Annotated in this window: 85 protein-coding genes, 7 tRNA genes, 1 riboswitch and 1 other annotated feature; of the genes, 62 read left to right on the plus strand and 30 right to left on the minus strand. The window is 43.3% G+C overall.

Going from position 1 to position 90361, the window contains the following annotated elements; all coding sequences use genetic code 11:
- Positions 1–44 precede the first annotated feature (44 nt).
- The 16 genes from rpmG (at position 45) to B4J50_RS08150 (ending at position 5926) form a co-directional block, all read left to right on the plus strand.
- On the plus strand, positions 45–194 hold the full coding sequence (gene rpmG, locus B4J50_RS08075) for a 50S ribosomal protein L33 (RefSeq protein WP_024823028.1): 150 nt from the start codon (positions 45–47) through the stop codon (positions 192–194).
- A 21-nt stretch (positions 195–215) separates the two neighbouring features.
- Positions 216–291 (plus strand) — tRNA-Trp (locus B4J50_RS08080).
- A gap of 32 nt (positions 292–323) precedes the next feature.
- A complete protein-coding gene (gene secE / locus B4J50_RS08085; protein WP_024823027.1) occupies positions 324–506 on the plus strand; it encodes a preprotein translocase subunit SecE in 183 nt (60 codons plus the stop codon).
- Between the two features lie 84 nt (positions 507–590).
- Positions 591–1133 (plus strand): transcription termination/antitermination protein NusG, encoded by a 543-nt coding sequence (nusG, locus tag B4J50_RS08090; protein WP_024823026.1) that lies wholly within the window; start codon positions 591–593, stop codon positions 1131–1133.
- A gap of 89 nt (positions 1134–1222) precedes the next feature.
- Entirely contained in the window at positions 1223–1648 is a 426-nt protein-coding gene (gene rplK / locus B4J50_RS08095) for a 50S ribosomal protein L11 (RefSeq protein ID WP_024823025.1), read from the plus strand.
- A gap of 66 nt (positions 1649–1714) precedes the next feature.
- Positions 1715–2428: a 50S ribosomal protein L1 gene (rplA, locus tag B4J50_RS08100; protein WP_024823024.1), complete on the plus strand. Its 714-nt coding sequence runs from the start codon at positions 1715–1717 to the stop codon at positions 2426–2428.
- A gap of 15 nt (positions 2429–2443) precedes the next feature.
- Positions 2444–2623: a sequence feature (ribosomal protein L10 leader region), on the plus strand.
- Positions 2624–2633: 10 nt separating this feature from the next.
- Positions 2634–3164, plus strand: coding sequence for a 50S ribosomal protein L10 (gene rplJ, locus B4J50_RS08105; RefSeq protein ID WP_024823023.1), 531 nt, complete (start codon positions 2634–2636; stop codon positions 3162–3164).
- Between the two features lie 92 nt (positions 3165–3256).
- On the plus strand, positions 3257–3637 hold the full coding sequence (rplL, locus tag B4J50_RS08110) for a 50S ribosomal protein L7/L12 (RefSeq protein WP_024823022.1): 381 nt from the start codon (positions 3257–3259) through the stop codon (positions 3635–3637).
- A gap of 131 nt (positions 3638–3768) precedes the next feature.
- A complete protein-coding gene (gene nfi / locus B4J50_RS08115) occupies positions 3769–4467 on the plus strand; it encodes a deoxyribonuclease V (protein ID WP_024823021.1) in 699 nt (232 codons plus the stop codon).
- A complete protein-coding gene (locus tag B4J50_RS08120; RefSeq protein WP_024823020.1) occupies positions 4457–5299 on the plus strand; it encodes an amidohydrolase family protein in 843 nt (280 codons plus the stop codon). The genes nfi and B4J50_RS08120 overlap by 11 nt, the downstream gene beginning before the upstream one ends.
- Positions 5300–5352: 53 nt before the next feature.
- Positions 5353–5427: transfer RNA gene (locus B4J50_RS08125), tRNA-Val, on the plus strand.
- Positions 5428–5463: 36 nt separating this feature from the next.
- Positions 5464–5540, plus strand: a tRNA-Asp gene (locus B4J50_RS08130).
- 23 nt (positions 5541–5563) lie between these two features.
- A tRNA-Phe gene (locus B4J50_RS08135) sits at positions 5564–5639 on the plus strand.
- A 14-nt stretch (positions 5640–5653) separates the two neighbouring features.
- A tRNA-Gly gene (locus tag B4J50_RS08140) sits at positions 5654–5728 on the plus strand.
- A 16-nt stretch (positions 5729–5744) separates the two neighbouring features.
- Positions 5745–5818 (plus strand) — tRNA-Cys (locus tag B4J50_RS08145).
- 32 nt (positions 5819–5850) lie between these two features.
- A tRNA-Asn gene (locus B4J50_RS08150) sits at positions 5851–5926 on the plus strand.
- A gap of 319 nt (positions 5927–6245) precedes the next feature.
- Here B4J50_RS08150 and B4J50_RS08155 read toward each other — a convergent pair.
- From B4J50_RS08155 to B4J50_RS08185, 7 genes are all read right to left on the minus strand, one after another.
- Positions 6246–6440: a YwbE family protein gene (locus B4J50_RS08155; RefSeq protein ID WP_024823019.1), complete on the minus strand. Its 195-nt coding sequence runs from the start codon at positions 6438–6440 to the stop codon at positions 6246–6248.
- Between the two features lie 35 nt (positions 6441–6475).
- Positions 6476–7408 (minus strand): DMT family transporter, encoded by a 933-nt coding sequence (locus B4J50_RS08160; RefSeq protein ID WP_286954071.1) that lies wholly within the window; start codon positions 7406–7408, stop codon positions 6476–6478.
- An 84-nt stretch (positions 7409–7492) separates the two neighbouring features.
- Positions 7493–7645 carry a hypothetical protein gene (locus B4J50_RS08165; RefSeq protein ID WP_286846465.1) on the minus strand — a complete coding sequence of 51 codons (153 nt, stop codon included), beginning with the start codon at positions 7643–7645 and terminating at the stop codon, positions 7493–7495.
- Positions 7646–7653: 8 nt separating this feature from the next.
- The gene (locus tag B4J50_RS08170; RefSeq protein WP_024823017.1) at positions 7654–8004 is read right to left on the minus strand and encodes a hypothetical protein; all 351 of its coding nucleotides are present in this window, start codon (positions 8002–8004) and stop codon (positions 7654–7656) included.
- Positions 8001–9275: a DUF1576 domain-containing protein gene (locus B4J50_RS08175; protein ID WP_286846461.1), complete on the minus strand. Its 1275-nt coding sequence runs from the start codon at positions 9273–9275 to the stop codon at positions 8001–8003. The genes B4J50_RS08170 and B4J50_RS08175 overlap by 4 nt, the downstream gene beginning before the upstream one ends.
- A 48-nt stretch (positions 9276–9323) precedes the next feature.
- Complete coding sequence (locus tag B4J50_RS08180; RefSeq protein WP_286846458.1) at positions 9324–9629, minus strand: MTH1187 family thiamine-binding protein; 306 nt, start codon at positions 9627–9629, stop codon at positions 9324–9326.
- A gap of 31 nt (positions 9630–9660) precedes the next feature.
- Positions 9661–10908 (minus strand): B12-binding domain-containing radical SAM protein, encoded by a 1248-nt coding sequence (locus B4J50_RS08185; RefSeq protein WP_286846456.1) that lies wholly within the window; start codon positions 10906–10908, stop codon positions 9661–9663.
- 150 nt (positions 10909–11058) lie between these two features.
- Here B4J50_RS08185 and B4J50_RS08190 point away from each other — a divergent pair, with 150 nt between their 5' ends.
- The 4 genes from B4J50_RS08190 to B4J50_RS08205 are packed head-to-tail and all read left to right on the plus strand — an operon-like array spanning position 11059 to position 15818.
- Positions 11059–12312, plus strand: coding sequence for an HDOD domain-containing protein (locus B4J50_RS08190; RefSeq protein ID WP_286846454.1), 1254 nt, complete (start codon positions 11059–11061; stop codon positions 12310–12312).
- 17 nt (positions 12313–12329) lie between these two features.
- Positions 12330–14435 carry a GAF domain-containing hybrid sensor histidine kinase/response regulator gene (locus tag B4J50_RS08195; RefSeq protein WP_286846452.1) on the plus strand — a complete coding sequence of 702 codons (2106 nt, stop codon included), beginning with the start codon at positions 12330–12332 and terminating at the stop codon, positions 14433–14435.
- A gap of 21 nt (positions 14436–14456) precedes the next feature.
- Positions 14457–15338, plus strand: a complete 882-nt coding sequence (locus B4J50_RS08200) for a GGDEF domain-containing response regulator (RefSeq protein ID WP_286846451.1) — start codon at positions 14457–14459, stop codon at positions 15336–15338.
- Between the two features lie 27 nt (positions 15339–15365).
- Positions 15366–15818 carry a hypothetical protein gene (locus tag B4J50_RS08205; protein ID WP_286846449.1) on the plus strand — a complete coding sequence of 151 codons (453 nt, stop codon included), beginning with the start codon at positions 15366–15368 and terminating at the stop codon, positions 15816–15818.
- Between the two features lie 53 nt (positions 15819–15871).
- Here the strand turns inward: B4J50_RS08205 and mutY are convergent, their stop codons facing one another.
- Positions 15872–16969: an A/G-specific adenine glycosylase gene (gene mutY / locus B4J50_RS08210; protein WP_286846447.1), complete on the minus strand. Its 1098-nt coding sequence runs from the start codon at positions 16967–16969 to the stop codon at positions 15872–15874.
- Positions 16951–17685, minus strand: a complete 735-nt coding sequence (locus B4J50_RS08215; protein ID WP_286846445.1) for an acyl-[acyl-carrier-protein] thioesterase — start codon at positions 17683–17685, stop codon at positions 16951–16953. Before B4J50_RS08215 ends, mutY begins: the two co-directional genes overlap by 19 nt.
- A gap of 100 nt (positions 17686–17785) precedes the next feature.
- Between B4J50_RS08215 and B4J50_RS08220 the strand changes: the two genes are divergently transcribed.
- The gene (locus tag B4J50_RS08220) at positions 17786–18460 is read left to right on the plus strand and encodes a protein-L-isoaspartate(D-aspartate) O-methyltransferase (RefSeq protein ID WP_286846442.1); all 675 of its coding nucleotides are present in this window, start codon (positions 17786–17788) and stop codon (positions 18458–18460) included.
- Positions 18461–18498: 38 nt separating this feature from the next.
- Here the strand turns inward: B4J50_RS08220 and B4J50_RS08225 are convergent, their stop codons facing one another.
- Positions 18499–20364: a TonB-dependent receptor plug domain-containing protein gene (locus tag B4J50_RS08225; protein ID WP_286846441.1), complete on the minus strand. Its 1866-nt coding sequence runs from the start codon at positions 20362–20364 to the stop codon at positions 18499–18501.
- Positions 20357–20518 (minus strand): hypothetical protein, encoded by a 162-nt coding sequence (locus B4J50_RS08230; protein WP_156923406.1) that lies wholly within the window; start codon positions 20516–20518, stop codon positions 20357–20359. The genes B4J50_RS08225 and B4J50_RS08230 overlap by 8 nt, the downstream gene beginning before the upstream one ends.
- A riboswitch (cobalamin riboswitch) is annotated at positions 20477–20633 on the minus strand. It overlaps the preceding gene by 42 nt.
- 113 nt (positions 20634–20746) lie before the next feature.
- On the opposite strand from B4J50_RS08230, the gene B4J50_RS08235 reads away from it, so the two are divergent.
- Genes B4J50_RS08235 through B4J50_RS08245 form a run of 3 tightly spaced genes read left to right on the plus strand, consistent with a single transcriptional unit; the run spans position 20747 to position 23944 of the window.
- On the plus strand, positions 20747–21895 hold the full coding sequence (locus tag B4J50_RS08235) for an ABC transporter substrate-binding protein (RefSeq protein ID WP_245587118.1): 1149 nt from the start codon (positions 20747–20749) through the stop codon (positions 21893–21895).
- On the plus strand, positions 21892–22893 hold the full coding sequence (locus B4J50_RS08240; protein WP_286846436.1) for an iron ABC transporter permease: 1002 nt from the start codon (positions 21892–21894) through the stop codon (positions 22891–22893). Before B4J50_RS08235 ends, B4J50_RS08240 begins: the two co-directional genes overlap by 4 nt.
- Before the next feature lies 1 nt (position 22894).
- Entirely contained in the window at positions 22895–23944 is a 1050-nt protein-coding gene (locus B4J50_RS08245) for an ABC transporter ATP-binding protein (protein WP_024823003.1), read from the plus strand.
- On the opposite strand, the gene B4J50_RS08250 is transcribed toward B4J50_RS08245, so the two are convergent.
- The 3 genes from B4J50_RS08250 to B4J50_RS08260 all read right to left on the minus strand — a co-directional run bounded on the left by B4J50_RS08250 (position 23941) and on the right by B4J50_RS08260 (position 25765).
- Positions 23941–24663 carry an energy transducer TonB gene (locus B4J50_RS08250; protein ID WP_286954072.1) on the minus strand — a complete coding sequence of 241 codons (723 nt, stop codon included), beginning with the start codon at positions 24661–24663 and terminating at the stop codon, positions 23941–23943. The genes B4J50_RS08245 and B4J50_RS08250 overlap by 4 nt on opposite strands.
- A 112-nt stretch (positions 24664–24775) precedes the next feature.
- Entirely contained in the window at positions 24776–25165 is a 390-nt protein-coding gene (locus B4J50_RS08255) for an ExbD/TolR family protein (protein WP_024823001.1), read from the minus strand.
- 3 nt (positions 25166–25168) lie between these two features.
- On the minus strand, positions 25169–25765 hold the full coding sequence (locus B4J50_RS08260; protein WP_286846433.1) for a MotA/TolQ/ExbB proton channel family protein: 597 nt from the start codon (positions 25763–25765) through the stop codon (positions 25169–25171).
- A 298-nt stretch (positions 25766–26063) separates the two neighbouring features.
- On the opposite strand from B4J50_RS08260, the gene B4J50_RS08265 reads away from it, so the two are divergent.
- The gene (locus B4J50_RS08265) at positions 26064–27470 is read left to right on the plus strand and encodes a sodium-dependent transporter (RefSeq protein ID WP_286846431.1); all 1407 of its coding nucleotides are present in this window, start codon (positions 26064–26066) and stop codon (positions 27468–27470) included.
- Positions 27471–27529: 59 nt separating this feature from the next.
- On the opposite strand, the gene speE is transcribed toward B4J50_RS08265, so the two are convergent.
- Complete coding sequence (gene speE, locus B4J50_RS08270) at positions 27530–28381, minus strand: polyamine aminopropyltransferase (protein WP_286846429.1); 852 nt, start codon at positions 28379–28381, stop codon at positions 27530–27532.
- A gap of 38 nt (positions 28382–28419) precedes the next feature.
- Entirely contained in the window at positions 28420–29619 is a 1200-nt protein-coding gene (locus B4J50_RS08275) for a type III PLP-dependent enzyme (protein WP_024822997.1), read from the minus strand.
- A 191-nt stretch (positions 29620–29810) separates the two neighbouring features.
- Between B4J50_RS08275 and B4J50_RS08280 the strand changes: the two genes are divergently transcribed.
- Both B4J50_RS08280 and B4J50_RS08285 read left to right on the plus strand, forming a co-directional pair.
- The gene (locus tag B4J50_RS08280; RefSeq protein WP_286846427.1) at positions 29811–30782 is read left to right on the plus strand and encodes an MBL fold metallo-hydrolase; all 972 of its coding nucleotides are present in this window, start codon (positions 29811–29813) and stop codon (positions 30780–30782) included.
- 125 nt (positions 30783–30907) lie between these two features.
- Entirely contained in the window at positions 30908–31876 is a 969-nt protein-coding gene (locus tag B4J50_RS08285; protein WP_274532070.1) for a glucokinase, read from the plus strand.
- Here B4J50_RS08285 and B4J50_RS08290 read toward each other — a convergent pair.
- Both B4J50_RS08290 and B4J50_RS08295 read right to left on the minus strand, forming a co-directional pair.
- Positions 31816–32616: a DUF2993 domain-containing protein gene (locus B4J50_RS08290; protein ID WP_286846425.1), complete on the minus strand. Its 801-nt coding sequence runs from the start codon at positions 32614–32616 to the stop codon at positions 31816–31818. The two genes, B4J50_RS08285 and B4J50_RS08290, sit on opposite strands and share 61 nt — an antisense overlap.
- A gap of 161 nt (positions 32617–32777) precedes the next feature.
- Positions 32778–34751 (minus strand): ABC-F family ATP-binding cassette domain-containing protein, encoded by a 1974-nt coding sequence (locus B4J50_RS08295; RefSeq protein ID WP_286846424.1) that lies wholly within the window; start codon positions 34749–34751, stop codon positions 32778–32780.
- Between the two features lie 286 nt (positions 34752–35037).
- Here B4J50_RS08295 and B4J50_RS08300 point away from each other — a divergent pair, with 286 nt between their 5' ends.
- Entirely contained in the window at positions 35038–35238 is a 201-nt protein-coding gene (locus B4J50_RS08300) for a cold-shock protein (RefSeq protein ID WP_024822992.1), read from the plus strand.
- A gap of 95 nt (positions 35239–35333) precedes the next feature.
- On the opposite strand, the gene B4J50_RS08305 is transcribed toward B4J50_RS08300, so the two are convergent.
- Positions 35334–37025, minus strand: a complete 1692-nt coding sequence (locus B4J50_RS08305; protein ID WP_286846423.1) for a DEAD/DEAH box helicase — start codon at positions 37023–37025, stop codon at positions 35334–35336.
- 277 nt (positions 37026–37302) lie between these two features.
- Here B4J50_RS08305 and B4J50_RS08310 point away from each other — a divergent pair, with 277 nt between their 5' ends.
- From B4J50_RS08310 to B4J50_RS08330, 5 genes are all read left to right on the plus strand, one after another.
- Positions 37303–38364: an efflux RND transporter periplasmic adaptor subunit gene (locus tag B4J50_RS08310; RefSeq protein ID WP_286846422.1), complete on the plus strand. Its 1062-nt coding sequence runs from the start codon at positions 37303–37305 to the stop codon at positions 38362–38364.
- Between the two features lie 17 nt (positions 38365–38381).
- Entirely contained in the window at positions 38382–41447 is a 3066-nt protein-coding gene (locus B4J50_RS08315; protein WP_286954074.1) for an efflux RND transporter permease subunit, read from the plus strand.
- Positions 41448–41516: 69 nt separating this feature from the next.
- Entirely contained in the window at positions 41517–42785 is a 1269-nt protein-coding gene (locus B4J50_RS08320; protein WP_286846419.1) for a D-serine ammonia-lyase, read from the plus strand.
- Positions 42782–43477, plus strand: a complete 696-nt coding sequence (locus tag B4J50_RS08325; protein WP_024822987.1) for a transglycosylase SLT domain-containing protein — start codon at positions 42782–42784, stop codon at positions 43475–43477. The genes B4J50_RS08320 and B4J50_RS08325 overlap by 4 nt, the downstream gene beginning before the upstream one ends.
- Before the next feature lie 29 nt (positions 43478–43506).
- Entirely contained in the window at positions 43507–44400 is an 894-nt protein-coding gene (locus B4J50_RS08330) for a DMT family transporter (RefSeq protein ID WP_024822986.1), read from the plus strand.
- On the opposite strand, the gene B4J50_RS08335 is transcribed toward B4J50_RS08330, so the two are convergent.
- Entirely contained in the window at positions 44382–45587 is a 1206-nt protein-coding gene (locus B4J50_RS08335; protein WP_286846418.1) for a CdaR family transcriptional regulator, read from the minus strand. The two genes, B4J50_RS08330 and B4J50_RS08335, sit on opposite strands and share 19 nt — an antisense overlap.
- Positions 45588–46099: 512 nt before the next feature.
- Here B4J50_RS08335 and B4J50_RS08340 point away from each other — a divergent pair.
- The 5 genes from B4J50_RS08340 (at position 46100) to B4J50_RS08360 (ending at position 51717) form a co-directional block, all read left to right on the plus strand.
- Positions 46100–47407, plus strand: coding sequence for a DUF3798 domain-containing protein (locus tag B4J50_RS08340; RefSeq protein WP_024822984.1), 1308 nt, complete (start codon positions 46100–46102; stop codon positions 47405–47407).
- A gap of 144 nt (positions 47408–47551) precedes the next feature.
- On the plus strand, positions 47552–49162 hold the full coding sequence (locus B4J50_RS08345) for a sugar ABC transporter ATP-binding protein (RefSeq protein ID WP_024822983.1): 1611 nt from the start codon (positions 47552–47554) through the stop codon (positions 49160–49162).
- Positions 49159–50205: an ABC transporter permease subunit gene (locus B4J50_RS08350; RefSeq protein ID WP_024822982.1), complete on the plus strand. Its 1047-nt coding sequence runs from the start codon at positions 49159–49161 to the stop codon at positions 50203–50205. Before B4J50_RS08345 ends, B4J50_RS08350 begins: the two co-directional genes overlap by 4 nt.
- Positions 50202–51308, plus strand: coding sequence for an ABC transporter permease (locus B4J50_RS08355; RefSeq protein WP_414630721.1), 1107 nt, complete (start codon positions 50202–50204; stop codon positions 51306–51308). Before B4J50_RS08350 ends, B4J50_RS08355 begins: the two co-directional genes overlap by 4 nt.
- A 28-nt stretch (positions 51309–51336) precedes the next feature.
- Complete coding sequence (locus tag B4J50_RS08360) at positions 51337–51717, plus strand: DUF6672 family protein (protein WP_051461168.1); 381 nt, start codon at positions 51337–51339, stop codon at positions 51715–51717.
- Between the two features lie 114 nt (positions 51718–51831).
- On the opposite strand, the gene B4J50_RS08365 is transcribed toward B4J50_RS08360, so the two are convergent.
- From B4J50_RS08365 to B4J50_RS08385, 5 genes are all read right to left on the minus strand, one after another.
- Complete coding sequence (locus B4J50_RS08365; protein ID WP_024822979.1) at positions 51832–52425, minus strand: nitroreductase family protein; 594 nt, start codon at positions 52423–52425, stop codon at positions 51832–51834.
- A gap of 28 nt (positions 52426–52453) precedes the next feature.
- Complete coding sequence (gene mnmE, locus B4J50_RS08370; RefSeq protein WP_024822978.1) at positions 52454–53821, minus strand: tRNA uridine-5-carboxymethylaminomethyl(34) synthesis GTPase MnmE; 1368 nt, start codon at positions 53819–53821, stop codon at positions 52454–52456.
- 114 nt (positions 53822–53935) lie between these two features.
- Complete coding sequence (locus B4J50_RS08375; RefSeq protein ID WP_024822977.1) at positions 53936–55141, minus strand: PLP-dependent aminotransferase family protein; 1206 nt, start codon at positions 55139–55141, stop codon at positions 53936–53938.
- Between the two features lie 100 nt (positions 55142–55241).
- Positions 55242–56468 (minus strand): PLP-dependent aminotransferase family protein, encoded by a 1227-nt coding sequence (locus tag B4J50_RS08380; RefSeq protein WP_286846416.1) that lies wholly within the window; start codon positions 56466–56468, stop codon positions 55242–55244.
- Positions 56469–56658: 190 nt separating this feature from the next.
- Positions 56659–57279 (minus strand): M48 family metallopeptidase, encoded by a 621-nt coding sequence (locus B4J50_RS08385; protein WP_286846415.1) that lies wholly within the window; start codon positions 57277–57279, stop codon positions 56659–56661.
- Between the two features lie 168 nt (positions 57280–57447).
- Between B4J50_RS08385 and B4J50_RS08390 the strand changes: the two genes are divergently transcribed.
- Positions 57448–59409 carry a transglycosylase SLT domain-containing protein gene (locus tag B4J50_RS08390; protein WP_286846413.1) on the plus strand — a complete coding sequence of 654 codons (1962 nt, stop codon included), beginning with the start codon at positions 57448–57450 and terminating at the stop codon, positions 59407–59409.
- Positions 59410–59480: 71 nt separating this feature from the next.
- On the opposite strand, the gene B4J50_RS08395 is transcribed toward B4J50_RS08390, so the two are convergent.
- Together B4J50_RS08395 and B4J50_RS08400 are read right to left on the minus strand one after the other, a co-directional pair.
- The gene (locus tag B4J50_RS08395; protein WP_286846411.1) at positions 59481–61601 is read right to left on the minus strand and encodes a CDC48 family AAA ATPase; all 2121 of its coding nucleotides are present in this window, start codon (positions 61599–61601) and stop codon (positions 59481–59483) included.
- A gap of 118 nt (positions 61602–61719) precedes the next feature.
- Positions 61720–62931 carry a pyridoxal phosphate-dependent aminotransferase gene (locus B4J50_RS08400; RefSeq protein WP_024822972.1) on the minus strand — a complete coding sequence of 404 codons (1212 nt, stop codon included), beginning with the start codon at positions 62929–62931 and terminating at the stop codon, positions 61720–61722.
- Between the two features lie 165 nt (positions 62932–63096).
- Here B4J50_RS08400 and B4J50_RS08405 point away from each other — a divergent pair, with 165 nt between their 5' ends.
- The 5 genes from B4J50_RS08405 (at position 63097) to B4J50_RS08425 (ending at position 68209) form a co-directional block, all read left to right on the plus strand.
- The gene (locus B4J50_RS08405; RefSeq protein WP_024822971.1) at positions 63097–64311 is read left to right on the plus strand and encodes a 2,3-bisphosphoglycerate-independent phosphoglycerate mutase; all 1215 of its coding nucleotides are present in this window, start codon (positions 63097–63099) and stop codon (positions 64309–64311) included.
- Between the two features lie 27 nt (positions 64312–64338).
- The gene (locus B4J50_RS08410; RefSeq protein ID WP_024822970.1) at positions 64339–65352 is read left to right on the plus strand and encodes a 3'-5' exoribonuclease YhaM family protein; all 1014 of its coding nucleotides are present in this window, start codon (positions 64339–64341) and stop codon (positions 65350–65352) included.
- Positions 65353–65358: 6 nt separating this feature from the next.
- Positions 65359–66306, plus strand: coding sequence for an RluA family pseudouridine synthase (locus B4J50_RS08415; protein ID WP_024822969.1), 948 nt, complete (start codon positions 65359–65361; stop codon positions 66304–66306).
- Between the two features lie 167 nt (positions 66307–66473).
- A complete protein-coding gene (locus B4J50_RS08420; RefSeq protein WP_156923404.1) occupies positions 66474–66671 on the plus strand; it encodes a hypothetical protein in 198 nt (65 codons plus the stop codon).
- A gap of 257 nt (positions 66672–66928) precedes the next feature.
- Positions 66929–68209, plus strand: a complete 1281-nt coding sequence (locus tag B4J50_RS08425; RefSeq protein WP_024822968.1) for a Glu/Leu/Phe/Val family dehydrogenase — start codon at positions 66929–66931, stop codon at positions 68207–68209.
- A gap of 179 nt (positions 68210–68388) precedes the next feature.
- On the opposite strand, the gene asnS is transcribed toward B4J50_RS08425, so the two are convergent.
- Positions 68389–69693 (minus strand): asparagine--tRNA ligase, encoded by a 1305-nt coding sequence (gene asnS / locus B4J50_RS08430; RefSeq protein WP_024822967.1) that lies wholly within the window; start codon positions 69691–69693, stop codon positions 68389–68391.
- Between the two features lie 86 nt (positions 69694–69779).
- Here asnS and B4J50_RS08435 point away from each other — a divergent pair, with 86 nt between their 5' ends.
- The 3 genes from B4J50_RS08435 to B4J50_RS08445 are packed head-to-tail and all read left to right on the plus strand — an operon-like array spanning position 69780 to position 73715.
- Positions 69780–71177, plus strand: a complete 1398-nt coding sequence (locus B4J50_RS08435; RefSeq protein ID WP_024822966.1) for a hypothetical protein — start codon at positions 69780–69782, stop codon at positions 71175–71177.
- Positions 71178–71214: 37 nt separating this feature from the next.
- The gene (locus B4J50_RS08440; RefSeq protein ID WP_286846410.1) at positions 71215–72693 is read left to right on the plus strand and encodes an AMP-binding protein; all 1479 of its coding nucleotides are present in this window, start codon (positions 71215–71217) and stop codon (positions 72691–72693) included.
- A 5-nt stretch (positions 72694–72698) separates the two neighbouring features.
- Positions 72699–73715 carry a bifunctional heptose 7-phosphate kinase/heptose 1-phosphate adenyltransferase gene (locus B4J50_RS08445; RefSeq protein ID WP_286846409.1) on the plus strand — a complete coding sequence of 339 codons (1017 nt, stop codon included), beginning with the start codon at positions 72699–72701 and terminating at the stop codon, positions 73713–73715.
- Here the strand turns inward: B4J50_RS08445 and B4J50_RS08450 are convergent.
- The gene (locus tag B4J50_RS08450; RefSeq protein WP_286954076.1) at positions 73693–74544 is read right to left on the minus strand and encodes an HAD family hydrolase; all 852 of its coding nucleotides are present in this window, start codon (positions 74542–74544) and stop codon (positions 73693–73695) included. The two genes, B4J50_RS08445 and B4J50_RS08450, sit on opposite strands and share 23 nt — an antisense overlap.
- A 175-nt stretch (positions 74545–74719) precedes the next feature.
- On the opposite strand from B4J50_RS08450, the gene B4J50_RS08455 reads away from it, so the two are divergent.
- Together B4J50_RS08455 and B4J50_RS08460 are read left to right on the plus strand one after the other, a co-directional pair.
- A complete protein-coding gene (locus B4J50_RS08455) occupies positions 74720–75724 on the plus strand; it encodes a hypothetical protein (RefSeq protein ID WP_286846407.1) in 1005 nt (334 codons plus the stop codon).
- 299 nt (positions 75725–76023) lie between these two features.
- On the plus strand, positions 76024–77394 hold the full coding sequence (locus B4J50_RS08460; RefSeq protein WP_286846406.1) for a PLP-dependent aminotransferase family protein: 1371 nt from the start codon (positions 76024–76026) through the stop codon (positions 77392–77394).
- Here the strand turns inward: B4J50_RS08460 and B4J50_RS08465 are convergent.
- Positions 77379–77582: a hypothetical protein gene (locus B4J50_RS08465; protein WP_286846405.1), complete on the minus strand. Its 204-nt coding sequence runs from the start codon at positions 77580–77582 to the stop codon at positions 77379–77381. The genes B4J50_RS08460 and B4J50_RS08465 overlap by 16 nt on opposite strands.
- 192 nt (positions 77583–77774) lie before the next feature.
- On the opposite strand from B4J50_RS08465, the gene B4J50_RS08470 reads away from it, so the two are divergent.
- The 13 genes from B4J50_RS08470 to recA all read left to right on the plus strand — a co-directional run bounded on the left by B4J50_RS08470 (position 77775) and on the right by recA (position 90113).
- On the plus strand, positions 77775–78437 hold the full coding sequence (locus B4J50_RS08470; RefSeq protein ID WP_286846404.1) for a GntR family transcriptional regulator: 663 nt from the start codon (positions 77775–77777) through the stop codon (positions 78435–78437).
- Positions 78438–78604: 167 nt separating this feature from the next.
- Positions 78605–79735: a DegT/DnrJ/EryC1/StrS family aminotransferase gene (locus B4J50_RS08475; RefSeq protein WP_286846403.1), complete on the plus strand. Its 1131-nt coding sequence runs from the start codon at positions 78605–78607 to the stop codon at positions 79733–79735.
- Positions 79736–79840: 105 nt separating this feature from the next.
- Positions 79841–80536, plus strand: a complete 696-nt coding sequence (locus B4J50_RS08480) for a zinc metallopeptidase (RefSeq protein WP_286846402.1) — start codon at positions 79841–79843, stop codon at positions 80534–80536.
- 86 nt (positions 80537–80622) lie between these two features.
- Positions 80623–81318, plus strand: a complete 696-nt coding sequence (locus B4J50_RS08485; protein ID WP_286846400.1) for a DUF6391 domain-containing protein — start codon at positions 80623–80625, stop codon at positions 81316–81318.
- Entirely contained in the window at positions 81315–82643 is a 1329-nt protein-coding gene (locus B4J50_RS08490) for an RsmB/NOP family class I SAM-dependent RNA methyltransferase (protein WP_286846398.1), read from the plus strand. The genes B4J50_RS08485 and B4J50_RS08490 overlap by 4 nt, the downstream gene beginning before the upstream one ends.
- 5 nt (positions 82644–82648) lie before the next feature.
- Entirely contained in the window at positions 82649–83827 is a 1179-nt protein-coding gene (locus tag B4J50_RS08495; protein WP_286846397.1) for a PASTA domain-containing protein, read from the plus strand.
- A complete protein-coding gene (rpe, locus tag B4J50_RS08500; RefSeq protein WP_286846396.1) occupies positions 83806–84537 on the plus strand; it encodes a ribulose-phosphate 3-epimerase in 732 nt (243 codons plus the stop codon). The genes B4J50_RS08495 and rpe overlap by 22 nt, the downstream gene beginning before the upstream one ends.
- Entirely contained in the window at positions 84506–85399 is an 894-nt protein-coding gene (locus B4J50_RS08505; protein WP_286846395.1) for a helix-turn-helix domain-containing protein, read from the plus strand. Before rpe ends, B4J50_RS08505 begins: the two co-directional genes overlap by 32 nt.
- Positions 85396–86685 (plus strand): 30S ribosomal protein S12 methylthiotransferase RimO, encoded by a 1290-nt coding sequence (gene rimO / locus B4J50_RS08510; protein WP_286846394.1) that lies wholly within the window; start codon positions 85396–85398, stop codon positions 86683–86685. Before B4J50_RS08505 ends, rimO begins: the two co-directional genes overlap by 4 nt.
- Positions 86682–87146: a phosphatidylglycerophosphatase A family protein gene (locus B4J50_RS08515; RefSeq protein ID WP_286846393.1), complete on the plus strand. Its 465-nt coding sequence runs from the start codon at positions 86682–86684 to the stop codon at positions 87144–87146. Before rimO ends, B4J50_RS08515 begins: the two co-directional genes overlap by 4 nt.
- 6 nt (positions 87147–87152) lie before the next feature.
- A complete protein-coding gene (locus tag B4J50_RS08520; protein ID WP_286846392.1) occupies positions 87153–88367 on the plus strand; it encodes a nicotinamide-nucleotide amidohydrolase family protein in 1215 nt (404 codons plus the stop codon).
- Positions 88367–88939, plus strand: coding sequence for an RNA 2',3'-cyclic phosphodiesterase (thpR, locus tag B4J50_RS08525; RefSeq protein WP_286846391.1), 573 nt, complete (start codon positions 88367–88369; stop codon positions 88937–88939). The genes B4J50_RS08520 and thpR overlap by 1 nt, the downstream gene beginning before the upstream one ends.
- A 61-nt stretch (positions 88940–89000) precedes the next feature.
- The gene (gene recA, locus B4J50_RS08530) at positions 89001–90113 is read left to right on the plus strand and encodes a recombinase RecA (RefSeq protein ID WP_024822947.1); all 1113 of its coding nucleotides are present in this window, start codon (positions 89001–89003) and stop codon (positions 90111–90113) included.
- The last annotated feature ends 248 nt before the right edge of the window (positions 90114–90361 follow it).

Genomic DNA, 90361 nt, shown 5'->3' on the forward strand with positions numbered 1-90361 from the left:
GTTGTAACTGAAATTCTTGGGTAATTGGGAAGAAGGGAATTTTTATGGCAGATATTGTAGGTTTGCAGTGCACTGAGTGTAAGCAGAGAAATTACACGACCACAGTGAATAAGAAAAAGCAATCAAAGAAACTGGAACTTAACAAATATTGCAAGTGGTGCGATAAACACACCTTGCATAAAGAAACTAAGTAGTGTAGAATATACGCTGCTCGCAGGTCCGTAGCTCAATTGGCAGAGCACTGGTCTCCAAAACCGGGGGTTGCAGGTTCGAGTCCTGCCGGGCCTGCCATTTTTTTTGTTTAAAGATAGGAGGCCGAGGTTATGGAAAAAATCCTCAGCTTCGTGCGTGAAGCAAGAGCCGAGCTTAAGAAAGTAACGTGGCCAGGGAAGAAACAGGTGTGGTATTCAACTCTGGTAGTAATAGTATTTACCCTTTTTGTTGCTGCATATCTCGGCGTTATTGATTTAGCGTTAACGGGTCTTTTGTCGAGGCTTATTGGTTAGTGATACCAGTAAGAATGCTACGCCACAAGTAACGTAAATAGAAAGCAGGGAGGTGAGGGGGCCCGTCCGACCCCCCATTGTGTGATGGAAAGTAATGTTGAGCGGCGCTGGTATATCGTTCAGACTTATGCTGGGTACGAAAACAGGGTTAAAGCTAATCTCGAGCAGAGAATAGCGACTATGGGTATGGATGAAGAGATTTTTAGTGTCCTAGTCCCGGTGGAAGAGCGTGTTTTCGTAAAAGATGGCAAAAGTAAAAAAGTGACACGGAAACTTTATCCGAGCTATGTGCTTGTGGAGATGAAGCTGAACGATCAATCTTGGTATGTCGTCCGCCATACTCCTGGTGTTACAGGTTTTGTTGGAGCAGGAAATCACCCTATTCCTCTTTCTGAAAAAGAAGTAAAAGAAATTATGAGCAAGATTGGGAAGGATCAAGCTAAACCTAAGATTGAGATGAACCTTAAAATTGGGGATATTGTAAAGGTGAAGAGCGGTCCTTTTGAAGGGCAAGTAGGCCCTGTAGTGGAGATTGTTCCTGAAAAAGGGAAGGTAAAATTTACGGTGACGGTCTTTGGACGGGAGACTGTCGTGGAAACTGACTATATGGAGCTGGAGAAGCTCTAAGTATATATAGAACCTAAAGCGGGCGCTCTTCTAACTCTTTGTTTAAAAGGCGGAGGAGAGCTTTGCAGTAACGAGAGGAGATAGCGGTAATGGCAAAGAAAGTAGTTGCGCAGATCAAGTTGCAGTTGCCTGCAGGTAAGGCCACCCCGGCTCCCCCTGTAGGGCCGGCTCTTGGTCAGCATGGCGTGAATATTATGGAGTTTTGTAAGCAGTTTAACGCCAAAACTTCAGATCAGGCAGGGATGATTATCCCGGCTATTTTGACGGTATATGCTGACAGGAGTTTCACTTTTATCCTTAAAACTCCCCCTGCAAGTGTTTTGTTGAAGAAGGCTGCGGGGATTGAACGGGCGTCTGGTGAGCCCGATAAGGTAAAGGTGGCAAAGGTGAGCCGCGATAAGGTGAGAGAGATAGCTGAGCTTAAAAAAGCAGATTTGAATGCCAATGATGTGGATGCGGCTATGCGCATGGTAGAAGGCACAGCTCGTTCAATGGGGATTGAAATCGTCGGCTAGTTTTTTTGTTTAGCGATTGTGGCAGGGTCGGCCAGACCCGCTATGACCACGAGGAGGGACTTTAAAATGGCAAAAAGAGGTAAACGTTATTTAGCTATAAGGGAAAAAGTAGACAGCACGAAACTGTACGGATTGCGAGAGGCCATCGATCTTTTTAAAGAAGTTTCTACTGCGAAGTTTGATGAAAGCCTCGAAGTTCATATCCGTCTCGGCGTCGATCCCCGCCATGCAGACCAGCAAGTTCGTGGGACGGTAATTTTACCCCATGGTACGGGAGTTACTAAAAGAGTGCTGGTTCTTGCTGCCGGAGAAAAGGTTAAGGAAGCTGAAGAGGCAGGCGCGGACTTTGTCGGCGGAGATGATTTGATTCAGAAGATTAGTACAGGTTGGCTTGATTTCGACGCGGTAATTGCTACTCCAGATATGATGAAAAATGTAGGTCGCTTGGGGAAAATTTTAGGGCCACGGGGTTTAATGCCAAGTGCTAAGACGGGTACAGTAACCTTCGATATAGCTGATGCCGTGAAAGAAATTAAGGCTGGTCGTGTGGAGTTCCGTGTTGATAAGGCTGCTATAATTCATAATATGGTAGGGAAGAAGAGCTTCGAGGCTCAACAGCTGTATGAGAATGTAAAAGCTTTGTATCAGACGATTGTAAAGGCTCGCCCTGCTTCAGTGAAAGGTACCTATGTAAAGAGCTTTTATATCGCCCCTACTATGGGTGTTGGCATAAAGATAGATCCTATAGCTGCTGCGAAAGAAATAGCTGCGGAAGCATAAGAAAACTACAATTAAATAAGATATTTTGACAAGCCTAAGACAGTGGGCGCGCTTCAAGCGTCTAATGGAGTAATCCACCCACCGAGGTTTGGAGGTTACATGCCAAGGATAAGTGTTATCTTTGAAAGATACGTTATCTTTTGTAATGTTAGAATCTCCCGACCTAGATGGGTCGGGAGATTTTTTTTGAAGAGGAGGTGAACACATGCCTGCAAAAGTTAAGTATGATTTAGTTGATGAGTTGAAAGAAATGCTCAACAAGACCGAAGCAGTTTTTGTGGCAGAGTACAGAGGTCTTACTGTAGCTCAGATTACAGATCTTCGCGCTAAAGTCAGAGCAGCTGACGGCGAAATGAAGGTAGCTAAAAATACCCTCATGAAAATTGCTCTTCGAGAAGAAGAGATGCCTGTTCCAGAAGATATTATGGCTGGCCCTAACGTTTATACTATGGCTTACAGCGATCCTGTTGCTGTCGCAAAGGTGTTTAAAGACTTTGCTAAAGATAAAGCGAATAAGGCTTTTATCTTAAAGGGTGGAGTTTTGGGCGATTCTATTTTAAATGTAGCCCAGGTCGAAGCTTTGGCAGATCTCCCATCGAAGGAAGTGCTTGTTGCTCAGGTGGTTCGCACCATCGCAGCTCCTTTGTCTGGCCTTGTTACAGTTCTTTCCGGCCCGATCAGAGGGTTGGCCACATGCCTCTCTCAGATCAAGGAGAAGAAAGAGCAGGCTGCCTAATAAGGGTAGCGTAATACCCCATTGGGAATGGGTATGTTAAAAATGAATATAAACTAAATTTGAAGAGTTTTGATTAAGGAGGAACAATAGAAATGACCCACGAAGAGATCATTCAGGCTATTGAAGGTATGACGGTATTAGAGCTTTCTGAGCTCGTAAAGGCTCTTGAGGATAAGTTTGGAGTTTCTGCTTCTGCTCCTGCCATGGCTATGCCCATGATGATGCCAGGCGCCGCCCCTGCAGCTGCTGCAGAGGAAGAGAAGACCGAGTTTGATGTAGTTTTGAAGGGTGCTGGCTCTAACAAGATTGCTACAATTAAGGTTGTTCGTGAAGTTACAGGCCTTGGCCTGAAAGAGGCTAAAGAGCTTGTAGATAACGCTCCTAAACCTGTAAAGGAAGCTGTAAGCAAGGACGAGGCTGAAGAGCTGAAAAAGAAGTTTGAAGAGGCTGGAGCTGAAGTCGAAGTTAAGTAGAACGTCTGCACATACTGTTAAAAATGATGAGGAGGCTGCCCTTGTACTTAAGAGGCAGCCTCTTTTGTTTTCTAGACGAGAAAACATCAAAAGAGGTATAGTGTAGCTAACTTATAGTTGGGGGCATATTCTTGAAATTTATTGTGCCTGATTCTTTTCAACATGCGATAGCTGAACAACGACTTCTTGCAGAAAAAGTATCTATCCGCGATGAGCCTTTTCGGCTCACCACAGTGGCGGGAGTAGATGTAGCGTATAGCAGACGAGGCAAAAAAGCATTGGCCATTGCGGGGATTGTTTGCATGGAGTGGGGAACATTCTCTCCTATCTCCTATACATGGGCAATATATCCAGTTTCTTTCCCTTATTTAACGGGTTTACTCTCTTATAGAGAGGTTCCAGCACTTTTTGCCGCTCTTGAGCGCTTGGAATTGAGCCCAGACCTTTGGATGATTGATGGGGCGGGAATAGCCCATCCACGGAGAATAGGTCTTGCTTCTCACTTTGGGGTTCTTACAAATTTTGTGACTATAGGGGTGGCAAAAAGCCACCTTGTTGGCGTTTATGATGATCCTGGGAACGAGAAAGGGAGTCGATCACCATTATTCTATCAAGAAGAGCATGTAGGGTACGTTCTTCGCTCTAGAAATGGAGTGAAACCTCTATTCATAAGCCCTGGCCATCGAATTTCTCTTGAAAAATCGGTAGAGTTAGTTTTGAAAGCGTGTATAAAGTATCGACTTCCCGAACCTACTCGTGCGGCTCATCAATTTGTTACGCAAATACGTCGGAAGATAGCGGAGGAAGGATGGAAAAATGATGATTATTGATACGCATGTTCACGTTTATCCACCAGATGTAATACAGGATTTCGAGAAAATATCTGAAAGAGAAGATTACTTCGGACTCCTTTCCCATGGAAAGGTTCATAAGTGGGCAACGATAGAAGATGTAATTGTTCAAATGGACGAGGACGATATAGATCAATCGTGGATATTCGGTTTTGCTTTTAAGGATTTGGAGTTATGCCGTCATTGTAATAATTACGTTATTGAAGGTATCAAAAAATATCCTGATCGCTTGAAGGGGTTTGCTGTAGTGCCTCCTTTAGCTAGAGGTTCTGAGGAGGAAATACTTCGGTGTGCCGACGAAGGACTTATAGGAGTAGGGGAGCTTTTCCCAGGCGGGCAGCACTTTAACATCGATGATGTTCGGCAGACGTGGCGTTTTGTCGGTGCTTCTCAAGAGGCTGGAATGACTCTTCTTTTTCACACGGCAGAACCTGTTGGCCATGATTATCCTGGGAAGGGAAATGTAGGGCCTAAAGAAGCCGCTCAATTTTGTATAAACCATCCAGAAGCAAAAGTTATTTTTGCTCACTTTGGCGGCGGACTTTGGCTTTATGAATTGATGCCGGAAATGAAGAAATACCTTCAAAATGCCAGATATGATACGGCAGCCCTTCCATGGCTCTATCAACCACAAATTTTTCAAGCCATAATAGGTGCGGGAATATTAGAGAAAATGTTTTATGGGTCAGATTTCCCAATTCTCTCTTTTGAGAGGTATAAAAAGATTTTTAATCAGATATTTGGAGAGAAAGAGGGGGTAGATAATCTATTAGGAGAAAATGCAGCAAAATTCCTTTTGTCAAGGTGTTGACATATTCTGCAGTCATAGATATACTATCCTTCGCGTTGGTTGAGCGGTGAACGGGGCGGATAGTTCAGCGGAAGAACACTTGCCTTACACGCAAGGGGTCACAGGTTCGAACCCTGTTCCGCCCACCAAAACCAAACCCAGGACTTTGAGTGAAAGATTGTGGTGGGGTCGTAGCTCAGTTGGTTAGAGCGTCGGCCTGTCACGCCGAAGGTCGCGAGTTCGAGTCTCGTCGGCCCCGCCATTTTTTATCTTTGATAGGGACAAGGCGGGATAGCTCAGTAGGTAGAGCAGCGGACTGAAAATCCGCGTGTCCCCAGTTCGATTCTGGGTCCCGCCACCACTTACCGTCAACATGCGGAAGTAGCTCAGGGGTAGAGCACAACCTTGCCAAGGTTGGGGTCGCGGGTTCAAATCCCGTCTTCCGCTCCAAAGACTTTTCAATGGTGGCGGCATAGCCAAGTGGTAAGGCAGAGGACTGCAAATCCTTTATCCCCGGTTCGAATCCGGGTGCCGCCTCCATAATATATTTTGGCAGTTTAATATAATGACATTCCTCGGTAGCTCAATCGGCAGAGCGGGTGGCTGTTAACCACTAGGTTGCAGGTTCGAGTCCTGCCCGAGGAGCCAGATAATTCAAAGCCATTTCAGGAAACCCGAAATGGCTTTTTTGTTTTATCATCGTAAAAAAGCAAGTCTGTTTATTGGACAATCCCAAGCAGAATTTTTAGATAAAGATTAAACTCTCAAAAGTTTTAGAACTCCTATATGCTTCTTGGCCAATAGGTTAGATAAGAAGCATTCTCGGTATTCTTATAGAGTTGTTGAAGTGTTTTGTCGAGATTGCTGTTTATAGTGGCTTTGCTCATACTATCGGATAGCTTGGCAGCCTCTAGGTGAGCTATATAAAACAAGCCGTTTCGGGAACCCGAAAAACGGCTTGTTTACCTTACTCCAATATCTCCTGAACTCTTCCTACAATGCCACTTTCTAGGCGAACCTTTATCCCGTGGGGATGCGTCGGGCTTTTTGTGAGGAGATCTTTAACGATACCTTCAGTTAGCTGTCCCGTTCTTTGATGCTGCTTTTGAACGATTTTAACTCGAAGGCCCGGTGTTATATTTTTTCGTATGTTCCCTGACATTTAAAATTCCTCCCGCTGCTTATTTCTCCATGCATCTAGTTATTATGGCACTTTTTGACACGAGGAACAGAGCGACAAGTTGAATAAGAGTTGAGGTATATTCCAGCTAAAATCAACATGCCGCTGATAATCTTCACAGCAGAGAGACTTTCTCTTAAGAAGACCATTCCAAGCAGAACGGAAAGAAAAGGAGTTAGGTTTAAGAAAGCAGCAGATTTACTTGCTCCTATACTTTTTATGGAAATTTGTTGAAAGATATAACCTAGGGCAGATGCAAATATTCCAAGATATAAAATGGAGAGCCACCCTTTATATGTAGGGGTAACTTGAAAATCGAAAGCACCAGTTACCAACAAAAATGGAATAGTGATAATAAGAGAGAAAAGATTTTCGTAGCTCACCATAGTTATTGGAGGATAATTGTTGGCGACCTTTCTGCTTATGATTGTAAAAATGGCCAAGGCAAAAGAAGCTCCAACTTCATAAAAATCTCCAATGTTGAAGTCCATATGAAGTAGGGCGTGTATGTCCCCGTTTGTAATGAGAAAAACGACACCTGAAAGAGCTATTATCAAAGCACATATATTTTTAAGCCCTAAAGGTTCTTTAAGAAAGACAAAGGCCAGAATAGCTGTCATGAACGGTGTTGTAGCAAAAATAATCGCGGCATTTGTTACAGATGTGTAGAGTAACGCAAGAAAAAAGAAAAAGTTATTTGCAAAAACGCCTGTAAAACCAAGAAGGAACAGTATTGGAATGTCATGTATTGATATTTTCCATTCTCCTTTTTTTCGCAAAGCAATGACGATAAAGATAAAAATAGAAGCTATAAGAAAACGGAAAAAAAGCAGATGTAAAGGTATAAATTCATCAACACCTAATTTGCCGCAGATATATGCTCCAGCCCATAATAATGTAGTGCTTAACATGGGTAGATATACTCCATAGTCCTTTATAAGATGATTCATATACGCTTTCCTCCCGCGATTTTGCTTATATTTAAGCAAAACATTCCGACAGTATAAGCGTTTTAGGCAAGGAGTCAACAGGTTTTACCAAGGCCCAGCATTAGAAGATATTTCTTCAAGGTTTTCTCTTTTGAAACCGAGTTCTTTATAAATAACTTCATTGTGTGGTTTAGGTTGGAGAGTAGAAGAACCGCCATAATCGCTTCCAAACAAGACATTGTAAAAATAGAGCGGCATATGCCGCTCTATTTTTTTCGAACTAAGTGAATAGATAAGAGTTTTTTCTTCGGGTCTCTTGATATCGTCACTTCATCAGTCATAATGCCTACTAGATGTAATTCTGCATCTGTATCTCTCTCGCTCGAAAGACTCCAGTACATTTCTTCCAACTCATAATTCCGAGGTTGACAGAGAAGATTTTTCATTCTTTGTAACCGCTCTTCTGATAGATCTTGAAATACCCCTGTTATGTGAATGAGAAAAGCATCTGGATCCTCACAAATATGAAGATTAATATTGTTACAACCTAGAAAAGTGAGAAAATCATTAATGAGTTCCCCTGCCATTTTTGTCACTCGAATTCGTTCCTGTTTCATGATCTCTTACCACCTCCGGCAAAGGCTTCGATTAACGGCAACAGTACGGCAGCTACTAGCCCTCCAGAAAATCCATTATTGTAAAGGTTAAATCCTGCGTGGAGCATTCCTACATTCAAAACCACAGAAGAATGGATAAAACCCGCAAGTACTCCATATTTCCATCCAAATTCCCCTGTAATAGGTGCGAGAGTTGTTCCAAACAAAGCGGCTAATTGAATGGGCGGAGCGGCGAGGCTCCATTTTTTCGTTATGGCTCCTAGTGCTATTCCTAAAATAATGGGGATGGTATTTCTTGGATGTTTCCCAAAGGCACTAAATCCGACTACAGTTAAGATGCCACCTATGGTAGGCCCATTAAGATCTCCACCTATAACAAGAATATAAAAGGTGGCTAGAAGTCCCATAGCCCCCATGTTCATTAAGGTAGCACCCCATCCTTCTAAAATAACAAAGTCAGACACGGCACGTCCACTATAAGCCATTACCCACTTTATCTTACTCCACCTGTCAAGGGTGAAAGCGGTACAAATCATGATAATAAAAATGGCGATGAAAAATGTCCCTAAAAGCTTGTTATTACCAGTAGTCCAGATCATCCGGGTCTCCACTAAAAGCCCGTAAGAACGGAGAATAGATACATAGACTGTCCCTAAAACACCTGTTACAAATCCTACATTGTAAAGGTTGTATCCTTGATGGAAACGCAAAAAAGCAGAAACGAGGGGAGGAAGCATCATTCCTACAGAAATTCCTAAAATAAAGCTTGCTAATGGGCGCAATAAAAGAGGTAAAAGGGAGCTGAAAAGTAGGTGGCTGACAAGAGGGGCTAAAGCCGTTCCAAAAAGAGCGATATAAATGTACCGTGAGAAATGTTCTTTTTGGTAGAGAGAGTAGAAATAAACTCCTAACACTATGGGCCAAACGTTCAAGATGTTTTTCCCAAATAGAGCAAAACCAGAGACTGTTAAAAGAGAAGAGATAGAGATGCCGGTAATGTTGATTTTGAAAAAGAACAGAAGAGCCGTCATAAGGAAAGTAAGAAGACCACTATTAAAAAAAGCAGCACCAATGTCACCGATTCCTATATAGTCGCTAATAAGATAATCTGGGTCTTGTATAATAGCGCAGATGCCTTTTAGCAATATGGCAGGGGACGATGACATAACTATACCAAAAATCATAAACAAGCAACAGAAAACGCATAAACCAATGTAAGGGCCGTAGCGAATGGGTTGAAGGGGGCCCTTTTTCTTTATAATTTTGAACAACGCACATCTCCTCCATTTCTATCTTTATTGTTATGGGGTGAAGATGTGCTACTTTAATTTTTGCTTTACCGACGCTATTTTCCCCTCCATAGACAGGTCTTTATCCCGACGTTCATCGATTTTTAGTGATGTAGATACTCGAAGAGCCCCTTTATGAAAAGGTACTTCGTGCGCTGCTTTTACGGCTTTTAATACCTCGTCTAGATCGCCTTCAAGAATGGTCCCCATGGGAGTAAGCTCCTGTTTTAAGTTAAATGTGGCAAGAACTCTTTCTACATTGGCAACATAACTGCTAACACTAGGGGAGCCTGTCCCTAATGGTACAACTACTAACTCCGCTATTACTTTCCCCATTTTCCCACCTTCTTTTTATTTTATATTATATCTAAGCCCCCTTGTGAGCCAGGTTCTTTAGCTGTTGCAACTCTTCAGGAGCGATGTCTTCTGAAACATATCCACAGTAAGCGGTATTATTTTGATAGAGAGGCTCCTCTTTTAATAAGGGAAACTTTTTTGCGCAGTCTTCAAACATGACTGTTCCAGGAATAGGCGAATATTCTGCAGTTTTTACAGTGGCCCCTAAAGAACGAACAAAGGAAATAGCATTGTAAACACTTTGATAGCTTTGTTCTGGTAGCCCAATGAGAATATATGTTTCTATGTCGTGATGAGTATAGCCAGCCTTTAATAAATTTCCCACAGCTTTGACGTATTGATGGTCTGATACCTTACTGGAGCTAACCTGTTGTATTACAGGATCCGTGCTTTCTAAGCTGAGGCGGATGGTTTTGAATCCAGTTTCACGTAGATAATGAGCGCATGTTTCGTCAATTTCTCGAACATGAAGACCATTGGGGGTATGGTAATGTAGATGATGAAAGTTTTTCTGCAATTCATTGCAGAGAGGGTAGAAATGCCGTTCTTTATTTATTAAGAGAGCATCATCATAAAAAGCCATGTCCTTTACACTGGAAATGCCATCTTGAAAGGTAATTTCCCGCATAATTTCTTTAAGTGAACGCTGTCGATATGTGGGCCAAAGTTTTTTTGATGCGCAGTATTCACAATGCAAAGGGCATCCTCTTGAAGTCATTATTATTCCATATTCAGGTTCTTCATAGAGATCAAGTGCAGGAAAAGGGCTCTCAAGGAGGAATGGTTCTGTTTGTACTCCATCGGCGCCAAGTGTTTGAGCATGTTCAGGACAAAGTTGGGCGTAAATTCCTCCTAACAATATTGGTGTGTGAGGGAAGAACTTTTTAAGTCTGTCAATGCACCATTTTACGCCGAGATACCAATAGGTCATTCCGGATGTGAGAAGAATTAAATCTGGCTGTTGTATTTGAGAAAGCTTCTCTTCGAATGCTTCTTCTGTTATCCCAAAATGATAATATTTTCGTGGAATATGTTGATAAGGGGTGGGCTTTTTTATTTGCTTTCGTTGTGGTTTATAGCGGCCAAAACCTTTCGGCTTGTCGCGTCCTTCATAGATACAATCAAGAAGAGAAACATTGTTTTCGTGTTTTCTTAAATACTCTAGTATATATAATAACCCCAGCGGCTTAGCCCAAAAATCGAAATAGGCGAAGTCAAATACAGGAGGATTAACTCCGAGAATGTTTTTATGTTTCAAGTTGTTTAGTAATAAAGAGAAGTTATTCATAATATGAGTAGTATAGCAGATAATATATTCACGTGATGTTGGGGTGCATAAGGTACACAATCCTTTTACGCCAATGAGGTATAATAAATAAGAAGGGTGAATGTTAAGGAGAGTCTAACGATGGGGATCGTAAGCGTCGGTAATCTACGAGAAGGAATGGTTCTTAAAAGCGACGTACATGCTCCGAATGGTCGGTTTGTTCTTGGGAAAGGGACATCTCTGAAGGTGCAATATGTTCAGATATTTAAAATTTGGGGAATTACTGAAGTTGATGTAGAGGGTGTTGATGACCACCAAATTCATGAGGAGCAAAAGATAGAAGAATATAAGCAAAAACGCGCAACAGATCTTGTGGAAAAGTATTTCCCTGCAGTAGATTCCCTAGAAGAAGAAATGAAGGAGCTTTATCAACTGTGCGTAAAAAGAATGGCTTTTTTGCTCCCTTCTCGTCTTTTACCAGATGAAGAGAAGCGAGATTTTGCATCGCCTCTACGTTCAGGCTTTTTGCGTACGGAAAGCAAGTTGCCCCTGCCTTCTTTAGACAAGTTGGTTACAGGGGAGATCCGTCTTTTTTCCTTCCCTGATATTTATTTTAAGATTCAAGAGGTTCTGAACTCTCCTGTGAGTTCGGCTACTCATATTGCTAAAGTTGTAAGCACAGATCCCAGCCTGACTGTCCGATTACTGCGCCTTGTGAATAGTTCTTTTTATGGGTTCCCATCTCCTATTCAATCAGTGTCCAGAGCTATTGCGATAGTGGGTGCTAATCAGTTAACATCTCTTGCTCTTGCTGTCTCCACGATAAATGTTTTTAAAAATATACCTTCTTCGTATGTAGATATGAAATCTTTTTGGAAACATTCCATTGCATGTGGTGTTTTTGCAAGACTTCTTGCCTATATGAAACGTCTTCCTTCAGAAGAGCGTTTCTTCCTTGCAGGATTGCTTCATGATATAGGTCGAGTGGTACTTTATACGAAACTTCCTCAATATATGACCCGTGCTATTGAAGAGGCAGAAAGGGAAAAGGTACCCCTGTTAATAACCGAGTGCCGTTGGTTAGGTTTTGATCACGCACAATTGGGAGGACTTCTTCTAAGGGAATGGAATATACCTGAACCTATTCAAATTCTCGTAGCCCATCATCACTCACCTCTGGATGCAGGGGATCATGAAAAAGATGCCGTAATAATATGTGCCGCTGATCTTTTAGCTAATGCTACACGTATAGGGACTAGCGGAAATTATATAGTTCCTCCTTTTTCAAAAGAGATGTGGGAGCTTTTGGGATTATCGAAGGGTATGTTGGAAACGGTTCTGGTGCAAGGAGATCGTCAGATTGCGGAGATTATGAAAATTTTCCTTGTAGCATAGATAAATGGAGAAGTAGAATGGATCCTTATCAAACTATCGAATCTTTAGAACAAAGAATGGGAAATTTATTAGAAGAAAAGAAGGCAGTTCAACAGGTACTGGAAGCTGCCATTAGTTCTGCCGGCTTTACTACGGGGCTAAACCGATCTATGGATGTTGAGATTATCCTGCAGCAAGCTGCCACGCGGGTTCGCCTTTTTGTAAAAGTAAAAACTATCGCCTTTTACCTTTTCTCTGAGGATGGTTTAGATTTCACCTGTTATTATTGTGACCCTCAGGAAAGGTTCCCTTTTATTGAAAAAGAAAAAGATAATCTGATTGAGGACAGGACTGTGGCATGGGTTATTGATAGGAATAGACCTGTTGTCATCCGTTCTTCTGATGACACTTCGTTTCTTCTTTTACACTCCATTATTAATCAAGGGCGAACGTTAGGCTTAATGGTAGCCTTGCTAGATGAAGATCCTTCAGAGATTCTTGATATTTCTTATGCTTTTTTGACGGTGGTTTTGAATTCCATCGCAAACATGCTAAGAGATGCTGAATATTATAGCCTTATCAACAGCCTGAACGAAGAGTTGAATATGAAGGTCAAACGGTTAGAAGAGTCAGAGCATCAGTTGGAGCAGGCAGTGCAGGCGAAAGACCGTTTTTTAGCCAATGTGAGTCATGAAATTCGCACTCCTATGAATGCTATTCTTGGAATGGCTCGTCTATTACTTGACTCTTCTCTTGACGATGAACCGCATGATATGGTTCGAATTATTTTCAAAGAGGCTCAAAATCTTTTGCGTCTCATTAATGACATCCTTGATTTTTCTAAAATAGAAGCAGGGAAAATCGATCTAGAAGAGGTTCCAATTTCTATCTTTAATCTTGTCGAGGACGTTATAAAAAGTATCCGTCCTCTTGCAGAGCGAAAAAGGCTTGAATTGAGAGTTCATGTTCACGAAGATGTTCCATCTGTTTGCGTGGGAGATCCTGGACGCATCCGACAGATTCTTTCCAATTTATTGGGGAATGCGTTAAAATTTACTCATGTCGGGTATGTTTCTCTTGAAGTGCTAGAGCGAACAGAGGCTATTTCGGGTTCTCGCATGCTGTTTTTTAAAGTCTCGGATACAGGTGTGGGAATTCCTGAGGATCAATTCCCGAAGCTTTTTCATTCTTTTACTCAACTTGATCCTTCCACAAGCCGAAAATATGGAGGAACAGGTTTAGGTCTAGCTATAGTAAAAGACCTCGTCGAACTGATGGGTGGTTCAGTAGGGGTAAAAAAACAAGAGAATCATGGCTCGGTTTTTTGGTTTACATTACCGCTAAAAGAAACAAGAGAAAGGCCCGTGAACGATCCTCCCGAAGCAGCAGAAGAGGAGGAAACTTTATTGTCTCCTCAGCCCGTGATGTTTTCTAAAACTCCTTACGTTCTTGTTGTTGAAGATTCAGAGACGAATAGAAAAGTAGCACTCGGCTTTCTTCGAAAGCTAGGCTGTATGGCTGAGGCTGTTTCTGGCGGGGAAGAAGCTTTGGAGGTTCTTGGACGAAAAGAATATGATCTTATTTTTATGGATATACAAATGCCAGGAATGGATGGTTTAGAGGTGACGCAGGCCATTCGGTCGACAAATCTCTGTGGGAAAAATAATCGAATCCCCATAGTGGCTATGACAGCAAATGCCCAAGAAAGCGAGAAGAAGCGATGTTTGTTGAAAGGGATGGACGGATATCTTACAAAACCCATCATGATGAAAGAGCTTGCGGATATGCTGATAACACAGCTAGAAAAGCCCCTTTTTGTTTTTCAGAAGCAAGAGCTTTTGCAGAGATTGGGTGGAGATGAAGAGCTCTTAAAAGAAATACTTCAGACTTTTCGACAGGATCTTCCTAAGCTTTTTCAGTCTTTGCTGGAATCTGTGGAAAAGGGGGCAATTCGAGAAGTTGCTCGACTTGCCCATACTATTCGAGGAGCAAGCGCTAATGTCGGGGCTACTTCCATAAGCCTTCAGGCAGAGGCTTTGGAAAAAGAAGCAGAATGTATGGGATCAGGGCCCTTCCAAGACGCCCTTCGATCTTTGGAGACGCATATAAAATTATTTATGGAGGCTACGTGTGAAATGGAATAGCCTCCCAAACGAGGGAGAGCAATGAAAGTTCTTGTGGCAGAAGATGATGTTACGTCGAGATTTATGCTCCAGTCTCTTTTGCAAAAATGGGGATATGAAGTTCTAACTGCAGCAGATGGGGATGAAGCTTGGCACATTCTCACTGGTGAGGAAGCGCCGAAACTGGCTATTATTGATTGGCTCATGTCAGGTTTAGAAGGACCAGAGATATGCCGTAGATTGAGAGAGCGTGAACAAACCAAAGGGAACTCTATTTATACGTATTTGATAATGCTTACAGTGCGAGATGAAAAAAAACATATTTTGACAGGTCTTGAAGCTGGAGCGGATGACTATATTACGAAGCCTTTCGATGCTCAGGAGTTGCATCTTCGTGTGGGAGCTGGGAAACGTATAGTTGATTTACAGGAAGCTCTCCGTTTTCATGCCGATCATGATACTCTTACAGGCCTTCTAAACAGGCGGGCGGTTTTTGAGCATTTAGAGATCGAGATAGCCCGGTCTGAAAGAGAGGATCACCCTTTAAGCATCGCTCTTCTTGACCTCGATCATTTTAAACAAGTGAACGATACGTACGGCCACCTTATAGGCGATGAAGTACTTCGAGATGCTTCTTCTCGTATTATTCAGCAAGTTCGAAGATATGATGTTGTCGGTCGCTATGGCGGGGAGGAATTTCTGCTTATATTGCCGGGAGCCAGTCGAGATGAAGCTTTTAAAATAGCCGAGCGAGTAAGGGAAAAAATTGTAAGTTGTCCCTTTAGCTCTGGGGAAATCTTCCTTTCAGCAAGCCTTGGGGTCGCATTGTATAATAAGGCAAGTTCTGTTGACGAGTTTATTTTTGCTGCTGATACAGCGCTCTATCGAGCTAAAAAGAATGGCCGGAATCAGACAAGTTTCTAGGTGAGAGAACCGAGAGAGGTGAAAAAAATGGTAAAAAATATTTTTAAAGTATTTCTTTGTGCCGTTTTTCTTGTAATGTTGGGAGCTTCAGTAAGTTGGGCGAGCGACTTTTCTGTACTGGAAATCCGAGAGATTGCAGTTAAAGGACATAAATTGCATATTCGGGGAGACGTGGATCTTCCCCAAGGGGCCATGATCCATTTAGCGTTGAATATCCCGGGCCTTGGCGGACCTGGAAACAGTAAAGATGTTAAGGTGCATGTAAATAGCAACCACTTTTTTGTGCAAGTGCGCCTTCCTAAAAAGGGAAGAGAAGGAGATATATGGTCAGGCCTTATCAGAGCTATTTTTAGGCCATCCCAACAAGATGAACATATAAAAAAGAAAGTGGGAAATAAGGGGGAGAATCTGAAAGGTGCCAAGGTAAAAATTGAGAACGGTGAAAAGATTCTTGTGGATATAAAGAATTTCTCTTTTTAACTGGTGCATAGCAAGAATTTCCCTTCCAGCCGGTGCGGGAGTATTCCCTCTTTTTATCTCTTTTTTGAAAAGAAGAGATCTAAAAGTTTGCGAGTCCCTGCCTGATATGTAAGAGCTGATATGTTTCCAAAGCTGATCCAGTGAAAAGGTTTTTTTACTGGGTCAGGTACAGCATAGGGTAGAGATGTTGTATAGCCTTGGAGGTGGATGCGAGTATTCATTATCGAGTGTTGTATAGATCCGATCTCGTGAAATTTTTGCGTATCCATCCATTTTTCGGGCAGTTCTTTCCTGAAAATGGCGTGATAATCTTCTTTGCTATCTTTAATTCCCCACGGCAATTCCCATAGCCTGCTCCACGGGCCGTCCAGAGGCCTTTGCCGAAGTAATAGCATGTCCTCACACAAAATAAGTGCTGCTACTGCTTCAACTTTTTTAGGTTTATCTGAATATAGAACTACGGGTCTCTCTCTTTCTGTTCCCGTCTTGTGCGCTTGGCAGAAGGGGCTAATTGGGCAATCAATACATCGAGGAAATTGTGGAACACATATAAGGGCTCCCAACTCCATGAGTGCCTGGTTAAAATCTCTAGGGGTATCGTGGGGCAAAAGTTGAGAAGCGAGGATATCTACGGTTACCTTTCCCTCTCCAGCATTTACAGGTATAGCAATGTCGGCTATTCGAGAAAGAACTCTTCGTACATTCCCATCGATTGCTGTATAGGGCATATTATAAGCAATACTAAGAATGGCTCCAGCCGTATAGGGCCCAATGCCAGGTAATTCTCGGAGAATGTTTTCGTTTGGCGGAATTGTTTCGTACCCCATAGATAGCAACATTTGGGCTGCTTTGCGAATATTTCGAACACGAGAATAATAGCCTAGCCCTTCCCAGAATTTTAAGGCCTCTTCTTCTTGTGCTTCTGCTATATCGTGAAGACTTGGGAAGCGCTCCATCCAGCGGAGAAAATAGGGAATCACTCGATCCATTTGTGTCTGTTGTAACATGATTTCTGAAATCCATACCTCATAGGGACGATAACAATGGCGCCATGGTAGGTCCCTCTTATTTTGACAAAACCAGCAGAGCAACTCTTGATTAATTTTATTTCTTTCAATGTCCTTAGAAGATATTATTCGATTCTTTCCCATAGCGTGTGAATCCTTGAAACTTCTGCTCCATCAGATTGTCGGGTAATAATATGGTCAAAAGAGTTTGAAGCTTTTTGCCTTTGGGTTTGTACAATAGCAGCATCTCCATACATGAGTTGTTCCTTAAAAATAACGTTTATCGTCACCGGCCTCTGTGTTTGCAAAACTTCAGTGGGTACTGTTTCTGCAGCCCATTCTACATATACAGCGTTGTTTACATGATTATTAATGTCCAGATCCCGCATTCGGACGGGAAAAGACTCTTCTAAATCTATATGTTTTAAAGGCGGTATTGGTGAAAAAGAGAACTCAAAAGGAACTACTTCTTCATAGTATTCGGAAGAGACATGACGGTCAAGACGTACCGGTTTGTGGCTTTTATAGTCTATAATAATCCAAGATGTTACGGCTTTCCCGAGGGCTTCTCCAGATTGAGTGCGAATCTCAAAAGCTCGTAGAGAGTAGAGGTTCTTTAATGGGGAATGCCACGTGCGAATTACGAGACTTTCGTCAAGTTTTGGGTATCGTATCATTTCGAGGTGGTATCGATGAAGCACCCATGTATACCCTTTCTCCATGAGTTGTGGTATTGAGATGTTCATTCGGGAGGCATCTTTATCGGCCATGTCCTGAAGATAGTTAAAAATGGGGCCTAATTTAAGTTGCCCTTGTCCATTCACTTCAAAAAAACGGATATGTATTGTTTCTTCATACATTCATATGTCCCTCCATCATTTCTTTCAATCGTGCTTATTGTAATGCTCCTGCTCTTGTCATGGCAAGGTAAAGTAGATTTCCACAAGGGGGGTGGCGTTCATGACACATCTTGATTGGCGTAAAGAAGCTGATTTTATGGTAGCAACTCAAATAGAGAGTCGTGGAGTGAGAGATAAACATGTTCTTGCTGCGATGAAACGAGTTCCAAGACATCTTTTTGTTTTTCCCGAATATATTTCTCTTGCTTATTTTGATGCCCCTCTTCCCATTGGTAAAAATCAAACTATATCTCAACCGTATATGGTTGCTCGTATGACGGAACTTTTGAGAGTATCTAAAGGAATGAGCGTATTAGAGGTAGGCACAGGTTCTGGATATCAAGCAGCTATTTTGGAGGAAATGGGTGCCTCAGTTGTCTCTCTTGAACGCATAGAATTTTTAGCACAGAGGGCCGAAGAGGTGCTTTCGCAGCTCGGATATTCCGTAATGGTCGTTGTTGCTGATGGTCGACAGGGATATGCTCCGAAAGCTCCATATGATGGAATCCTTGTGACGGCAGCGGCAGATATAGTGGAAGAACCGTGGCAAGAACAACTTGCTATGGGGGGGCGAATAGTTTTGCCCCTTTCAATAGAACCAGGGTTGCAGCGTCTATTGGTAATGGAGAAGAAGGGAGAGGGGCTATGGTTAGAGAATTGGTATGACTACTGTCGCTTTGTTCCAGTCGTGTCGGGAATAAGTAAACAAGAGATACATGAGAACAACGACACTTAAGGGAATTAAAAAAGGCGGGGTTTCCCCCGCCTGAAGAGCTAGAAGCTATATCGCCATGTGAGGTAAACGCTTCGTTCGGGGCCGTAATAATTCCAACCGGCAGAATTATATGTAAACTCTTCATCAAAGAGGTTATAGCAGCTTAAGCGGACTGTATGATCACCAGATTTCCACTCAGTGAAAATATCTGTCTGGAAATAGTCGTCGCCGGGATTATAAAGTTTTCCTGTCCAATCCTTTTGAGCAGGGGTTGTAGATCGGTTGGCGACGAAGCTACAGTTTATTCCAGTTGTCCATGGACCGTTGTGATATGTGAGAGAAGACATAAATTGCCATTCCGGCAAGCCGTAGCTATTTTCCCAGTTTCCAGCATTCCCTTTTTTCTCCTGAGCTTTTTGCCACGTTCCAGAAAGACCGAAACTCCATTTCTCTGAAAGATTCCATTTGTGGCTAGCTTCAACTCCATAAGATCTAAAGTCGTCCATATTTTCATAGGTGTTACTGCGCCAGATGATTTTATCTTTCATATTAGAGTAAAAGATTCCGAGGCCCCAATTCCCAGAGTCATTTGCTCCTTTTATTCCCAGATCATAATTCCATCCTTTTTCTGGCTTGAGGTTGGGATTCCCTTTAGTTCCCCATGGACCATTTGCATGAAGTTCATACATGCTAGGCATAGCGAAGAAACGCCCGGCAGAAATATACCAGGCAGTGTTGTTGTTGAGCGGAAGTTGAAGGGTCATTTTGGGCATGAGTTCATTATAGTTGTCTGCGTTATCCTGGCGCCATATTTCGTATCGTAATCCAAGGGTTCCGATAACATCGCCAAAAGGACGAGAGAGTTCTACAAAGGGGGCGTAATTTGTCCGATCCTGGTTTATTTCAGGGTCAAAAGTAGATGGTCTGTATGTTGTTTCTTCTTTTCTATATGTCATTCCCCATGAAGCAAGAGTAGCGCCCCATTGGCTTCGTTTCCCAAACTCCGTAGTAAAAGCCCGATCTTTGTAATAGTTATCTTGATTTTGCTGGATATAATATCTCTGGTCGTTATAACCCATCAACACATAGTAGCTGTTCCCGTTGTAACGGAAAGAATGTCGCTGATATTGTCCTTTCTCTTTGTTAATATCTACTGGGACCATCCGGCCCGGAGTTTCATATGTGTTCTTAAATTCCCCTGTTTCACTTTTAAAATTCCAGTTTTTGCCATTGAGAGTTACGCCGTAAGCATTTTCTTTATAGTCGAGGGCATTGTAGATTTTTTCGGTCTGTTCAAGTAAGCGATGCTCTCCTTCTTCTTTGTGGGAATACCAGATGCCAGCATTGATTTTTTCTCCAGCACCCTCTCCTTGGACAAAGTACCGTCGCCAGTCATTAGGACCGACCTCTCCTTCTATAGTTATTCCCTCCGTGGCTTTCCGGGTAATTATATTAATAACACCACCGGCAGCCATGGAACCATAAGTAGCTGAGCCAGTTCCTTTGACTACATCAATGCGCTCAATGTTGGAAATCGGGAAATCTCGAAAATCAACAGAGGCAGCGCCAGCTCCATGGGATGAGCGGTAATAGGGAACGCCATCAACTAAAACAAGCACTTCAGTTACGTACCCTCTCATAGAAATTTGAGAGTTATTCGAATGACCAGTCTTTTGCTTTACATAAATTCCCGGTACATTCTGTTCAAGAATGGTTGCTAAATCTCTGGATCCGCTTCTTTCAATTTGGTCACGGGTAATAACGTAGGTTGGAGCTGGAACTTCTTCCAGGCTTGTCGCCAATCTACTCCCTGTAACTATTTCCTCAGGAACATCGTAGACTTTTTCTGCTCCTATTGCCGCTCCTGCCATAAAGACAAAAGTCGCAGCCATGCACGCCGCAATGAGTCCTTTCTTCTTAACCACCATAGTCCCCCCTAAAAATATAAAAATGGCGAGAAGCAAGGTTGACACGACAACCTCTTCTCGCCATGTATAAGGCTAGGAAGATAGTCATCACACCACGCCCTCGCATGATAATGACTCTTGTCTTCCAGCCGGTCTCCTGACTCCAGTTCATCCTCCCTCGTACCTTCCCAGTTTTCCCAGTGGTATTACGAGTTTGTCTCTGTTACAGTGGCGGGGCCGTTCTGGTTTCACACCAGATTCCCGAAGCTGGAAAACATAGATCCCTATTTGATTTTGTAGGCAATGATAGCGATAATTGGAATTGACCTAATCGCACATTTACTATTATACATATCTTACAATAAAAAAATCTACTAAGAGGAAATCTTTTGTGAAAAATATGAAAAAAATTAAATGGAATCTCTTTAATGTTTTACTTTGGGTATGGGGTTTTGTCCTTTTGTATCCCGTCCCTTCTTTCGCCTCTTCTATGGAACTTCAATATGCTAAAGGTTTTAAGGTGAGCAGAGAAGAGGGATATAGCATAGTCACTGTCGTCCAACCTTGGGCTGGAGCCCGGGAAGGGCAACAGTATCTTCTCGTATCACAGGGGGCCTCTATCCCTGAAAGGCTTGCCCATTTGCCAATTGTACATGTCCCAGTTCGACGAGTTATTACCACATCCATGACCATGCTCCCTTTTATAGAGGAACTTGGCGGAGCGGATGTATTTGTGGGGGTGGGAGGGAAACGATATGTATATTCCAACGTTATTCGTAACTCTGATCTCCCTGACGTAGCTGCTGATGCAGGGGCAGGATTGCGCCTCGACGTGGAAAAAATTCTTTCTTTACGCCCGGATGTCGTTTTTGTTTATGCGTATACGGCAACAGAGAAAGAGGCTGCGGATCGGTTACGGCAACTTGGAGTCCCCCTTGTTATTGCGTCAGATTATTTGGAAGAAGAACCTCTCGGTATGGCAGAATGGATTAAATTCGTGGGTTTGTTCCTGGGCGAAGAAGGGGAGGCAGATGCTTTTTTTCGGCGAGTTGCTGAACAATATAACTCTCTCGTACAAAAAGTGCGGGATATGACGAAGGAACGCCCTACAGTTATGGCAAATGCAGCTATTGGCGGGACATGGTATGTTCCAGGAGGACGAAGCTGGCCTGCTTACTTGCTTCGTGATGCAGGAGGCCGCTATCTTTGGTCTGACCTTAATCAGCGGGGAGGGGTCCCCATAGATTTTGAAAATGTGTTAGAACGAGCTATCTCCTGTGATTTTTGGATTAACGCTTCTTCATGGCAAAGCTTAGAGGACGCTATAACTGAAGATCCCCGTTATGAAACGTTTCGTCCCTTCAAGGAAAGAAGAATTTATAATAATAATGCTCGTGTGACGAAAAGTGGAGCTAACGATTATTATCAGCAGGGCATCATGCGCCCAGACTTGATTTTAGAAGATTTAATTGCTATTTTACATCCTCATTTACTGCCAAACCACGAGCTCTTTTTTTATCATCAATTGTCAGAGAGGAATATACCATGAAATATCGCCAGATGTTTCTTTTTGTGGCGCTCCTTGGGATCGGTGTAATTTTGGTAGCTCTTACCCTTTCTTTAGGATCTGTTTCTATCCCCTTTTCGGCTCTTTTACAAAGTCTTTTAGGGAGTGAAAGGGTCTCTGAGGAGTGGCGAGTAATAGTTATGGAATTAAGATTTCCTCGGGCCCTTACTGCATTTTTTGCTGGAGGAGCTCTCTCTGTGTCAGGTTTAGGGATGCAAACCCTTTTTCAAAATCCTTTAGCCGGTCCCTTTATCCTTGGTATTAACGGCGGAGCGAGTCTGGGTGTAGCAATGGCCACTTTAATAGTTGGGTCTTTGGCTAATGTAGGACTTGCTGGTGCGGCATGGTTGGGTAGCTGTCTTATTATGATGGCCATGTTGGCTGTAGCAGGTAAAATTAAGGATAATACTACTCTTCTTATTTTAGGTCTCATGTTTGGATATGCAGTGAGTGCTTTGGTGAGCGTCTTAATTCATTTCAGTACTCCAGAACGTATTCAACAATTTGTAGCGTGGAGTTTTGGAAGTTTTTCCTCTGTGTCCTGGGGGCAGCTTTCTTTGTTAGTACCTGCTTCTATTCTTGGTTCTGGCGCAGCTTTTATTATGGCAAAACCTCTCAACGCTCTACTCTTGGGAGAGTCATACGCATCTACCATGGGAGTCCCTGTAAAGAGGGTTCGTATCCTCCTCATAGCCCTAACGTCTTTCTTGGCGGGAAGTGTCACAGCTTTTTGCGGTCCAATTGCTTTTCTGGGGGTAGCAGTTCCTCATCTATGTCGGGGCGCATTTAAGAGCGCCGACCATCGTTTTTTAGTACCAGCTTGTGCGTTAGTCGGTGGGAATCTTGCTCTTTGCGCTGATTTTATAGCCCATGTCCCTGGTAGCTCTATCGTTCTACCTCTTAATGCTGTTACATCTCTTATAGGAGCTCCTGTTGTGGTATGGGTTGTCTTTCGGAGTAGAAGGAAGGAAGAGATGTAGCATGGATACTGTCCATCCTCCTCTCCTTACTGTGGAAGATCTTACCATTGGTTATCCTGTAAAAAAGGGATATTCCGCACCAGTTGCTCAACATATGTCTTTTACTCTGTGGCCTGGGGAGATCGTTTGTTTAGTAGGCCCTAATGGTGCAGGAAAAACTACACTCTTGAAAACACTTGCAGGAATTCTTAAACCTCTGTCTGGGATTTTGCAGATAAAGCAGCACAACATAAAGACCCTTTCTTACGTGCAGCGATCAGCCTTAATGAGTTTTGTAATGGCTGGCCGTCCAGATGTTCAGGGACTCACCGCTTTTGAGCTTGTCTCACTGGGACGCTATCCTTATACAAATTGGCGTGGTGAATTGGAGCAGAGTGATCACGACATTATACGTGCATCTTTGGAGCAGATGCAGGCATGGCATCTTTCTCGCCGACTCTTTTCCGAATTGAGCGATGGAGAAAGCCAGCGGGTCCTTATTGCTAGAGCTTTGGCTCAGACAACACCTATTCTTTTGCTTGATGAACCGACGGCTTTTTTAGATTTGCCTCGCAAAGTGGAGCTCTTATCTCTTTTGCGAAACTATGCCTGGTATGAGAAGAAAGGGATCATTTTGTCCCTTCATGACATAGACTTAGCCTTACGTTTTGCCGATCGTCTTTGGTTATTATCCCCAGAAGGAATTTCTTTCTCAGGTGTTCCTGAGGATTTGGTTCTTGCGGGAGCAATTTCTTCTGTCTTTTCAACAGAGAATATTCATTTTGATATAGGAACGGGGGAATGGAAGTTAAACGGAAACGGAAAGGGAAGTTCTGGGCGTTTTGTTGCTGTAACAGGTACGTCTAATGAACTTTTTTGGACTTGCCGAGCATTGAAGAGAAAAGAATATACGTTAGTTCCTCCTGAAAAAGCGAAAGTTTCTATCTTTATACGTAGCGGGGTAGATCCTTTTTGGGATCTTTCTTTCCCCGAGATGGGGGAGAGAAGGGTCTCCTCCCTTGCGAAAACCTTAGAGCTTTTAGATGAATATTTTAATAAAGTTCCCCATTAATCTTTGAGGGAAAAAATGACGGGGACTCTCACAGTTCCTGTTAAATCTTCAGTAAAAAGCCATTGTTTAATGGCAGTCAATGCAGCCTGATCAAGTCGCGAATAGGAGCTGGATTTCTCTATACGTACTGTTATGAGATCTCCTTTATGCACATGAGCGAGAAGGGTTACAGTTCCTTCTTCTCCTTTTCTACGGCTGATTAGAGGGTATTGGGGGTGTACGCGCTTTTTTATTGTTACAGATGAAAGCTCGAAGACGGAGGGCAATTCTCCATGTCCAGAGCCAACCCCACCTTTTTTGCAGAGCCCTTGGTCAGCGCTTATTTCCTCCCCTTTGCCATGTCCTTCTACTGTGCCAGCGGACGTTCTCTCTGCCTCCTTCTTTGCATCATCATTCATGTCTCCTTTTGTGTCCGAGCCAGAGAGGGTATGGGCAACAGTCGTAGTAGTGATTGTTCTTTCCTCCTCCTCTTTTTCTTTTGTCGATTTTTCGAGGTTGCGAAGGGCTGTTGCTTGCTGTGCTTGTTGCTCTTTCTTGTTTTCAATCTTTGAGATTTGTTGTTGAGGTGCAGACAGAAATGTAGGGGATAGCGTTTGCATGGAAGATAAATGCGCATCTTCTATCTTTTTTGAAGGTTGAGAGCCTGCTCCTATTGATCTATCCTCAGCACGTTCTGAACATTGCCCCGGTTTCGTTGTTTTGACAAGCGTAACTATCATAAGCGGCTCTGAGGATAGAGGTTCGCTCGGTGGCAATTTGGGCAGGCAAAAAAACAGAAGAACATGTAAGAAGAGGCTACATAGAAGAGGAGGAACAAAGCGTTTTGCCATACTAATCCTCCTGAAGGGCTAACCCTACAGACTGGATCCCGTTTTGATTGAGACGAGATAGGAATGACGCTACATGTCCATAAGAAATGCTACGGTCCGCTGCAATTAAAAGAGTTTTCCCTGCCTCCTGCGCCTGTCTCGCCAAGGTGATGAGATCCTCTTCAGAGACAGCGCCCTCTTCCCAGAAAAGAGTCCCCTCGGAATTTATTGTTATGTAAACAGCGAGAGCGGCGTCTACAGTAGATGCCTGTCCGTTTGGAAGTTGCACTCTTATCTGACTTTGCCCGAAAGTTGTCGTAAGGACAAAGAAAATAATAAGAATAAAGAGAATATCAATAAGAGGGGTGATATCTATTTCAGGCAAACGGCTGCGAGTCGACCGAAAAGTCACTGTTTATTCCCCCGCGTGGTGGGAGCGCGTGGTTTCTATAAGTTTCTCCCGAATCAGAAAATCGGCACCCCTAAAAAGTGTTTCTTCTTGGTCGTCTATTCGAGAGACGAGAAATGTGTAACCCAGAACAGTTGGAACAGCCACGCTGAGGCCAGCAACGGTAGTGAGGAGCGCTTGCCAAATGCCACCAGCTAAAGAGATCATCGGTGCTTGCCCTGCGGTAGGCAAACTCCTGAAAATCTCTACCATGCCAAGAACGGTACCAAGTAGCCCTAATAAAGGAGCAACGCGGGAAATAGTGCCGAGGAGAGTGAGCCCTTTCATCCAACGAAAGAGCTCTCGACGTATCTGTTGCTCAAGTAAGAGTTTAAAAGCTTCCGTATCAACTTGCCAATGGGTAACAGCAGCAGAAAAAAGGCGGTGAAGGGAAGATTTTCCACCTTTTGCTATTTCCACAGCTTGTTGAGAGTCATTGTTAAACAGAGCCTTGCTGAGAGCTAATTCTAACGCTTCGGCATCTGTAGAAGCTCTTTTGAAAAAAAAGAGTCGCTCGATAAAAATAGCAAGAGCTACAATTGAAAGCCCCAATATAATCCACATGAGAGGCCCTCCTGCGTTCATAAATTCCATTTCGCTCACCTCATCGTTAAAGAAATCTCTCTGGTAAGTATGATAAATCTCTGCCATATTGTCAAAGACTGGAAAAATCTCTAAAAAAGGTTGACGAAACACAATTACTGTCTTAAAATTCAGTACAATTTATCCCCTCAGGAGTACTTTAATCCCCTAAATAAAAACTCATGAGGATTTAGTTTGAGGCTATTCATTCCATATCGTGATGCGTGATATGGAAGCCAATTTTTATTCTTTATATATTTTATCGAGGGAGTGGTTCATAGTGGAGAACACGGGTAAGCCCAGAGAAGGCTTTTCGTCAGGACTCGCAGTCTTTTTCGCCTCTTTAGGGTCGGCAGTTGGTCTGGGTAACATCTGGAAATTCCCCTATTTGACAGGGTCAAATGGTGGCGGCGCTTTTCTTTTTGTCTATTTTATATGCATTCTTTTTGTAGGCATACCAGTCCTTCTCTGTGAGTGGTATATAGGCCGGCGTACCCGACACAATGCCATAGGTGCTTTTGAAAGTTTAAAACCAGGATCCCTTTGGAAGGGAGTCGGCGTAATGGGGGTCCTCTCGGCCTATCTAGTTATGTTCTTTTATACATGTGTTGCAGGCTGGGTTTATTTCTATTGCTTCAAAGCTCTTACAGGTGCGTTTGCTTCTATTAGTGCCGAGAGTGTTGAGGGGCTTTTTGGTGAGGTTATTGGGGTAGGGACAGCTGGGCAGTCTTTCTTTTCGAAGGCTGTTCTTTCTCCTATCTTTTGGCAGTTTATAGTGCTTTGTGTTGTTGGATTTGGCATCTCTATGGGTGTGCGCGGTGGAATAGAGCGAATTACTAAGACTCTTATGCCGCTGCTTTTTGTTCTTATCGTAATTTGTGACATCCGGGCCCTAACTTTGCCTGGCGCTGGAGAGGGTATTCGATTTCTTTTTCATGTAGATTTTTCTCGGATTACCCCTTCAGTGGCCTTAAGCGCTTTGGGGTTAGCTTTCTTTAAATTGTCTCTAGCTATGGGTATTATGATCACGTATGGTTCTTATTTTACCGAGGATGTTCACCTTTTTAAAACAGCTGGGAAAATCGCTTTTTCAGATACGCTCGTCTCTATGTTGGCGGGACTGGCCATCTTCCCAACAGTTTTTTCTTTTGGAATGGAGCCATCGGCGGGGCCTGGCCTTCTGTTTATGACTATTCCGCTGGTTTTCTCAAAAATGCCCTTTGGAACGGTTTTACTTGCCGCTTTCTTTTTACTAACGTCTTTTGCTGCTACAACGGCTCTTCTTTCTCTTATGGAAGTTCCTGTAGCTTTCTGGTCTGAAGAGTTCAAGATGTCTAGAAAGAAAGCAACATTTATGAACTGTCTTTTTATTGGACTGGTCGGTATTACTGCGACTCTTTCCGTAGATAGTTCAAGTCTGTTAGGTGGAATAAAGCTTTTTGGAGATGGATTCTTTGATTTTTATGACCATTTATCCTCTAACATTATTATGCCTCTTGGAGGATTGCTTATTGCCATTTTTGTAGGATATTTTTCAAAAAAAGAGGACGTGGCGTACGAACTTTCGAATCATGGTACCCTTGAGAACGGTTTTTATGTGCGCTTTTTCTCTTTTGTTATACGCTATGTTTCGCCAGCATTGCTTGTTATCATTTTACTAAATACCATTGGTATCATATCTTTTTAGATAAGGTCTATTGTAAAAAAGAGAAGGGGCTTGATCCTAGGATCAAGCCCCTTCTCTTTTTATTTATCATGAAGAAGATCCTTTAAAAAAGGAGGCAAAACAAAAGCTGCTTTGTGAATGTCGCGAGTGTAATATTTAGTTCCTTCTGGCACGGTGTGCCTTGGAGTCGATGGGTCGACTTCTTTCGAACCGATAGTATATGTCCACATCCCTGATGGATATGTAGGCATAGCTCCCCAACACAAGGATGTTATTGGATAGACACTTTTCATGTTTTTATATGCTTCTATCATAATCTTCGTATCGGAGAATGGAGACTCTGTCTGGGCAATTATTATCCCATCTTTCTTAAGAGCCTTTTTCACCTCTTCATAAAAACTCGATTCGAAAAGTCCTGCGGCAAAGTCCACAGGGTCTGTACTGTCGACAATGGCCACGTCAAAACATTCAGAGACGGAACGTATATAGGATAAAGCATCTTCAGAACGTATTTCTGCTCTAGGGTCATCCATAGCGCAACTAAGAGTAGGAAGATATTCCTTTGCTGCTTCAATAACGTCGCTATCAATATCGATGAGGACAGCTTTTTCTACGTTTTTATGTCGAAGAACCTCGCGAAGAACCCCACCGTCTCCCCCTCCTACTATAAGTACGTGTTTGGGATCGGGATGGGCACAGAGAGGGATATGAGCCATCATCTCTGAATAGCAGAATTCCTCTCTTTCCCCTATTTGTATAGCGCCATCAAGAACAAGCATCCGACCATACTCTGCCGTTTCCACAAGCAGGATTTCTTGGTAATCGGATTTCTTGTTTACAAGTACGCGATTTACCCTTAAGCTCAACTTCATATTTGGAGTCTGCTCTTCCGTTAGCCATATCTGGTTAAATCTTTTCCCCCGGCGTTCCAAAAAGCACCATCTCCTTTCGATGTTTTTGGCCCTGTGCGTTACTTCTCCTTATGAGACCCCCGAGGTAAGATGTAAGCTGCCAGAGGTGGGAACCCATTAAAGTAAATAGACGAGTAACTTTGAGTATAGGCACCAGTAGTAAAAATGTAGACACGGTCACCTTCCTCTAAGGTTAATGGCAGTTCATATTTTTCTTGCTCGTAAAGGATGTCCATACTGTCACATGTGGGACCGGCCAATATTACTTCTTGAGTCAACCCTGTTTTTTCTACATAAATCGGGTATTTAATCGATTCATCCAATGTTTCAATAAGCCCACCAAACTTGCCAACGTCGAGATAGACCCAACGATATTGATTATATTCAGATTTTCTTGAGACAAGAACTACTTCTGAAACCAAAACTCCTGCATCGCCAGCCATATAGCGGCCGGGCTCGAGAAGAATTTCGGGGAGGTCTTCACCAAAATCTTCCTTTAGATAACGAGTTATTTCAGTGCCGTATACATCAGGGCCGACGGTAGGGTAAATATATTTTGAAGGGAACCCTCCGCCCAAATTGATCATTTTAAGCTTTATCCCTTTTTCAGCTACTGCATCAAAAAGGTATTTGCATGTGGATATGGCATGGTCCCATTGACCCAGGTCTCTCTGTTGAGAACCCACGTGAAATGAAACTCCATAGGGAACCAATCCCAACCCTTTCGCCATAATAATAAGCTTGTAAATAGTGTCAGGATGGGCTCCGAATTTCCTGGAAAGAGGCCAGTCGGCCCCGCTTCCATCAGTGAGAATCCGGAAAAAGACCTTAGAGCCGGGAGCATTTTGGGCGAGCTTGTAGAGGTCGTTTTCCGAGTCTGTGGCAAAAAGGCGAACTCCTTTTTCATATGCATAAGCAATGTCTTTTGCTTTCTTAATTGTGTTACCATAACTGACACGATCCGGTGTTGCTCCAAGGGCTAGAACCTGATTCAGCTCATAGACTGAAGCAATATCGAAACAGCTGCCCTTTTCTACGAGCAGCTTCACCACGTCATCAAGCGGATTAGCTTTTACAGCGTAATAAATTTTCGCAAAGGGCATCCCTTTTTGAAGAGAGTCGAACTGCTCTTCTATCTTGTCTAAATCCACAATAAGACAAGGGGTTTCTTTGTTGCCAGCAAAAGCCTTTATTTCTTCGAATTTCTCTCGGGGCATATACCGCTCGATATCAAATTCGTAGTGACGGGATGTTTCCACTGCAGCACCTCCAGTAAGAAAATTTCTGTTTATATTTTATAGTAAAGGTACGAAGATTTTTGCGCAATAACATAGAGGGAGTCTTTCCTTGACAGAGGCTTTTCATTCTCCATAAACTATATTTGTGCGCATTGAATATAAAAAGATACATGATTTTTTTAAAAAAAGATAGTCCTTGGGAGGAAAAAATAATGATGAACTTTTACCCTATTGATGCCTCTTTAGCTACATTTCATCGTGCGTTGGAATTTGAAGGAGGAACGTTAGATCTTATCGATCTTCCTCTTTCTCTCCCTGGCTTTAGCCACTTCCTTTCGTCGTGGCTTCTTCGGGATGAGAAAAAGGGAAGAACCATATTAGTAGACCCAGGCCCGACGTCCACTCTCCCAAAACTTTTAAATGCGTTAAAGAGCGTGGGTGTTTCGTGTATAGATTATATTGTTTTAACCCATATCCATATAGATCATGCCGGCGGAGTGGGAAACTTATTAAAATATTTCCCTGAGAGCAAAGTCGTAGCTCCAAATAGAGGGGTAAAGCATTTAATAGACCCATCTCGTCTTCAAAAAGCTAGCCTTAAAACATTGCGCCAAGTAGCTTTGGAGTATGGAGAAATGACAGCTGTACCTGCAGATGCTATCATTCCGCGTGAAGATCTGACAGATATTCTTTTTGTGGATACTCCAGGGCACGCCCCCCATCATCATTCCTTTTATTATCCTTTAGAAGGTGAAAATCCTTTGCTTTTTGCAGGGGAAGCTGCAGGTGTTTTTTGGGGCGATATGGAAGGGAAGCAGTTTTATATGCGCCCTACAACGCCGCCGAGATTTTTCTTCCATTCCGCTATGGATTCCATTAAACTTCTCTTAAGAAGACCTTGTTCGTTACTACTTTATGCTCACTATGGAATGGTGCGTCATGGGGACCTTTTTTTAAAGCGGTCATTAGAGCAACTTAATGAGTGGAGAGAAAAAGTGAAGAGAGAGGAAGGGGGGGCGCTTCCTGATCTAGTTGATCGTATCTTAAAAGAAGATCCTTATGTGGAAAGATTTTATGAAATGTCTGTGGATGAGCAGCGTCGAGAGCGATATTTTATTACTAACAGTCTTCGCGGGATAGCAGAAGGGCTCGCTGACGAGAAAAAAGAAGGAGCTTCTTCATGAAAGAGAAAATGACTCGGTTCTTTTTGATTCTTTTTTTTATAATTTTTATCGCATGGCTTCAAGTGTATCTGGCCAGATTTTTGAGTTAAGAGAGGTGATAAACCACGAAGATTTTAGCGGCGGATATAGGTGGGACTACGAGTCGACTGGGACTTTTTATGATTGGAAGGGAAAGCATCGAATTGGAAGGTTCTTTAGAACTGAAAACTGCGGCATTTTCTTCTTTCTTTAACCTTTTAAAAAAAGCAGCAGAGATAGACCTGCGGTTTTCCTTGGCGCAGGTTCAGGGATGTGTTTTTGCTGTCCCGGGGCCGTTAGAAGATGAAGATGTGGTTGTTCTTACCAATGTAGAATGGACTATACCTGTGGCAGTTCTTCGTAAGCAATACCCACAGATTTCTATAGAGGTAGTAAATGATTTTGTGGCCCAGAGCTATGGGTGTCTCGCTGCTCAAGCTGAGGATATGGAAGTTGTACAATATGGGGTTCCTCGAAAGATGTCTCCTCTTGCTGTGATAGGAGCGGGAACGGGATTAGGGCATAGTGCTCTCTTCCCTTGGAGAAACGAAGAGTATATTCCAGTTGCTTCTGAGGCTGGGCATACCCTCATCTCTTTTTATGAGAAAGAAAAAGACTTCGAGCTTTTTCTGAAAAAACGATTGAGTGTCCCCTATATAACAAAAGAAATGGCTGTTTCTGGGAGGGGGCTTTCTCTGCTTCATTTATTTCTCACCGGTCGAGAGCTATCTTCTCCTGCTGTTGTGGCTGAAATATCCTCTACATCACTTACAACTTATTTTTTTGCTTCGTTCTATGCCAGGGCTTGCAGAGATTTTGCATTGACGATACTCCCCATGCATGGTCTCTTTATCAGCGGAGGTGTTGCCGTTTCCAACCCGTGGTTAGTCAATAACGATTTCTTTAGAGAAGAGTTTAATTTCTCTCTTACTCATTCAAGTCTTTTATCTCGCATCCCACTGTATGTTTTGCTTAGAGAGGATATGGGACTATGGGGTGCGGCGCGATATGGGTACTATCGCTTTAATTTGGGCGAGCAGACCACAGGGTCAGAAAACCCCTTTTCATATTGGTAGATGATGCCGTCAAAAGGTTCTGGCTCTCTGGAACTCGAAAGAGTTATGGACGTATCATCATAGGATATGGACGTTAACTTAAGGGGGAAGACAAAACGGCTTAAGTCAAGAAGAGGCTGAATTTGGGATACGGCCTTTTCCGTAATGAAAGCTGGGATGTCTACTCGATTTACCCGTACTGTATATTGGTCAAGCCATATTTGTTGAAAATCTACGATCTTCAAACGACTTTCTATCTCTATAAGGATATCAAGTTTAAATAACATTCGGACCAGATAATAACCTTTAGCATATATTCCACCAGGATGAATATCGAGCTGAAGGTTGTGCCAATGATCGTCGTCTCCGAATTCTTTTTGTAGAAGATTCTGGTTAATGTCGTTTTCGTCAATGATTCCTTTGGCGTGAATATTCAATATCTGCTCTACTTCAGGGCCGTCTTCACCCCATGTGTGAACAGGAGAGAGCTGGATCCCCGAGCCTCGTATAACGAGGCTTTTAATTCGCACCCCACCTATAACAGCTCCCTTAAGATCCATGTAAACGTCGCGAATATACCCCTCTTCTCCAGGCTCTTCGTCGAAAATCATAACCATTTTTTCAGGATCTAGTTGTTTTATAAAATGGTATTGAAGTTTTTGTCCCGGTGTCATAACGGGCAGCGTAGCCGCAAAACCTGTGTTAACGACCAATAATGTTATAAAGAAACATATTACAAAATAGAGGGGAAATCGTCTCATTGCATATCCTCCTTAAGAATCACAACTATGTTCCTTGTAAGTATTCTATCATTAAGAAGTAATATGCGAAGTATCTCTTGGGTTTTATAGAGACCTGAAAAAATTATAAAAAATCATAAAAAGGGGCGATTCGTCTAAAAGGATCGTGTCTTTTCATAATTTTAAACAGACGAAGTGTTTTCTTCTTCTATTGCCTCTAGCTTTTCCATAAGGACTTCCCACTCCTTCATCTTTTCCTCAAGTTGGGTTTCAATGAAATTATGTCTTACCATAACTTCTTGGACAGCCTCCGAATTTATTAGAAAATCTGAAGAACAAAGTTGTTTTTCAATTTCTGCTTTCTCTGACTCCAGTTCTGCTATGGATTGTTCCAAAGGCTCGAGAACTTTATTAACTTTCTGCTTTTCCCGATAAATTATATTACGTATCTCTCCTTCTTTCCGTCTCCTTTCTCGCTCATTTTCTTTGTTCGTATTGCTGGCTTTAGCCTCTTCATTCATCAATGCTACTTTCTCTGCTTGAGAAAGAGCTTTTCGTTTCTCAATGAAATAAGAATAATTGCCGGGATAATCGTAAATTTGCCCATCCCGAATTTCAATAACACGTGAAACCAGGTTATCGAGAAAGTATCTATCGTGAGAGACGATGATCAACGTTCCACTGTATTCCATTAATGCCTGCTGAAAAATATCACGTGTACGCATGTCCAGATGGTTTGTTGGTTCGTCAAGGATCAGCAAATTTGTTTCTTTTAAAAGAAGCTTAAGTAAGGCGACTCGGGACTTTTCTCCTCCTGAAAGCACGGATATAGACTTATAAATATCATCGCCGCAAAAAAGAAAGGCACCAAGGAGATTCCGTTTTTCTCCATCAGAGCCAAGATAACCAGTATGAGATATTTCTTCCCAGACAGTGCGCTTGTAATCGAGGTTCTGAGCGCTTTCCTGGGAGAAAAATCCCATTTTGACATTGTAACCGTAGAGAACCTTTCCCTCAGTGGGAGGTTCTGCCTTGCTTATCAGTCGTGATAAAGTTGATTTTCCTGCTCCATTAACTCCGACTAAAGCAATTTTTTCACCACGAGTTACATTGAACGATATATCGCTGAAGACCCAGTGAGCATCATACTGCTTTCCTGCCCTTTCTACAGAAAGGACATTATGTCCACTTCTGGGGCATGGTGGAAAATGAATGGCTATAGCCCGTTCCTCGCTGTCTAATTCTACGAAGTCCATTTTTTCAAGTTGTCGAATTCTACTTTGAACCTGAGCTGCTTTTGTTGCTTTATAACGGAAACGCTCAATGAAGATTTTTGTCTTCTCGATCTCTTCTTTTTGTTTTTTGAAAGTTCGCTCTAACTCTTCTTCTTTACGTGCTTTCTCTTCTAGATACCACGAGAAATTCCCTTTATATACGGTAATAGTTTTGTTAGAAAGTTCGGCAGTAACAGAACAGACCTTATCAAGAAATCTCCGGTCATGGGAAATAGCCACGAGAGTTCCGTTAAAGGAAAGGAGCCATTCTTCGAGCCATTCCATACTTTCAGTATCGAGATGGTTGGTAGGTTCATCAAGTAGAAGAATATCTGGTGCGGAAAGGAGAAGGGCCGCTAAAGATATCCTCATTTTCCATCCGCCAGAAAACTCACTGCTTTTACGGTGGATGTCTTCATTGGAAAAACCTAATCCTTTCATGACTTTCTGAGCCATAGCAGAGAATTCATAGCCTCCCTGCTGTTCATAGCGGTGAAGTATAAGATCATGATGTTTTAAGAGCTGGTAATATTCTTGCCCACTTTCCACAGCCTGAGTAATAGCCTTTTCAAGGGCTTTCAGTTCTTTCTCTGTTTTGTAGACACCGGCCTGTTTTTGTAGGTACTCTAAGAGCGGAATGTCTTCTATTTCCACAAGATCTTGGGGCAGATATCCTATACGGCAATCTTTAGGAAAGAATACATTCCCTTCATGGGGTTCTATAGATCCCATGAGGATTTTGAAAAGAGTAGTCTTTCCGCTACCATTGTTTCCTACAAATCCAGTTTTAGTTCCGAAAGGAATTATCCAATTTAGTTCTTTATAAAGAGTTTGTTCTCCAAAAAAATGGGTTATGTTTGACAATTGAATCAATTTTTTCACCTTTTCATCTATTCTGCGGCTGGAATTATATCACGAGAGATAATAGATCGATGACATTTCTTTTTTGAATACTTTATAAGGCTGTTTGCTGAAGTTTAAGACAAGTGTATTATAAAAAATGTCTGCTAAAAAAGGAATGTTGTCGAATTTTCATTGCATGCTTAAATTGTTTAAGGTGCGCAAAACGTTAAAGATTGCTTGACAGTATTTACTAAATCGGGTATTGTCTAACAGCCGAAATATACAGAAACGGCTCTATATTCAAGTACTAGGAGGCTTCTCTTTTATGGCTCAGGGCACAGTGAAATGGTTTAATGATAGTAAAGGGTATGGATTTATTACGACCGATGAGGGAAAAGATGTCTTTGTCCATTACAGTGCTATTCTGGGGGATGGATTTAAAACATTGAGCGAAAACCAGCGGGTTTCCTTTGATGTAACACAAGGAGACAAGGGACCGCAAGCTGCTAACGTTCAGAAGTTGTAGCCTTTCTTTAAATCATTCATCGAAAATAGTAAAAAGGGTTGCCAAACGGCAACCCTTTTTTATTTATCTCTTCTATATATCTTTACTTTTAACTTTTATCTTTTTTCTTTTTTACGGTGCCGGAAACCTTTGTTTGCTTTTTTCTCTCCGCCTTTTCCCCCACCTTTGCGAGAAGACTTTCGTGTCTCAGAAAGAGCTTCATGCAGTAATCCTTTTTCTACAAGTTTATTCCCGTATCGTCGATATTCTTTCTCTGACGTAGGTAAAAGTTCTACCAACGAATGGTCATCTTTTAGGCGGATTGCTCCAACTCCAGATTTTTCGATATGGAGGGTTGAACATATAATCCGCAATATTTTGCCTACATCCCAGCCGTGGCTCCTGCCTCTTTCCAAACGGATAACAAAAGCCGATGAACACAGTTCTTCCTTGGGGGTGCGAGAACGTTTAGGTCTGTTAGCATCTTTGAGCTCTCGTTCTAGTTCTGTTGTTAAAGGGTATCCGAATTGTTTACGGGCAAAAAGTAGGCCAAGCAAACGTGCTGTCAACTTCTGTGAATCATTATTGCTAAGAAGAGCGTCAGCCCACTCTAAGTACTCTTCTTGTTCATAATGATCTGCAGTAAGAATTTTTTCTTCGTAGGCTTCTCTCTGCTTATGCCGTATATCTTTGGGATCCGGCACATTTTTCCACGTAAACTTGATCTTAGGCCCTACCATGCGTTTAAAGTTTGAAGCCTCTTTAGGAGAAAGGACGAGCAAATCCCGACCTTCATGTCCGGCTCGGCCAGTACGACCACTACGGTGTACGAAAGTTTCTCTGTTATCAGGGAGTCCCATCTGAATTACGTGAGAAACTCCTTGTATATCCAAACCTCGTGCTGCTACATTTGTAGCAACGAGAAGGGGTACTCGACCACTTCTGAACTGCGAGAGAGCGGTGTTCCGTTCTCTTTGAGTCATTTCGCCATGAAGACACACTGCTTGAAAACCTTCATCGTGAAGTCGTCGGCTTAAATCCACTGTCTCCACCCGTGTATGGCAGAAAATAATGGCTCTAACAGGTTTCTCCCATAAAATAACATTTACGAGTCCTTCTTCCTTATGTTTAAAAGGAACAAGGTAGACCTCATGCGTAATGTCTTCGTTGGCCTCCCCTTCTTCTGAAAGAGAAATAAACAAGGGGCTTTTAAGGAACTTCTTAGAAAGAGAATGTATCTCTGGGGGCATAGTTGCTGAGAAAAGCCATGTCCTTTGGCAATTCACAAGACTTTCAAGTATAGCTTCAAGTTCCTCTCTGAAACCTAAATCGAGCATATGATCCCCTTCGTCGAGAACTACAGTATGTATATCTGTAGTAACAAGGGTTCCTCTGCGTATATGATCAAGAACCCGCCCTGGGGTTCCTGTTACAATAGCGGATCCGTTGCGTAAAGATCGGATCTGTTGCGACATATCCATGCCGCCTACAAGAGATGCTACAGAAAGATCTAGATAATCACCGAGCCAGCAGGCTTCTTTCCATATTTGCTGAGAAAGTTCTCGAGTGGGAGAAAGAATAAGAATATTGGAGGAGCGGTCGCCTCGAGATGTTTCTTGCAATAAGGGGAGAAGGAAAGCTAGGGTTTTTCCAGATCCGGTACGTGCTCGAACGACAATATCTCGTTCGGCAATGTCTTCTGATAGAACTCGGTCTTGTACAGGTGTAGGTGTTGTAAAACCTTTCTCTGCCAAGGCCCGTAAAAGTTCTGGCCGAAGGCTGTATTCTTCAAAATAGTTTTGTTCCATAAATGTAATAGTGCCTCCCGTTTCTATTGGGGCATAAAAAAAGTGACCCGTCTGCAAAAAGAGGGCCACTTTTTACTATCCCTTTCTTATGCTCTCCTATTATGCAGATGTTTTACTCTTTGTCAACTCTTGTCCTCCCTTATTTTGCAAGTGGGCAAAACGTTCCTTGACAGCCTTGAAATTTTTAGAATATTATACCGTTAAGGGCGTTTATAAAGTTTATACTTCCCCAGCTCTGAAAGAGGAGTTGATGAGACAGAGGAAGTGAGTTTTCGTCATGAGGATTCGTTTTTTTATAGGGGTGGTGGCGGGGCTTGCTATAGTAATTGGAATCTTCCTCTTGTTGCGATTATGGGCGAATGGAGATAAAGAAACACTTAAAGTAACAACGCAGCAGCAAGCTATTCCAGTGATGTCTTATAAGGTGGAAGAGTCTCACTGGGAATATTGGAAATTATATTATGGGAAAATTCGCCCAGTCTCTGAACAGACAGTTACGGTATATGTCAGGGAATATGTGACAACTGTATATGTGGATGTTGGAGATCAGGTGGAGCCTAATCAAATTCTTGCCGAACTTTCAAATATAGCGCAATCTTCGGATTCTGCGTCTAAACTCGCCGATTATGAAAATGCTCAGAGAGATCTTAAACGTAAAAAAAATCTGTATGCGTCAGGAGGGATTTCTCAGCAGGAGGTAGAGCGGGCGTTGGCTCTTGTAGCTGAGAAAAAAGCTCGTCTTGAAGAGGCGCAGATGTTGTTAAAGCGCACATTAGTTCGTTCCTCTCTGAAGGGGGTCATCTTCTCGAAAAACATAGAAGTAGGCGAGATAGCGGAGCCAGGGCAAGAACTTTTTCGTTTGGGGAACCTTGAACATCTTGAAGTAGAGGTCAATATTCCTTATCCGGATATAGAGCACTTTACTCCTTTCACTCAGTGCCAGATACTGCAAAATACAAATATTTTACGAGGTGTAGTGAAGAGAGTGGATCCTGAAGCACTAGCGGATATTGGTATGTATCGGTGCCTTATTTCTCTCGAGAAAGGTGTCTGCCTTCCCCCAGGTTCTTTTGTAGAAGTGAAGGTTCGATTGGATGCCAAAGACGGAGTTGTAGCTATTCCTGACGATCTTTTACGCAGAGAGGGAAAAGACGTTTATGTCTTTCTTATAAAAGAAGGGAGGGCGGTGCGAAGAAAGGTTGTTACGGGAGAGAGTCAGAATAGTTTAATAGAAATAAAAGAAGGGCTTGATGAAGGGAGTTTCCTTGTGAGGGAAGGCTTGGATAAGATCTATGACGGGGCTCTTATTCAGGTCATTGGAAAAAAGGACCAGCTATAATGCTTGGTGGTGGTATCATGAAATTGATACAGATATTTATAAACCGTCCCGTTTTTACAAGTGTAACAGTTTTAATAGCAGTCGTTCTTGGTCTATATAGTTACGCAAATCTTGGAGTTGCTCTTGTTCCAGAAGTAGATATTCCGGTTGTCACAGTAAGCACTACTTATCGAGGAGCGGGACCTTCTGAAATAGAACTGCTTGTGAGCAAACCTGTTGAGGATGCGGTGGCTCAGGTAGAAGGAGTAAAACGTATCCTTAGCTACTCTCTTGAGGGGGTTTCCTTTGTAGTTATAGAGTTCGAATATGACGTTAATGTTTCAGATGCTACCGTCAGCGTTTCTAATAAAATTAAAACTATTTCTGCTTTATTGCCAGAAGATGCTGAGGATCCTGTAACCGAAAAATTTGATATTAATGCCTTCCCGTTTATGACTATAGCGGTAACCTCTAACCTCCCTTCTCAATATGCTTACGATGTTGTAGAAGATAAAATCCAACGACGTTTAACGCAAATAGAAGGGTTAGCGCGAGTCGAAATACTAGGCGGTTTAAAGCGCGAGATACATGTATATCTAGACCCAATAAAGCTCTATCAATATAGAGTCTCTCCCCAGAAGGTAGCAGAAGCGATTCAAATGGGAAGCCGAAACGACCCTTCTGGCCATATTGTCCAAGGTCGAAAAGAATTTTCTGTGCGAGTTTTAGGCGAAGCTCAAAAGGTTGTGGAGCTAGAAAATATTTATATTTCTCTCAAAGGAGCTATTGCCGTGCGCCTTGGAGATTTGAGCAGAATACTAGATACCACAGAAGAACGGAGAGGATATGCGAAGTACGGAGGGAAAGATGCCATTCTTCTCGACTGTATATCCAGACCTGGAAGTAATGTAGTGGATCTAAGCTCTTGTATCAGACAAACGCTGGATGAACTCCGCTCTTCATTACCAGAGGGATTTGATATAACTATTACTGATGACATATCTTCTTTTGTCAAAGAAGCTATTCACAATGTGTTTCGCGACATGGTGGTGGGCATTTTTCTTACAGGACTTGTATTGTTTCTTTTTTTTCAGCGTCTTTCTCTTACAGTGGTAGTAGGTATCGTTATGCCTACAGCAGTTGTTTCTACTTTTATCCCCATGTTTATGACTCACATGACGATGAATATGATGAGTACTTTGGGTATTGCCATCTCCATTGGCATTTTAGTGAATAACTCCATTCTTGTTCTCGAAAACATTTCCAGGTACAAAGATCTTGGCTTCTCATCTTTGGATGCGGCGGAGAAGGGGACAGAAGAAATTGCGCTATCTGTTTTTTCGACCACAGCAACAAACCTTGGAGTCTTTATTCCGGTCATTTTTATGAAGGGCATTGCGGGCCAGTTTTTGAAGGATTTTGCCATAACTATCGTTTTCTCTACGCTCTTTTCTCTTTGGGTAGCGATGACGCTGACCCCGATGGTCATGGCTCAAGTCCATTACGAAAAAGCTCCCTCCTCTTTAGAGCGAAAAATGACATCTTGGTGGATTGGGCCTTATAACAGATTTGAGGCAGGACATCGTTCATTTGTAAAGGGAACATTACAATATCCTTATGTCACTATAAGTTTTTTTATATGCCTTTTCTTGTTTTGCCTCTTCTTAATTCCTCGTTTGGGAGTGGAATTTATTCCTAAGGTAGATCGAGGCGTAATGGAGATTACATTAGAACTTCCTTCGGATGCCTCCTTGACTTATACAGAAAAAATCACGGGAGAAGTGGAAAGATACCTTCGTTTTTTACCTAGTGTAGAAGCGGTAGAAGTAGCTGTTGGAGGAAGTGGATCTGAAACCGGAGTGAATAGAAGCCGTTTGAGAGTGCTTCTTACAGACGATCCTCATCGGCCGAGCTCTTTTATGCTGGCAGAACAACTTCGAGGCTACTTAAATTCTATCCCTGATGTACGAAGCAGCATTAGCGCTTCAGTGAGTGGAGGGGGATCCCCAGGGAAGCCTATTCAGATTATTGTCTCTGGAGAAAGTATAGAAACCCTTAATATAATAGCCTTTCAAGTTGTTGATATTATGAAAGAAACTTCTAACGTAGTTGATGTAGACACGAACTGGAGGTTAGGGCGGGCAGAGTATCGTATCTCTCCTGTGTCGTGGCGACTTGGCTATCTCGGTCTTACGACAGAAGCTGTGGTTGATACTGTTCGAAATTACATTACTGGTACGAAGGCAGGCATCTTCAGGGAGGAAGGGAAGGAGTATGATATCCTCACAATTCTTGATCCTCTACATGCCGATGCCATAGCAAAAATACAAGATTTCCCCTTGCCGTTCAGAGAAGAATTTATCCCCCTTTCCTCAGTGGTAGATCTTAGTTACGGTACGGGCCCCACAAGTATATTACGCTCAGATCGTAACCGAGCTATTACAATATCGGCTAATGTAAACAACCGGAGTGTCGGTGATGCTTTCTCAAAGATACAGAAGCGTGTTCAAGATATTTCTCTACCTCAAGGATATAAATTTTCATTTGCAGGAGAAGTAGAAGATATTAAAGAAAATTTTGCCTACCTTTATTCGGCTTTTGCCATGTCTGTCATTCTCACCTTTCTTATGATAGCGGCTATTCTGGAATCTTATCTTTTTGCTCTTATCATAATGATAACGCTACCTCTTTCAGCCATTGGTGTTATTCCAATTCTTTTTATAACAAGGACGGCAGTCTCTCTTTACGGACTTTTAGGGATGATTATGCTTGTGGGCCTTGTAGTAAATAATGCAATTATTATCATCGATTATGGTGAAAAAAGGAGAAAGGAGGGTATTGAGCCTTTTAAAGCCATACAAGAAGCGTGTGCGGTGAGACTTCGTCCCATTGTAATGGCAGATCTGACATCAATTATAGCTATGCTTCCCCTTGCTTTAGGTCTGGGGGAAGGTGGGCCATATAGGGCTCCAATGGCTATTGTTTCTATAGGTGGTCTTGTAGCCGGAGGTACGCTCGCTCTTTTTGCTGTACCCCCTATTTATATCTTATCTTGGCGATTTCGTTACTGGTTTCATGAAAGGCGAACATCTACCTCCGTATAATGGCGGGTTGATTGTATAGCAATGTTGAATTAGAATACTTCGATAAACAAGAGGAAGAGGTGATTTGTTGTGCCGGAAACGACCCAGGTACTTCAAGATGTCCTCCAAATGAAGCCTGTAACATGGTTTAACGAAGAGAAGGAAAAATCAGCTGACCTTTTAAAAAAATTGCCTGTAACTTTTCTCCATATACAAGAGGCTCAAGCCAGGTTACAGCGTTTTGCTCCTTTCCTCAAAGAAGCCTTCCCTGAAACGGAAAATGGGGTTATTGAGTCACCTCTGCGAGAAGCCCATTCCTTTAAAAAAAATATGGAAAACTACTACGGGCGGAAAATAGAAGGCCGCTTCCTTTTAAAGTGTGATAGCGAACTGAAAGTAGCTGGCTCTATAAAGGCGCGTGGCGGTATTTATGAAGTCCTAAAGCATGCAGAAGACCTTGCCTTTCAGGCAAAGATACTTTCTATCACTGATAACTACAGCGTTCTTTGTAATGAATCTTTCCGTAACTTCTTTTCCCAATATAAAATATCTGTTGGATCCACTGGAAATCTAGGGATGAGCATAGGTATTGTTTCTGCCGCCCTTGGCTTTCAAGTATCCGTTCATATGTCTCGAGATGCTAAGCAATGGAAGAAAGATTTTCTTCGGAAACATGGGGTGACAGTTATAGAGCATACTGAAGATTATTCTCGAGCAGTAGAAGAGGGACGGCGCCAATGTGCGGGGGATCCACGGGCCTATTTTATAGACGATGAAAATTCTGTTGACCTTTTCTTGGGCTATGCTGTAGCTGCTCTTCGCCTTCAAACACAGCTTGAGAGCCTGGGCATTCATATATGTGAAGATACCCCTCTCCAAGTTTATTTGCCTTGCGGTGTGGGAGGCGCTCCTGGTGGCATAACTTTTGGGTTAAAACACCTTTTCGGGGATGCGGCTCGATGTTACTTTGTGGAGCCGACCCATTCTCCTTCTGTACTTTTGGGAATGCTGAAAAATGACGACTCCGTTCGAGTTGTTGACTACGGCATTGATGGGTTGACGGAAGCTGACGGGCTAGCGGTAGGATCCCCCTCCAAGCTGGTTATGGGTTTAGAGCGCTATCTCATTGATGGTATTTACACGATAGAGGATGATGATCTTTATCGGTTGTTGACCCTTTTACGAGATTCTGAGGATTGCAAAATAGAACCCTCTGCTGCAGCAAGCTTGAAGGGGCCTCTCGTCACACAGGACATCCCTTCTGGGGGCACCCACATAGCTTGGCTAACAGGGGGGCTTTTTTTGCCAGAAAATATTTTTAGAGAATGTTATGAAAAAGGAAAGGAGTTGCTAGGATGACACTCCATAAAACAGAAAGAGTGTTTTTTTTCTCTACCCTTCTGTTTCTTTTGATGGGTATTACGGCTCCGCCCTCTTATGCTGAGGGACAGTATCTTTCCATTCCTTCCGAGGTTTTTGCAAAAGAAAAAGAGCTTAAAGAGATGGAGATGGAACAGAAGAGAGCAGCAGAGATGGAGCGCCAAAGAGAGCTTCAGGCGAAACAAGAGATGGAGGCTCAAGTTCGGAAAGAGGCCATTGCTGAGTTTTTTCAGGATAAAAATGGATCACTAGAGAAAGATCGGGCTGAAAAATATGCTCATTATGTTCTTGAGGCAGGCAACCAATTTGGCGTTGACCCTTTTATTGTAGCTTCAATTATTATAAAAGAATCGCGAGCTTATCATGAGGCTCGATCTAAAGCGGCGTATGGACTTATGCAGATCAACTGGAAAGTTCATCGTAATAATATAGGCAAGGCCTTTTCTCATATAAAATCCTTGGCAGAAATGATGAAACCCAAAAATAACATCTCTGTAGGAACGTACATTTTTTCATGTTACCTCAACTCGGCAGATGGTGATTTAGCCAAGGCCCTAGCCTCTTATTGTGGAGGGAATAATACAAAATATATAAAAAATATTTTTTCTTATCAACAGGAGTTAGATGCTCGTTTTGAAAAGAAAATAAGCAAAATTCCAGATAGCAACTAACCCTCTCAGTTTTTAGAGGAGGTTGTAACGTGACGGAGCGAACGGGAGCCAGACTGGAGGCGCTGCTTGCAGTTGTTTTTTGGGGAGGTTCTTTTACGGCGATCAAGATGGTGGTTTCTCAGGTTTCTCCTCTTACTCTTTTATGGCTTCGTTTTGGTATAGGAGCCGTGGTTTTAGGGGGAATTTTGTGGGTGAAGCATGGGTTCCACCCGCTCTCTTTTCGGCAAGTTGTAGAGCTGTGTTTCTTGGGGTTCCTTGGCGTATTTCTTCATAACTATATCCAATCTTTGGGTCTTCGAACGGCAGCGGCAGGTATCTCTGGTTTGATTATTGCCGGGACTCCTATTCTTATCGCTTTATTGGGGGCCTTTTTTCTTCGGGAAGCACTTTCTTCTATTCAGTTAGGAGGAATATTTTTGGCTGCCTTCGGTGTCCTTTTTATCGTGTCTAAAGGGCATTTATCTTCTCTGTGGAGCGGGTGGGGGAATGTAGGTAATCTGGGGGAGAGATTGGTCCTCCTCTCATCGTTTACCTGGGCTCTTTTTTCTGTGTTATCTCGTAGGATTTTACAGAGGATGTCTTCAAGTCTTGCCATGTTTTATGTGATTCTTTCCGGATGGATTTTTTGTTCAGTCCCCTTCTTTTTCCAGGGGAGCCAGGAGGTTTTTATACTTGATAAGTCAGGTTGGTATAGCGTCATTTTTTTAGGTGTTTTCTGTTCAGCTATAGCCTATGTTTTTTGGTATGATGCTTTGAAAAAACTTCCTGCCTCAGAGGTAGGTGCCTTTCTTTATCTTAATCCAATTGTAGCAGTGGCTGTAGCTACGTTTTTCCTAGACGAACCTATTTCGTTTTCTACTCTTGTAGGAGGGGGTTTGGTTCTTATAGGAGTAGGAATTGTGAACTATCGAGAGGAAAGCTGATCGGTGTTTCGGTCAGAAAGTTCATTAATAAGGATAGCTATATAAAGAGATAAAAGTTCGCGAAAATTCTGAGAGTCGATATTGCACATAGACTCTATTTTATTGATTCTATAGTTAAGGGTATTTTTGTGAATGCTAAGAGCTTTTGCAGCTCCACTTGGGCTGAAACGATGTTCGCACCAAACGCGGAACGTGTTTATAAGTTCAACGCTGTCTGATGTTGCTTTTAAAGGGGCCAGGATGGATTCCCGATAGCGCTTCGCTATATCTCGACTCGCAGTAGTCAGTAAATCTTCGAGCATCAAATCGGAGATAGAGTATATACTGGGTCTATAGTGGATGTTTTTACCAATGGTAACTGCCTTCCATCCATCACGATGAGACGCTGGTAAGCATGATATATCTTGAGCTAAAGAACCAATTCCTATTACAACATGCAGTCCTTTCCCTTCCATGAGTTTCTTCAGCTTTTCGCATTCCTTCCAGGTTCTCTGTACAACTTCTTTTTCATTGAGTAGAGCGTTGGCTGCCCGTAGGATTTCGTAACGACCGGAATCCATCATCGTAGAAATATCTTGTGGGCGATTAAAAATAGTTCGAATGGCCATCATAATGTCCATTTGTGTGTAAGGAACGGTTTCAATCTCTAATCCCTGAGAGATAACGGCACGGGCATCGAGAAGTTCTATAGCGACAGCTATTCTCGGAATTTGCAGTTCAAAACCAAGGCCTCTCGCAGTAGCCAAGAGAGAAGTTTCATCATCTTTTTCTGGATCAAAAGCAGCTATTTGTTCTAAAAGGCTCTGGATGGCCCTGCTTCGGAGGAAGAAAACCTCAGAAAACATTTTTTCGCTGAGGATAAGCTCCGTGTGTTTCTTCACGAGCATTCCAAACGGAGTTACTTTTGAGGGAACTCCTGCAAGGGCTATGGTTCCTATCCGTTTCCCTGTGAATTCTATAGGAAGAGTCACCCCAGATTTTACCCCTTGTAAGTGTTGTACGTCTTGTTCCTGTTGAATAGAGTTTTGTCCGGTTCGAATGACCTCTAGCGATGGCTCGTGAAGAGTGCCTCTCCGACTGGGATCGCTTGCCCCGATAATCATCCCCTTTTCATCGGTGATAATAATATCTATCCCGATTAATTCTGCTGTGGATGAAGCTATTTTTTGTGCTATTTTATCAAGCATTTTGATAGTTCCCCCTTACGGGAATTTTGTTTTTATTTAAGCATGTTTTGTCTAAAAATACAATAATTTGCAGTAAATAATATCTTTTACTGTGTTTTTACCCCAAGATATTTGTGCTTTTTTTATCTATACTATAACCAGAGTTAAAAAGGATTTTCTCTCAAGCTTAAAGGAGGTTCGAGGAACTATGAAAAACCGGGTTATACTCTCTGCCTGTGCCGGAGCAGCGTTTCTTTTTGTTGTACTCATGGCGGGTATGGCTGAAGTGCTGTAGATAGAGTTTTATATTTTTTGAATGGCTTGGCCGTGCCATTTTAAAATATATTCCCCTTTCCCACGGGAGGACGCAACTGTCCTCCCGTTTATTTTTTATTTTTTTATTTACCTTAGTAAAGAAATAACTCTCTAATAAACAATTATCTTGTCTTTTCTATGCATTGACAATAAAATAGCAATGAGATACTCTTCAAACAAGTAAGTTGATTCATACTTATTAAGTGGGGGGTAGGGTAATGAAGAAACTCGTCATTTTGGTTATTGTTCTTCTTGTTGCAGTTGGAGGTTGGATGGTTGTAGGCAACAAACCTCAGGAGCAGGCTCCTGCACCTCAACAGCAGGCAGCAGAAAAACCGGCTGAACAGCCGGCAGAGAAACCAGCCGAAGCTCCAGCGGAGAAAACGTCAGAAGCACCAGCTGAAGCTGCCAAGTTCCATATCGGTATTTGCACAGGTACAGTTTCTCAGTCGGAAGATGACCTTCGTGGCGCTGAGCGTCTTATTGAAGAGTACGGAAGCGTCAGCGACGGTGGCATGATCCAGCATATTACATACCCTGATAACTTCATGGTAGAAATGGAAACGACTATTGCTCAGATAGCTGGTCTTGCCGACGACCCATTGATGAAGGCCATCGTGGTGAACCAGGCTATCCCAGGAACCACAGAAGCTTTCCGAAGAGTGCGTGAGAAACGCCCTGACATCCTTCTTTTTGCTGGTGAAGCTCACGAAGATCCAGGTGTTATCGAGTCTGCCGCAGACTTAGTTATTAACTGTGACAATATTGCTCGAGGCTACTTGATTGTTGCAGCAGCCCAGAAAATGGGAGCAAAAGAATTTGTTCATATTTCCTTCCCGCGCCATATGAGCTATGAGCTCCTTTCCCGTCGTCGTAACATTATGGAAGAGGCTTGTAAAGATCTAGGGATGGGTTTCCATTTTGAGACGGCTCCAGATCCCACGAGCGACGTTGGCGTAGCAGGAGCACAGCAGTTTATTCTTGAAAAGGTTCCAGCTTGGCTTGAAAAATATGGAAAAGATACGGCTTTCTTCTGCACCAATGACGCTCATACCGAACCTTTGTTGAAGAGAATTGCTGAAGAGGGCGGCTATTTTGTGGAGGCCGACCTTCCTTCACCTCTTATGGGGTATCCCGGAGCTTTGGGCATCGAGCTTTCTGATGTGAAAGGCGATTGGCCGGCAATCCTTGAAAGAGTAGAGAAGGCTGTTGCTGATAAGGGCGGTGCCAAGAGAATGGGCACATGGGCGTACTCTTATGGTTACACCACTACCGCAGCTCTTGGTGAGTTTGCGAAGAGAGTTATTGAGAAAACATCAGAAGTGGGTAATGTGGAGCAGCTTTTTGATTGCTACGGAAAATATACACCAGGAGCTAAATGGAACGGAAGTCTTTATACCGATGTAGCTACCGGCGTAGAGAAGAAGAATCACGTGCTCGTCTATCAGGATACCTATGTGTTCGGTCTTGGATATCTTGGTATGACCGATGTCGTTGTTCCTGAAAAATACTTCACCATCAAATAGTAGGCTCCGTGAATATAACTTAAGCCTTTCCTAAAAGGGGAGGAAGTCCCTATTCCTCCCCTTTTTCCTGTTTATAAGAGCAGGGGAAAATAAGGCCTAAGGCCTGCTGTAAGAGGGGCCTTGGAGTATGAAGAGGTGACTATAATGGCTTTATCTGAGCCCTTATTGAGAATGGAAAACATCGGTAAAGCGTATTTTGGTAACAGAGTTCTGAAGGATATTAGTTTTACCCTTGAAAAAGGGGAAATTTTGGGGTTGGTCGGAGAAAATGGTGCCGGCAAATCCACCCTCATGAATATATTATTTGGAATGCCGGTTATTCAAGAAACTGGAGGCTATGAGGGAAAAGTTAGTATTAACGGCCAGGAAGTTCAGTTCAAAAGCCCTTTTGACGCTTTAGAGGCAGGAATAGGCATGGTACATCAGGAATTTTCCCTGATCCCAGGTTTTTCTACCGCAGAAAATATTGTTTTGAATAGAGAATCTACAAAATACAATGTTCTTGTGGAGTCTTTTGGGGAGCGTCTTCGGACCCTTGATACGTCTAAAATGAAAGATCGAGCTGTAAAAGCTATTGAAAAACTCAATGTAGTTATAGATGCAGATACTCTCGTATCGGAAATGCCTGTCGGGCATAAACAATTCACTGAAATAGCCAGAGAAATTGATAAAGAAAAGACGCAGCTTTTAGTGCTGGATGAACCTACCGCTGTTTTGACAGAATCGGAAGCAGAGATACTTTTAGCATCAATGAAAAAGTTGTCGTCTATGGGGATTGCTATAATCTTTATTTCTCACAGATTGCATGAAGTTATCGATGTTTGCAATAAAATTATAATTTTGCGAGATGGCCAAGTTGTACATGAAACAACTCCGGAAAAGACGAATGTAATGGAGATTGCCTCTCATATGGTGGGGAGAAGCATTGAATCTGCTTTTGCTCGGCAAGAAAGGGAAAAACCATTAAGTAAAGATATTCTTCATGTGGAGCATCTGTGGGTAGATATGCCTGGAGAGACTGTCCGAGACGTTTCTTTTACAGTTAAAGAAGGGGAAATTTTTGGTATCGGAGGATTGGCAGGTCAGGGGAAGCTTGGCATAGCTAACGGCATTATGGGCATGTATCCTTCTGGTGGCTCAGTCTCTTTTGGTGGACAGGCTATCGTTTTGAATGATCCTCGCTCTCCCCTTTCTCTTGGAATAGCTTCTGTATCAGAAGATCGTCGCGGTGTGGGGCTTTTGCTGGAAGAACCCATATCGTGGAACATTATTTTCACAGCTCTTCAGACACAAAACAAATTTTTGAAGCCAGTATGTGGAGGGCTTGTTAAAATTCGAGATGAAAAGGCTATAGCGGAATGTGCTGAAGAGTATATTCAGTCTCTGGATATTAAGTGCACAGGCGGACATCAGCGAGTTCAAGAACTATCTGGTGGTAATCAGCAGAAGATATGTTTAGCGAAGGCTTTTGCTTTAAATCCTAAATTGCTTTTCGTATCTGAACCTACGCGGGGTATTGACGTGGGGGCGAAGAGAGTTGTTCTCGATACCCTTCGTGAATATAATCAAAAACAAGGTACGACTATTGTTATGATTTCTTCCGAGCTTGAAGAACTTCGTTCAATTTGCGATAGGATAGCGATTGTCAATGAAGGGAAAATAGCAGGAACCCGTCCTGCGACAAGCCCGTCCACCGAGTTCGGTTTGCTTATGCTTGGTGCTATTCAAAATGGTGCGGAGAAGGTGGGAGCATGATGAATACATTGCGAAGCTTTGTCGAAAAAGCTGGATGGCCACGGGTAATAATAGCCTTATTCCTAGGGGTCCTCTTTGTTGTCGCTCCCTTTGTAAGAGTTCGGGTCGATGCTTCTATAAGCGATACATTGGTTCGTTTTGGAATGAATGGTGTTATGGTATTAGCCATGGTTCCCATGGTTCAGGCTGGGTGTGGCTTGAACTTTGGCCTCCCCTTAGGAATTATTGCTGGCCTTCTAGGTGCAGTGACCAGTATTGAAATAGGAGTTACCGGGCTTCCGGGGATTTTGATAGCAATGGTTATCGCTGTTCCTATTGCGGCCGTCTTAGGATGGTTGTATGGACAGCTCCTTAACAGAGTTAAAGGCGGAGAGATGATGATAGCTACGTATGTAGGTTTCTCTTCTGTGGCCTTCATGTGTATTATGTGGCTAATGCTCCCTTATAAAAGCCCCAACATGGTGTGGGGGTATGCTGGAACGGGGCTACGTACCACCATTTCTGTCGATGGCTTTTGGAGTAAGGCTATCAGCGATATTTTTGCTTTTAAAATCGGAAGATTCTTTTATTGCCCCACGGGGATGCTTCTGTTTTTTGCCCTCATGTGTTTTCTCATGTGGCTCTTTATGAAAACAAAGATTGGAACAGCAATGACCACTGTAGGATCAAACCCGGAATATGCAAAAGCATCAGGGGTGGATGTAGATAAAATGAGAACTCTCTCTGTCGTTCTCTCCACTGTCTTAGGAGCCGTAGGGATTATTATTTATGAGCAGAGTTTCGGGTTTATTCAGTTGTACATGGGGCCTTTTTATATGGCTTTCCCCGCAGTGGCTGCCATTCTTATCGGGGGAGCATCGGTGAACAAGGCCTCTATCTTTAACGTGGTTGTTGGGACAATTTTGTTCCAGGGTATTTTGACAATGACGCCATCGGTTATTAATAGTTTAATCGAGACGGACATGTCGGAAGTTATACGAATCATTGTTTCTAACGGCATGATTCTGTATGCTCTCACGAGGGCGGTGAAAATGAAATCATGATGACAAAAAAATCGTCTTTCCGAGACGACCTCTCTCATTTTCTTATTAGCAACGCAGTTCCAATAATATTCTTGGTATTGAGCGCCGTAGCTATCCCTATTTCGAGATTTTCCACGCAATATCTTGTGCAGGAAATGCTCGTTCGGCTAGCTCGAGATTCCTTTCTTGTCCTTTCCCTTCTCATTCCTATTATGGCAGGGATGGGCCTCAATTTCGGAATGGTCCTTGGGGCTATGGCTGGCGAGATCGGCCTTATCCTCATTACAGACTGGAATGTAGTAGGGTTGCCTGGAATGCTTCTGGCTATGATTATTTCCACCCCTCTAGCTATATTTTTAGGGTGGATGTGTGGTGTTATTCTCAACAAGGCTAAAGGACGTGAAATGGTTACGTCCTTTATTTTGGGGTTTTTTATGAATGGGGTCTATCAGCTTATCGTTCTTTATGGGTTTGGCAGCGTATTTCCCATTAAAAGCCCTGATCTTGTGCTGTCTCGAGGTTTTGGCATCCGTAACGTTACGAATCTAGAAAACATTCGGAAATGTCTCGATAATCTCATCCCTATTACTATTGGTGGGGTTGCGATTCCCGTGGCTACTTTTATCGTTATTGCCCTTTTCTGTGTCTTTGTAGTATGGTTCCGAAAGACAAAGTTAGGGCAAGATATGCGAGCTGTGGGGCAGGATATGGAAGTTGCTGATTCGGCGGGTATTCCTGTGGAGCGAACGAGAATTATATCTATTGTTATTTCTACCGTTCTTGCCTGTTATGGACAGATTATTTTCCTTCAGAACATTGGAACGATGAACACGTATAATAGCCACGAACAAGCGGGAATGTTTGCCATCGCAGCTTTGCTTGTTGGGGGAGCCAGCGTTTCAAAGGCCACAATTCCTAATGTATTCATAGGGGTTATACTCTTCCATTTGATGTTTGTTGTTTCTCCTATGGCAGGGAAATATCTTATAGGAGAAGCCCAGCTGGGAGAATACTTCCGTGTTTTTGTTTCTTACGGAATCATCGCTATAGCCCTTGTGCTTCACTCGTGGCGACGTCACCGTGATAGGGAGCGGGCGCGACGAGCTTTACGCGGCAATGCCTGACGACGGAGAAGAGACGGGAGGCGTAATAATGAGGCGATTAACGGTTAATGTAGGGCTGATGGTAATTCTGGTGCTTTTTTCTTTCTTACTTTATAACGTGGGGAAAGGATATACGTTGCTTGTAGATAATAAGCCTATCACGATTGGAGAGCAGTCTTTTCAGCCCTATCCGTGGGTAAAAGTGTATATAAGCAGCGTGGATGAACCTGTAATGTTAAAGGCAGGGGGAAGAGATTCTGTTTTTGTAGTAGGGAAGGCACATAAAGTTCGTGTAGAAATTTTAGATGAAGGTAAAAACATTATAAGAGAGGTAGAACAGAAGTTTAAGCTTTCTCGAGATTCCGGTGATCTTTTAAGTATCCCTGCTCTTGGAGAAAATTACCCACAGTGGATTCAGAAACGTCAGTAACTTGTGTTTTTTAGGGCCTGGTTCATGTAGAACCAGGCCCTTTTATCTTTTATGATATGGATTCCCAGCTGGAGGAAAACAATAGGAGCCTGGAGGAGCGTACCTTTTCGTTCTTTATGATATAGATTTGCCCCACTCATCTACAAAAACAAAATCCTGAAGACTTTTTCTATATCGTGTTTCCAGCTCTTTCTGGCGTAGTTCCTCTGGCAAAGCGTCAGGAGAACCAGGGAATCCTACTGCAATAGCAGTAATGGGGTCAAAATCTGCAGGCACGTTATAAAGTTCTTTGACGCGAGAGGAAGAGAAACCCGCCATAGGATGAGCTGCCAGGCCGAGAGCGGTTGCTTGCAGAGCAATATTTTGAATAGCCATTCCTACGTCATGATATGCATGGCGATTTGTTTTCCCATTCAATGAAAAAGTTGTTCGAGCCAAAGCGATGATTAAAATAGGGGCTTTTTGAGCCCATATGCTATTTTGTTCAGCTAGACACGAGAGCATCTTGCGAAAAGACTCATGGTTATTTTTTATAGCTACAAGAAAAAACCAAGGCTGATCGTTATAACATGACGGTGCCCAACGTGCCGCTTCAAAAAGCGACAATATTTTATCTTTGGACGGAATTTCTTCTGTAAAAGAGCGTGGACTCCAACGTTCTCGAATCAAGTCATGTATAGGATAATTGGCGGAAGCGCTTTTCTTCATAATCTATTGCCCCTTTCCTCTGGCGTATCTATTTTCCTACACAAAATTCATTAAAAATTTTGTTCAGAAGAGCATCGTCTACAGAGAGACCGAGAAGACGCTCCATAGCTTGCCGACACTCAGAAAGACACAATGCTATTACATCATCTCCCAGTTTAGATTCTAACGCCTCTATCCCGCGCGCAAGCGAATCTATGGCTTTTCGGATCTCTCCGACTTGACGCGAGGAAGCATTGAGGCCTGAGGTTAATGTTCCCCCTCCTGCAATACGTGCAACAATAGCGTCTTTGAGAGATTCCAACCCCTCCTTTTTTTGTGCAGAGATAACAAATACGGGGCTCTCCGGCAGAATACCGTTGATTATTTCTTCTGTGACAACCATAGGTAAATCGGCTTTGTTTATGACTACAATATGGTCAGTAGCGGAAATTTTCTGTGCCAAAGACAGATCTACAGACGTAAGGGCTTCGCTTCCATCGATAACCCAGATCCGAATATCAGCCTCTTTCATCGCTTGTTCTGCTCGAGCGACTCCTATAGCTTCAACTTCGTCTGTAGGCGCACCGATCCCTGCTGTATCTACTAAACGTATCGGAATGCCTCGGTATGTAAGAACTTCTTCGATGAGATCTCTCGTAGTTCCTGGAATGGCTGTTACTATCGCTCGAGATTCCTTCAACAGAGCATTAAGAAGAGACGATTTTCCTACATTGGGACGACCTACAAGGGCTACTCGTATTCCTTCTCTGAGGAGTAACCCTGTGTTGCAACGATCCAATAGATCTTCCAAGCTCTGACGTAACATCCAAAATCCTGATTCTGCGTCGTTACGGTCTATATAGGGAAGGTCTTCTTCAGGGAAATCCAATCCAACCTCAACGCTTGCGGAGAGCGAGAGCAGTTCGTTGTAGATATCATGGGCAAAGGTGGAAAGTTCTCCGCGAAGAGTGCGGGTTGCAGCCCTAAGAGCTTCTTCACTTTTTGAACGAATAATACCGAGAACAGCCTCTGCTTGCGAAAGGTCAATTTTCCCATTGAGGAAAGCGCGTTTTGTAAACTCTCCAGGTTCGGCTAGGCGAGCTCCTTTTTTAATGAGGTGCTCTAAACATTTTTGAGCAACCAAAGTGCCTCCATGGGTGGATATTTCTACCATTTCTTCCCCAGTGTAGCTTTTTGGAGACCTAAACCAGGAATAAAGCACCTGATCAATGCATACTCCTTTTTCATCGAGGAGATAGCCATTTCGCAAAAAACGAGGGGGTGTTTGTGCTAAAGGAATGAGGCCTTGAACTACTTCATCTGCTAAAATTCTAGAGTTTGGACCAGAAAGTCTCACGATAGCAATACCAGCCTCTCCCCAGGCAGTAGAGATTGCAGCGATGGTTTCTTCAGGCATAGTTACATAACCTCCCTTCGTTTTAAACGATCATAATATTTTCTATACGTATATTACAACAAAAAGGGCTGCTTCTTGTTAAGCAGCCCTTTTTTTAATCTTCCACTTTAGGTACTATAAAAGCTCTCTCACAGACACTCCGAGCCGACGTATCCCTTCATCGATCATATCTGGGGAAGGAAATGTGTAACAAAGCCGTAAGTGATGTGCCCCTCCTCCGTTGGGATAGAAAGGTTCTCCTTTTACAAAGGCTACATTTTTTTCTAGTGCCTTTTCGAAGAGGTCGTTCGATGATATATAGGGGGTTTCAACCCAATAGAAGAAACCACCAGCTGGAGTATGAAAAAAAGCGGTCTCTTCAGGTAGGTGGACGTTCAATGCGTCCTCCATGTAATCCCGTTTTTTTCTATAATGATCTACAATTCGAGGCAGGAAGGACTCTAAATATCCTAATCGGCAATATTCATAAACGAGAGCCTGAGCCACTACGCTCGTACATGTATCTACTCCTTGTTTAAAGACTGCCATTTTTCTAATAATGTCTTTATTGCCGCAACACCACGCTACTCGCGTTCCTGGCGCAAGAATTTTTGAAAAAGATCCAGCATAGATGACGAGGCCTGTCTTATCAAGAGAATAGAGAGGGGGTATATTTTCTCCCTCAAAACGGATATAACCGTAAGGATCATCCTCCAGAATGGCTATTTTGTATTTTTGAGCAATAGCTATCAGTTTTTTACGCCGCTCCAAGCTCATGGTAACACCGGAAGGATTATTGAAGTTGGGAATGGTATAAATATATTTAATGCGGTTCCCTTTTGCATGAGCTTTATCTATGATTTCAGGTAGTTTGTCTACTTCCATACCGTGGTTATCACAAGGGACACAAAGGAAACGAGCTCCATGATTATACATATCAATAGTGGCTCCCAGAAAAGTGGGCTCTTCTGTAATAACGTAATCTCCACGATTAATAGTAGAGAGGGTGAGAAGGTCTGTTGCTTGAATAGATCCAGAAGTTATAAGTATCTCTTCCATGGAGATTGTGCGTCCCAAACGGGGGGCGAGCCATTGAATTAGAAACTCCTTGAGGGGAGGATATCCTTCTGTAACCCCATATTGAAGAATATCTTTCCCATGCTTTCGGATAATGGACGAGGCTTCATAAAACTGTTCTATTGGAAAAATTTCTGGGTCGGGCATTCCACCTGCGAAAGAGATCATGCCAGGTTTTCTAATAATATGGAAGATGTCACGAATAGGAGAAGGTTTTATTTTTTGTGCTGCTTCACTATAGAGAGGTTCCCAAAAATTGTCCACGCTTGCAATTCCCTCCCTTGTCGTTCAAAAAGAGCCCGTTATGTTTTACACACGGGCTCTTTTTATCTATTCTTTTTTCTGGTAGCAGCGGAGTACACTCCTATGCTTCAACGGTTTGAACCAGTTCTTGCACTGCTACCGCCAACCTTTTAACTCCTTCCTCTATTACCTCTGGCGTAGGGAATGTGAAGCACAGTCGAGCGTTATGAATTCCACTTCCTGGGTTTGTGCAGAAAGGTTCTCCAACTACGAAAGCTACCTTCTTTTCGATAGCTTTTTTGAAGAGATCATGAGTATTGACCCCAGGGAAATGGAGCCAGTAAAAGAATCCTCCTTCAGGTTTAACCCACGATACCCCTAAAGGATCGAGATGGCGCTTGAAGCTTTCGTCCATAGCGTCTCGTTTAACGCGGTAGTTACCGATAATGACGGGTAAATGTTTATCGAGATAGCCATTGCGGCAATATTCGGCTACCAACGCTTGGGTAATGGTGCTAGTGCACAGGTCTGTAGCCTGTTTAAACACCGTCATTTTCCTTATAATATCTTTGGAACCGGCAACCCATCCTACACGACTGCCTGGCGATAGAATTTTGGAGAAAGAGCCAGCGTAGACAACTCCTCCCTGACTATCGAAAGAAAATATAGATGGGAGATGTTCTCCGTCATAACGCACATAACCGTAAGGGTCGTCTTCGAAGATAGGTATATTGTATTTATGAGAAAATTCCACAAGCTTTTTCCGCCTTGCAATTGACATGGTAGAGCCGCCAGGATTATGGAAATTAACGATAGTGTAAATGAACTTTATATTCTTTCCTTCTTTACGAGCTCTTTCTATGGCTTCCGGCAGCAGATCGACTTGCATACCGTTCCTATCCGTAGGAATGCCGATGAAGCGGGCTCCATGATTATAGAAAGTAGTGAGGGCAGCAAGGTATGAAGGATCTTCGGTGATGACATAATCGCCTCTGTCTATCATGGCCCAAGAGAAAAGGTCAAGAGCTTGTTGGGATCCAGTGGTAATAATCATTTCTTCTGTAGGAGACACAGCTCGCCCCATTCGCGGGGCGGTCCACTCTGCCAAAAATTCTTTCAAAGGGAGGTAGCCCTCTGTCGTCCCATATTGAAGGAGATTTTTACCATCATCTTTAAGAATGTGGACTCCTTCATAAAACTCATCAATCGGGAAAATCTCTGGAGCAGGCATTCCTCCTGCAAAAGAAATCATACCAGGTTGTTTGATAACAGAAAGCATCTCTCTAATAGGCGAAGGCCTTACGTTCACAGCATTGTAACTGAAATTTGCCTCCCAAATTTTGCTCACACATATCGCCTCCCCATTGGCGTTATAGAAAGTCAAACAAATCTAAAAACAAGGCCGTAAAATCCATAAATTGTAAACTACATTGATATAAACAAGAAAAAAGAAGACATGATAAGACAATTATAACATTGAAAAAAGCAAGAATATGCTCACTTTAGTGAAGAATAAAATATACATTTAGGCGAAGTTTTTATTTGCTGTATTTTGAAGCGGTTTCCCGTATATGTTGCAATCTCCGCTCTGTAGGAGGATGGGAGTTGAAGCCACTGGGCGATGTAGCATACCCTGCATCACGCATCTTTTCCAAGGCCTTAACTAGCCCCCAAGGGCTATATCCAACTTTAACAGCCAGATCCACCCCATAGTCATCTGCTTCTACTTCCTGTTCTCGGCTAAAACCAGATTCTGCAAGGCCGACACCAAGATTGGCAAGAATCTCGCCACTGGAGCCTTTGATATTCTTGAAAAGAAGGGTCCAGAGGAGATTGCGCCCTACCGTACTTCCATAATGATTCAGCTTGATATGGCCCGTCTCGTGGCCGAGAATTCCAGCTATTTCATCTTCTGTATCGAGAAGGTTCATTAGTCCTGATGTAACGTGGACGGAACGATTATCTCCAGAAAATTGAACCCAAGCATTGGGTTCTTTTTTATTTTCTATAGTAATAGGAGCTGTTTCCAGCCCAGCAGCCTTAGATATTCTTTCCCATGCCCGTTCAAGCTGTTGTGGAGATAGGGCAGCTTCTGCAGCTCCAGCTGAGAGAGAAAGAATAAAAAGAAAGAGTACAAATTTTTTAAAGAAGCAACACATAATCTCGCCACCTTCTCTCTATTTTTTCTAGACTCATGCTAGCATAGAATATTCAGAGGCTCCAGAGTAAAAACAATGATCTTATTTGTAATTTATAAAATTTCAAGAGTATATATCATTCTTGTATAATAGAATATCCACACTCCGGAGTGGAAGGAGGAGAGTAGTTTGACAAGGAGATATCTTCGAACTCTGGCAATGGTGTTAGGAATCCTTTTACTGGTAAATGGAGCGGGAGTACTGGCCCTTTCCGCAGAAGAAAGACCTTCTCTGGATCAAGCCTTTTGGAATAGAGATTGGAAGTTACTCGATTCCCTCTATCAGCAGGGAGAGACGATTTCGCCGCGAGAGCTTTCTCTTGTGGCAAATGCTTTTTGGCTTCAAGGACGCTGGAAAGAAGCTTTAGATGTTTTGCAGAGAATAGGAAGCGAGCTCCCTGAAGAGCTGATTCCTTATAGAGATATGATGATTGTTTTGGCTCACGAACGTACGGGGAATATAGCTCAAGCATTACAGGCGGCTCATTTTCTCTACTCAAGGGCTCCGGAAGGCTTAAACTATTACGTAGCTTATGCTCTGTATCGCTTGACAGCAACAGATGAGGAGAAAAGGGGCTGGCTTGAAGCCATGTTGAAGCTTTCCACTAGCCAAGCTCAGACAGTCCAAACTCTGAACGAGCTTCTTTCCCTCCCAGGTGATAACGTGGCTTATGGATTACAGCTTGTACGTTTTGAGCCTCTCAACAAAAAAGCTTTTTCTGTCCTAGAAAAGAGCCCGGAACCTTGGAATGCAGCTGTGGCTGGAGCTGTCGGTTACGCAGCGTACTTAAAAGGGGATTACAAGAAAGCTATCTCCCTTTTTTTATCTGTTCCTCTAGATTCAGCAGAAGGGTTAAAATCCCGTTATTATCGAGCGATGTCTTGCTATCGGCTGGAGCGCTATAAAGAGGCGTTGGATTTATGGGAATGGTTAGCTATGAATGGGAAGGGGTATGCGGAATCCTCTATTCGTCGAATTGGTGTTTTAGCAGGGCGGGCAGAAGAAGAAAAAGCTATAGCTTCATTACGTCGTATTGCAGATAGTGGCCCAGTTCCATTTCGATCCAAAGCACTATTTGCTCTTTTTACTGTCGCTGACGGGGATGTTAAGAAAAACTTAGAACTAGAACTTATAGAACGTTACCCTACGTCGGAAGGGGCGCGATCGATCCTTTGGGATCGAGCATGGGAAGCCTGGAAGAAAGAGAGGACGGAAGATGCTCTTGTAATATGGGAACAGCTTCTATCGGGCGGCGAGGGTGTGTGGAGAGAGCGTCTTTTGTACTGGACAGCTCGTGGATACGAAAAAGTAGGGGAAAAGAATAAAGCTGAGGAACGTTTTTATCAACTCCTCGCTGAATATCCTCTCTCTATTTATAGTTCTCTCGCCTCTCCAGGAGGGCCCTCTTTTAGTAACGAGATCCCTTCTGAACTCAATCGGTCGCAGGGTATTCTTGAAAAATGGGGTTTTGTTTTTTATGCCAAACTGAGCTTATTGAAGGAAGGGACTCCTTCCGCTATGTACAGAGCTGCAGTTTTATCAGAATGGCTTGGAGATGAAGCCGGTGCTTATAGCACCGTTTCTTCTTTGTCCTCTACGCTGCTCAAGAATGTACCTCTGCCGCGAGAGGGGATACGCTTTCTCTATCCTAGGCCCTTTAAAAATCTTGTGGAGTCTGCTTCTCAGCGTTTTGGCGTAGAGGGGAATCTTATTTGGGCTGTTATGCGACAGGAAAGTGCTTTTGATGCTGACGTGAATAGCTGGGTGGGAGCTGTCGGTCTTATGCAGCTTATGCCTGCGACAGGACAAGAAGAGGCTCGGCTTCTGGAGATGGGAAATGCAGATTTATGGGATCCAGCGACAAATATTTTGCTTGGTGCTTCTCACCTGGCTAGATTACAGAAGCGTTTCAGACGATTGGAGTGGGCGGTAGCAGCTTATAATGCAGGAAGTGGATCTGTAGGGAAGTGGATAAAAGAGGGAGAGGATCGCCCCTTTGATGAATGGATGGAAGATATTCCTTACAATGAAACAAGGAATTATGTAAGAAAAGTTATGGGGAACCTATTTATCTATAGGGTACTTTATTAGGCTTTACGTACGTTTGAAGCGGCAGAATAAAAACGAGATATTCTTGTATTTATCCTGCCGCTTTTCCTTGTCTAGTTCTTCCCTAAATGATCTCTTAAGAAAACAAAAGCTGCCTCAAAATGTTTGTTCTGTAAAAGGGGAACTTTCCACTTCTTGTTTTTTAGGTAATCTCGAATGGCCAGAGCAGAGGCTTTCCTACAAAGAAGAGCAATATCTCCTCCCGAGCGGCCTTCCGTTTGTATTGCTAATTTTTCTATTTTTACGTCTTTTGCTAAAGGTTTCTGGCGAAGGTGGATTTTGAAAATTTTTCCTCTAGCTTCCCTGTCTGGTAACGGTAGTTCTAAAACTACATCAAAACGGCCACTGCTAAGGAGAGCGGGGTCGATAAGATCGATCCTATTTGTTGTGGCCAGAACTGTGACGCTCTTTAATTCTTCTATGCCGCTCATTTCTGCCAGAAATTGGCTGATTACGCGTTCTGTAAAGCTGGCACCAGCACCGCTGTCTCGCCCTCGTATGGGAACGAGAGATTCAATTTCATCAAAATAGAGGATAGACGGAGAGGCTTGTTTGGCCTTTCTAAAAACATCCCGAATAGCCCGTTCGCTTTCACCTACATACTTTGACATGAGCGAGGGGCCTTTGACGGGAATAAAGTTAACTCCACTTTCATGGGCCAGCGCTCGAACAAGGAGGGTTTTCCCCGTACCGGAGGAGCCATAGAGCAAAATACCTTGTGGCGGCGTTATGTTAAACTTTTCATAGATTTCACTATATTTAAGTGGCCATTGTACAGCTTCAATAAGTTCTTCCTTAATCGTATCGAGTCCGCCAATATCGTCCCAAGTTACATCTGGAACCTCCACAAAAATTTCTCGAATCGCAGAAGGCTCTACTTCCTTCAGAGCATCGAGAAAATTTTCCATGGAGACATTCATGGAGAGCAGTAGGTCATAGGGAATTTGAGCTTTTTCATAATCTATACTTGGCAAGAGTTGCCGAAGGGATGCCATAGCGGCTTCTTTTGCCAAAGCTTCTAAATCCGCTCCTACAAAACCATGAGTAATTTCTGCAAGCCGGGGAAGATCTACATCTTGTGCCAGAGGCATGCCTCGAGTGTGAATTTGCAGTATTTCAAGCCGACCGTTCCGGTCCGGGATGGGGATGGCGATTTCCCTATCAAAACGTCCTGGTCTGCGCAATGCGGGATCAAGAGTGTTGGGAATATTGGTAGCCCCAATCACAATAACTTGCCCACGAGATTCAAGACCGTCCATTAAGGCAAGAAGTTGAGCAACGACTCGCCTCTCTACTTGTTTTTCGCCCCCCATTTCCTCTCGTTTTGGGGCGATAGCATCGATTTCATCTATAAAAATAATAGCGGGGGAATGAGCCTGAGCTTCGTCAAAAACATTGCGAAGTCGTTCCTCACTTTCACCATAGAATTTCCCAATAATTTCAGGGCCTGAAATATGTGTAAAATAGACGTCTGTTTCATTGGCTACAGCTCGTGCGATCACTGTCTTCCCTGTTCCTGGAGGCCCGTACAGCAGCACACCTTTAGGAGGTTGTACTCCCAACCTATCGAAAACTTGGGGGAAACGGAGGGGGAGCTCAATCATTTCTCGCACTCTTTGAATCTGGGGACCAAGCCCACCTATATCCTCATAAGATATACGGCTTGCCTTTTGTAGGGAGGAAGATTGCTTTTCCACATTAACATATGTAGCAGTGCTAATAATCACAACACTGTCTGGCGTTGTGTCTGATACGAGAAAATCGCATGTTCTTGTCCCAAAAAGTGTTACCCGGATTCTGTCTCCTTTGAGGACGGGGAGGCCTTCCAACTGTGAACTAAGATAGATAGAGTCACGTTCTTTCTCAAGTAATGGAGTAGTGGTAAGAGGGCGGAGGGCAATACTTCCCGCAAAATGATGATCCGTTTTAAGCACTTTTATCTTTTCATCCAGACCGACATGGGCGTTTTCCCGGATAATGCCGTCAATCTGGACGATCTGTTGCCCCATATCACTGGAATCGCAAGATAGAATTCTCACAGGAGTCTGGCGTTTACCTTCTATAAGAACTATTTGTCCCTCAGAGAGCCCATATTTTTTCATGTCTTGAGGATCCATTCGCGCAATACCATGACCTACATCTTTAGCTAAAGCCTCTTTGACCCGTAGTGACATTGGGATGACGCTCCCTTCAAATTCTCTAGATGGTAGTCTCTATGCTATCATAAAGGCCCTTCCCGGAATACTATCCGAAAAGGGCCTTTATATTTTTTAAGATACCGTTTTTTATCTCTTATTTAGCTGCTATTGATTCTATTTTGCCAGGATATGCCTCAAGGGCACCTTTCAAAATGTTCATAGCTTTTACAATATCTTCATTATTTAATACGTAAGCGAGGCGGGCTTCATTCTTGCCAAGCCCGGGAGTAGCATAAAATCCTTCTCCCGGTGCTGCCATCATAGTTTCCCCGTTGATGTCGTAGTTTTGTAACATCCAGATAACGAATTTTTCAGCGTCGTCCACTGGCATTTTTACCATGACATAAAAGGCCCCTTTTGGCTGTTCGCATACTACGCCGGGCATTTCTTTTAGAGCTTTATATAGCGTATCTCGCCTCGTTTGATACTCTTTGTTCACGTCTTCCAGATAAGAGACAGGGGTACTGTAAAGGGCGGTAGCACCTACTTGCTCAAGGGTTGGGACACAGAGTCTCCCCTGACAAAGCTTTAATATTTCCTTCATAAGATCAAGGTTTTTCGAAGCGATGCATCCAATGCGAGCTCCGCATGCACTATAGCGTTTCGATACAGAATCGACGATAATAACCCTGTCTTCTATTTCTGGGAGATTGCCAAAACTGGTATATTTAAGGCCATCATAAACAAACTCCCTGTAGACCTCGTCAGCTATGATAAACAAGTTGTGTTTCTTGGCCAGCTCAGCTAGCATTTTCATCTCATCGAGAGTATAGATAGTTCCTGTAGGGTTCCCAGGATTTGAGATGAGAATACAACGTGTTCGAGGAGAGATAAGAGGCTCTATCTTCTCTCGTGGCGGGAGGTGAAATCCTTCCTCGGCTTTGGTGGTAATAGGTACCACATTGACACTTACGCATTGTGAAAAGGCATTGTAGTTGGCGTAGAAAGGTTCAGGAATCAGAATTTCGTCGCCAGGATCGCACGTAGCCATAATAGAGAACATAATGGCTTCACTGCCCCCGTTAGTGACAAGAATATGATCCCGATCGAAATGAATATTGAAATTTTCATAGTATTTTCTCATAGCGTCGCGAAGTTCGTTGCTCCCTTGAGAGGTAGAATAGGCAATAACTTCTTGAGCGAAATTTTTAATCGCAGAGAGGAAAGAGGGAGGAGTTTTTATATCGGGTTGGCCTATGTTGAGGTGATACACCTTTTTGCCCTTGGTCTTTGCTTCATCAGCGTACGGAATCAATCTTCTGATAGGAGAAGATTGCATGGAAGTGATTCTTTTGGAAAACTTCATATAACAACGTCCCCCTTATGCGTATATTATGAAGCAAAATATCTTTTTGAATCATAACATAAGAGCCTGGAAACGTTAATGCTTTATCAAACATTAGGATAATATATTATTGCAAGAAAAATTTGAAATATATATAAATAAGCCCGATCTCATGGAGGTGTTAGCGTGGTGTCCCGTGCAGAACTGCTTCAATCGTTGGCAACAGAGAATGAAAAGAAAATTCTTTTGCTCGTCATGGATGGTCTTGGGGGTCTTCCAGGAGAAGAGGGATCGACAGAATTGGAAGAGGCTGTTACTCCTCTTATGAACCGTTTAGCGGCTGAAAGTGAAATGGGACTTCTTTCTATGGTAGATGTTGGAATTACGCCAGGAAGTGGTCCAGGCCATTTGGCTCTTTTTGGGTATGATCCTCTTACGTGGTCAATTGGACGGGGAATTCTCGAAGCTCTTGGTGTTGGAGCTCATGTAGGTGCTGGAGATGTTTGTGCCAGGGGGAATTTTTGTACAGTGGATCATGAAAAAAATATTATTGTGGATCGTAGAGCTGGCCGCATTCCCACGGAAAAAAGCGAGGAAATTATAAAAAAACTTCAGCAGGCTATTCATTCTATTGACGATGTGAAAGTAACGTTCTATCCGGGCAAAGAACATCGTTTTGTAGTTGTTTTTTCAGGTGAAGGCTTGTCTGAAGCTGTCCATGATGCAGATCCTCAAAAAGATGGTCACCCTATGCGCTGGGCCGTAGCTCAAAATGAAGAGGCAAAGAAAACAGAGAGAATTATCAATGGTTTTATTCGCCGTGTTTGGGAAGTATTAAAATCGGAGACTCCTGCTAATGGGTGCCTCCTAAGAGGTTTTTCCTCTGCGCCTCATCTCCCCTCTCTTTCTGAACTATACAAGATAAAACCAATAGCATTGGCCACATACCCCATGTATCGAGGTTTGGCTCGTCTTGTAGGCATGGATATTGGAGAGCCAGGAGAAACAATGGAAGAGCTTTTCCATTCTGTTGGCAGATACTGGTCAGAATATAATTTTTTCTATGTCCATGTGAAGTACACAGATAGTAGAGGAGAGGATGGTAACTTTGGTGAAAAGGTGAAGGTGATAGAGGAGGTAGACAGACTTCTTCCTAAAATCCTCGACTTGAAACCTGATGTATTAGCAATTACAGGTGACCATAGCACGCCATCGCGCCTCGCCGGCCATTCATGGCATGATGTTCCCGTTTTGCTTTGGAGCCCTTATGCCCGTCGAAGTGGAGCGTTGTTCTTTGGTGAGCGGAGCTGCGCCTCTGGAACTCTGGGGCGTTTGCCGGGAGAAAAACTTATGGGATTATTGTTAGCTCACAGCTTGAAATTAGAAAAATATGGAGCTTGATTGAGTTTCAGGATAGGAGGAGTTTGTGTGGCGGAAGTTGAATATCTTAAAACAGGAGCTGTTCGAAAGCTGCCTCGGGAGAGTAAATTTTATTGTCTTGGTGTCGTCAATAAAATAATATCGAAAAGAGACCGTAATGGAAAAACCTATTGGGAGCTATCCATTATGGATGAGGAAGGTGCCCTTGAGGGTAAAATCTGGGGGAATGCCCAATGGTGGGATCGACGTGTAGAACCTCAACAATCGATAGATCCCCTGACATGGGAACTGACCACCGATTTGGCTGGACACAGCATAGGTCTTTTAGGTCAAGTTGTGGAATTTCGAGGCCAGTCTCAATATAATTTTAACGCGGTTTTTTATGTGGACCAAGAGCGATATAAGCCCCACTCTTTTGTGCAGCGTTCTCCTTTCGAAGAAGAAGATATGGAGAAAGACTTTCGTGGGATGATAGAAACATGTACCTCTCCTATAAAAGATTTTTTAAACTTTGTTTTTAAGGGGGAGTTCTGGGAATGCTTCAAAGTTTGGCCTGCTGCTGTTTCTCACCATCACGCATATGTTTCTGGTTTGCTGGAACATACACTTGGAGTAGCTCGATTGGCTTGTTCCATGGCAGAGGCTAGCTCTCATTCTGGGTACGAAGTAAACCGAGATATTGTTATTGGCGGAGCGTTATTGCATGATATAGGGAAGTTAGATTCTTATAAACTCTCTCCAGCCCCCGAAATGACAGTTGAGGGAACTGTTATCGATCACATAGTTTTGGGATATAACCGGTTAGCTCGTCTTTTTGAAGAGTACAACCTTGATCAGCGGTATGCTTCGGCATTAGGGCATATTGTAGTGAGCCATCATGGAAGTAAGGAATTCGGTTCTCCCGTTGTCCCAGCTACTCCTGAGGCCATGATTGTTTCAGCGGCAGATGAGTTGGACTTTAAGCTGTATTGTTGGAGAGACGCTGTAGACCAGATTGATGATGGTAAAGAGATATCTGAGTGGAGCTATTCTGCTCAGCGCCGATTTTGGAAATGGGAGTAATAGCGCATGTCCTGCTCTTTTAAGGTTTCAGTTCATCAAGCGGGTCGAAGGCTCGATAAGGTTATTCGATCCCTTTGGCCTCGTCTTCCCTTGGGAGCCATGATGAAGGGGATACGAAAGGGCCTTGTACGGGTGGATGGCAAGAAAGTAGATTGCTCTTTCCACCTTGAAGAGGGGCAAACTGTTATTGTTCCTTGGGAGCCAGCAGAAAATATTCCTGCTCCAGCCCTTTCCCCTGTTTATGGAAAAGAACTCGAGATAGTGTATCAAGATGCCATGCTCATGGCTATTAACAAACCTGCTGGGTTATTAGTGCAACCAGATTGCCAAGGAGGGGACAGTGTAATTACTCGAGTATGGAATATTGTGGGGGAAAAAGCTGATTTTCGCCCTGCTGCTATCCATCGTATCGACAGAAACACATCTGGTTTAGTGATCATTGCTCTGCATGGACAGGCTCTTCGAGAGCTTCAGCGAGCGTTGAGGGATGACGATATAGCAAAATTTTATTTAGTAGCTGTTCGGGGAAAAACCCCTCATGAAGGAACTATAGACGCGCCATTGTTAAAAGATAGAGAGCATAATATTGTAACTGTCAATCCAGAGGGACAATCGGCCCTTACTCGTTATGTAAAAATCGCAGGGGATCAGGACTATTCTTTGCTTCAGGTAGAACTTATAACGGGACGATCTCACCAAATCAGAGTCCATCTGGCTTCTATCGGTCATCCTATAGTTGGAGATGTGAAATATGGCGATGATGCGGTTAATGGAGAATGGCATCATCGTATTGGTCTTAATCACCCGTTGCTTCATGCGTGGAAAGTGCAGTTTAAACACGTATCCTCACCTCTGAAAGATCGGGAGGGGAAAATTTTTGTAGCCCCACCCGATGAACTTTTTTCTAAATTCCTTGAGAAGAGGGGTTGGCAGATATACCTTAAGGGGGTATAATGCTTTTAAGATAGAGGGAGTGGAGGTGTAGAGGCATGAGAGATTTAAAAATCGCCATATCTGATAAAGCATTTGAACGTTTGTCGAAGATGAGTGAAGCTTTCTTAATTGAAAGAAACGTAGGTGGTGGTTGAGCTGCTGTTCGTGCCGTTCTCGTAGAGAGTGGTATGCCGCCAGCGGCTCAGGGATATACTTCCTATGATGTAAAGGGAGTAAAGTTATGGATTCCAGATTTCATGGAGTTCCAGAACGATGAGGTAAAAATAGAATTGAGAGGCTTCCTTTGGGCGTCGAACCTTGTTGTGGAATCAGCTCTCATCGGACATTCACGATCTAGTAGTTGTGGAAGTTGTCATTGCCATTAGGAAAATGAAGCTTTGAAAGAGGAAGAGGGTTAACCCTCTTCCTCTTTTTTATGTATAAAGAGCACAACATACAGTATAAAGTATTCCTTTTTCTGAATTATCGAGTTAATTCTGGGTATAAAGTACTATTTAACAAAATTGACGGTCTATTGTTGGGTGGTATGTAAAATTCGTGATATTATTGTAAATAAAGAGTTCTTAATGACGTTGGTTTGAATAATGGCGTGAACCGTTAGCTTGTAGGAGGTGTTTGTTTGATGTCCGTGGTTAAGCGTACGTCCTCTAATGTGCTCCTTGATACGGCCCTGAAAAACTTCTATGGTGCTGCCGAAGAGATGGGCCTCGAAGATGGGCTTGTTGAAATTCTGAGCCACTCTGAGCGTAAGGTTGCAGTCTCCATTCCTGTAGAAATGGATGATGGAACTATCAAGGTATTTGAAGGCTATCGCGTGCAACATTCTACGGCTGTTGGGCCAGCGAAGGGTGGAGTTCGATTCCATCCGGAAGTCTGCTTGGACGAGTGTGAAGCTCTTGCTATGATGATGACATGGAAATGTTCCCTCGCAGGTATTCCTTACGGCGGAGGGAAAGGTGGCGTTTGCTGTGATCCCCTCGAAATGTCGAAGAAGGAAAAAGAACGTGTAGCGAGAACCTATGCAGCTCGTATGGAGCCCTTCCTTGATGCCTGGACTGACGTTCCTGCTCCAGACGTGAATACAGGAGCTCCTGAGATGATTTGGTTCATGGACACCATCAGTAAAATGAGAGGCCGCTTAGAACCTGCTATTTTTACGGGTAAACCAGTGGGTCTCTGGGGATCGAAAGGTCGCACGGCAGCAACGGGATATGGTGTTGCTACGTGTGCTCTTGAGCTTTTCAAGGCTTTGAAGAAGGATGTAAAAGGCGCGACTTTCGCTATCCAGGGCTTTGGTAACGTTGGAACCTATGCCGCAAAGACTCTTCAGGATGCTGGCGGAAAAGTAGTTGGTATCAGCGATATTACAGGAACATATTATTGCAAAGACGGTATAGATATTGATAAGGCCATGCATCATGTGCAGAATGTCCATCCCAAGAAACTTCTTGAAGGCTATGAGCAGCCAGGCCTTGAGAAGATGGGACTTACTGACATCCTTTTCCTCGATGTAGATCTCTTTATTCCTGCAGCTCTTGAAGGCGTAATCAACGATAAAAACGCTGACAAAGTTAAGGCGCGATATATTGTTGAAGCTGCTAATGGTCCCTTAACTCCTGGTGCTGATGCTATCCTCGATGAGAAGGGCGTTTTGATTGTTCCAGATTTTCTTGCTAACTCAGGCGGAGTTATAGGCTCATACTTCGAGTGGGCTCAGAACCTCGGTGGATTCTTCTGGTCCATAGAAGAGTATAACGAACGTTTGATCCGAATCATGAAAGAGAATTTCAAAAAAGTTTGGGGTTACTCTGAGGAAAAGAACGTTAAAATGCGCCGGGCAGCCTTTATGGCAGCCATTCAGCGTGTAGCAGATGCTGCTCGCATGAGAGGAGTTTTTCTGTAAGTTTCTTGTAAGTTTGTCTTATTGTGCTGTGATTGGAAAGAGCGGGGCGAAAGAAGTTTGTCCCGCTCTTTAAATTAAAAAGTATTAGTTATACACGATAATTTCTTTCCCTTTATCCCCATCTAGATGGTTACCAACTATAAAATCCCTGAAGATCTCAGCGGTAACCACATAGCGTTTTAAGGTTTTATTCTGTAGATGGTCCGTGGCCAGGGGATGGCTTCCCGAATATGATCAAGGCCGCAGATCCATGCCACGACCCTTTCAATTCCCATGCCAAATCCACTGTGAACGAAGGTTCCGAATTTGCGCAGATCAAGATACCAATCGTAAGATTCCTCAGACAGTCCCTCTTCGTGAATGCGACCAAGGAGGCGATGGAGGTCATCTTCTCGCTGAGATCCTCCAATAATTTCTCCATATCCTTCTGGTGCCAGAAGATCATCGCATAAAACGAGATCAGGATTTTCCGGGTGTTCCTTCATATAGAAAGCTTTTACCTTTTTAGGGTAACATTCCACAAAAATTGGTTTATCAAATTGCTGGGTGAGTATTGTTTCATCTTCATTCCCGAAGTCATCTCCGTAGGGAGTTTGGCTCCCTAGTTCGTGAAGTATTTCCATAGCCTTGTCGTAAGTTATTCTATAAAAAGGAGCTTTTATCCGTTCTAATTTTGAAATATCTCGTTCTAAACTCTCCAATTCTTGACGACAATTGTCCAAAACTTGTTCCACTATATATGAAACAAGTTTTTCCTGAAGTTCAATATTCTTATTGTGGTCGTAAAAAGCTACTTCTGGTTCTAACATCCAGAATTCGGTGAGATGTCGTCGGGTTTTAGATTTCTCTGCTCTGAATGTAGGGCCAAAGCAGTAAACTTTGCCGAAAGCTGCTGCTGCGGCTTCTGCGTAGAGTTGCCCTGTCTGTGCCAGATATGCCTTTGTCTCTTCAAAATAGTCCATTTCGAAGAGACCTGCAGCACCTTCTCCTATGGACCCTGTGAGAATTGGACTGTCGATGAGCATAAACCCTTCTTTATGCAGATATTCTCTCGCTGACCATATAACACGTTCTCGAATTCGCATGATTGCTTGTTGCCGGCTACTGCGAAGCCAAAGATGACGATGATCGAGTAAGAAATCGATCCCATGGTCTTTTTTCCCCAACGGGTACTCTTCTTCTGGATTTTGTATGGTCCGAAGGCCAGTAATGGTTAGCTCTACTCCTGATGGGGCCCGTGTGTCCAGTCTTACTGTCCCCTCAACTTTCACTGAAGCTTCCAGCCAGAGTCGTTTCCCTTCTTCGAAATCATCTTCAGATACCTCATTTTTTACCATAACGCCTTGTACCGTTCCAGTTCCGTCACGGAGTTGAAGAAAATGAATTTTCCCAGAGCTTCGTTTGTTGTACATCCATCCTTTTACTGTGACGGTTTGCCCCTCGTAAAGAGAGAGATCTTTAATGTAGATCCATGGTGCGGACATCTCGACCAACCTCCGTCTTATCATGTATATTACGATCGATATATATGATACACTAAGTTTCATATCTATAAAAAGGGGCGTTTTAGTTGGATATCCCTCGGCTTATACTTGCTGATGAACGAAGAAAAGGGGAGGTTCCGCCTGTTGCTTTAGTTATGAGCGCCATGAAACAGCTAAGATACCCTCTCCGGCTGTTTTGTGCAGGAGTTGATGAGAAACTCGTTTTACTGTTACAGCGTATATGCGGGCAGTCAGTAACAGTGCTAGATCCCTTCCTTTGCGGCAGCCAAAAGAATTTAAAGTCTCTTTTTCAGCAATCTGCTGATAGCAGTGCTCTGAATATAATTATTGCTCCTCTTGGAGAGAGAAGCAAGGAAGATATGATCACCGTCTCTCCTTTAACTATTGAAGTAGGAAGAGCCCTTGGATGTGGAATCGTTCCTATAGTATATGGGGATACAGCTGCAACATTAACGGCTAGAACTGTAGAAAACCTTGTATCTCAATGTGATGGAGTTGCCGGTGGCCCAGCCTCTGTTCTGGCAATGTTGTATATGTCGGTCTTTAATCCAAGAGAATATCAGCTTCTTGAAATCGAACAAGGGCGCAGAACACCTTTGATTAGTCTGGGGTATATCCCTGCATACTTGCAACGTCAATGGGCTTCTCTTTTTGAACTTTCGCTCCCTGAAAGAGGCTCGCGGTTCATATTAGCTTTGAGGGCAGCAGCTGCGCAACTTGTGGGGTTGGTCGATCAGGTAGATTGGGCTTCTATTGCGGCCCTTGCAACGTTGGATTTGCGGTGGAGTTGTCCTCAAGATCTTAATGTACGACAACTATCTCATTTCACAGTGGCAGTATATGATCATCCAGCTTTTAGTCTTGCAGGCGATAATGCAGAGCAACTTTTTTCCTATCTTGGTTGTGACGTAGTAAGAACTTCTTCTTTTGTTTCTTTATCCACTCACGAAATAGATGCCATGTATATCCCCCACGGCATAGGTTTCTTAGCCGCCGATGTTTTGATAGGGGATCACGAGACGCAGGGACAAGTGAAAAATCTTTTTCTTTCTCGCAAACCCATTATGGTGAATGGGGGCTCGACGCCGTTATTGGGACAGGCTTTCTCTCTTCCTGGTGGTCGATCCTACGAAGGTTTAGGGCTTTTTAACTATGACGGAATCTTTACTCTTCCAGATATCTTGGAAGAAGGGGGGCCGGAGTCTTTACAGATCCAATCTTTTACCAAGGGCCTCTTTTTAGATCGGGGAGAGAAGGCTCGGGGATACAGGGTTCCCTATGCCCGTCTTCTCTTTAAAAGCTCTACGGAAAGGGGTTTGTGGGGGTGTGTCCACCCAGATTCTTTGCAAGAGATAGATCAAGCTGGTTGGGAACTGGGGTATGGCGTAGCTTCTCATGTTGTCTTAGAGCTTTGGAGTTGCGCAGAATCTGTTTCTAATTGGCTTACGTTGCGAAAAAGATAAAATAAAAGTTTCGATCGTATTAGGGGGCAGTTACTAAATGGGGAAAAGACTTGACGAAGTGGTCAGTGACCTTTACCAAAAAGATCCTGAAAGAGAGTATCTTTGGTGGAATGGCGAATGGTGGAGCCGAGCGCGATTCAATACTACTGTAAATAAATTGGAAAAAGTGCTTAGTGAAGCCGGTTTTGAAGGAGGACAGAGGCTAGTAACAATGTTGCCTAACAGTCCGTTGCTCCTCGCTCTTTCTGTAGCATGTTGGCGTCTGAGCGGAACTATTGTCCCTTTAAATTTACAGGCAGGCCCACATTCGCTTGTCCGTAGTATTCGACATGCTGATCCCTTCGTTATCCTAGTGCCTGATAGCGTCCCTTTCGACGAGGAATCCTTGGGATCAATGGGGATACCAGTGGTAAAAGGGGATCTCAATGGAAATATTCCATCGTTTCACGGAGAAAAACGCACCTCTTCTCGTCTCGATGTTGCGGTTATGTTTTATACTTCAGGAACAACGGGCCTTCCCAAGGCAGTTCCTCTTTCTGGTACGAATATATATAGCAATGTTGAAGCAGCGGCAAAACATTTCTCGGCTTTTAAGCCGGAGGAGTGCATAATACTTAATGCGTTACCAAATTTCCATACACTTGGTTACTCAACCAGTGGGCTTTTGCCCCTCCTTACGGGAGCAAGACAAGTAGTTCTTCCCCATTTTATGCCACCAGATCGCACTCTCCAAACCATCAATGCGACAGGGGTTAATTTTATTATTGCCGTTCCGGCTATGATCTCTCTTCTTGTAGCTGCGGCTGCCAAGGGGAATGTGCCGGCTCCTAAAACAATTACTACGATAGTGAGTGGTGGAGACCGTTTCCCTATGGCTCTGGATAATCGTGTACGTGCCATTTTCGGAGTAGAGGTGATGGAGGGATACGGTTTAACGGAGTGTTCTCCAGTAGTGGCAGTAAATCCTGATAGAGCGCGACGAAAAATAGGAACAGTAGGAACTTTGTTGCCAGGTTTCGAATATGAGATCCGTGATGAGAGTGGGAAAGTCTTGCCTTCAGATAAGGAAGGGGTTTTATGGCTCAGGGGTCCTTCTGTTGCCCAGGAATATTTTAATGATCCAGAGAATACAGCGCAAAAATTTAAAGATGGCTGGTTTGATACTGGAGATGTGGTTCGGATAGATTCAGAGGGGTATATCTCTATTGTGGATCGAGTGAGTGATATTATTATTGTAGGTGGGTTCAATGTATACCCCCAAGAGGTAGAAGAGGTTCTTAACAGCTATCCTGGAATTAAAGAGTCAGCTGTTGTGGGGGTTCCTCACTCTATGAGCGGGCAAATAGTAAAAGCTTTTGTAATACGAAGCAATCCGAAGGTAACTTCGAAGGAACTCTATGCTTATTGTAAAGCCCAGCTTGCTCACTATAAGACCCCGCGGATATTTGAGTTTGTGGAAGATTTCCCTCGTAACAGTATAGGTAAAGTTTTGCGCAGGAAGTTGAGAGAAGGGTAGCCATAGTGGAAACTTTTGTTTTTTTGTCTCGACTTTTTGGTGATGTCCATGTGGTGGTGGTGGGAGACGCTGTACTTGATCACTATGTTTGGGGAGGAGCCTCACGCCTTTCCCCTGAAGCCCCTGTTCCTGTAGTAGTGGTGGGACGCGATGAATATCGTGCAGGTGGAGCTGCTAATGTGGCGACAAATATAGTGGCTTTAGGAGGAAGAGCGTCTCTCCTATGTCCCATTGGCAACGATAGTGCAGGTGAAATATTAACGAATGTAGTGAAAGAGAAAGGTGTTTACTTTGAATCTCCGTTAGTGAGGGCTCAAGCTCCCACTATTGTAAAGACAAGAGTATTGGCTTTGAATCAGCAGGTAGTCCGGATCGATAGAGAGAAAAAAATCTCTCTTAGTATGGAAGAGGAACAAGCGTTTTTAGATGCTTTGGAGAACCTCACCGCATCCCCATCAGTTATAGTTCTCTCAGATTATGCAAAAGGTACTATTACATCTTCTCTCGCCCAGGGAATTATTCTATGGGGGAAAGCTCATAACGTTCCGGTTATTGCCGATCCCAAACCGCCTCACTATCATCGTTTTTATGATGCGACTCTTATTACTCCCAATGTGGCGGAGGCAGGGAGGCTTCTGGGTCGGGATCTCTATGATCAGGAAGAGGTGGAGGCTGGAGCCTTGGAGCTTTGTCAAAGTCTTAATTTATCAGGTATTCTCATTACTCAAGGAAGCGATGGAATGACCTACGCCAATGCCCAGAAATGTTTTCATCTGCCTGCCTTATCTATGGAAGTTTATGACGTTTCAGGAGCAGGGGATACGGTTGTGGCAGCTTTGTCTCTAGCTCTGGGTGGAACACTCCCCATAGAGGAGGCTTGCCGTTTCGCAAATATGGCAGCAGGCGTGGCAGTACAGAAAAGGGGTACCTCCATTGTTTCCTTGGAGGAAGTTCTTACCGGCTGTTATGCAACAGATATGGAAGCGATGGCTTCCAGACTTAAAGGATCATTTTATTTTTAAGGAAAGAGAGAGCCTCGGAGAGAAAATTAAACTGCATGCTCCAGTGGGGCAATAGGGCCCCAATGGCAATAAATTGCCCCTTCCCAAATTGTAATAGGGCTTGACGGTCGCTCTCTGTATCGCCAAAGAAGATGGGGTTATTTGCCTCGAAAAGCGTACATAGGCGAGCAATTCCCTGAGGGGAAGGTTTGGTTATGCCTGATTCGGGAGTAATAATTTGTTCTTCTGGAAGGTCTTCCCAACCGAGCAATTGCAGTGCCAATTTCATCTCTCCCTTGCTCCTTCCTGTATAAATACCTACAGGCAGGGAGAGATCACTCCAGTGCATAGAGATCTGTGGTTTTTCCTCTCGCCAGTATCCTTTACCGGATGTTATGAAAAGAGGAGATTCGCCCATAATAGATCCTATTTTCTCTGCACCATAATAAAGTTCTTCACATATTCGTCGAACCACGAGACGAGAAATTCTGTCACCTACGTTTTTTTTCACCCATTCTTCTATATCCATTCCTTGAGATGTTTCTAAAAGCTTTTTCCACTCTTTTAAAGAAGGAGCTGAACGGAGTAGGCTTTCGGTTTCTTGGGCCAGGGTTGCACATAAAAAAGACCAGGCTATATCATAATCGTCGTTAAAGGGGGGAAACACTTTCGTCGCATAAAAATGGTCTAATGTGAATCCAGGTGCGTCAACGTGATGATCTAAAACATATTTCCATACCCATCGAATGGCTTCCGCGACAACGAGAGGATAGGACATGCTTGTATCGATGAGAACGCCGTCTACATCAAAAATAAGAAGGTCTGTTTTAAGATTCAGAGAAGATGCCATGGAAAGATACCCCTTTTGTTTGTAATAATTAGGCAAATAATAAATCATTCAGGTGTGAATTTTTTTGTATCTATTCTCAGCCTTGAAGTATAAAAAAGATTTTAAAAGTTCTTTTCTTCGATCATAATAATACCTGAAGGATGTCTTTTTGTAAGGGCAAAAAGGAGGGAGTTTTATGAGTGATGAGATGGTTTTGTTGCTATTTGATACGTTCCACCCCTGTTGGGATGAAGAGACAGTGGTTTGGGCAGGGGAAGATGTCGAAGGGCTGCGGCGACTCAGAGAGTTAGGTATGTTAAAAGAGAAAAACGGTATTTATTCCCTCACTTCCCATGGACGCGAGACGTTTCAGGAATTGTGCCGGCAATGGTTTTGTGAGAACAAACCGGGATCAGCTTCTTTAGGAGATAAAGAACAAGAGATTTTTCTTTGGCGGACTCGATTCCAATATATTTTAGATGGCGGGTTTGCTGCTAGATGGGGGGCTAAAGATTACTATCCAGGTAAAGTGCTTGAATATGCCCCTGCTTTGTCGCAACAAGAAATGTATGCTCTGCATAACCCATCTTCTGTAGAGTGGACATATTGCTCTCACCCCTACGTGGAAAAAATAAAAAGTCATTTTCCTGTTACGGGATTAAAAGCGAGAGAAGTCACACCTTTGAGTCGAGATGCAGCCCGTTCTTGGCTCGATGAAAATAACATTCCTGTGGGAAGCTTTGAGGTAGACTTGCTCTTGCTGGGACGTTATGATTTTGCTTACTATATGAATTTTTCTAAGCATCCCAATGATCCCCTCGGTCTCGTTAATTCCGATAAGTTTTTCTTTTTCCGTGCCCAACCCCCTTTTTCAAAACAGCTCCCCTTTTTCCTTGAGAGTATTGGAAAAATCCATCTTTTTTTGTTGAATCAGCGACACATGTATATACCGGGATATGTGGATTTAGATTCAGCAGATCAAGATTCTTTGAACTGGTTAGTATGGGTTGTAGAGACGGAAGAAGACGTTTTTGCTCTGTTGCGCCTCCTTGTTCCCATGGGGCAAATATTAATAGAGCCGGCTAAACCTATGGATATATGGGTCTTGAGTATAGAAGAGCTGAGAAAGGTAAAAGAGAAACATGAGACAATCTATGACCTTTTTTCTTCCATAGGTCATCCGATAGTCCGAAACCTATAAAGAATGGCTAGAGGCACCTGACAGGTGCCTCTAGCCATATGAGATTTTAGCAAGAGAAATTCCCCTTACTCTATTTCTTGCGCGACGTTTTTATCGTTTTTAAAGCCTTCATAAGAGGATTAATGTTTATGAAAACCAAATTGATAGGCTCTCCTATTCCATCATATAAAATTTTATATAGAACGAGAGGGTCGAATATGCGATAGGAAAATATCAACGTACCAGTAAAGTATTGCCATTTAGTATAATTTTGTTACAAACATAACATAGATGATATAGGAAACAAAAGGGGCGACAATATGCTAGAAATACCTCTAAACCGGAAATCAGAAGTGCCTTTATATCGGCAAATAGCTCTTCATTTGCAGAAAATGATAGAGAGAGGAGCGCTATTGCCCAAAACCAAGCTCCCTGGCTCAAGAGGGTTGGCACAAAGTCTCGGTGTAGGACGTATAACGGTCATGGAGGCATACAAGCTTCTCTCTGATTATGGATATGTGGTGGAGTTAGGTCGAAGCGGTACATATGTAAGTGAGAGAAGCGTTTCTGACGACTATTTTACGGGGGAGTTTGACCATAAGTGGGATTTTAGAACAGGACAGCCAACCCCAGATCTTATTCCCTCGGAGGAGCTTTCTAGAGTAGCAAGGGATGTTTTGGCTTTTTCAAGTAAAGAGGCTCTTTGTGAGGCGCCTCTTTCAGGCCTTGATTCTTTGCGTCATGTTTTAGTTAAACACGCGGCTTCTCGAGGGATTCCAGCTTCCTGGAGGGAAGTTTTCGTGACTGCAGGTGGACGGCAGGGCATTGCGCTTTCCCTTAATGCACTTAAGCAATTAGGGGTCCGTCAAATGTGGGTTGAAAAGCTGACCTACCCTGACGCTATTATGATGGCACAATCAGAAGGCATAGAAATTAAAGTACTGCCCCCTCTTGAAGATATAAGTGAAAAGTGGTATGAATGCCTGTCTGGCTCTCATATGCTTTATCTTGTCCCTAGTTTTCAGAATCCAACTGGGCAGACTATCTCAGAATCGTTACGCCATGTTATCCTGGAAGGAAGTATGAAATACGGATTCTGGGTTCTTGAAGATGATGCTTATGGTGAACTTCGCTACGGTGAACGAAGTATTTCTGCTTTGAAAGCTCTGGATGGATCTGAACGGGTCGTCTATTTGGGATCGTTTAGTCAGGTTCTTTTTCCGGGACTACGTATTGGGTATTCTCTTGTCCCCAACCAACTGATGGAATCTTTTGTCCAGGCTCAGGCAAAACGATATGGGCCAGTCTCCTCTCTAGATCAGCTTATAGTCGAGCGTTTCATAGAGAGTAAAGGGCTGGAAAGTGCACTGACCACAACTCGTGGAGTGATGGAATCGAGAATGAAAACATTAGGAGCTTCTTTACGTGTTTGTGTGCCAGAAGGGGATTTTCTTCTCCCTGAAGGGGGAATATATCTTTGGCTAAATATTCCTGGCATTGATGGCAGAGAAGCTGCTTTTGAAGCTCGCAAGGCAGGTGTCCTTGTTGCTTCTGGAAATCAATTTTCTTATGAAGGAGAAAGGGTAGAAGCTGTTCGTTTTGCAGTGAGCAGCATCGTTAACGAGGGAATATCTTCGGCAGTCCGTTGTCTCCAAGAAGTTTGGAGACAAGCCTTTTATTCGAAGTGCTGATTTTCAAGGGATTTTAGGTATTTTTTCCAAAGCCAAATGGCAGCTAGTGCCGATAGGATACCTCCAGAAAGGCCGAAAATGATATATGCGGTATTTCCCTTCCCAAAGAAAAATCCCCCGAGGCCGGCAAGCGCGTAAGCAAAAAGGATAATAGTAGCCAAAGATAATAATAGAACAGTAATTCTCATCAAACGACCTCCAGTTGTATGCGGTATAAGGTATGCGGTATAATGCAATCAATTTGTTTATTTTTTTATTTTTCGTGTATTTTACCACGTATCCCTTGTAGAACAGTATAACGTATGTTAAAGTTATTTGTGAAAAAGACAGACTCTTATACAATATAAGAGAGTCCATTTGGATCAAGGAGGAATTAACGAATGCGAGAAGCGAGATTATATACAACCTCTGCTGACTATGCTTATCAAGAACTTCGTCACAAAATTATTACCAAACAACTCAAACCAGGGCAGAGACTTCCGGAGGTGAATATTGCGGTTCAGATGGGGGTAAGTCGTACCCCGGTTCGAGAAGCTTTGCGCCGGTTGGCAAGCGAAGGGCTCGTTGTTATTATCCCGAATAGTGGCGCTCGTTTAGCTGCACCAACGGCTCGAGAGATAGAGGATACATTCCTTGTTAGGGAACAGTTAGAGACCCTCGCTATTCGTCTAGCGGCCGAGAGAATTGGTGATCGCCACCTTCGTAGATTGGAAGAAGCCATGATTGAAGAAGGTCGCGCTATAGAAGAGAAAGATCTCGAAAAATACTTGGAAGTGAACGAGGCTTTCCATAAAGCGATTGCTGATGCGAGTGGAAATAAAGTGCTAGCCGAGTATGTAGAGAATATATTGGCTCGTACAAATGCATATGTAGTCTTTTATGATCCCTTTTATCAATTAGAGACAGTGCCGAGTGTAGATGCTCATCGAGAGATTTTGATAGCTTTGCGTCATCACGATTCTGAACGGTCTGTAACCCTCCTTAAAAAGCATCTTCAGGATGCGATAGAAGGTCTGCGTCAGGCGAGAGAAGAAGGGCGCTAATTTAAAAGAATTACAAGTAAGATGACAACTATAAGGGCTGGAATGCTCCAGCCCTATTTTTTTACCAAAAAACAGGCTTTTGAGGGGAAGATATATAGCAGAGAAAGGCCTTTTGGGGCATAATATTTTTTTGAGTTTGCACTCTGATGAGGGGGATATGAGAGAAAATGAAAATACCTACATTAGATTTGACACGTAATTATGAGCGTATCAGAGAGGAAGTGGCGGATGCACTTGAAGAGGTGCTTGAAAGTCAGTATTTTATTTTGGGGCCAGTAGAAAAAGCCTTTGAGGAAGAGATTTCTGCCTATTTAGGAGGAGCCCAAGCTATTGGGTGCGCTTCTGGCAGCGATGCGTTGCTTTTGGCGTTGATGGCTCTCGATGTTTCAGAGGGAGATGAAGTAATTACCACTCCCTACTCTTTTTTTGCCACTGTAAGTTGCATAACAAGACTAGGTGCGAAGCCTGTTTTTGTGGATATTGACCCCGACACGTACAATATAAATTTGGAACAGCTTATGGACAAGGTTACGTCTCGCACAAAAGCAATTATCCCTGTTCATCTTTTTGGTCAAATGGCTCCTCTGGAAGAGGTGTCCCATGAGCTTGAAAGCCGAGGGATAGCTATTGTTGAAGATGCAGCTCAGGCTTTCGGTTCCTGGCGACAGGTAGAAGGTGAAATTATACGAGCTGGTGCGTGGGGATCCATAGGATGTTATTCCTTTTTCCCTACAAAAAATCTTGGTGGATATGGAGACGGGGGGATGGTAGTTTCATCCCGTTCTGATCTGGCTGCTAGATTAAGAACGTTGCGAGTTCATGGCGCTGGAACTACATACATTCATGAAGAAGTAGGTTTAAACAGCCGTCTTGATGCGTTGCAAGCTGCTATTCTTCGAGTGAAGTTGCGTCATTTGGACGAATGGAATGAGGAGAGACGATTGGTTGCTGATCGGTACAATCTCCTTTTTGCGGAGCACGATCTTCTTGAGAACGTTAAGCCGCCTAAAGAGTTGAAGGGGAATTATCATATCTACCATCAATATGTTCCTCGGGTAAACAATCGAAGTAAACTTTCAGCATTTTTAGAGGGGAAAGGGATAACGACACGAGTATACTACCCGCTTTGTTTGCATCTACAGCAATGTTTTGGTTTCTTAGGTTATAAAGAAGTAGACTTCCCTGAAGCCGAGAAGTTAAGTCATGAGAGCTTAGCTTTCCCCATCTTCCCTGAGTTGACAGTGGAAGAACAAGAATACATTGTTGGTGCTGTGGCTGATTTTTACGCAAAAAATTAATTTGACCAATATTGCTCTTTCCTGAGGATCCGTGTAAAATACGGATGTAAGAAAAGAGAAATTTTGTCACAATAGTTTCAAAAGCCATAGTACGGAGGTGATGGCGTGTTTCCTCTTTTTTTCGACCCAACATTTGTTCTGCTTGTTCCGGCTGTTATTTTGGCCTTCTGGGCTCAGATGAAGGTGAGAAGCGCATATTCACAATACAGTCGTGTCCTTTCGCGAAGAGGAGTCACTGGTGCCGAAGCAGCGCGTGCGTTGCTTGATCGTTTTGGAATGACAGGTGTTCCTATCCAAAGAGTTGCGGGGAACCTTACAGACCATTATGATCCTAGAGATAAAACTCTTCATCTGTCAGAGGGTGTCTATAATAGTTCGAGTATAGCTGCAATAGGCGTGGCAGCTCATGAAGTGGGCCATGCTATTCAGCATCAGGAGAATTATGCCCCCTTAAAGTTTCGTAACGCTGTAGTTCCAGCTGTGGGAATAGGGTCTTCTCTAGCTTTCCCTCTTTTTTTCCTGGGATTGCTTTTTCGTGGCTCGATTCTAATGGATGTTGGAATTCTCCTTTTTGTTGGTGTAATTGTCTTCCACTTGGTTACGTTGCCTGTTGAATTTGACGCGAGCTCAAGGGCGTTACGTTTGCTAGGGAATACGGGCATGTTGGCCTCAGATGAGGTTCAGGGAGCTAAAGTTGTTCTTAATGCAGCGGCTCTTACCTATGTTGCAGCTGCAGTTATGGCTTTCGCCCAGTTAGCACGGCTTTTAGTGCTTCGCGGGATGTTTGGTAATCGCGATTAGCATACGTTCCTCCTGTCGAGCGGTACAATAGATGGTGGGGCGTTATGGGTGCGCCTCACCATTTGTTTTGAAAAGGATGGTATCTTATGCCTTTTATTCTTCTGCTACTTTTGTTTTTTATAGCTCCATGGGCTGGATTTATAGCGTTGCTCCTTTTTGTAATTTTTTTCTTGGTATTTATCCCCTTAGGGTTTGCGGCCAGTTCTTTTATTTGGCTTATCGCGGGTCCTACTCAGCTATTTAAGGTTCTATTTAACAAAAAAGTTCGGAAGAATCATGGACTAGAACATGGGACAATTCACGTTCTGGAAGAATCCTTGGGACGTTGTAACATAGAAGGAATGGCTTATGATGATGGTTTTTCTCTGCGCGGTCTTGTAGATCCAGCTTCTGCTCTTTATGCCGCAAGAGTTGCTCTCGAACGAATGAAAAGAGGGGAGTCTTCTTTAGCTGTTCATCCTCGCTGTGGTACTACTATTGTGGTTATTAACACCCTTTCTTCCCTGCTATTTATAGTGCTTCTTTTAGCCACTGGTACTATGGGGTTGCTCTATGTAATAGTAGCCCTTTTATTATCTCATCTTTTGGGACCGGCTTTAAGCACTGTGGTACAACGATATGTTACAACAGATTCTGATGTAGAAGATATAGAGATTACAGGAGTAGAGGTGCGTGCAGTTAATACAGGATGGGGTGGCTTCTCTGTATATGGTCCGTCTCAGCTTTTTATTCGCACCCGTCGAAAATCTGAAGCTATTCAACCGGAGGTTCTTTTCCCATGAGAGGTATAGAAGCTGCACTTTGTGTTCTTGAAGATGTTTCCAAAGGGAAATTTGCTAGCGAGTCGTTGCGCCATTTCTCAGAAAATATGAATAATGGAGATCGCATACTAGCAGCTTCCCTTATTTATGCGACTCTTCGTCGTCAATCATTATGGAGGGCTGTCGTGGGACGTTTCCTTCGCCCATCCTTCGAGTCTCTTTCCAAGAAGACTCGAAACGCATTGATTCTTGGAACGGCAGGTCTTTTAGAGTTGAAACATTTTATTCCGAGAGTCCTTGTAAACGCCCTTGTTCAGGAAATAAAAGAAAGTGGGCGTCCGCAAGAGGCTCGAATTGTAAATGCCGTATTACGGAGGGTGGAAGAGAACGGGCGAGCTTTCCTTGAAACGTTGGAAAGGAGCAGTGGTATCCAAGAACAATCTCTTCTGGCAGGGGTCCCTTTGTGGGTCGCGTATCAATGGAAAGATGTGTTGGGGTATAATGATACTTTAAAATTATTTAAACTTTTTAGAATGCGTCCATACGCGTCCCTTCGAGTTTTTCCTCAGGGGCACGTTCCTATTGTTGTTGAAAATCTAAAAAAAATAGGGATACGAGGCTGGGCTTCTCCTTTGCTTGATTATTCCATACGAACAGCTTCTTCTGTTTTCCCTCTCGATATTCCTGGTTTTAAAGAAGGGCAAGTAACAGTCCAGAGCGAGTCTTCGATGCTTGTAGCGAATATAGTGGCTCAATTTTGGAAAGAAGGTCCTATCCTTGATATGTGCGCTGGGCGAGGAATAAAGGCTGGGCAACTCGCATCTCTGTTGCCTCATGCTACCATTGAAGCTTGGGAACTTTCGAAAGGACGTTACCATGCTGCTCGAAGGGAAAAGGAGCGTCTTTCCCTGGGGGCGCGGGTTGTTTTTCGTCAAGGGGATGCCCTTCAAATGACGCCACAAATGCTACCTAACCTTGTTTTTCTTGATGCCCCTTGCTCTGGCAGCGGCACATGGAATAGACATCCAGAGGGGCGTTGGGCTTTATCAAAAGAAAAATTAGAAAATCTAGTGTTTCTCCAGAAAAAACTTTTAAGAAAAGGAGTATCGCTAGTTGCGCCAGGTGGTTTCATCGTTTACTCTACTTGTAGTCTCATGAAGCAGGAAAATGAGCAGGTTGTTGCTGAAATTTTAGCCGAAAATGAGGATCTTGTAGAAATGTCAATCCCGCTCGGTGGACGGTATATAAAAAAAGGGAGGCCTTGGGGTACATATATATGGCCGGAATTGCCTTGGCTTGACGGCTTTTTTATAGCTGCAATCCTGAAAAGAAATCGGGAGGTTTAGAAGAGATGAATAAAATGTATAAGTGGATCATGCTTTTGATCCTTCTTATTATTGTTATTTCAGGAGGAATAGCGGTTTTCACTATCTGGACTGGTGGGAAGGGATTGGCAGTTCCGCCTTTAAAAGAGATGTCGGTAGTAGAAGCAGTAGATGAGGCGCATCGTCTCGGCCTTAAGGTAAAAATAGAGCAAATAGAGTCGAATCTCCCGAGCGGGACAGTCCTTACTCAATGGCCTGATCCAGGCACTAAGATTAAGCAAGATACCACTATTATCCTTAAAGTGAGCAAAGGGGGCAATAGGGTTCCTTTGCCAGATGTTCGAGGCCTTGAGTACTCTCAAGCCCTTAAAAAACTAGAAGAAGCGGGCTTCCAAACAGGAGATGTTTTGCGCATTCAAGATGAATCTCGCCCTGCAGGTACTGTCGTTGCTCAAAGCCCAGCTGCTCCTGTGATGGTGGAAAGCAGTAGAAAAGTCGATCTTTTAATAAGCTTGGGGCAAGTAACTCAGAGTGGTCAGATTTCTGTCCCGGATGTATTACAGAGGCAAGAAGCTACAGCGCGGAAAATGTTAGAAGAGGCAGGTCTTGCCGTTTCAAATATAGAGAGAGTTTATACTCAAAACTCTCCAGAGGGTATGGTTATTGCTATGCGTCCTAGCGCAGGAAGCACCCTCAAACGAGGTCAAGGCGTGGTTCTTCAGGTTGCGACTCTCAGAAAGCCTGTTGAAGAAGTCTCCTCTTCTCAGGTGGTGGCGATTCCAGGTGCTTCTCGTATAGAAGATCAGGCCACAACAATTGTTCAGCCAGATGTGGCAGCTCAACCGAAGAGTTCTGGAACTATGGTTCCTGTAATTCCTCCAAAGTCTAAAGAAAAAGTGACAGCTACTACACCTTCCCAAACCTCTTCTTCAACGTCAGGAGGGGAAAGCAAAACGACTGAAGTTCGGAAAACGGCTCCAGTTCCTGCTGGTGGCAAAATAGCGAAAGTCCGTTATCAAGTACCGCCCCTTACCAGGCCGATGCCGTTGAAGATAGAGATGGTGGATGGGAATGGTACTCGTGTTCTTTTAAATAAGGAAGTTAAAGGAGGAGAGTATATCTCCCTGGAAACGCCTTATGTAGATGAAGGTGTAGTGACTATATTCCTGGGAGGTGAATTTGTATGGCAAGATCGCTACCGATAGGAAAAAAATCTCACTCTTTCTTTGTGGCACCATCTCTTCTTTCTGCTGATGTCTTAAACATGGAGAAGAGCATCTCTTCCTTACAGGAACAACATGATTGGCTTCATTTAGATATTATGGATGGCCATTTTGTTCCCAATCTATCTTATGGGCCATCTTTGGCTAAAGCGATGAGAGCTCGCTACTCTCAGGAAGTGCTAGATGTCCATCTTATGGTAGAGCCGCCAGAGGATTTTATAGAGGCTTTTGCTTCTGCTAAACCTGATTATCTTACAGTGCATGTAGAGGCTACGCCACATCTCCATAGAGTGTTATCAAGAATAAGGAGTCTTGGTTGCCGGCCAGGGGTTGCTCTTAACCCGGCAACGCCATCGGAATGGGTTTACCCTGTACTGCACATGGTAGATCTTGTTTTAATCATGTCGGTAAATCCTGGTTTTGGTGGGCAGTCTTTTATATCTGAGACATTAGAGAAAACGATAAATATCTATCGATATCGTGAAGCGCAAGGCTTGTCTTTTGCTATAGAAATGGATGGCGGCATTGGTCGTAATTCTATAAGGCAGGTAGTTGCTTCTGGATGCGATGTAGTAGTCATGGGAAGTTCCGTTTTTGGAACCCCAGACCCTGCTGAGACAATTCGTGAATTAAGAGCTTGTGTTAAGGAGGCAGTGGTCGGTGAAAAAGGAACGACGTCAAATAACTCTTGAGGAACTTGGTCGAGCGGTACGGGAGAGGCGAGAGCAACGTGGTTTGAATCTTGATGATGTAGCTGATCTAACGAAAATTAGAGCTCAGTTTCTTGAGAACATTGAGGAGGGGCGGTATGAAGATTTCCCCGGCATTGTTTATGTGCGGGGCTTTGTTCGTACCTATCTTCGTATTATAGAGGCGGAGGATCTATGGGAATATTACAAGCCCCTTTTGTACGATATGGAAAAACAGGAAGGAGAAGATTCTCTTATAGGGGCGTGTACTCCTCCAGCGAAGGGGTTTCGCTTGGCTTCTCGCTTTTGGGTCATTCTTGTATTGGTATTGGCAGTGGTTGGAACGGGATGGTATGTTTGGTATACATGGAATGAAAAAGGTTTTCATATGGAACAAGGAATGCAGGGGGAGGGAGAAGAAAGTTCTCAAAGCTATCAAAATGAAAAGGCCCCCAGTGAAATTATCTCTCCAGATATAATGCTTTTCTCTAAAGATATTCCGTCTTTGGGCATTCAAAGTGCCGTATCTCAGCCGGAAAATCCGCTTTTTTCAAGTCCTGACGTAGCCCTACCTCAGGAGCCTCAAAAGCCTGCGGAGCCGAAATTGCCTAAGCTTGAAATAGTAAGTACGGGAAAGTGTTGGATCCAGATACGTGATGGTAACGCTACAATTTATCAAGGGATCCTTTCTAAGGGACAAACGTATTCCCTGGAAGTAACGGATAGAGTGGTAGTGACATATGGACGTCCTAACGATGTCCGAATTACTTGGAATGGAGAGGAACTTGGCCACGTTGGAAATGGTGGACGTGTAGAACGTTACTTTTATTCTAAAGACGGGAAGATGGGCAAGGTGAAAGAGTGAACATTTATGTCATTAATTTAGGTTGTGCTAAAAATTCTGTAGATAGTGAAAATCTTATTGGCATGTTGGAAGGCTCCGGGTTTCACGTAGTAAAAAAACTTGAAGAGGCTCAGGTTGCATTGGTGAATACGTGTGGATTTATCCAACCAGCAGTCGAAGAGAGTATTGATGTGATTCTTGACCTTGAAAAAATGAAACAAGAAGGACACTTACAGAAGATTGGAGTTGTTGGCTGTCTTGTTAATCGTTATGGAGAAGATCTGAAGAAAGAGCTGCCTACTGTAGATATTTGGGCTCGTTCCGAGGAGTGGGAATCTGTAATTTTGCAACTTGGGGGGGCACCAGCACCCTGGCATCGAGGTCAGCTACCAGAGACTCGTTTGTGGAGCCGCTATCTGAAAGTAGGAGAAGGTTGCGATAGTTTTTGCTCCTACTGTACAATTCCTTCTATTCGTGGTCGTGCGCGGAGTTACCCCATCGAAAGGCTTGTCAATCAAGCGACCCACCTTGTGGAAGAAGGAGCTAAAGAGATATGTTTGGTAGGGCAGGATCTTACCATTTACGGAAGAGATATTTACGGAAAGTCTTCTCTTCTATCGCTTCTCAATGCCCTTTCTTGCGCTATCCCTCAGAGTGTATGGCTTCGGCTTCTCTATCTTCATCCCGACAGAATCGACAGTAATTTTATAGATTGTCTTGGGGATGTTCCAGGGGTTTTGCCTTATTTGGATATACCCATCCAGCATGTGGATGAGCATATTTTAAGAGCTATGAATAGAAAGGGTACAGAATCATCTCTTCGTCACCTTTTTGAATATATACGGGCAAAAAACCCTCTTTTTGCTCTCCGAACAACCTTGATCGTCGGTTTTCCAGGAGAAACAGATGTCCAATTCGAAAAAGTCCTTGATTTTTTGGAAGATATGGAAATAGACAGAGTTGGAGCCTTTACCTATTGCCAGGAAGATGGAACTGTGGCGGCAACATTATCTGAACAAATCCCTCAAGATGTCAAAGAAGAACGTTATCGTCGTCTTATGGAACTTCAATCCGAAATATCATGGCGTAGACAGCAGCTTTTTGAAGGGAAAGAGCTCATGGTCCTTGTGGAAGAGAAAGACATAGAAGAAGGTATAGCATGGGGCCGTTCATATCGTGATGCTCCGGAAGTTGACGGTCTTGTGGGCATTATAAATGGGGCACATCTCCAGGAAGGGGCTTTGGTGAACGTCAAAATAAAAGAAGCTTCCGAGTATGATTTGTTAGGTGTGGAGGTTCCCCGATGAGGAAACTTTCATTAGCGGGGGCTATTAGTACCCTTGGAGGGCTGGGGTTTTTCTCTTCCATGCCTGGGACCTTGGGGTCAGGAGTTGCGTTTCTTTTTGCTTTAATTCTTCCTATTCCATTGTGGGGGATTGTAGCTGTAATGTTTTTAGGTATCTGGGCCTCTGACCGCTACGCTGCGGAAACATGCCAGAAAGACCCTAAGGAAGTAGTTGTGGATGAGGTAGTAGGGACATGGATTGCTATGTACGGCTTACCGGCGGGGTCCCTCTTGCCGGCGCTTTTCCTCTTCCGCGTTATAGATATTCTTAAACCTATCCCTGTTTCTACAGCTGAAAAACTTCCCGGGGGAGTTGGAATTGTTGCAGATGATGTAGTAGGCGGTATTTTATCTAATTTACTGCTTTGGGGATTCCATTGGCTTTACTACGAAGGAGGTTTTCAATATCTTTTTGGGAGATGATGGTCTATGCAAACCGCAGTACTATTAGCAATAGGCGATGAACTTTTAAGCGGTAGCAGACACGATATAAATTGCACTTGGCTCGCTTCTAAACTTTCTGAAGTCGGGTGTCTGGTTCGGAAAATTGAGTTTATACCAGATGAAGAGCGTGAAATTATCGAGGCCTTGAGAAGGTGGGTTGGACAAGTTGAGCTTGTAGTCCTTTCAGGGGGGTTAGGACCTACCCATGACGACAAGACCCGTCAAGCGCTAGCTTCTTACCTTGGGGTACCCCTAGAAGTTAATCATCAGGCATATAATAAAATTGTGGGACGCTATAGCCTCTCAGAGCGAGATGCAGTGGAACGATCAAGAAGCACCCAAGGAGCTATCCCGCAAGGCACATCTCCAATTCACAACTCGAAGGGATCAGCTTTAGGTATTTCCTTTCGCATTGATAAAACTCTCTTCTTCTCCTTCCCAGGAGTGCCCGTGGAATTTCAGGCCATGGCTGAAGAGTCTGTTCTTCCTTTAATGTATCAAGGTTCGGCTCGGCGACTCTCTCTTTTTGTCGTGGGTTGGGCAGAAAGCCTTTTAAAAGATAAACTTGCTCCTGCTTTGAAAAGAAAAGATCTTCATATCTCTATTCTTCCCTCTGTTAACATTATAGAGCTGGCTTTAAGTGGGGAAGATAAAAAGGTGGAAGAAGTTGCCGCACAGATACGTTCGCTTGTTGCGGAAGATTGTCTTCCGGCTGATTGCACCTCTATCCCTCAGGCTATTTATCATGAGGGAGAACGCACACATTGGACCCTCGCAGCAGCAGAATCATGTACAGGGGGCCTTGTGGGTGCTGCCTTGACCGATGTGCCGGGAATCTCTGCTTTTTTTCGAGGAAGCGCTGTTTGTTATAGCAATGAAGCAAAGATAAAGATTCTTTCAGTCCCTTCTTTTATTATAGAAAATAAAGGAGCTGTAAGCCAAGAGTGTGCCGCTGCCATGGCAGAAGGAGCACGTCGCATCTATGAAGTAGATCTGGCTGTATCTGTTACTGGGATAGCAGGCCCAGAAGGAGGAACACAAGAGAAACCTGTAGGAACGGTATGTTTTGGAATAGCCACGCCCAAAGAGACAAGAACATTTCAACGGCAATTTTCTGGAGATCGTGAGCGTGTACGCAAGAGATCTCTTGCCGTAGCTTTGGAATATCTTTGGCGTGTTCTGAAGGAGGTTTCTGTTTAATGCCTGTTTTTATCAGAGCCTTTGTTTGTATAGAAATACCGGAAGAGGAACGAAAAAAAATCGCTTCCGTCCTCTCTCTGCTAAAAAAAGAATACCCTAACTTAAAATGGGTTGCCCCTAGCGGATTGCATGTGACCCTTAAGTTCTGTGGAGAGTTGCAAGAAGACCAATTGCAACTTTTTTCTTTCTCTTTGAAGAAATCTTTAGCTCAAGCAGTAACAAAACCTTTCCAGATACGTCTTGGCTCTATAGGAGGATTCCCTTCTTTGCGCTCTCCTCGCGTTTTGTGGGTGGGAGTAAGTGAGGGTGCCCCTGTTCTTGAAGAGCTGAAAAACATAGTAGAAGCCTCTGGCTTTTCAGCAGGATTAGAGAAGGAGGAGCGCCCGTTCCATCCCCACCTTACCCTGGCTCGCATCCGATACGGCAAAGGAGTCCCGCAGGAACTAGAGGAGCGTCTTAAGAAAATAGATTTTTCTGGCCTTCGTTGGGAAGCTCATCAGATGATTCTTATGCGAAGCCAACTTCGGCCGGAAGGCCCTTTTTATACTCCACTGGAAACATATTCCTTGTAATGATATGGTATAAAAGTAATCTGATAGAGAATCGGAATGGATCTATAGGAGGTTCATTTATATGGCTAAAAAGAAAAACCCGCAAACGCGGGAAGATATTCTCGAACAAGCTATAGACGATATTCGTAGTAAATTTGGAGAAGGATCCATTATGCGACTAGGCGATCCCTTCAAGGAGCAGGTAGAGGTTATTTCTACGGGTATTCTGCCTCTTGATGTGGCACTAGGGATAGGCGGACTTCCTAAGGGACGAATTGTAGAAGTATTTGGTCCTGAAGGGTCAGGGAAAACAACTGTGGCCCTTCATAGCATAGCAGAGGCGCAAAAAAGCGGTGGTATAGCCGCTTTTATCGATGCGGAACATGCTTTGGATCCCAGATTAGCGGCATCATTAGGTGTGGATGTCCAATCTCTTTATGTCGCCCAACCTGATAGTGGTGAACAGGCTCTCTATGTGTTGGATACTCTTGTGCGTAGCGGTGCTGTGGATTTAGTGGTAGTAGATTCTGTAGCAGCATTAACTCCCCAAGCGGAAATTGATGGGAAAATAGGAGACAGCCAAGTCGGATTGCAAGCGCGTCTTATGTCCTATGCGTTGCGCCGGTTGACCTCGGCTATTTCTAAGAGCAACTGTGTTGTCATTTTTATAAATCAGCTTCGAGCCAAAATTAGCACTGGATACAGTTCTGGCCCTCAAGAAACTACTACAGGAGGGCGCGCACTCAAGTTTTACAGCTCTGTTCGCATTGAAGTAAAACGGGGGAAAAGTCTTACAAAAGGCGATGAAACCATCGGTCATGAGCTTTGGATAAAGGTGGTAAAAAACAAGCAAGCCCCTCCTTTCCGAAGTGCTCATACTTCTCTTGTTTATGGGAAAGGCATTCCTCGTGGCATGGCTGTGCTTGATATGGCCATTGACCTTGATGTAATAAAGCGAAAAGGATCATGGCTTGCTTACAAAGGGGAAACTATAGGCCAAGGGAAGGATAACGTAGCTCAGTATTTAGAGGAGCATAGCGATTTAATGGCGGAAATTACCAATGACGTTATGGGAAAAGTCTCTGAAGGCTTGGGCTTTACTCTTGGTTTTGAAGAGGGAGAAGGGGGCGAAGAAGCGGAAGAGGAGAACGAACTGCCTATTGAAGAGGGAATTCTAGAGCTCGACGAAGAATAAAATAATTTATGCAGAAGTATTAGTTCATTCTTAAAAAGGTTGCCATTAAAAAAATAAACTACATGTAAGTTGATAAAGGAACGATCTTTGTTTGTTCAAAAATAAATAATGTTAGGGTTTGATTACTATTGGAACATAAATAATAATAGTATGTTCCACATGTAAGTGTTGACAGTCTTCTTAAAGTCAAGTATTATCTTCAGGCACTCGAGGGAATGCTGAGTGCGAAAGAACCTTGAGAAGTGAAT

It is taken from the genome of Aminobacterium sp. UBA4908 (assembly GCF_002398115.1).
Lineage (GTDB): Bacteria > Synergistota > Synergistia > Synergistales > Aminobacteriaceae > Aminobacterium > Aminobacterium mobile.

What these genes read in the sequence shown, in the direction of transcription:
- B4J50_RS08170 (WP_024823017.1), bottom strand. Translation starts at nt 8,004, where the DNA reads ATGAAACAGGAACGAATTCGAGTGACAAAAATGGCAGGGGAACTCATT.
- rpe (WP_286846396.1), top strand. Translation starts at nt 83,806, where the DNA reads ATGGCAAGATCGCTACCGATAGGAAAAAAATCTCACTCTTTCTTTGTG.
- B4J50_RS08205 (WP_286846449.1), top strand. Translation starts at nt 15,366, where the DNA reads ATGGTAAAAAATATTTTTAAAGTATTTCTTTGTGCCGTTTTTCTTGTA.
- B4J50_RS08485 (WP_286846400.1), top strand. Translation starts at nt 80,623, where the DNA reads ATGCCTTTTATTCTTCTGCTACTTTTGTTTTTTATAGCTCCATGGGCT.
- B4J50_RS08415 (WP_024822969.1), top strand. Translation starts at nt 65,359, where the DNA reads ATGTCCTGCTCTTTTAAGGTTTCAGTTCATCAAGCGGGTCGAAGGCTC.
- B4J50_RS08350 (WP_024822982.1), top strand. Translation starts at nt 49,159, where the DNA reads ATGATGAATACATTGCGAAGCTTTGTCGAAAAAGCTGGATGGCCACGG.
- B4J50_RS08395 (WP_286846411.1), bottom strand. Translation starts at nt 61,601, where the DNA reads ATGTCACTACGGGTCAAAGAGGCTTTAGCTAAAGATGTAGGTCATGGT.
- B4J50_RS08235 (WP_245587118.1), top strand. Translation starts at nt 20,747, where the DNA reads ATGAAAAAAATTAAATGGAATCTCTTTAATGTTTTACTTTGGGTATGG.
- B4J50_RS08515 (WP_286846393.1), top strand. Translation starts at nt 86,682, where the DNA reads ATGAGGAAACTTTCATTAGCGGGGGCTATTAGTACCCTTGGAGGGCTG.
- B4J50_RS08305 (WP_286846423.1), bottom strand. Translation starts at nt 37,025, where the DNA reads ATGGAACAAAACTATTTTGAAGAATACAGCCTTCGGCCAGAACTTTTA.
- B4J50_RS08400 (WP_024822972.1), bottom strand. Translation starts at nt 62,931, where the DNA reads ATGAAGTTTTCCAAAAGAATCACTTCCATGCAATCTTCTCCTATCAGA.
- B4J50_RS08465 (WP_286846405.1), bottom strand. Translation starts at nt 77,582, where the DNA reads ATGAGAATTACTGTTCTATTATTATCTTTGGCTACTATTATCCTTTTT.
- B4J50_RS08195 (WP_286846452.1), top strand. Translation starts at nt 12,330, where the DNA reads ATGGATCCTTATCAAACTATCGAATCTTTAGAACAAAGAATGGGAAAT.
- B4J50_RS08190 (WP_286846454.1), top strand. Translation starts at nt 11,059, where the DNA reads ATGGGGATCGTAAGCGTCGGTAATCTACGAGAAGGAATGGTTCTTAAA.
- mnmE (WP_024822978.1), bottom strand. Translation starts at nt 53,821, where the DNA reads ATGCCTGAAGAAACCATCGCTGCAATCTCTACTGCCTGGGGAGAGGCT.
- B4J50_RS08335 (WP_286846418.1), bottom strand. Translation starts at nt 45,587, where the DNA reads ATGCTTGATAAAATAGCACAAAAAATAGCTTCATCCACAGCAGAATTA.
- B4J50_RS08290 (WP_286846425.1), bottom strand. Translation starts at nt 32,616, where the DNA reads ATGAGACGATTTCCCCTCTATTTTGTAATATGTTTCTTTATAACATTA.
- thpR (WP_286846391.1), top strand. Translation starts at nt 88,367, where the DNA reads ATGCCTGTTTTTATCAGAGCCTTTGTTTGTATAGAAATACCGGAAGAG.
- B4J50_RS08355 (WP_414630721.1), top strand. Translation starts at nt 50,202, where the DNA reads ATGATGACAAAAAAATCGTCTTTCCGAGACGACCTCTCTCATTTTCTT.
- rplA (WP_024823024.1), top strand. Translation starts at nt 1,715, where the DNA reads ATGGCAAAAAGAGGTAAACGTTATTTAGCTATAAGGGAAAAAGTAGAC.
- B4J50_RS08120 (WP_024823020.1), top strand. Translation starts at nt 4,457, where the DNA reads ATGATTATTGATACGCATGTTCACGTTTATCCACCAGATGTAATACAG.
- B4J50_RS08260 (WP_286846433.1), bottom strand. Translation starts at nt 25,765, where the DNA reads ATGTGGATTATATTGGGGCTTTCAATTGTAGCTCTTGCTATTTTTATC.
- recA (WP_024822947.1), top strand. Translation starts at nt 89,001, where the DNA reads ATGGCTAAAAAGAAAAACCCGCAAACGCGGGAAGATATTCTCGAACAA.
- B4J50_RS08165 (WP_286846465.1), bottom strand. Translation starts at nt 7,645, where the DNA reads ATGCCGCTCTATTTTTACAATGTCTTGTTTGGAAGCGATTATGGCGGT.
- rplL (WP_024823022.1), top strand. Translation starts at nt 3,257, where the DNA reads ATGACCCACGAAGAGATCATTCAGGCTATTGAAGGTATGACGGTATTA.
- B4J50_RS08180 (WP_286846458.1), bottom strand. Translation starts at nt 9,629, where the DNA reads ATGGGGAAAGTAATAGCGGAGTTAGTAGTTGTACCATTAGGGACAGGC.
- B4J50_RS08250 (WP_286954072.1), bottom strand. Translation starts at nt 24,663, where the DNA reads ATGATAGTTACGCTTGTCAAAACAACGAAACCGGGGCAATGTTCAGAA.
- B4J50_RS08520 (WP_286846392.1), top strand. Translation starts at nt 87,153, where the DNA reads ATGCAAACCGCAGTACTATTAGCAATAGGCGATGAACTTTTAAGCGGT.
- B4J50_RS08315 (WP_286954074.1), top strand. Translation starts at nt 38,382, where the DNA reads ATGAAATTGATACAGATATTTATAAACCGTCCCGTTTTTACAAGTGTA.
- B4J50_RS08215 (WP_286846445.1), bottom strand. Translation starts at nt 17,685, where the DNA reads ATGTATGAAGAAACAATACATATCCGTTTTTTTGAAGTGAATGGACAA.
- B4J50_RS08460 (WP_286846406.1), top strand. Translation starts at nt 76,024, where the DNA reads ATGCTAGAAATACCTCTAAACCGGAAATCAGAAGTGCCTTTATATCGG.
- B4J50_RS08455 (WP_286846407.1), top strand. Translation starts at nt 74,720, where the DNA reads ATGAGTGATGAGATGGTTTTGTTGCTATTTGATACGTTCCACCCCTGT.
- B4J50_RS08220 (WP_286846442.1), top strand. Translation starts at nt 17,786, where the DNA reads ATGACACATCTTGATTGGCGTAAAGAAGCTGATTTTATGGTAGCAACT.
- B4J50_RS08360 (WP_051461168.1), top strand. Translation starts at nt 51,337, where the DNA reads ATGAGGCGATTAACGGTTAATGTAGGGCTGATGGTAATTCTGGTGCTT.
- B4J50_RS08300 (WP_024822992.1), top strand. Translation starts at nt 35,038, where the DNA reads ATGGCTCAGGGCACAGTGAAATGGTTTAATGATAGTAAAGGGTATGGA.
- B4J50_RS08420 (WP_156923404.1), top strand. Translation starts at nt 66,474, where the DNA reads ATGCCGCCAGCGGCTCAGGGATATACTTCCTATGATGTAAAGGGAGTA.
- B4J50_RS08340 (WP_024822984.1), top strand. Translation starts at nt 46,100, where the DNA reads ATGAAGAAACTCGTCATTTTGGTTATTGTTCTTCTTGTTGCAGTTGGA.
- B4J50_RS08200 (WP_286846451.1), top strand. Translation starts at nt 14,457, where the DNA reads ATGAAAGTTCTTGTGGCAGAAGATGATGTTACGTCGAGATTTATGCTC.
- rplK (WP_024823025.1), top strand. Translation starts at nt 1,223, where the DNA reads ATGGCAAAGAAAGTAGTTGCGCAGATCAAGTTGCAGTTGCCTGCAGGT.
- B4J50_RS08230 (WP_156923406.1), bottom strand. Translation starts at nt 20,518, where the DNA reads ATGAACTGGAGTCAGGAGACCGGCTGGAAGACAAGAGTCATTATCATG.
- B4J50_RS08310 (WP_286846422.1), top strand. Translation starts at nt 37,303, where the DNA reads ATGAGGATTCGTTTTTTTATAGGGGTGGTGGCGGGGCTTGCTATAGTA.
- B4J50_RS08385 (WP_286846415.1), bottom strand. Translation starts at nt 57,279, where the DNA reads ATGTGTTGCTTCTTTAAAAAATTTGTACTCTTTCTTTTTATTCTTTCT.
- B4J50_RS08345 (WP_024822983.1), top strand. Translation starts at nt 47,552, where the DNA reads ATGGCTTTATCTGAGCCCTTATTGAGAATGGAAAACATCGGTAAAGCG.
- B4J50_RS08425 (WP_024822968.1), top strand. Translation starts at nt 66,929, where the DNA reads ATGTCCGTGGTTAAGCGTACGTCCTCTAATGTGCTCCTTGATACGGCC.
- B4J50_RS08450 (WP_286954076.1), bottom strand. Translation starts at nt 74,544, where the DNA reads ATGGCATCTTCTCTGAATCTTAAAACAGACCTTCTTATTTTTGATGTA.
- mutY (WP_286846447.1), bottom strand. Translation starts at nt 16,969, where the DNA reads ATGGGAAAGAATCGAATAATATCTTCTAAGGACATTGAAAGAAATAAA.
- rplJ (WP_024823023.1), top strand. Translation starts at nt 2,634, where the DNA reads ATGCCTGCAAAAGTTAAGTATGATTTAGTTGATGAGTTGAAAGAAATG.
- nusG (WP_024823026.1), top strand. Translation starts at nt 591, where the DNA reads ATGGAAAGTAATGTTGAGCGGCGCTGGTATATCGTTCAGACTTATGCT.
- B4J50_RS08155 (WP_024823019.1), bottom strand. Translation starts at nt 6,440, where the DNA reads ATGTCAGGGAACATACGAAAAAATATAACACCGGGCCTTCGAGTTAAA.
- asnS (WP_024822967.1), bottom strand. Translation starts at nt 69,693, where the DNA reads ATGTCCGCACCATGGATCTACATTAAAGATCTCTCTCTTTACGAGGGG.
- B4J50_RS08490 (WP_286846398.1), top strand. Translation starts at nt 81,315, where the DNA reads ATGAGAGGTATAGAAGCTGCACTTTGTGTTCTTGAAGATGTTTCCAAA.
- B4J50_RS08280 (WP_286846427.1), top strand. Translation starts at nt 29,811, where the DNA reads ATGATGAACTTTTACCCTATTGATGCCTCTTTAGCTACATTTCATCGT.
- B4J50_RS08440 (WP_286846410.1), top strand. Translation starts at nt 71,215, where the DNA reads ATGGGGAAAAGACTTGACGAAGTGGTCAGTGACCTTTACCAAAAAGAT.
- B4J50_RS08160 (WP_286954071.1), bottom strand. Translation starts at nt 7,408, where the DNA reads ATGAATCATCTTATAAAGGACTATGGAGTATATCTACCCATGTTAAGC.
- rpmG (WP_024823028.1), top strand. Translation starts at nt 45, where the DNA reads ATGGCAGATATTGTAGGTTTGCAGTGCACTGAGTGTAAGCAGAGAAAT.
- B4J50_RS08470 (WP_286846404.1), top strand. Translation starts at nt 77,775, where the DNA reads ATGCGAGAAGCGAGATTATATACAACCTCTGCTGACTATGCTTATCAA.
- B4J50_RS08325 (WP_024822987.1), top strand. Translation starts at nt 42,782, where the DNA reads ATGACACTCCATAAAACAGAAAGAGTGTTTTTTTTCTCTACCCTTCTG.
- secE (WP_024823027.1), top strand. Translation starts at nt 324, where the DNA reads ATGGAAAAAATCCTCAGCTTCGTGCGTGAAGCAAGAGCCGAGCTTAAG.
- B4J50_RS08240 (WP_286846436.1), top strand. Translation starts at nt 21,892, where the DNA reads ATGAAATATCGCCAGATGTTTCTTTTTGTGGCGCTCCTTGGGATCGGT.
- B4J50_RS08365 (WP_024822979.1), bottom strand. Translation starts at nt 52,425, where the DNA reads ATGAAGAAAAGCGCTTCCGCCAATTATCCTATACATGACTTGATTCGA.
- B4J50_RS08475 (WP_286846403.1), top strand. Translation starts at nt 78,605, where the DNA reads ATGAAAATACCTACATTAGATTTGACACGTAATTATGAGCGTATCAGA.
- B4J50_RS08245 (WP_024823003.1), top strand. Translation starts at nt 22,895, where the DNA reads ATGGATACTGTCCATCCTCCTCTCCTTACTGTGGAAGATCTTACCATT.
- B4J50_RS08495 (WP_286846397.1), top strand. Translation starts at nt 82,649, where the DNA reads ATGAATAAAATGTATAAGTGGATCATGCTTTTGATCCTTCTTATTATT.